This window comes from Flavobacterium sp. Root186, assembly GCF_001428525.1.
Classification (GTDB): Bacteria; Bacteroidota; Bacteroidia; order Flavobacteriales; family Flavobacteriaceae; genus Flavobacterium.
Genome location: NZ_LMHW01000001.1, coordinates 346,028 through 461,370, shown reverse-complemented (window position 1 = coordinate 461,370; position 115,343 = coordinate 346,028). Strand labels below are relative to the sequence as shown.

Below are 115,343 nucleotides of genomic sequence, written 5' to 3'. Positions count from 1 at the left end.
CGTATATTGCTTTTTTCAAATATATATTTTTTTAAAGTTAAAATATTAAGTGTTTATACTTGATTTTATAAAAAAAGGACAGCTCTTCAAAAAGAAGAACTGCCCTCTTAGGCAAATTTTTAAATTTGCATTCCTAAGAATGCGTACAGTTTTTGGTAATCACTAAATTGAAGACTAAAACGCAGGTTATTCGTTTATGATATCGCCTTCCTTAGTTTCTTCGCTGGCAATTTTCACCAGTTTATCTTTAAGAGTTAAATCTCCGAAAATTTCGATTTTATCGTCGATTTCCCTTCCTTTTTTAATATCAACTCTGTTTGCTTTATGATTCACAACTCTAATTACAAACAAACCTTCAGCAGAATTCACCACTGCTGATTTCGGAACTACAAATGTGCTGTCTTTCGCATTAAGCGGTAATAAAACTTCGGCAACCATTCCCGGTAATAAATCCTTTTTTGTATTTACAACATCCATTTCAACACGCTCAGAACGTAATTTTAAATCTAAAGCACCAGACATTCTCGTAATTTTAGCTTTAAAAGTTTCAGGTAATGATTTTACATTAAAACTCATTTCATCGCCTTCGTGTAAATATCCCGTATACAATTCAGGAATAGAAACCGCCAAACGTAATTTATCTTGCTGTTGAATGGTTAACAAAGGCAAATCTGAACCTTTTCCTGCCGGACCAACAAATGTTCCTAAATTCACGTTTCTTGCCGCTACAACGCCATCAAACGGAGCGCGGATCTCCAAATAACCTCTTATAATCGAAACTTCTTTATGAGCTGCAATTGCGGCTTGGTATTGCGCGTAATCAGAATTCTTCTTTCCGCTTGCCATTTCTAAATCGTTTTTAGAAATCGTTCCTTCAACTTTGCTTGTTTCATACAAACGGTTATAAGTACTTTTGCTGGTGGCATAAATCGCTTCCATTGATTTTAATCTCGATTCGGCTGCAGCCAGCTGTGAACTGATTTCAGGAGCTTCTAAAACAATTAAAAGCTGTCCTTTTTTTACTTTCGTACCAATATCAACTTTCAATAATTTTACGAAACTGCTCACTTTAGCATACAAATCTACTTGTTGAAAACCAGTTAATTCGGCTGGTAAACGCAATTCTGTACTTAGTTTTTCTTTTTCTAAAAGAAACGTTTCAGTTTTAGGTTCGATTTCTGCCACAACAGGTTCTTCTTTCTTTGAATTACAGCTGTTAAGGAAAAATAATGCTGCAAAAAACAGCGCGCTATATTTTATAATTTTATTATTCATTATTTTGATTTTAATGATGAGATATAATGGATGCTTTCTTCGTCTTCAGGATCTAAAGAAACAGATTGTGTCGATGTTTTTTCTTGTGCCCAGGCAAAAATCTGAGGAAGAATTAATAATACGGCAAAAGTAGAAAATAATAATCCGCCAATAACCGCTCTTCCTAACGGAGAAACCTGATCGCCTCCTTCACCGTGCCCAATTGCCATTGGCAGCATTCCCGCAATCATCGCCACAGAGGTCATGATAATAGGACGAAGACGTAACGCCGCAGCTTCTCGTGCAGACTCTAATGCATTTCCGTTTCGTTTACGCAATTGTTCGGCATTTGTGACCAGTAAAACGGCATTGGCAATCGAAACTCCAACCGACATAATGATCCCCATATACGATTGTAAATTTAGCGTTGAACCTGTAAGCGTAAGCATTAATAAAGCTCCTAAAACTACCGCAGGAACTGTCGTTAAAATTACCAATGAAACTTTGAACGACTGGAAATTAGCGGCTAACATTAAGAAGATTACAAAAACGGCAACCAATAATCCTGTTTGTAAACTACTTAATGTTTCGCTCAATACAGTACTTAACCCAATTGGCGAAATGAACAAACCACGAGGTAATTCGCCTAAAGAACTAATTGTTTTGCTCACATCTTTTGTAGCCGTACCTAAATCGGTCTGGTTGATGTTTGCCGTAACGGTAATGTAAGGCATAGCCCCTAAATTGTCATTTTCACCACTTACAAATGTGGGTGTAATTTTTGCAACGTCACTCAAAACAGGACGAATCGAGTTTCTTAATACCGGAATTTCTCCAATATCAGTTTTGCTTTTCATTTTGTTCAAAGGAACCTGAACCTGAACGTTGTATGATAATCCCGCTCTTTCATCAACCCAGGTATTTTTTTCGGTATATCTTGAAGATGAAGTCGAAGCCACAAGCGAACGCGAAATATCATTCATATCAACGCCTAACTCAGCAGCACGCGTTCTGTCAATATCAATATTCATTGCCGGATAGTGAATTGGCTGACCAATTTGCACATCTCTGAAATACGAAATCGCTTTTAGTTTATCAACAATTTGATTGGCGTATAATTCATTTCGTTTTTTGTCTTTTCCGGCAATACGAATTTCGATTGGAGTAGGAGAGCCCTGGCTTAAAACTTTATCAGTCAATTCGATTGGTTCAAAAGAAACTTTAGTATTTGGCAGTACCTTTTTAAGTCTTGCTCTAAAGTCATCTTTAAACTCATCCATGTCAACATGATACTCTTTTAAACTTACCTGAAAAACAGCTTCGTGCGAACCCGCCATGAATAAATAAATCGGGTTGATGGAGAATAGAGAAGGGTGCTGACCCACATACACAGAAGATATTCCGATATGCTCTTTTCCAACCATTTTCTCCAATTCTTTTAAAACAATTCTGGCTTGTTCTTCTGTTCTTTCTAAACGAGTTCCGTCAACAGCACGTATTCTCAATTGAAACTGGCTTGAATTCGTTTTTGGGAATACATCTTTCCCGATAAAACCAATAAATACAATCGCTAAAGCTGTGGCAGAAACCAAATAGATAATACTTGTTGCTTTTTTGTATGGAAACAATCGATCTAAAGTTCTCATAAAACGGATTTTGAATCTTTCAAAAAGACTTATTTTTCCGTTATTATCTGTATCTAATCTTTCGACATAACCTTTTTTCTGTGTGATCAAATCTTTTTCAGATTCCGGAGTTAAACCGCAGTCTCTAAATTCTGCTTCATCATCTGTAATTTCTGGGCCATGTTCGTGTTTTTCATGCCCTTTCATTATCCAGTTTGCCATTACAGGCACAAAAGTCTGAGATAATAAAAACGAAATAACCATCGAAAATCCAATTGCTAAAGCCAAAGGCAAGAACAAAGCTCCCGGAATACCAACCATTGTAAATGCTGGCGCAAACACAGCTAGAATACAAAGTAAGATCAATAATTTAGGTAATGCAATTTCCTGACACGCATCCCAAATAGCGAGCGCCTTGGGTTTTCCCATATCAAGATGCTGGTGAATATTTTCGATCGTAACCGTACTTTCATCCACCAAAATACCAATTGCAAGAGCTAGTCCGCTCAAAGACATTAAGTTGATCGTTTGTCCGAATAATTTCAGGAATAAAACTCCCGAAATAATCGAAATAGGAATCGTTAAGATTACGATTAATGCCGCACGTTTATCTCCCAGGAATAATAAAACCATTAATCCCGTTAAAACCGCACCAATAATTCCCTCAGTAATTAAACTTTTAACCGAGTTGATTACATAAACCGACTGGTCAAATTCATAAGATAATTTTACATCTTCAGGAAGTGTACTTTGAATTTTAGGAAGTTCTGATTTTAATTTCTGAACCACATCCCAAGTCGAAGCATCTCCGGCTTTTGCAATACTAATATAAACCGAACGTTTTCCGTTTACCAATGCATAACCTGCCGTAATATCGGCACCGTCTTTTACAGAAGCAACATCACCTAATTTTAGATTTTGAACGCCGCCTTTAAATAACGGAATCTGCTCAAAATCCTTAATTTCCTTAATCGTATTATTGGTTGGCGTAATATAATTTTTGTCGCCCATACGCACGTTTCCGGATGGAGCCGTTTGATTGTTTAAACGAATCGCTTCAACAATTTGATCTGCCGTCATATTATGAGAACGCAATAAATCAGGATCAACGTTCACTTCAATAGTTCTTGGGCTTCCGCCAAAGGGAGCCGGAGATAATAAACCGGGAATCGAAGTAAACGAAGCACGAACATAAACATTGGCTAAATCCTGTAATTCATTATTAGATCTAATTTTACTGCTCAAAACCAATTGCCCGATTGGCAGTGAAGAAGCATCAAAACGAATGATAAACGGAGGCTGTGTTCCCGGAGGAAAAACCGCCTGGATTCTGTTTGAAAGCGCACTTAACTCGGCAGCGGCCTGCGCCATGTTTGTGCCTTCATAATAGGTTAATTTCATAATCATTAACCCCTGAATATTTTTGGTTTCTACCGATTTGATACCATTCGAAAAAGGCAAAACATTCACGTAGTTTTTAGCAAAATAAGCTTCCATCTGGTCTGGCGTATAACCTCCAAACGGATGCGCAATATAAATAACCGGCAAATTCATTTTTGGCAGAATATCTACCTTAATGTCTTTGATGGCGCCAATTCCGAAGAAAAATAGACCCGCAACCAATACTAATATGGAAATGGGTTTGCGGAGTGCAAAACGTATTAAATTCATTAGACGTTATAATTAAAATTCATTTATAAATAAGTCAAAATTGCCCGTTGCAGCAACTTTCAGTAAAAACGACTGCCATACATTATTGTTCACAATATCACGATCGATTTCGGCACGGTTTAAAGTGTAAATCGTTTGGGTCAAATCAGTTAGATCTGTTAAACCATTTTTGTATAAAGTCGATTTTTGAATGTAAGCTCTTTTTGCCGCATCAACCTGAATGGGTGCTTCGGCATAATTATCAAGTGTAATTTTGATCTTATCTTCGGCAAAAGTCAGCTGTGATTTCAATTCTCTGTCTGCCTGATTGTATTCTTCCTGTAAAGCCTGTGAAACAAATTTCTGAGCGCTTACTTGTTTGCTTGATCTAAAAGGTGTGGTTAAATTCCATGTAATTCCAACTCCAACTAAATAATTGGTACGATCCGGATTTACGCCATCCCAGTAATTTCTGCTAAAAGCATTTTGGTCGGTCGCATAACTATTGTCAAATCCTGAAGCCCTGGTTTGTAAAACTCCAAAAGCACTCATTGTTGGGTAATAAAAACGTTTGTATAATTTAACCTGCTGATTGCTGTAATCGATTTTCGTTTTATAGAACTGTAATAAAGGATGAAGGCTGTCTGTTGTTGTATTTCCTTTAATTAATTCTTTCGGAATCTGAGTTACAAAAAGTGTATCGACAGCAAAATCCTGTGGCGCAACGCCCATTAAATCGACTAATTTATTGTTTTGTTCTTTAACGAAATTCTTCGCCAGATTCAATGCAATTTTAGCTTTAGAAACTTCGGCAGTTGCCAATGTAGAATCTACTCCGGCTAATAATCCGTTTTTAACTCTCGCAACAGCTGTCTTTTTGAAAACTTCGGCACGATCCAGATTTTTTTGCTGCGAAATCAACAATCTCTGGCTTGCCAGTAAATTTAAATAAGCAGCAGAAATTTTGATTTCCTGCTGGAATTTTTCCTGTTGTAAATCTTTTTCTTTGGCCTGAACATCAATTTTAGATAAATTGATTTTTTCCTGTGTTTTTCCAAAGGTGAAAAAATCCCAGTTCATGTTGACCAGATAAAGTGCGCCAAAAGCCGAATTCCAGTTTTGTTCCGGCAGCGGTAATCCTGATGAAGCAACTCCAAGACCTCCAAAACCATAAAGCGGTCCGTTTTGACCATTTACAGTTCCGTAATCCTGCTGTGCCGATAAATTTAGGTTTGGCAGGTAATCACGTCGAGATTGTTTTAGAGTCTCTTTTGATGCATTGGTGTAATTGTTTTTTGCCCTAATCGAACCGTAATTTTCAAGCCCAGTTTTTACTGCTTCTTTTAAAGAAAGGGTTTGAGAGTAACCGATTGATGCAAAAATCAAGAAAAATAATAAGGTAATTTTTTTGAAATACATAAACTCAAGTGTGAAATTATAGAGCAAATTTATTTCTCTTGTACTGATAAAAGTCATGTTAAGTGATGTACTGCAATAATAAATGACCAATTCAATTTGTCATTTATTAGAAATGATAATTAAATATTTGTCCGTACTTTGTAAACTATTTAAGTTTAAAAAATGAGCATAAAATTTGATAATATACTGGATAACAAATGGTGGCAGGAGATTGCCGTCGTCGCGTTTTCCTTTACTATATATACTTTAAAAAACGACTGGATGTTATTTAGTTCTATAACATCTGTTTTAATGGGGATTTTCTTTTATTGCATTTTGTATATGCACGCCCAGTTCAATCGTTTCTTTCTTTTCCCCATATTATTTAAAACCCGCCGTCCTTTTACTTACCTGGTATTAACGCTTTTTGGAGTTCTTGTTTTTTCTATAGTTTTATATGAGATTACGATGCTCGATATGTTTAGTAATTGTCATTTATATCAAAACTCCCATCAAAGAAGTTATGTGTATCAATTAGCGAGTGTTTTAGGAACTTTGGTTTGTATCTTGAGCCCGATTATTGTTTTTAAATTCTACAGAATACACAGAAAACGTACAGAAGAAGCCTTATTATTCAATCAAATGCAGTTAAATTCTTTAAAAGGACAATTGAACCCGCATTTTTTATTTAATACTTTTAATACACTTTACGGAATCAGCTTAGAATTTCCGGACAGAACTCCGGATTTAATTATGAAAGTTTCGCAGTTAATGCGTTATCAGTTAGAAAGTAACAGCAAACAATGCGTATCTTTAGAAGACGAATTAGAATTCATAAACAGTTATGTACAGCTTGAAAAAGAGCGTGTAGGATATCGCTGCGATATTACTTTTGACTCTAAAGTTGACAACGAAAATGCGTATAAAATCTCACCGATGCTTTTAATTGCTTTTATAGAAAATGCTTTTAAACACGGAACCTGTGCGATTGAAAAATGTTTTGTTCAAATTTTTATTACGGTTGAAGACGGACAGCTGCATCTTCATGTGGTGAATTCAATTCCAACGAAGCAGACAGAGGTTGTTTCGACCAAAATTGGTTTAAAAAATACGATTGAAAGACTGAATTTGATTTTCGGGAAAAACTATACACTCGATATTCAGGAGAATAAAAAGACTTATATAGTTGATTTAAAACTGCAGTTGAAAAGATTTGCGTAATGAGAGATCCTAAAAAATGCATTATTGTTGATGATGAGCCGGCAGCGCATTATGTTTTAGCTAATTACATAAAACAAAATCCGCAGTTAGAATTGGTTTTTCAGGGTTATAATGGTATTGAAGCAATGGATTATCTAAGGGAAAATAAAGTCGATTTGATGTTTTTGGATATCAATATGCCGGAGATTTCAGGAATGGAATTATTGAAGATTATTCCAAATCATCCTAAAACAATTTTAACGACAGCCTATTCTGAATTTGCACTCGAAAGCTACGATTACGGCGTAATTGATTATTTACTGAAACCTATTTATTTCCCGAGATTTTTAAAAGCTGTAGATCGTTTTTTTTCCACAGAAAATATAAAAACAAAAGAAGAGGAAGCGGTTGTAAATAAAGTAAGTGTAAAAGTTGACGGCTATTTTATTGATATCGAATTAGACCAGCTTTTATATGCACAGAGTTTTGGAAATTATGTGAAACTGCACACTGCAAAACGAACTTATCTGGCCTCAATTACAACAACCGAGCTTGAAAAATGCCTGCCGGAAAAGAATTTTATCCGGATTCATAAATCCTACATTGTATCGCTGGACAAAATTGATACAACAGAAAAAGATTTTGTAATAATTAAAAATGAAAAATTACCCGTTGGAATAACCTACAAAAGGGAATTGACAGACAGATTAAAAAAGTAGCATTTTTTTTATTAAAAAATATTTGGATTTCATTTTAAAAGTAATAATTTTAATACGTTATTTTGATTTTAATTTTAATAGTGAAGATCATGAAAAAAGTATTCTTGCTGCTAGTTTTACTGTACGGAAGTTTTTTAAGTGCTCAAAATGAAGTAGTAACACCGCCTGAAAAAGTTAGATTTACTTTTGAAAAAGAATATCCAAATAAAGTTGCGGTCTGGTCTATAGATTACGTTGGCGATGATAATGATGAAATCAGGTACGAAGCAAAATTCATTACTGATAAAAATACTAAAGCGCTGGCAGTTTATGATAATTTGGGAATTTTAAAAGCGTATGAATTACAAATTCCGTTAAGTCAATTGCCTCAAAAAGCACAGAATTATTTAAAGAAAAATTACTCACCAAAAGCTATTAAGGAAATTGCGGTTGTGGTAAATGACAAAAATAAAACTACTTATGAAGTTGGCCTTGAAAAAGACTCCAGATTTTATGATGTTGTTTTTGATCAAAATGGTGGTTTTGATGTTATCATCGAAAAAAATTAAAAAGCACACTTACTAATTCAATTATATTTAAAACGGCAAACCCGATAAGTTTAAAGCTTGTCGGGTTTTGTTTTTACTGTAAGAAAACTCAAAATTATTTTTTTTAAAATAAAATGTAGTAATTTTACTACCCATATCCGTATGTTTAATTTTTTATAAAGTGTTACCATGAAAAAACTTTTATTATTTACCACTTTTCTATGCTGCAATTTTTTAATAGGACAGAGCATTCTGCTTCCATCAGAAAATATAGTAAAGGCGTTTGAAAAACAATATCCACAAAAAAAACCAATTTGGTCTATGGAATATGGTAAGGATGAGAACGATATTAATTTTGCAGCAAAATTTACGACAGCAGCCAAAACCCAGGCATATGCCGTTTATGACAGTGATGGGAATTTTAAAACTTATAAAGAACAGATATCAAATGCTAAATTGCCAAAAAATATTCAGCTTTACCTTGACACCAATTATCCGGTTAAAACGAACTCGAAATCAAAAGTCAAAACTAAATCTAAAACTGTACCTGCAGCCGTAAGGGAAGCATACTCTGTTGTTGATGCTAAAAATAAAGCAACTTATGAAGTGAGAGTTAAAAAAGATGGAAAAGATTATAATCTCATCTTTGATCCGGAGGGGAACTTAATTAAAAGAATTCAAATAGGATAAAAAAAAACTCGTTCAACTCGTTTAAAAAAAAACAATCCCGAAAAGTTTTAAAGCCTCTCGGGTTTTGTTTTTTTATCTATTGTCTAATAAAATTATGTAATCGCCAATTTTTCTCTCCACTTGATAAGATTCACACCTTTAAAAATAAGCCATAATGTAAGGCCTAATTCTGCAATGATGCAAGGAAACAATAATGCAAAATTGGAAAGCTGCGGTGCTAGAATTGATAGAAAACTGTTTATTAAGTAGCAAAGACCGGCAATTGCCATTAACACACCTAATACTTTTGGTAAATAATGGGATTTATAAATCAAGTATCCTTCAATAAGACACACAAAACCAAAAAAGACCAAACCTACACCCAACCCATAGCTATGTAATTTTATGGAAAGATAAGATAATGCGTGTAATTGATCTGGGCTAAAAGATTTTAAATAATCTGAATCTCCCAGGAAAAATAAGGCAGCAAGTAGATTTAATTTGTTGGCCGCCAAAACAGCAGTTTGAATCAAGTTAAAAGATAAATTGAGCAATGCAAGTTTTTTGTTTACAGGCCTTAGCAGATAATAAAGTATAATCATTACAGGCAGATCACAAATTTGCATAATCAAATCTGCGCTGATTCCTATTCTCCATAAAAGGTCAGAATGAATAATATTGTTTGCTGTAGCAGCTGCATCTCCATAAACAATTAATTTGCTTCTTACAAAGACTTCAGCAAATAAACCTGTTACAATAATAACCAGATATAATAATCCGGCTATTCTCGCATAAAATTGGGGAGAAGTTTCAAATTTTTTTGGTTTCATATTTTGGTTAGTTTAAGATAAGACGTTTGTCTCTTCAAATTGTTACTAACCATGATAGTAAGTTTATTGTCTTTAAATAGAAACCCGACAGGTTTTTAAAGCCTGTCGGGTTTAATTCTCAGCGTAAATAAGAATTACAAATTCATTCCGCCTGAAACTTCAATTCGCTGTGCATTTACCCAGCGTGCATCTTCGGTACATAAAAAAGCAACAACTCCGCCAATATCGTCTGGAAGGCCAACTCTTCCTAAAGCTGTAATTGAAGCTAAGTTTTTGTTTAGTTGTTCATTGTCGCGAACAACTCCTCCGCCAAAATCGGTTTCGATTGCGCCCGGAGCCACAACATTTGCCCTGATTTTTCTTTCGCCTAATTCTTTGGCCTGATATTTTGTTAAGGTTTCAATGGCGCCTTTCATAGAAGCATAAGCGGCATAACCTGGAAATGAAAATCTTGCTAACCCAGTTGAAATATTTACAATTCCGCCGCCATCGTTCATTACGTTCAAAGCTTTTTGAGTTAAAAAGAACGGACCTTTAAACTGAATATTAGTCAATTGGTCAAATTCTGCTTCAGTTGTTCCAATGAATGAATTGTGAATTCCAATTCCGGCATTGTTTACTAAAAAGTCAAATTTATCAGTATTGAAAGTACTTTTTAAAGTGGAAGAAATACCTTCAAAAAAGGCATCAAAAGTATTTGAATCTGCCACGTTCAATTGAAGTGAAGCGGCTTTTTGACCTAAACTTTCAATTTCTTTTACAACAGCTTCTGCTTCTTCTTTTTTGCTATTGTAAGTAATTATAACGTTGATTCCTTTTTTTGCAATTGCAATTGCCATGTTTTTTCCTAAACCTCTGCTGCCTCCGGTAACAAGGGCTATTTTTGTATTTACTGCCATATTTATTTAATTGTGAATTGTTAATTATTAATTGTGAATTTTTTGGTGAGTTGTTAATTGTGAGATGTGAAATGTTTTGTCTTTTCAATTAACAACTCACAATTAAAAATTAAGAATGCATTGCATTAAAATGATTTCTTAAATCTTCTGCGCTTGCGTTTAATCTTGTTTCGCTGGTTCCAAAAGTAAGTTCTGTTTTTCCTTCTTTTAATTGCTCAAAAATAGATTCGATAAAACTGCTTACGCTTGGATGTGCGTCGTGTAGTCCAACTCCGCCCAGATCTGTATTCAGTGCAGGCGGAATAATTTCAACTACTTCAATATTTTCCGCTTTTAATAAATGGCGAAGTGAAAGTGTGAACGAACGGAAAAATGCTTTTGTTGCCGAATAAACCGGAACTTTGGCAAAAGGCGAAAATGCCAATCCAGAAGTTACGTTCATTACAGTTGTCAAAGATTTTAACTGAATAAATAATGAAGTTAAATGCAGCGGTGCTTCAATATTAGTGTTGATTTCCGCTTTCATGCTTTCATAAAAATCAGCATCTGTTACGGAAACCCATTTTTGAATTCCGGCATTGTTAATTAATACGTTTAAATCAGGGTGATTTTGTGCAATCCATTGGTAAAGTGCAATACGATCTTCTTCTAAAGATAAGTCGCAGACTTTTGTAATTACAGAAGGAAATTTTGCTTTAACTTCATTCAAAACAGATTCTCTTCTGCCGCAGATAATTACAGTATTATTTTCCTGAATAAATCGTTCAGTAAGCCCAAGTCCGATACCGCTTGCACCCCCTGTTATTAAAATTTTGTTGTTTGATAAATTCATCTTTTCTATCTTTTAAATTGATAAGACAAAGGTAGGAGCAAAGCAGAGGTGGGGAATTGTAAATATCAAATCAATGTTTGCGAAATTCAAATCAACTGTTGTGAAATTCCAATTTTTTTAAATTCCAAATTCCAATTCTGATTTGAATTTCACAAACGTTGAAGCAGCTATTCTGTAACCATTTACAATCTAAAAGCTAAAGGCGTAAAGGTTGTTTGTTTTTTAAAGAAATTAGAAAAATGCGCTAATTCTTCAAAACCAAGCGAATAAGCGATTTCGGAAATATTCCAATCCGTTTGTTTTAAAAGGATTTTTGCTTCGTTTGTCAATCGGGAACTGATTAATTCTGTTGTGGTTTTCCCAGTGTTTTCTTTTAAAACTTTATTTAAATGATTGACGTGAACAGATAATCTTGCTGCAAAATCTTTTGCAGTTCTTAATTCTAATCGCTGATGCGGAGATTCTATAGGAAATTGTCTTTCTAATAATTCGGCAAATAAAGAAGAAACTCTTGCAGCAGAATTGTGCTTAGAATATAATGCTGTTATAGGCTGTAATTTTTGTCCAAAGTGGATTAGTTCAGCCACATAATTTCGGATCAAATCATATTTATAGATGTAATCAGAATTGATTTCTTTTTGTATTTTGTTGAAAATCAATGCGACTTCCTGAACTTCTTCATCTGATAATTGAAAAATGGGATAACCGTCTGATGCAAAAATAGGAAGTTCGTCTAAATCAATTCCGCTTTTATTTTTAGATAAAAACTCGCTGGTAAAAACGCAAAACTGCCCCGATTGGTTGGTGTCCTGCGGTACATAATTATACGGAATTTTTGGTGTTGCAAATAAAAGCCCTTGTTTTTCTATTTCGATTACTTTATCAGCATATTCGGCTCTGTTTCTGCCTCTTATTAAGCTTATTTTGTAATACGCTCTTCTGTCATAAGGCATGCTGGGCTTTTCTTTTAGTCTTTCATAAAGCTCTTTTATATCAAATACATTAAAATGACCAATTTCTTTTTGAATGTCATTTGGTAATAATGAATTGGATTCAGCAGTTGTGCCTCCGGAAATATCTTGGTAAAATGAATCTAGGGATTTCATATGTGTGAATTGTAAAATTCAAATATACGAAAAAATAAGCTTCGTGAGTTTAACCGCAAAGAGCGCAAAGATTTACGCAAAGCACGCTATTTTATTTCTTTGCAAACCTTGCGTAAATCTTTGCGCTCTTTGCGGTTAAAAAAGACTTCCTTGAACAAACTCAGGCTGCACATTTCCATTAAAAGAAAAAGTATCAATTACAAAAAACTGTTTTTTGACAGGATCTAATTCTCTTAAGACTATTTCTTTGCATAGAAAATCAATGTCGATTGTAGTAAAAAGCTGCGATGCGATTTTAAGATTTTCGGGTGTTAATTTCCTTCCAATAGACATATGCGGATCGTCGCTTTTTTTGAGTTTTAAAGGTTTTAAAGATTCCTGAACCTTTTTCATAATAGGTTTCAGGTTGTTTTTAGAATCTTCATTTGGTGTAATGTAAAAGGCTCCGGCATTCTCATAAGATCCAAAATCATTTAAATAAACGGGAAACGTTGTAAAAGTATCACAGATTTTAAAGAGCTTTTGTTTGTATTTATCAATTTGAGAATCATCAAATGTGAATTCACAAATCGTAATATGTCCAACAGAATTGCAGCTGTTGTACCACTCAATTTTGGTTTTTAAATAATCCTTCATTGTTTTGACCGAATCAATAACATCTTGCGAAGGATAAATGGCAACGGAATATTTTTTCTCCATTATTTGGACATTGAATTATACAAATTTAGCTGTTATTAATAATTAAACAGATCGATTTATTTATGCCAGCTAAAATTTCTTGAAAATCCGTTATTTTGATCATATGAATATTCGTAGTTAATTTTTTTTTTGCGTTTTAAAAAATCTTCATAAGAAATAATCTTTATGTCTTCGGGATATTCGACTACAGCAGTTTCAATCAAATTATATTGAATTTTCCCTTTTTTATTTATATTCTTTACCAATATGATATCATCATTACCTATGACTTCAATCAAATCATAAATCAGCACTAAATCAGAATCTTCATGTTGTATGTTGATATATTTTGATGGAAGAATATCACTTTCCATTAAATAAAAATTACGTGACAAGCTTTCTTTAAAAGTATAATCTTTATAAAGACATTGTGTTAAGAATAGGGAGATGAATAAAACAATAATTATTTTTTTAGAACTGGAGTATTTTTTTCTCATTTGAACAGATTGACTTACACAAATTTAAAATTTAAATTGAGCTGTCAAAGCAGTATAAAAATAATCTTTTCCAGAACCGGCTTCTTTTAAAAAGGCACCCGCATTAAACCATGCGCCTTCTACAGAAACGGTTAAAAAAGAATTGACATTATAATCAAAATTTGTGATCAATTGTGTTCCTATAAAACGTTCAGTTGTGTTATCTCCAGAATATAAAAGCTGCATGTTTGGAGCATATAGACCGTCGTGAATAGAGCTTCTCCAAAAAATGTCATAATCGATTCCGAAGCCTAATTTTTCGGTTAAGTCTAACCCAATTGACGGATGAATATCAATTAAATTGGAAGGGCCAATTAATCCGACCAAACCAAAATAAGCGCCTTTTGGATATAACGGATTGAAAGTCTGCAATTGATTGTCACTGCTGTTTTTATCTCCGGAAATAAACTCAGTTTTTAAACCAATTTCTGGATTGAATTTTATGTTTTCAAAAGTATAAGATGTATTTGATGAAAGCGTCCAAGCGGAAATATTTTGTGAATTGATCTTCCCGAATTGATACAAACCTTCAAAATCATATTTCCAATTTCCTTTTGATTTCCAGATTCTTGTTCCTATGGAATGTCTGGTTTCTTCGCCAATAGCATTATCAAAAACTGCTCGGTTTTTCCATAAACCTAGATAGTACAAATCGATATTTTGAATAAATGGCACTTTATGTATTACCGTATAACTTCCCCAAAGTTTGGCAGTGTCGTTAAAATCATCGTTGAAAACTCCGGGTTTATTAGCAACAGGATGTGAATAAAAAGCATCCGTCTGCCAATTACTATTTTTATAAAATAGTTTCATTCCGTCAAACGCAATTCTATTATTTGGGCGTTCGCGCACGCTTACCAAACGTTGAGATCCAAATGCGATTTCCTGTCTTCCAACTCTAAAAGTTAACTGCTGGTTTTTATTTTGAATGAAATCAACATCTAAAAAAACCTGATGAAAATCCAGTTCGTTTTCATCAACCGGACTTGGATCAATTTTACTGTTGGCCAGACTGCTTTGGAATTCGATAAAAGTTTTAAATCTTCCCAAATGAACATCGGCGTTTAGTAAATATCTCGACAATAAATAACCATCTCCGCCTGTAGTCTCATCGCCCCATTTATCATTAACAGTATAAAAATATTGTTCCCTGATTTCTCCGCCAATTGAGGCGTAGTATTTGTCGTTTTTCCCTAACGGAATATATTTGATTTTCTCGTACCAGTTTTTCGTCGAATCGGTTTTTAGATATTGGAAATCATCGTCATATCGCAGCTTTTGGAAAACTGGTTTTTGTTGTGCATTTGCAGAAAAAATGATTCCCAAAAGCAACAATAATCGGAATGTATTTTTCATTATTTAGTTTTTTTGGTAACCTCCAAAGTAATTTACAGGACTCCAATCCGGAATTGCTTTTGGTGTTTCGTTTGCAAAAGTTCTAAAGTCATTATCAGCATAAACTACTTTTCCGTTTACGACTGTCAATTTTGATTCGATGTTTAAGATTTTTTCTTCAGATGTTGAAAAGTAATCGTCAGAAAGGATGGAAAAATCGGCTAGTTTATTTGCTGTCAGCATTCCGCGGTCTTTTTCAATATTGATTAGCTGTGCGCTTCCGTAAGTGAATAATTTTAAAGCGGTAGTTCTGTCTATAATATTTTCATCATTCATATATTTTAAACCGCCTAAAGTTTTTCCGGTTGTTAACCAATACAAACCTACCCACGGATTGTAACTGGCAACACGGGTTCCGTCAGTTCCCATACCTACTTTAATTCCCAATTCTAGAATTTTCTTAAGCGGAACTGTGTTTGAAGCAGCCGTTTTTCCATATCTTTTAATGAAACTTTCTCCCTGATAAGCCATTCTGTGCTGAATTGCTAATCCTCCGTTTAAAGCTTTGATACGTTTTAAATTTTCTACAGAAACAGTTTCTCCGTGATCAAAGAACCATAAAAGACCGTTTAAAGGTGTTTCTTTATTGATGTCTTCAATAACATTTAAAAATCTCGTAATACTTTCATTATAAGTTGCATGGATTCTAAATGGCCATCTGTTTTTTACTAATAAGGACAAAACTTCTTTTAGTTGTCCTTCCATCGCCGGGCTTAATTCTGGTCTTGGTTTATCGAAGTTTTCAAAATCTCCGGCACTCATAACTAAATTTTCGCCAGCACCCTGAACATGATATTCTACTTTGTCTGAATGATGATCGTCGCAGCCTTCGCCAATTTCAACAGTATTAATCCATTTGGTGTAATCGTTTAGTTCGCTTCCGGCTTTTTGGGCAAACAAATAGTATGGCATTCTAATCGTTAAATCACTGTCTTTACATAAACGGTTTGTTACACCATAATCGTCTGGAAAGTTTTGAAATCCGCCGCCTGCATCCATAATGGCTGTTACGCCAAGACGGTTCATTTCGGTCATAAATTGTTTGGTCGAATTGAATTTTTCTTCTTCAGATAATTCAGGAAGTTTAGCAAGAGTAGAGTATAAAATAAAAGCATTTGGTTCTGCAACTAACAATCCCGTTGGATTTCCGTCAGGATCTTTTTCAATTAATCCCGCATTTGGGTTTGGAGTATTAGCATCAATTTTTAAAGCTTGTAATCCGGCTTTATTTAAATAAGCGTGTCCGTATAAATGAAGAATAAATGCCGGAACATCACCAGTTGCTTCGTTGATTTCTTCTAAAGTTGGGAGTCTTTTTTCTTCAAACTGATAAGCGTTCCATCCGCCTACAACGCGAACCCATTGGCCTTTTGGAGTTCTTTGGGCTTGTTCTTTCAGCATTGCCAAGGCTTTTTTGAGAGAACGAACGCCATCCCAGCGCAACTCTGTATTAAAGAATCTCCCGCCACGGATAATGTGCATGTGAGAATCGAATATTCCTGGAATAATTACTTTTCCTTTGGCATCGATTACCATTGTTTTTTTGTCTTTTAATTTTAAGATTTCGCTGTTTTTTCCTGTTGTCAGGATTTTCCCATCGGCGACAGCCATCGCTTCAACAATTGTATTTTTATCATCTAAGGTGTGAATTTGTGCATGATGAACGATAAGTGTGGCTCTTTTGCCTTGAGCGAAAACAGATAAAGAAATAAATAAAAAGAAAGCTAATATTTTGAAAGAGAGTTTCATAATAGTGGTATTTTAGTTGGTTTTGGGAGAAAAAAAGACTGTGCGGTAACACAGCCTTTTTAGTTTTGCTGGAACTATTTTAGTTGAAAATTGCCCGCTGATTTTACTGATTTGCTTCGCAAAAATGCTGATTTACGCAGATTTTTATTTATGTTCATTGATAAGTTTTAAATCCGTTTTATCTGCTTTTTCGCAATAGCGAATCTGTGTTATCCGTGTTCCAATAAATTTAGTGTTTCAACATTTCATGTGCATATTGAACCCCTACACCATAAGCACCGCCGTATTTTTTAACTAAATCGGTTACAGGTACATAAGTTTCCTGACGAGCCCAGTCACGTTGCAATTCTAATAAATATTGTAATGAAGTTATTGGATGCGCACCAGCCTGAACCATACGTGTTACAGCCATTTCGTGTGCTTCTTTAGAAACGTCTCCACTTGCATCTGTAATTACGTAAACATCATAACCTTCGTTAATTGCTGATAAAGCAGGTCCAACGATACAAACACTTGTCCATAAACCTCCAAAAACAATTTTCTTTTTACCTGTTGCAATAATTGCTTTTCGTGCAGGAACATCTTCCCAGGTATTCATTGTGGTACGATCAATATAGTTTGAAGTTTTTTGTGGATAAAATTCTTCGATTTCTCTAAAAACAGGTCCGCTGAATGATTTTTCGGCAACGGTTGTTACAACAGTTGGAACTTTGAATATTTTTGAAGCTCCGGCTACAAGAGCGGTGTTGTTTCTAAGCTGATCGATTGGAATATTGCTAACTGCAAAGGCCATTTGGCTTTCATAATCGATTAGAACTAAAGTATGATTTGTTGGGTCTAACAACGCCGGACTTGGTTTTTGAGCGAATCCAATAAATGTTACAAATAATAAAGCTGCGGTAAGGATTAATTTTTTCATGATAATGTGATTTTGTTGTTAATTAAAAGGTTTAAAAATATTTTGTATTTGATTTTCAGTGTTTTGCATTCAAATTAAATGCCTTGTTTGTAATGTGCTGATTTTAAAAGGTTTTTCAGAAAAGGCAATAGTGATCCTAGCGATATATCGTCAATAAAAATTGGATATTCGTTAATGAATTATCGTTAAGCTTTTAATGAATTTTAAAAGGAAAAAATACGGGTACCTAAATTTTTCCTTTTAGATGCAATCGGTGGAGAATTTCTGATTTTAATAAACCGCTTCCTCCTCCAAAATGTTCAATTACTTCAACTTCTGGCTGCTGTTTTAAGCAAAATGAAGTAAACTCTTTTTCGACATGATCTTCGATTCCGGAACTCAAGAGAACAACATCGATTTTGTGATTCTGAAAATATTCCTGAGCTTCTTTTTCATTGTTGAAAGAAACTGCGTTCCAATCTTCATATGCGTTTACAAGGCGAAGTAAAATGGCCAGAATCGCTTCGTTTTTTCCGAGTAATAAGAATTCAAGAGTTTTCATTTTTTTTTAAGGTTCTGAGGTTATGAGTGGCTAAGGTTCTAAGTTTTTTTTCTTCACTTTAAAAATTAGTTTCTACAGAGCTTCTAATTTACTTTACAAATTTATTTGTTTTGTTTTTGTTTCAACTTAATCTAGAATAAGAAAGGTACTGAGGTTCTAAGATGCTGAGATTCTAAGTTTTTCTTTTCTATTTGTTTCAGTTTTTGACAGAACTTATAATTTACTATGCAAATTTATTTATTTTGTTTTGGCTTCAACTTAATCTAGAATAAGAAAGGTACTGAGGTTCTAAGATGCTGAGATTCTAAGTTTTTTCCTTTCTATTTTGTTTCAGTTTTTGACAGAACTTATAATTTACTATGCAAATTTATTTATTTTGTTTTGGCTTCAACTTAATCTAGAATAAGAAAGATACTAAGATTCTAAAGATGCTGAGATTCTAAGTTTTTTCCTTTCTATTTTGTTTCAGTTTTTGACAGAACTTGTAATTTACTATGCAAATTTATTTGTTTGATTACGGTTTCAACTTAATCTAGAACAAGAAAGGTTCTAAGTTTTAAAAAAAAACTTAGAACCTTAGCCACTTAGAACCTCAGAACCTTTAAAAAAAATATACGGGAAACCCGTAATGGGATCTCAAAAGGCTGTATTAGATTTGTCTTGTTGAGATTGAAATAATGATTTATCTACCTTTTAAATTATTCCTTAAAGATCTTAACGGTTAAACTGTTTTTGGAGAAAACAATTTTTTTAATTTTTAAAAATTTGACATATTCACTTTATCATGGGTAACTTGTAGGAATTTGCAAATAATACAACAAATGTCTAATTTTTTATAGGTTTTTAGATTTGGTTAATTGGTTGGCCTCTTCTAAAAACCTTTTTTTTTGTATAATACTTTTTGATTTACTTATAGCCGTTTACTTTTAGCCATTCTTCGCAGTCTCTAGTCCAATATTTGCTGGTGTCATTTACTCCTAAACCAAAACCGTGGCCGCCTTTTTCATATAAATGTAACTCTGCTGTAACACCATTTTTTTTCAGTGCTAAATAATAATCGATACTATTTTCTGGTAAAACAACCGTATCATCTGTAGCATGAATTAAAAAAGCGGGAGGTGTTTTTGTGGTAACTTTCTTTTCGTTTGAAAATGAATCGATTAAATCTTGTGAAGGATTATTTCCTAGTAAATTAATCTGCGAACCTTTGTGTGTAATATCATTTTGCATTGAAATTACAGGATAAATTAAAAGAGAAAAATCGGGACGGGCGCTTACTTTATAAGCTGATTCATAAACGTTATCCTCATAATGAGTAGATAGGGTAGCAGCCAAATGTCCGCCAGCCGAAAAGCCTAAAATTCCAATTTTGTTAGGATCAATATTCCATTTTGCAGCATTTTGCCTTACATAGCGAATTGCTTCCTGTGCATCTTGAAGCGGGCCGACATTCTTATTTTTCATTATTAAATCATTCGGAAGTCTATATTTCAATACAAAAGCAGGAATTCCTAAACTATTAAACCATTGTGCCACTTTTGTTCCTTCTTTATCAATGGCCAAATGCTGATATCCTCCGCCGGGAAGAATAATTACAGCAGTTTGATTTGGTTTTGTTACATTCGGAAAAAATGCCGTTAATGTTGGAATTGTAACCAAACTGGTACTTTGAACTTTTCCATCATTTATTACTTCTTTTTCTTTATAATCCGGCGCTTTAATTTCATCCGGAATTTTATTCCAAAGCAGAATTACCTGATTCTGTGCTTTTATATTGGATAATACCGCTGTAAAAAGCATGAAACTTAATACAGTTTTTCTAAAATATTGTTTTTTTGAATTTTTCAATGTTAAATTTAATTATTTGTTTTACAATTGTTTACTTATTTGATCGGGCTGATTTATAAATTTGGATTTGAATAAATGAAAGGTAATTAAAAACAATTTCACTTGGATTAAATCCCGGGACAATTTTACCCCTAAATACGGATAAATTTCACCTATTGGCTTTTAACAAATATATTGGTTAATGTGTAATTTTGGGTTCTTTTTTTTATGCAATGTCTTAAATTTGATACGGAAAATAATTTTATATATAATTTATTTGGAATATAAAGATTAAAAACTATATTTGTGCAATCGATTACATTATTGCAATCCTATAATTTTAATCTCTTGATTCTAATGTGTTTAAATTATGCATTTGTATATAGATCTTAAAATTAAATAATCTAACTATAATAACCACAATCATGAATCAAACCGATGCTGTTACAGTAAATCAAAGTATTAAATCTGCAGGAAAATACCGTTGGAGTATATGTGCGCTTTTGTTTTTTGCAACCACCATTAATTACCTCGACAGACAAGTTCTTTCATTAACCTGGAGTGATTTTATCGCACCGGAGTTTCATTGGACAAACAATGATTACGGAAACATTACTGCGCTGTTTTCTATTTTTTATGCTGTTTCATTGTTGTTTGCAGGACGATTTGTAGATTGGTTAGATACTAAAAAAGGATTTCTTTGGGCTATCGGGATTTGGTCTATAGGAGCTTGTTTACACGCTTTTTGTGGTATTGCAACTTCAGGAATTATAACAGGCAACTGGTTGGTTGGCTTTGAAGGATCAAAAGAAATAATCAGTGGCTTGAGCGATACCGGAAAAGTAATTAATGTAAGTGTTACATTGTTCATTTTCGCTCGTTTTATCCTGGCAGTTGGTGAGGCCGGAAACTTTCCTGCAGCAATTAAAACTACTGCCGAATATTTCCCTAAAAAAGACCGTGCTTTTTCTACCAGTATCTTTAACGCTGGTGCAACAGTTGGTGCTTTAGCAGCTCCAATTTCAATTCCTTTTATTGCAAAATCATTTGGATGGGAAATGGCATTTATCATCATTGGTGCATTAGGTTTTATCTGGATGGGATTCTGGGTTTTTATGTACGATAAACCAGAAAGACATAAAAGAGTAAGTGCAGAAGAATTAGCTTATATTCAGCAAGATGATATTGCAGACAGTAAATTAGTAGGTTATGTTCCGGAAACAACTTCCAAAGTTTCTTTTGTAGAATGTTTAAAATTCAAACAAACCTGGGCTTTTGCTTTTGGTAAATTCATGACAGATGGTGTTTGGTGGTTCTTTTTATTCTGGACTCCGGCTTACTTAAGTTCTGTATACCACATGGATTCTACAGAAGCTGCATTGCCATTATTTGTTTTGTATATGATTACTTTACTATCTATAATTGGCGGATGGCTTCCAACTTATTTTGTTGAAAAGAAAGGAATGAACCCTTACGAAGGAAGAATGAGAGCGATGCTGATTTTTGCATTTTTTCCACTATTAGCTTTAGTCGCACAGCCTTTAGGATATATCAGTTATTGGGTTCCTATCATTATTATCGGAATCGCTGGAGCAGCGCACCAATCATGGTCGGCAAATATTTTTACAACCGTTGGAGATATGTTTCCTAAAAAAGCGATTGCGACCATTACAGGAATTGGAGGCTTGGCAGGAGGTTTAGGTTCAACTTTGATTAATAAAGGTTCAGGATTATTATTCGATTATACGCATAAAACATTCACGACTGTAAACGGACAGCCATTTTTAGAGAAATTCCCGCAATTTGTAACACAGCCTATTCCAGAAACTTTCTTTAAAGAATTAGAGAAAAGCGGAGCCGTAATTTCTGATGGAATCAATACAGGATATATGATTATTTTCTCAATCTGTGCGGTATGTTATTTAATTGGCTGGGTAGTTATGAAAACTTTAGTTCCAAAGTATAGTCCAATTACAAATCTGTAATTTAGCTTTATTGAAATATTTTTCCGTTTGAATTATGCTTTTTCAATATAAAAAATTAAATTTGTGCAATCGATTACATTAAAATAAAATTATGACAAAATATAGCTCAAGATACGCGTCAAGCCCAGAAGCAGTAAAAAAATACGACACGCAGCAGTTAAGAGAAGAATTCTTAATCGATGACTTAATGCAGGAAGATGAAGTTGTATTGGTTTACTCGCATTACGACAGATATATTGCAGGTTCTGCAGTTCCTGTAAAAGGTGATTTAACTCTGGAAACAATCGATCCGCTTAAAGCGCCTTATTTTTTAGAAAGAAGAGAAATAGGAATTATTAATGTTGGAGGAAGCGGTTCTGTAGTAGTTGAAGGAACGTCTTATGAACTTGGTTTTAAAGATGCCTTATACATTGGAAGCGGCAATAAAGAAGTAATTTTCAAAAGTACTGACAGCAAAAATCCGGCTAAATTTTACATCAACTCTGCACCGGCTCACACAACTTATCCAACGGTAAAAGTAAGTCTGGCAGAAGCAAATAAATTAGAATTGGGTACGATGGAAACGGCGAATCATCGTACAGTAAACCAAATGATTATTGGAAGTGTTGTAACAACCTGCCAATTGCAAATGGGAATGACAGAACTAAGGCCGGGAAGTGTTTGGAATACCATGCCGGCACACGTACACGATCGCAGAATGGAAGTTTATTTTTATTTAGATATTCTGGAAAATCAGGCAGTTTGTCATTTTATGGGACAGCCTCAGGAAACAAGACATATCTGGATGAACAATCATCAGGCAGTTATTTCTCCGCCTTGGTCAATTCACTCAGGTTCAGGAACCAGCAATTATACTTTTATTTGGGGAATGGCGGGTGAAAACTTAGATTACGGAGATATGGATGTTTGTAAAATCACTGATTTAAAATAAGAAAATGACAAACTTATTTGATATAAAAGGAAAAGTTGCTCTTATTACAGGAAGTACACACGGACTGGGAATGGCAATGGCAAAAGGTTTAGGACAAGCCGGAGCTACAATTGTGATAAACGGAAATTCGTCTCAACAAAAAATTGATGACGCTGTGGCAGCACTTCAAAGCGAAGGAATCAACGCTGTGGGTTATAAATTTAATGTAACCGAAGAACTAGAAGTAAAAGCAGCTGTTCAAAAAATTGAAAGTGAAGTTGGGCCAATCGATATCTTAATTAACAACGCAGGAATTATTAAAAGAATTCCGCTTCTTGAGATGGAAGTTGCTGATTTCAGAGAAGTAATTGATATAGATTTAGTAAGTCCGTTTATCGTTTCTAAGCATGTTGCCAAAGGAATGATCGAAAGAAGACAAGGAAAAATCATCAACATTTGTTCCATGATGAGCGAATTGGGCCGTAATACCGTTTCGGCGTATGCTGCTGCAAAAGGCGGTTTAAAAATGCTGACGAAAAACATGGCAACAGAATGGGCAAAATACAATGTTCAGATCAATGGAATCGGGCCGGGTTATTTTGCTACAGAACAAACAAAACCAATTAGAGTTGACGGACATCCGTTTAACGATTTTATCATCAGCAGAACTCCTGCTGCAAAATGGGGAGATCCAAGTGATTTAGCAGGAGCGGCAATATTTTTATCCTCTAAAGCGAGTGATTTTGTAAACGGTCACATTTTATATGTTGACGGCGGAATCCTGGCTACAATAGGAAAACCTTCAAACGAAGAATAATTCTCAAAATATATTTTAAAAAGACATGAGCGCGAATCAGACATTCATACACGATAATTTTCTGTTAGAAAATAAATACGCTGAAGAGTTGTATCACAATTACTCTAAAAACCAGCCCATTATTGATTATCATAATCACTTAAATCCTCAGTTTATTGCCGAAGATAAGATTTTTGATAACATTACAAATGTATGGATCAATGGAGATCATTATAAATGGCGTGCAATGCGTACATTAGGAATCAACGAGCAGTTTGTAACAGGAAATGGTTCAGATAAAGATAAGTTCTTAAACTGGGCAAAAACAGTTCCGTACACGATGCGTAATCCTTTGTATCACTGGACACATTTAGAGTTAGCGCGCTATTTTGATATTTATGACCTGCTGAATGAAAAAAATGCAGAGAAAATCTATATCGAAACAACTGAGAAAATAAATTCTCAGGCATACAGCACACAAAACCTTCTTAAAAAAGTAAACGCTGAATTAGTTTGTACTACTGAAGATCCAATTGACAGTTTAGAGTTTCACCAAAAACTGGCAAAAAATCCAATTGGAACTAAAATGAGTACGGCTTTCAGACCCGATAAAGCCATCTTAATTGCTAATGATGGTTATAATGCATATCTGGACACATTAGGGGATGTGTCCGGAGTTGCAATTAATACTTATGCTGATTTACAAACTGCATTAAGAAACAGAATTGAATTTTTTAATGCAAATGGCTGTAAATTAAGTGACCACGGTTTAGATCAGATTTATTTTGAAGAATTTACAGAATCTGAAATAAATTCAATCTTCAAAAAGAAAAGAGAAAATAGAATTTTATCTTCAGAAGAAGCTTTAAAATTCCAAAGTGCCGTTTTATTATTTTTATCTGAAACCTATCATGAATTTGGATGGGTGCAGCAGTTTCACTTAGGTGCGTTGCGTAATAATAATGCTCGTATGCACAGAATTTTAGGCCCGGATACCGGATGGGATTCTATTGGAGATTATCCGCAGGCACAAAAACTGTCAAGCTTTTTAAATGCATTGGACAGTAAAGATAAATTGTCTAAAACTATTATTTATAACCTAAATCCGGCTGATAACGAAGTTATGGCAACGATGATTGGAAATTTCAACGACGGAAGTGTTCGCGGAAAAGTACAATTTGGTTCTGGATGGTGGTTTTTAGATCAAAAAGACGGAATGACAAAGCAGTTAAACGCGCTTTCAAATATGGGATTAATCAGCTGTTTTGTTGGAATGCTTACAGATTCAAGAAGTTTCTTATCCTTCCCAAGACACGAGTATTTCAGACGTATTTTATGTAATCTTTTAGGAGATGAAATCAAACGCGGAGAACTTCCAAACGATATGGAATGGATTGGGAAATTAGTTTCTGACATCTCATACAATAACGCAAAAGAATATTTCAAATTCTAAAAAAAAGTTTTTTTAAACCATTAAGAGATTAAGATAATTAAGTTTTTGCCTTTGTATTTAAGGTTAAATGCTCAAAAGATAATTAAGGGTGAGATCTTAATAAGCTTAATTTAACTCAAGAGAAAAGTGAGTACATCTAATTAACTTAATGCCTTAATGGTAAAAAAAATAAAAAAATATAAAATAATGAGTAGAGTAGTTACATTTGGAGAAATCATGCTGCGTTTATCGACAGAAAGACACTTACGTTTTTCGCAATCTACAGCATTTGGTGCTACGTACGGAGGCGGAGAATTTAATGTATGTGTTTCTTTGGCTAATTATGGTGTAAATGCCGAATTTGTTACAAGATTACCTGAAAACGAAATTGGTTTATCGGCATTAAAAGAAATGCGAAAAATGAATGTCGAGACCAAAAACATTGTTTATGGAGGAGATCGTTTAGGAATCTATTTTCTGGAAACCGGAGCCGGAACACGCGGCAGTAATGTAGTTTACGATCGTGCGCATAGTGCAATGGCAACTATTGAAAAAGGTCAGATAGACTGGGAAAAAGTTTTAGAAGGAGCAGAGTGGTTCCATTGGAGCGGTATTACGCCAGCGATTTCTCAAACCGCTGCGGAAGCGTGTTTAGAAGCTATTAAAGCAGCTCATAAATTGGGAATTAAAATTTCCTGCGACTTAAATTACAGATCAAAACTTTGGCAGTATGGCAAAACGCCAAGCGAAGTAATGCCGGAAATGCTGCAATACAGCAATGTTATTTTAGGCGATATTGATACTGCTTATTTTATGTTAGGAATTCCAAAAGAAAACCCTAATTATCAGGATCAGGAATCACTTCCGGTCTTATACTCAAAGTTGTTTGAATTAATTCCGAATTTAAAAATCGCAGCAACAACGCTTCGTTATTCTGTAAGTGCATCGCACCAAAGAATTGGCGGTGTTTTATTTGACGGAAAAACAATTTATCAGGCTGCTGTAAAAGAAGTTACGCCAGTTGTAGACAGAGTAGGAAGCGGTGACGCTTTTATGGGCGGATTGATTTACGGATTGTTAGAATATCAAAATAATAACCAGAGAGCATTAGATTTTGCAGTAGCAGCCTGCTGTTTAAAACATACAATTGCAGGAGATTATAATCTGGTTACTTTAAAAGAAGTTGAAAATATGATTGATGGTGATGGTTCTGCATTAGTATCAAGATAATTAATTAGAGATATGGCAAAATATTCAAGAATAGAGGTTGCACAGACAATGAAAGATAACGGAATGGTGCCGTTGTTTTTTCATTCTGATATTGAATTAAGTAAAAAAGTTTTGAAGGCTTGTTATGACGGAGGTTCCAGATTAATGGAATTTACCAGCAGAGGTGACTTTGCACATGAAGTTTTTGGAGCTTTAAATAAATATGCTTTAGCAGAATTACCGGGAATGATCTTGGGTGTTGGTTCTATTACAGATGCGGCTTCGGCTTCCTTATATATGAGTTTAGGAGCTAATTTTATTGTAACTCCGGTATTTAGAGAAGATATAGCAATTGCTTGTAATCGTAGAAAAGTATTATGGTCACCAGGCTGCGGAACGCTTACGGAAATTGCAAGAGCAGAAGAATTAGGTTGTGAAATTGTAAAATTATTTCCTGCAGATATTTACGGACCAGAATTTATAAAAGCGATAAAAGGACCTTGTCCGTGGACAAACATTATGCCTACAGGAGGTGTTTATCCTACAGTTGAAAGCTTGAGTTCCTGGCTTAACGCAGGGGCAACCTGTGTTGGTTTAGGATCACAATTGATTTCAAAAGATATATTAGATAATAAAGATTTCGATGGTTTAACGGTTAAGGTTAAACAGGTTCTTGACATTATAAAAAATATTAGAAAATAAATAAGGAGTAATCATGCCAATCCTTATTTATGCGTTTTTTTTAGATTTTAGAGATTGTAATTGAGCATTACGCTTGAAAAATAAATCTTGTCATTCCTCACAGCAAGATCTGTTTTAATTACGAGTGTAATGTTTCATTTACAATGTATTAAAATGTCAATAAGGTATTAAGTGGTTATTTATAACACTTTAAAGTTAAAATTAAAATGGAAAAAATTAACAGATCAAATTCAGAGTTTTCAAACAGGCTTCCTATTAAAATAGTTCAATTTGGAGAAGGTAATTTCTTAAGAGCTTTTGTAGAATATGCAATTCAGAAGTTAAACCAAAAAGCAGATTTTAATGCCGGAATCGCTGTTGTTCAGCCTATTGATAAAGGTTTGGTGAATATGATCAATGCACAGGATGGTTTATACACTTTGTTTATGAAAGGTGTAAAAAAAGGAGAAGAAATTCAGGAAAAAGAATTAATAACTAATATTGTAAAAGCAGTTGATCCTTACGCTTCATTTAAAGAGTATATAGCTTTAGCAAAAGAAGAAGAACTGGCTTTTATTATATCAAATACAACTGAAGCCGGAATTGAATATATTGCTTCAGACTTGCCTACAATGCAGCCTCCTGTATCTTTCCCTGCAAAATTAACCGTACTTTTGCATGAAAGATTTAAACATTTTAATGGTGCCGCTGATAAAGGATTAACAATTATTCCTTGTGAGTTAATTAATTATAATTCAGATACTTTAAAAGAAGTTATTTTAAAATATTGTACAGACTGGAAACTAGGTCAGGAATTTATTTCCTGGATTTTAAACAACTGTAGTTTCCATAATACATTAGTTGACAGAATCGTTCCGGGTTATCCGAAAGATCAAATCGAAGAATATAACAGTCAGTTGGATTATAAAGATGATTTGATTGTGAGTGCAGAATCATTCTTTTTATGGGTTATCGAAGGAGATGACGAATTAAAAGCAAAACTTCCGTTTGAAAAAACAGATCTTGATGTAAAAATTGTAGAAGATATGCAGCCTTACAGAACACGTAAGGTTAGAATTTTAAATGGAGCGCATACTGCTATGGTGCCATTTTCGTTACTTTACGGAAATGAAACTGTAAAAGAAACTGTTGATAATGCTTTTACAGGAGAATTTATTAATAAAGCTGTTTTTGAGGAAATCAATGAAACCTTAAACATGGATAAACAAGAATTGGCAAGTTTCTCTGAAGAAATTTTAGATCGTTTCAGAAATCCGTTTATTAAGCATTTATTGTCATCAATTGCTTTAAATTCAATTTCGAAATTTAAAGTTCGTGTTTTGCCAAGTTTAACAGGATATGTTGATATTCATGGAAAATTGCCACTACATTTGACTTTTGCATTTGCTGCTTTAATACGTTTCTACAAAGGAACATGGAATGGGCAAAGCTTACCGGTTAATGACAGTGAAGATATCGTTTCGTTTTTTGATGGTTTATGGAAATCAGATGATTATGAAAAAATAGCGAGACTTACTTTGCAAAATAAAAGTTTTTGGGATGAAGATTTAACTGAAATTCCTGGATTAACAAAAGCGATTACAATTGGTTTAGAAGAAATAGATGCAAATGGAATTGAAGCTGGTTTTGCCAAGTTTCAGGAAAGAATAAAATAAAAAAAGCAAAAAAAACAAAAAGCAAAAAGAATAAGGATTATGGCAGTGCAGAAAAAATTAATAAAAGTTCACCCAACCGATAATGTAGCGGTTGCTTTGGTGAATCTTACAGCTGGCGAAGTAATTGATTTCGAAGGAGAATCAGTTGCGATTGAGACAGATGTAAAGATGAAACATAAGATCGCAATGGTTCCTTTTAATGTAGGGGACAGAATCATTATGTACGGAGTTTTAGTAGGGAAAGCTAGTGCAAGAATCGAAAGAGGAGGATTGCTTTCTACTGAAAATGTAAAACACGAAAGCGATAAAGTTACTGGTAAAACAGAAACAATTGGCTGGACTGCTCCAAACATCGACAAATGGAAAGACAGAACTTGGCAAGGCTATCATAGAGAAGACGGACAAGTTGGAACTGAAAATGTTTGGTTGTTTTTTCCGTTAGTATTTTGTGAAAACAGAAATATCGAAATCTTAAAGGATATTTTTGAGAAAGAATTGATGAAGCCTAAAGAAAATGATTATCAATTATTATTACGTTCTTTAGTAAAATCAGAAACTGGCGGTGCTGGTAATGAAGCGGCTTCAAACGATGCTAATTTATTCAACAATATTGAAGTAAAATTCATCACGCACCAAGGCGGCTGCGGCGGAATTCGTCAGGATTCTCATAGTCTGGCTAAATTATTGGCAGGTTATGTAAATAATCCAAACGTTGCCGGAGCAACTGTTTTAAGTTTGGGATGTCAGAATCTTCAAATTCAGATTTTCAAAGATGCTTTAGATGCAATTAATCCAGACAGTAAAAAACCGGTTTTAATTTACGATCAGCAAGCTATCGGAACAATCGAAACGATGTTAAGCAGTGTTGTAAAAGATACTTTCGAAGCGATTAAAAAAGCAAACGAAATAAAGAGAGAACCAGCTCCATTATCTAAATTAAAAATTGGTTTAGAGTGTGGTGGATCTGACGGATTCTCTGGAATTTCTGCAAACCCGACTTTAGGAGTTACTTCAGATTTATTGGCTGCTTTAGGCGGAACTACAATTCTTTCTGAATTCCCTGAATTATGTGGTGTTGAGCAGGAATTAGTAAACAGATGTGTTGAAGACGAAGGCGGAAAACGTTTCTTGGATCTAATGCAATGGTACGAAAAAACGGTTGTAGATGCTGGTTCAGGATTTGATATGAATCCGTCTCCGGGTAACATCAAAGACGGTCTAATTACAGATGCAATGAAGTCTGCAGGAGCTGCTAAAAAAGGAGGAACTTCGCCTATTACAGGAGTATTCGATTACGGTGAATACATCTCTAAACCAGGTTTAACTTTACTTTGTACGCCAGGAAATGACGTTGAATGTACAACAGCAATGGTTGGTTCCGGAGCAAACATGGTATTGTTTACAACAGGTTTAGGAACTCCGACAGGAAACCCAATTGCACCGGTTGTAAAAATCTCTTCAAACACACAGTTAGCAAATAAAATGTCTGATATCATTGATATTGACACGGGGGGAATCATCACCGGAGAAAAATCAATTGATGAAATGGCAGATGAAATGTTAGAGTTTATTATAGATGTTGCCAGCGGAACAATCAAAACCAAAGCAGCAATATTAAACCAAAACGATTTCATTCCTTGGAAAAGAGGAGTATCGCTTTAGCTTTTAGTTACAAAGGTGCAAAGGTACAGAGATACAAATTGACAAAGGTTTATATATAGAGACGCACAGCAGTGCGTCTTTTTTTAGCCATATAAGTGATATAAGTTCATTTTAGATTTATACTTACATCAACAAAAAGGCAACTCATTGAGAGTTGCCTTTTTTATTAATTCAAAAGCAAACTTAAATTTACTTATATCACTTATATGGTTTAAAAAACTAAAAGGTGCTTCTTGATGAAGATTTACGGATGTGTAATTCTGGTGCGAGAACTACCTTTTTTTCGATTTTAATTGTTTCTGTTTTATCAACCTGTTCTAAGAAAACGCGTGCTGCCATTTTTCCCATTTCGAGCGGCGACTGATCTACAGAAGTTATAGATAATTCCATGAATTTAGTAAAAGGCTCGTTACTGAAACCAGCCACACAAAACTCTTTCGGAATACTAATGTTTCTTTCTTTTAATTCTTGTATCGCGCCTAATGCCGCAAAATCACTCGCAGAAAATATAGCATCCGGCGGTGTTTCTAATTGCAGCAGTTTATCAACCGCTTCTTTTCCTGCTTCGACAGCACTTTTCGTATAAATAACATATTCTTCCTTAAAATCAATTCCGTGATCCAGCAAAGCTTGTTTGTAGCCTAAAAACCTGTTTTTAAAGATTTCCAGCGATTGATCTCCAGAGAAATGTGCAATATGCCTGCAGCCTTCATTAATTAAATGCTTTGTCGTTAAATAACCGCCTCTAAAGTCGTTTATCGTAACAGAACTTACACCTTCAATATGTTTGCTTCTATCGAAAAAAATCAGCGGAACATTCTTTTGAAGAACATATTGAAATGCACCGTCATTTTCGTCAGTTACATCAGTTACAGACATTAAAATTCCGTCAACCTGAGCATCTATTAAAGTATATAAATTTTCGTTTTCTCTTTTTTTGCTTTCATGTGTCTGGCAAATAATTACCTGATAACCATGAGGATGCAGTTCTTCTTCAATTCCTCTGATCACAGAGGCAAAAAAGTTACTGTCTATACGCGGTACAATTACGCCAATATTATTACTTCGGCCGCTTTTTAATGCTAAAGCAAGTTTGTTTTGCTTATAGTTCATTGAGGCAGCGGTTTTAATAACCAACTCACGAGTGCTTTCTTTTATTTTCGGGTTGTTATTCAACGCTCTGGAAACAGTAGCTGCAGTGATATTTAATTTTTCGGCAATATCATAAATGGTTACTTTTTCGCTCATTAAAAAGGGTTTTTACAAGTTAAATTCTTAGACAAAAATACATTTTTTTTAGATAACGTAATATTTAATGTTATCGATTACCATAATGAATTACTACAACGTTTTTTATTTTACAATGATAATAAATTATAATAATTTTTGCATTAAATGTAATTATAATTCTTAATAAAAATTAAAAATACAATAAATTTCTAAATAAATTTGGTTGAGTGGAACATATTTTCTACTTTCGTGTAATCGATTACATAGTTATTGATATTTTCAACATCGTTTACTTGATATTCCACAAAAATGATTATAAACAGGATTATAGCGTATAAATCAATTGTTTTTGCCAGTATTATGGTTGTTTTGACTATATCCTGCGCTAAAAAAGTTGTCGCTTTCTCTGAATCTGACCCATGGAAAAACATAGAACTGACCATAAAAAGTCTTCCTCAAACAAAATTTCAGGATAAAACCTATAATATAAATGATTTTGGAGCTGTTTCTGATGGTAAAACTTTAAACACTTTAGCCTTCGAAAAAGCAATTAAAACCTGTACAGAAAATGGCGGCGGAAAAGTGCTGGTTCCAAATGGAAAATACTTAACCGGAGCCATTCATTTAGAAAGCAATGTAAACCTGCATTTAGAAGATCATGCAGAAATTCTTTTCAGTTTAAATCCAAAAGACTATCCAATCGTTCATACTTCGTGGGAAGGAACAGAAGTGATGAATTACTCTCCTCTTATATATGCTAAAAACAAAACCAATGTTGCCATTACAGGAAAAGGGACTTTAAACGGTCAGGCAGACAGTACAAATTGGTGGATTTGGTCTGGAGGAAAAGGTTATGGCTGGAAAAAAGGAATTCCGTCCCAAAATGATCCAACAAATAGAGAAGTTTTGGTTGATATGGCTGAAAAAGGGATTCCGGTTGCAGAAAGAGTATTTGGAGAAGGAAGATATCTTCGCCCAAATTTTATTGAGTTTTTTGAATGTAATACCGTTTTGGTAAAAGATATAACAGTTATCAATTCTCCTTTTTGGATTCTGCATCCCATAAAAACCAACAACATCATTATTGACGGTGTAACCGTAAACAGCCACGGACCAAACAATGATGGCTGTGATCCTGAATATTCTCAAAATGTAATAATCAAAAACTGCACTTTCAATACGGGAGACGATTGCATTGCTATTAAAGCCGGCCGCGATGCCGATGGAAGAAGAGTAGCGATTCCTAGTAAAAATATAATTGTTCAAAACTGTAAAATGATCGACGGTCATGGCGGAGTTGTGATAGGAAGTGAGATTTCTGCCGGAGTTAATAATGTGTTTGTCGAGAATTGTGTAATGGATAGTCCAAATTTAGATCGTGCCATTCGTATCAAAACCAATTCTAAAAGAGGAGGAGTAATTGAAAATATTTTTGTTAGAAACCTTGAAGTAGGAACCGTAAAAGAATGCGTTTTGCTGGTTACCATGTTTTATAACGTCTATGGCTCGCAAACAGGAAATTTTATACCAACAGTAAGAAATATAAATCTCGAAAATGTTAAGGTAAAAAATGGTGGAAAATATGGCGTTTGGGCAGAAGGCTATGCAGAATCCCCAGTAGAAAACATTACGCTTAAAAATGTGAAAATAGAAAAAGTAGACTCAGTCTATTTATTAAAAAACGTAAAGAATACCAATTTTATAAATACATATATCAATGGAAAAAAAGTAAACAAATAAAAACGAGTAACTATAATTTAACCAAACCACGAAACCACTTATGAAAATTAAACAACCATTAAAGAAAAAAATAAAATACAACCTTGTATTTTTATTTTTCCTGAATTTCCTCCTGTGCAATACTATAAATGCACAGTCTACAACAATAGAAGGGAAAATTACAGATGCGACAGGATTATCGCTGCCGGGCGTTAATATCCAGGAAAAAGGAACTAAAAACGGAACTTCGACGGATTTTGAAGGAAGTTTTAAAATAAATGTAACCAATAATAAAGCTGTTTTAATAATAAGCTATTTAGGTTTTCAAACGCAGGAAGTAAGCGTTGCCGGAAAAACAAAAATTAACGTAAGCCTTGCAGAACAGTCAAATTCATTAAACGAAGTTGTGGTTGTAGGATACGGTTCTGTAAAGAAAACAGATCTTACAGGTTCTGTAAGTACTATTAGTGCGGCAACCATTACAGAAAGAAATACTACAAGTGCATTGGAAGCAATTCAGGGAAGCACACCCGGAGTTACGATTTCGTCAACTTCAGGGCGTTCCGGCGACGGATTTAAAGTGGTTATTAGAGGAAATAATTCATTAGTAGGATCGTCTCCATTATATGTTGTAGATGGCGTTCCGGTTGATAATATTGACTTTCTAAATCCACAGGATATTGCGAGAATGGACGTTTTAAAAGATGCTTCGTCAGCAGCAATCTACGGTTCAAGAGGAGCCAGCGGTGTTATTATTGTTACAACTAAAAGCGGTGCTAATGTAAAATCAGGAATCAATGTAACTTTTGATTCTTCTTACGGAACAAAAACGGCGGCAAGATTACCAAAAATGATGAATGGCGAAGAATGGTGGAAATTTCACCAAGTTGCCTATATGAGCGCAACGCCGGCAACTCAGACTCCTGCGCAGCTTGCTGCTTTGGCAGGAAATCAAAGCCCTTTATTAGTTACAAGAGCAAACAATGGCTACAATTTTGACTGGGCTGATGCTGTTCTAAAACCCGGAATGACCCAAAACAATTACTTAAATGTTACAGGCCGTTCAGATTCTGGTTTGAGCTACAATTTAGGATTCGGAATTCAAAGCGATGAAGGACTTATCGATAATGACGGAACTGATAAATACTCTTTTAAATTAGGATTAAATCATAAAATAAACGACAAATTTACAACAGGTGCCAATGTTACAATTGCTCGTGTTGACACGCAGTTAGGAAGTGATTTAGCCATGCAGGATGCTTTCAGACTTAGCCCTTTAATGTCACCTTGGGCAGTTGATGCCGATGGAAATGAAAGAGTAGGAACTTTATTTTTCCTTCCGGGGAAATTAACTTATCCTGATGGTTCCTGGGCAATTAATAAAACCAGTGCGGTAAACCCATTAATGGAAATTGCCAATTCTTCGCAGACAGAAAAAACATGGCAGACCGTTGGAAATGTTTTCTTTCAATACCAAGCATTAAAATGGCTTTCATTTAAAACCACTTTTTCTGCCGGTATAGAAAATACAGTTACAAGTGCAGCTTATGGTGCACAGACAAATGCCGGAGTTACATTAAACGGAAAAAATTCAGCCTCAATAAAAAACTTCAATAACTTCAATTATACTTGGGACAACCAAATTGATTTGAAACATACTTTTGCTGAAGTGCATGATTTTAGTGTTTTATTATTGCAGAGTTTGTATTCAAATGTTGATGAAACTTCGTATTTATATTCTAACAATCAGCCTTTTGATACTGGGTCAAATAATATGGGATCTGGAGTTCAGACTAGTTACAACATCAGTTCAGGTTATTTAAAGAATACGTTAAGCTCTTATGCCGTTCGTTTAAACTATACTTTTAAAGACAAATATTTATTAACTGCTTCTACAAGATGGGATGGTTCATCTGTTTTATCTGAAGGTAATAAATGGCAGAGTTTCCCTTCTGTAGCATTAGGTTGGAAAATCAGCAAAGAATCTTTCTTAGCAAACAGTAATGTAATTTCAGACTTAAAACTTCGTGCGAGTTTAGGTTATACAGGAAACGATAACGTAGCGCCTTATACTTCTCAGGCGTTATTAAATCAGCAGACTTTTTATGCAAACGGAGCCAATGTAGTTTCGGGCTGGCAGTCAGAAAATCTGGCGAATCAGGATTTAACATGGGAAAAAACACGAGAATTAAACCTTGGTCTTGATTTCGGTTTCTTGAAAAACAGAATCTCAGGAAGTGTTGATGTTTACGACAGATTATCAGATAAATTAATCTACAAGCAGCAATTACCTGCAGAAAGCGGCTGGAAAAACACTTTTGCAAACGTGGGTTCTGTAAGCAATAAAGGTGTCGAAGTTTTATTAACGACAAAAAACATCAAAAGCGAAAACGTAAACTGGGAAACGACTTTTACCTTTACTAAAAACGTAAACAAATTAGAGTCAATTTACAATCAGGACAAGGTTAGTGATATTGGAAATAAATTAATTCTGGGTTCAGAGTTAAACCCTAATTACAACTACGTTTATGATGGCGTTTGGCAGGAAAGCGAAGCAGCACGTGCAGCAACTTACGGGCAAGCTCCGGGGCAGGCGAGACCAAAAGATTTAAATGGCGATGGAAAATTTAACCAGGATGACAGAACGGTAATAGGAAATGCAAATCCGGATTGGCAGGGAAGTTTATATTCTAAACTGACTGTTGGGAATTTCGATTTCAATTTTTCTGTATTGACAAGTCAGGGGCAGACAGTTTTGAGTACTTTTCACCAAAACTTTGCAGACGTAAGCGACAGAGGCCGTCAAAAATTGGCAATGGATTATTTTATTCCAACAAATGGTACAGGTATCGAAGCCAATGCCAATAACACAAACCCAAGACCGGGACCGGTTGCAACGGGTGCGGGTGCCTATTGGACTTCTTTATTTGGTTACTATCGTGATGTTTCTTACGTAAAAATCAAAAATATATCTTTAGGATACACATTGAATTCAGAATTATTGAAAAAACTTAAAATTAGTAATTTGAGGATTTATGTGAATGTTTTAGATCCATTTGTATTTACAGATTTTGATGGATATGATCCAGAGTGGGCCGCTTCTCCTTTTGGGGTAAACCGTCCGGCATCTGTAACAACGCAATTGGGATTAAGTGTTAAATTTTAATAAAGATATCAAATGAAAAAAATAATAATAATATTAGGAATTGCTGCCATGGTTTTAAATTCATGCAGCAATTATATAGAAGAAGAAAGCTTGTCAAATGTTCCTGCCGATGCCACTTATAAAACAGCATCAGGATACCAGTTATTGATCAATACAAATTATGCATGGCTTAAGAGCATTTATGGAGGAAATCCTTGGTTATTTGAATCAGGAACTGATATGTATGCCGAAGGAAGAACTCCAGAACCGGCAGGTTTAAGCCAGTATACACTTTTAATACCTTCTTCGGATAATGTTGCGGATTTGTATACGCCTTGTTATCAATTAATTCAATCTGTAAATAAATCCGTTTATTATTCAGCTATAACAGAACAAACAGCTAATTTGAACACGCAGGTGGGCGAAGCCAGATTTTTGAGAGCACAAGCGTATTTTTTATTGGTTCAGACTTATGGCGGAGTTCCAATTGTAAATGAAAATATAACAACACCGGTTTTATCTTTCCACAGAAATACTGCTGAAGAAGTGTATACTCAGATTATTTCAGATTTAGATGCAGCTTTGGCAAGTGTTGGAACAAACTCTTACAGCACAACAGGAAAAGTCAACAAAAGAGCCGTAAACGATTTACTGGCAAAAGTGTATTTAACCAGAGGATATGAAACTTTTGGCAAAGCTGATGATTTCGCAAAAGCAGCCGCTTACGCTGATGCAGCAATTGGCGGGCAAACACTTGCACTTGCCTTTGATCAGTTATTTAAACCCGGAAACGATTTAAATGCCGAAACTATTTTCTCTGTTCAGTATGATAAAGCTTCAACAAGTACAGACCCTACAAAACTTGGAAACAACCAGTTTTACTATTTCAGTTCGTATTTAGGAGGTGCCGAAACAGGTGCACCTTTAAGAAGTTATAATTTATGCCCAACAGATTACGCTTTAGGTCTTTATGAAAAAGGAGATAAAAGATGGGAAGGTACTTTTATGACAGAAATTCTGGAGGGTCCTGAAACTACAAACGGCGTTACAAAAAACGTGTTGTATTATCCGTATTACAGAAGCACAAATCCAGCTTCATTAAAAGTGAGACATTTTTATGAGCCAAAATGGTTTACGCCAGCAGACAGAATTGCTTGGGAAACAGCAAACGCTTCAAGAAAATCGGCGACGTTTGTGTATCATCCTTGGGGGGAATATTCTGCAGCGCATACTTTGATTAAAAACTTAGACTGCTATACCATTCCGGTTAAGAAATTTGACGATCCGGATCCTACAACGCCTTCGAGCACAGGTCCTGTAAGTACAAGAGATATTATTGTTTCAAGACTTGGAGAAACCTATTTAATTGCTGCCGAAGCTTATTTAAAAGCCGGACAGCCAGGGACTGGTTTAGATCGTTTAAATGAAGTGAGAAGAAGAGCAGGCGTTGCAAATGCGACAGCAGCAGAATTCAACATCGATTATATTTTAGATGAAAGAGGAAGAGAATTGTTAGGAGAATATAAACGCTGGTTTGATTTAAAACGTACCGGAACATTAGTTGCAAGAGCATCGGCTCATAATTATAAAATTAAGGCAGCTAATTTTGTTGGTGTTGGCGGACAGCTTAAAATTTTAAGGCCAATTCCGCAAGTGGCATTGGATTTAAACCAAAATAAAGATTTTCCTCAAAATCCTGGTTATTAGTAATTTGTTAGTTTTTTGAGACTATTTGTTTTTTTGAAGAAGTTAAAGAGGAGTTTGACCAAAGTGTCGAACTCCTTTCTGACTAAAAAATAAAAAGATTGTAATGCGAAAAATAATATTGATTTTATTCATGCTGTCTTGTGCAATAAACGCCCAGCAGACTTACCCTGTCGACACGTCGTACACGGTAAAAAGCACTTATACTAAATTGATAAAAAAATATCCGTTCATTACAATTCCGCTTATAGAGAAACACAAGGGGCTTTATCAAATTAAAGATGTAATTTACTTTAAAGAAAGTGGAAGAGAATTGCATTTAGATGCTTTTGTATACAACACAAAAAAGCAAAATCCCGCAGTCATCATGATTCATGGCGGAGGCTGGAGATCTGGAAATAAAACTCAGATGAACGCTTTGGCAAAGGAAATTGCTTCCTACGGTTATTCGTGTTTTACAATAGAATACAGGTTATCACTCGAAGCAAAATATCCGTATGGAGTTTATGATGTAAAAAATGCGATTAAATTTATAAAAGATAATGCAGTAAAATTCAAAGTAAATCCAGACAAAATTGCTGTTTTAGGCTGTTCTTCGGGAGGGCAGATGGCAGCTTTGATTGGTACAACAAATCAAAATCCAGCTTTTGAAGATGCTTCAAATCAAAGTAAGTCATCATCAAAAGTAAATGCAATTATTGATATAGATGGCGTTTTGGCATTCAGGCATCCCGAATCTTCAGAAGGAGAAATGGCATCGTTTTGGCTTGGAGGTTCTTATGAAGAAAAAACAGAGAATTGGAAAAATGCATCGGCTTTAAGCCATACCGACAAAAATACGCCGCCAACATTGTTTATAAACAGCAGTATTGACAGGTTTCATGCAGGGAGAGATGATATGATAAAGATTTTAAATCAATATAAAATCTACAATGAAGTTGAAACAATCGAAAACTCACCGCATTCCTTTTGGTTTTTTGAACCTTGGTTTTATAAAACAGTCAATTTTACAATCAAATTTCTAAATAAGATATTCAAATAATTTACCATACAATGAAAACAAAAATTACAGCCGCAGCATTATTTTTAATTGGTTTTACATCAGTTAATGCCCAAAAATATGATATTAAAACGGCTAAAACTTACGCCGAAATTTCGGTAAAAACAGACGGAAAATGGGAAGGACGCAAATATATTGGCGGAACTACTTTTAATAATGTTGACCGACTAAAACTGGCCCCCGAACATACAGATCATTCTTTTGATATTCGTTACGAAGGTCCGGGCTGGGAAAATAACCGAATTGGTTACCGTTTATACTTAGACTGGAGAAATGCAATTGATATTTTTGGAAAGAAAACTTCTGCCATGATTTTACCAAAAGTCGGACAGGATAATTTTGATTCCTATCACGAAATGAGCGACTGGGGAGCCGATATTCTGAAAGCAGGAAAAGCAATCGGAATTGGATCTATTGATCGTTATTTAAACAATGAAAAACTGCATTTCCGCGAAGTAGATTCTACGATTGCAACAGTTGTAAATAAAGACAACGAATCGGGTGTAAAAGTGAATTATTACGGATGGAAAACAGCATCTGATAAAATCGATTTTACTTCGACTTTAACCATAAAGCCAGATCAGTTATATACAAAACATACCATTCAGGCATCCAAAGAAATTAAAGGAATCTGTACCGGAATTGTAAAACAAAAGAATACAGAACTGCTTAAAAAAGAAAGCAAAAGCAAAAAATGGGCTTATATAGCTACATATGGTACACAATCTTTGGTTCCGGACAAATTAGGACTGGCTATTTTTTATGAAGTTAACACCATCGAAAATATCGCTGATACGGATTTGGATTATTTATTGGTTTTTAAACCAACAACAAAAGCTACTGATTTTTATCTTTTAGGAGCTTGGGAACAAGAGCAAAACGGAATAAAATCTCAGGAAGATTTCGTGAAATATTTAGATGCACAATTAGAAGTATTGAACAAAAAAGGGAAGATGTAATCATGTTGAAATTTGTTTCAATAAAAATGAGTTATAAAAGAACAGCTGTTGTTTTGTTCTCTCTTTTCAGCAGTTTTGCAATTGGTCAAAATACTGAAAAAATTGTAGTTTCTGCCAATTCAAAATGGTCAGAGAAAACAGCGGCGACCATTATAAATAAATACCCAAAGGCCTGGCAGATCGACGGAACCGAGAAGCCAAAATGGGATTATAAAATGAGTTTGACTTTGTCTGCTTTTGAGAAATTATATCTAAAAACAAAAGACAAAAAATATCTCAATTATATAAAAGAATACGCAGATGAATTGATTGACAGCAGTGGAAATATTGCCAAATACGATATCAAAGAATATAATATCGATTATGTAAATCCCGGAAAATTGTTGTTTAATTTATATGAAGAAACAAAAGACAATCGTTATTTAACGGTAATAAAACAATTAAGAACACAAATCGAAAGTCAGCCCAGAACGGCAAGCGGCGGATTTTGGCACAAACAAATTTACCCAAATCAAATGTGGATTGACGGTTTGTATATGGCTGAACCTTTTTATACACAATACACAGTTAAATATGAAAATGGTAAAAGTTTAGATGATGTTGCCAAACAATTTGAATTGGTTCATAATCATTTATTAGATAAAAAGACAGGATTGCCATATCAGGCTTGGGACGAAAGTAAAGAAATTGGCTGGGCAAATTCCGAAACAGGAACTTCACCAACAATTTGGAACAGAGGAATTGGCTGGTATATGATGGCATTGGTTGAAACGCTGGATTATTTCCCTAAGAATCATCCAAAGCAAAAAGAATTATTGGGATATTTGAATGAAATAGCAAAAAGTGCCGTTCAGGTGCAAAGCCCGTCAGGATTGTGGTTTCAGGTTGCTGATAAGCCGGAACTGTCTGGAAATTATTTAGAATCGTCAGGTTCTGCAATGATAATTTATAGTTTGGCAAAAGCGGCTGATAAAGGCTATTTAGCATCATCTTATAAAAAAACAGCACAAAAATCTTTTAACGCATTTGTAAAAGAATTTGTCAAAACAAATGAAAATAATGAAATTACGATTTCAAATGTTTCTTCGAATGTTGGTTTGGGAGGAAAACCATTTCGCGACGGTACAAATGAATATTATGCAAAAAGCAAAACAAAAGATAATAGTTCACCGGCCTTAGCAGCATTTTTATTAAGCGCAGTAGAATTGAATAAATAAACGATTTGATATGATAAAGAAAAGCCATTTTAGTTTTGCCGGAATTTTGAGTTGTATGATTGTTTTTTCATTTACTGAAATGAAGGCTCAGGAAACTTCAAAAACTATATCTAACGACCTAAGCTGGTCACAGAGAATGGCGCTTTCTATTATCAAACGTGCACCGCAGGCATGGCAGGTTGACAATAACGAAAAACCAAAATGGGATTATAAATTGGGTTTGTTAATGACTTCTTTTGAAAAACTGTATCAAAAGACAAATAATCCGGTTTATGGAGATTATATTAAAGTTTATGGCGAAACAGTGATTAATCCTTCGGGAGAAATTATGAATTACAAACTCGAAGATTATAATATTGATTATGTAAATCCGGGAAAATTTTTGTTTGATTTGTACAAAAGAACAAATGACAATCGTTACCTGACTGCAATGCAGACGTTGCGAAAACAGTTAGAAACACACCCAAGAACCAATTCAGACGGATTTTGGCATAAAAAAATATATCCGTATCAAATGTGGCTTGATGGTTTATATATGGGAACACCATTTTACGCGCGTTACACTGTAGAATTTGACGTCGGAAAAGATTTAAACGATGTTGCCAAACAATTCGAACAAATTCATCTGCATACGCTTGATAAAAAAACAGGATTACTTTTTCATGCTTGGGATGAAAGCAAGCAGATGCCATGGGCGAATAAAGAAACGGGAACTTCATCAAATTTCTGGTCGCGTTCTATTGGCTGGTATATGATGGCGCTGGTTGATGTTTTAGATTATATGCCAAAAGACCATCCAAAAAGAAAAGAACTAATTCAGTATTTAAATGATATTTCAAAAGCTGTTGCTAAATATCAGGATGCATCGGGATTATGGTATCAGGTAACAGATGCAGGAAAAAAGCAAGGAAATTACCTGGAAGCATCTGGTTCTGAAATGTTTGTTTATGCTTTTGCGAAAGGAGCAAATAAAGGATATTTACCTGCAGCATATAAAAAACTGGCATTAAAAGGTTTTGATGCCATAACAAAAGAGCTTGTCATAGTTGATCCAGATGGTGAAATTCATATTACACAGGTTTGTGCCAGCGCTGGATTAGGCGGAAACCCGTATCGGGATGGTTCTTTTGAATATTACATTAATGAAAAAATAAAAACCGATAACTCACACGGTTTAGGTCCGTTTATTCTGGCCGCCTTAGAAGTAGAAAAATAGTAGAATTTAAATATATTTTGAAATGAAAAATAATAGAAAACAAAGTTTTATGTCGGTTTTATTGGTTTGCGCCATTGCTTTTACAAGCTGTAAAGTAATTTCGCAAGAACCTGCAAAAAAAGAAATTGTTATTTCTAAAGACATGAAATGGTCAGATAAAATGGCTTTAACCTTGATGAAACGTCATCCGGAAAGTTATATGCTTGACGATTCTAAAAAGCCAAAATGGGATTATGTTCATGCCTTGGTTTTGCATTCAATTGAAGAATTGTACAAGAAAAATCCAGATCCTGGATATAAAGCCTATATAAGAGGTTATGTTGATGAACTAGTTCAGGAAGATGGAACCATTAAAACCTACGAATTTGACAAATACAATATCGACTTGGTGGTACCGGGGCGTTTGCTTTTTGATATTTATGCAGAATCAAAACAAGATAAATATTTAAAAGCGATGCAGTTAGTTCGTAAGCAATTAGCAGAGCAGCCACGTACAGCAAGCGGCGGTTTCTGGCACAAACAAATTTATCCAAATCAAATGTGGTTAGACGGTTTGTATATGGGTGAACCTTTCTATGCACAATATACTTTGACTTTTGAAAACGGAAAAAACTTTGATGATATCGCAAAACAATTTGAGTTAATTCAGCTTCATGCAACAGATCCGAAAACCGGATTATTATACCACGGCTGGGACGAAAGCAAAGAAATGCCCTGGGCAAATAAAGAAACCGGAAATTCTCCAAACTTTTGGTCCAGAGCTTTAGGCTGGTACGTAATGGCTTTGGTTGACGTTCTGGATTATATGCCAAAAGAACATCCAAAAAGGAATGAGTTAATTAAATATTTAAATAATGCTTCTGTGGCTTTGGCTAAATATCAGGATAAATCAGGTTTATGGTATCAGGTTACAGATAAAGGCGGAGAAAAAGGAAATTATTTAGAAGCTTCAGGATCATCAATGTTTGCTTATGCTTTTGCAAAAGGAGCAAACAAAGGATATTTACCGGCAAAATATAAAAAACTGGCAAACAAAGCTTTTGACGGACTGACTAAAATCTTAATTAAAAAAGTTGACGAAGATGGAGGTATTACCTTAACAAATTGCTGTCAGGTTGCAGGTTTAGGGGGTACACCATATCGTGATGGTTCTTATGAATATTACGTAAACGAAAGAAAAAAAGACAACGATCCTAAAGCGACTGGGCCTTTTATATTGGCCGCTTTAGAATTGAATAGATAGAAGCAATTGTGAATTGTAAATTGTGAATTGTGGGTGAAGGCACGCTTTGTCTTGCTGAAGGAAGTCGATGCATCGCTTAGAAACTCCAATTGCAAGTCACAATTTAAACCCGACAGGTTTTAAAAACCTGTCGGGTTTAAATAAAAAGTTAATCATTACAAAAATGAAAAATATAAAAATCATTTTCTTTCTCCTTTCCGTTTTCTCTTTTGAGAAAAATTCGGCACAAGTCTGGACACCGGATAATGGAGACGGAAACTATACAAATCCTATCATTCACGCTGATTATTCAGATCCTGATGCTGTTAGGGTTGGAGATGATTTTTATATGACCGCATCGTCTTTTAATTGTATTCCGGGATTACCAATTCTGCATTCTAAAGATTTGGTAAACTGGAAGATTTTAAGTTATGCACTGCCAAAACAGCCGCCTTTTGAAACTTATGATAAAGTACAGCACGGAAATGGAGTTTGGGCGCCAAGTATTACATATCATAACAACGAATTTTATATTTATTATCCAGATCCTGATTTTGGGATTTATATGATAAAAGCTAAAAAAGCCGAAGGCCCCTGGTCAGAACCTCTTCTAGTAAAAGCCGGAAAAGGACTGATTGATCCAAGTCCGCTTTGGGATGATGACGGAAAAGTTTATTTAGCGCATGCCTTTGCAGGAAGCCGTGCGCAGATTAAAAGTTTATTGGTAGTCTGCACAATGAACGCAGAAGGAACAATTGCTAATAATGACGAAGTTATGGTTATTGACGGACATGAAAGCGAAGGCACAATTGAAGGTCCAAAATTCTACAAACGAAACAATTACTATTACATTTTTGCACCAGCAGGGGGCGTTCCTAACGGCTGGCAGACTATTTTACGATCTAAAAATGTTTTTGGCCCTTATGAAAAGAAAAAAGTATTAGAACAAGGATCAACTAAAATAAACGGTCCGCATCAGGGCGCGTGGGTTCAGACACAAACTGGTGAAGACTGGTTTATTCATTTTCAGGATAAAGGTGCTTACGGAAGAATTGTGCATTTACAGCCTATGAAATGGGAAAATGACTGGCCGGTTATGGGACAGGATTTTGACAAAAACGGAATAGGAGAGCCGGTTACAACATTTAAAAAACCAAATGTTGGCAAAAAATATCCAATTGGAAATCCTGCGGCATCAGATGAATTTAATGAACCAAAATTAGGTTTACAATGGCAGTGGCAGGCCAATTCGCAGATTAATTGGGGTTTTCCAACCAGCATGGGATATCTAAATTTATTTTGCGTAACAACAATTAAAGACATAAAAATTTTTGATGCTCCAAATTTACTGCTTCAAAAGTTTCCTGCCGAAGAATTTTCGGCGACAGCCAAAATAACTTTCAATACAAGATTAAATGGAGAATCGACCGGACTAATTGTAATGGGATTGGATTACAGTTATTTATGTTTTAAAAATGTTGAAGGAAAATTATATTTAAACCAAAAAACAGGAACATTCAATAAAACTGTTTCAGAAACGGAAACAAAACCGCTTTTAATTTCAAATAATACAATTTACCTAAGAGTTAAAATTAAAAAAGGCGGAGTGTGCAGTTTCTTTTACAGCTTAGACGATAAAAATTATCAGGCAATAGGAACAGATTTTATCTCAAAAGAAGGAAAATGGATTGGAGCTAAAATTGGACTTTTTGCTGTAAGCGAAAAAGTAACTAACGATTCAGGAAATGCAGCTGTTGACTGGTTTAGAATTACGAAATAAAAATTATTAAAAACTAAAAGAATAAAATGATTCCACTAAAAAAAATAGTACTGCTTTTTATTGTTGGTTTTAGTTTTGCAGTTAAGGCGCAAAATACAAATAAAAACTGGCCGGATATTATTCGTAAAAATGATGCGTCGTGGTTTGGTACAGAAGAAGCCAAAAAGATTGCTGAAAATGTTTTGCTTTATCAAAGAGATATTGGAGGCTGGCCAAAGAACATTCAAATGCAGAATGAGCTGACTTCTTCGCAGAAAAAAGAGTTGCTTGAAATAAAGAAAACCACAAAAGAAACTACGACAGACAATGGAGCAACGACTCAGGAAATGCTTTTTATGTCTAAAATGTATGCTCAGGTAAAAGACGAACGTTATAAAGAATCTTTCTTAAAAGGTTTAAATTATTTGTTAGAAGCGCAATATGCAAACGGCGGCTGGCCTCAGTTTTATCCATTAAAAAAAGGATATTACACGCATATTACTTACAATGACGATTCGATGGTGCGCATTTTAAATGTGATGAAAGAAGTAGCTGAAGAAACTGATTTTTACAGCATTAAGCCATCAAAAGAAATTGTCGCCAAAACAAAAATGGCTTTTGATAAAGGTATCGACTGCATTATAAAAACACAATACAAACAAAATGGAGTTTTAACCGCCTGGTGTGCGCAGCATGACGAAGTTACTTTACTTCCGGCTAAAGCCAGAGCTTATGAGCTTCCTTCGCTTAGCGGAAAAGAATCGGCTAAAATTGTTTTGCTTTTAATGTCAATTCAAAAACCTTCTCCGGAAATAATTACCGCTGTAAAAAGTGCTAATGCCTGGTTCGAAAAAACGAAAATTACCAATCTTGAAGAAAAACGTGTTTTAAATGATGCCGGCAAAATTATCGACAAAAAAATGATTCCGGTTCAAAATGCTGAACCAATCTGGGCAAGATTTATGGAACTGGACAACAACGAGCCTTTCTTTAGTGATCGTGACGGAATCAAAAAGAAATCGCTGGATGAAATAGGTTCAGAACGCAGAAACGGTTATGCCTGGTATACAGACGAACCAAAAGAAGTTTTGAAGAAATATGCTTCCTGGGCAGTTAAAAACGGAGTAAAGGTTACGGAAGTACCCTCAGAGAAAAAAAAAACTAATTTTTTAACTGTTGCACAGGATGGCTCAGGCGACTTTACTAAAATACAAGATGCCATTTATGCAAGTCCGTCTTTTCCTTATGAAAAAGTAACAATTTTTATAAAAAACGGAACGTATAAAGAAAAGCTTAGAATCCCGGAATGGAATACTAATTTGATTTTATTGGGTGAAAGTAAAGAAAACACCATCATTACTTTTGATGACAATTTTTCGAAGATCAATCTAGGGCGCAATAGTACCTTTTATACTTCAACCCTTTTAGTTGAAGGAGATGATTTTTCGGCATCAAATTTAACCATTCAAAATGCTTCCGGAGATAAAGGTCAGGCGATTGCGTTATCAGTAGTAAGCAATCGTGCTAAAATTTCAAACTGCATTATTTTAGGAAATCAGGACACACTTTATTTATCAGGAAAAAATGCAAAACAATATTTTAAAGACTGTTACATTGAAGGAACAACTGATTTTATTTTTGGAGGCGCAACTACATTATTCGAAAATTGTGTCATTCACAGCATTAAAAGTTCGTATGTAACAGCCGCTTCAACTCCTGAAGGAACAGAATACGGCTTTGTTTTTAAGGATTGTAAACTAACGGCTGAACCATCTGCTAATGCGGTTTATTTAGGAAGACCGTGGCGTATTTATGCCAAAACCGTTTATATAAACTGTGAATTAGGAAAACATATAAAAGCCGAAGGCTGGGAAAACTGGTCAAAACCAGATGCAGAGAAAAACGCCTTTTATGCCGAATACAATAACAGCGGAGAAGGATTTCAACCAGCCAAAAGAGTATCGTGGTCACATCAGCTTACAAAATCAGAAGCAGATCAATATTCGATAGAAAATATTCTAAAAGATTCTGTACCAAATTGGTACAGAAGTTACTAAGTTGCTGAGATTCTAAGATGCTAAGAATTCAAACAAAACTTAGAATCTTAGCATCTTAGAATCTCAGAACCTTAGCATCTCAGAACCTCAGAACCTAAAAAAAAAATGAAATATCTTATACTTTTATTAATTTGTTGCAGCTCTTTTGCTCAGAATAATGATTTTCCAACAGCAAAAGTCGATTCGATAGTGAATAGAATTCAACTTCCGGTTTTTCCTGCTTATCAGGTAAATATCTTAAAATTAGGGGCAAAAGGAGATTCTATTACAAACAACAAAGCTGTTTTTGATAAAGCGATGGCATTATGTAAAAAGAATAATGGAGGGACTATTATTGTACCAAAAGGGATTTATAAAGTAAACGGACCAATTCATTTTGTTAGCCATGTAAACTTGAAAATAGAAAAAGGAGCGAAGATTAAATTTAGTGACAATCCGCAGGATTATCTTCCAATGGTCTTAACAAGCTGGGAAGGAACTATGTTGTATAATTACAGTCCACTTATATATGCTAATGAATGTACCAATATTGCCATAACAGGCGAAGGAACGATTGATGGAGAAGGAGGAAATGTGTGGAAAAGTTTTAAAGCAAAAGAAAATCAGGGGAAGAATTTAAGCCGCGACATGAACCACAATAATATTCCGATAAAAGACAGAAAATTTGGTGAAGGTTATTTTCTGCGTCCGCAGATGATTCAGTTTTTGAATTGTAAAAACATTTTGGTCGAAAATGTGAGAATTGAAAATTCACCGTTTTGGTGTTTACATCTTTTAAAATCGCAGAGTATTACCATTCGCGGTATCAGCTATAAATCATTAAATCACAATAATGACGGAATCGATCCAGAATATGCCAAAGATGTTTTAATCGAAAATGTAACCTTTGATAATGGCGATGATAACGTTGCTATAAAAGCAGGCAGAGATCATGAAGGAAGAGCCAATACAGCAACACCAAGCGAAAATATAATAATTAGAAACTGCAATTTTAAAGGACTTCATGGCGTAGTTATTGGCAGCGAAATGTCGGCAGGAGTGCAAAATGTTTTTGTAGAGAACTGTAAAACCATCGGATACTTAAAAAGAGGAGTTTATCTAAAAACGAATGCAGATAGAGGCGGTTTTATCAAAAATATATTTGTTCGAAACCTTCAATTAGATCAAGTTGAAGATTGTATTTATATTACGGCCAATTATCATGGCGAAGGGAAAGGATTTCAATCGGATATATCTAATGTTTCATTCTCGAATATTACTTGTAATAAAGCATCAGAATCCGGAATTGTAATTCAGGGGTTTCCCGATAAAAAAATCAAAAACATATCATTAAAAAATATAGAAATCAAAGAAGCTAAAAATGCGCTCTCCAATGAAAATGCCGAAAACGTTTTGATGACGGATGTTTTTATAGGACAAAGAGCGACGGTGCCTACAGCGGTCTCGAAACCGTAAGTTTTTTTTAGGTTCAAAGGTTCAAAGGAACAGAGGGACAGAGGTTTCTGTAGAGACGCACTGCAGTGCGTCTACGCAAATAGTATCCTTCAACTCAGACTAATAATTGTAATAAAAATAAAAGAAAAATGAAAAGATATATCTTAATCTTATTATTAATCTCCTCAGCTTGTTTTGCACAAAAAACGACTCTATATACTATAGGTGATTCCACAATGGCAAACAAAAAAGATCCCGAGCGAAATCCGGAACATGGATGGGCGCAGGTATTACAGCCATTTTTTAAAGACGATATAGTAGTGCTCAATAAAGCTGTAAATGGACGAAGCACAAAAAGTTTCATCAACGAAAAACGCTGGGATTCCATTTATAAAAAACTAAAAAAAGGAGATTATGTTTTTATACAATTCGGACATAACGATGAAAAAATAGAAGATTCTACCCGTTATACAAACCCGCATACTTCCTATAAATATAACTTAATTCGTTTTGTAAAAGAAAGCAGAGAAAAAGGAGCAATACCAGTTTTGTTCACTTCAATTGCCAGACGTAACTTTAATGAAAAAGGAGTATTAGTTCCCACGCATGGCGATTATCCTTTAGAAACCCGTTTAGCAGCACAGGAATATAAGGTACCTTTTATCGATTTAGAATATTATACCGAAGTATTAGAACAATCTTACGGTCCTGAAAAATCAAAACAGCTGCATCTGCACTTCAAAGCAGGCGAAAATGCTTATTATGATAAAGACAAGGCAGATGACACGCATCTTTCGTTATTAGGAGCCAAAACAATTGCCCAAATAGTAGTAAATCAAATTAAAGCTTTAGATGATAAATCTTTAGAAAAACTCCAAAAAGGAATCAGATAAATAAAATAATTTCCAATGCCTAAATTGGTTTAAAAATAAAAAGAATGAAAAGTACCATTAAACTTTACACATCAACTGCATTTTCGATACTAATTTTTGCGTCTTGCCAGGCGCAGCAAAAAAAATCTAAAGAAAATACGATTGTTTTAAAAAACACTTCTAATATCGAATTATTTCAAAAAGCGATTGCGGTAAAAAGAAATCAGCTTACCATAAATAAAGATTCAGGAACTTATCCGGTTTTACTTTTTAAGAATGATACAATTCCGACGCAGGTTAATGACTTAAATGGTGACGGAAAATGGGATGAATTTTTTTTTGTAACCGATTTTTCTCCAAATGAAGAAAAAACAATAGTGCTGAATTGGTCGCAGAAAGATCCTAAATTCCCAATAAAAACAAGTGTGCGATTTGGAAAAAGAGAAGGGAAGAACCTTCCTGTTCATTCTGATACGCAGGAAGTTTTAATGGCAGACCAAGTACATAAAAAATTAGGCTATCAAAAATACCAAACAGATGGGCCAACCTGGGAGAATGATAAAGTAGGTTTCAGGCATTATTTGGATGGAAGAAACTCAAAAGATGTCTTTGGAAAAAAATTGCCGGGCATAACACCCGAAGATGTTGGAATTAACAGTAAAGGTGCAGTTGAAGACAATTATCATGTAATGTACGACTGGGGAAGAGATATTTTTCCTGTTGGAAATTCGGCTGGTTTAGGCGGCTTTGCTTTATTAACGAATGACAATAAAATCAACAGACTCGGAATACTTGCTGCCGACACTTTAAATACTATTGAAAAAACAACTTTTAAGATTATCAGCGAAGGTCCGGTTAATTCCGTTTTGAGTTATACTTATCAAAATTGGGAAGTTTCAGGAAATAAATACCAGGCGCAGGAAACAACTTCAATCTGGCCGGGAATGTATGGCTATAAAAATACAGTTTCGCTGAATGGTTTAAAAGGAAACGAAATGCTGCTGATAACACTTTCTAATCTAAACAATCAAAACCCGCTGCAGGTAATTGAAGCAGGTGATTTTGTTTGTTTTATTCAGCATGATAAATTGACTTACGAACGTCAATGGATTTTAGGAACAGCAGTTATTGTTCCGAAAAATGTTTATAAAGGATATATTGAAGCACCAAAAACAGGACAGCTCACAGATTCTTATCTCATAAAACTGAAAACAAAAAACAAGGAGGAAATAAGTTATTATCCGATAGCGGGATGGGAATTGAGTGCAGATAAAAACTTTAAGGATTCAGCCTATTTTAGTAATTATGTGACCAATTTGGCAAAACAGCTTTCAGCTAAAATTAAGATAAGCATAAAATGAGTTTAATATTAATCTTCATTTAATACAGATAATAACAAAATCTTAATATTTAACCTGTATTTTGAAGTTCTGCACGTAAATAGACAATCAATTGGGGAAAATTTCCGCACATTCTCAATGGGAAAATAAAAATTTAAGCGAAAATCTTATACTTTAAAACCGTTTTAATTTTTTATAAACCTATTTTAAAACGTGTCTAAATAAGTTCTGAAATTTTATTTTGATAATAATTGTCTGATTAATAGTTTATTGCGAAAAGATGATTTAGCAAAAAGCGATTCGTAAATTTTAGGTTAATTTAAAGTAGAAAAAACAATGATAATTTTAACAGCAAATATGTTGTAACTATCAATCAAACTTCTATTTTTGCGCCTTAATTTAATAATTATAAGCATGAAAGATCTATTAGTAAAAATCAACGCCGAAATTGACACATTCAAAGCAGAAGCTGAATCTTTAACTGAAAAAGGTATCAAAGCTGCAGGACCAAGAGCACGTAAAGCTACTTTAGAAATCGAAAAACTTTTAAAAGAGTTCAGAAAAGTTTCTATCGAAGAATCAAAAAAATAATACAACTAAAACCTCGTCAATCGACGAGGTTTTTTTTTAGATAATATTCAGTAGAAAAGGATCAATCTATTCCTTCTGTAAATAATGATTTAAGCATTAATCTTTAATGCTGTAAAGTATTTGCTGAAAATCAGGTTTAAATGTATTTTTTCGTTCTATTGGCACCCAGGATATAAAAGTGTAGAAAGTAGATTTTGTTTCTGCTACACCAATGAAATAGTAAAACTGTTGTTTTCTTTCTTTATCGTAATAAGAAACATCAGCTTCCATAAAATTTACAGACTCTTTATTAAAATAAACAGGCTGTGAAGCTTCTTTTTCTTCTTTCTCAAAAAAATCATCTATCAGCGTTTTGCAAAAATCATTTATCGAAGAGTAAGTTTCTCCGGATAAAGCTAAATTCTCTTTAGTTTCATACATTACAGTTCCAAAGAGATTGTTTTCGATATTTTTATATTCTATTGCCGAATACGTATTTATGCCGCTGGTTTTGTCCATGTAAGTTGGGAGACTTATATTAAATAAATGTCCGCCTCTATAATCCTTAAATTTTGCTTGCACATTGACTAACGGATCGTTAACAACAGTTATATAAGACTCTGGTGTTTTGATAATTTTACCTTGATATAAAATGGATAACTGAGGCAGTTTCTGTTTACCCAGCGTAATTGCTTTAAATAAATAACTAAAAGTAGTTTGATAAGAAATAACTTTTTTATCTCGTGTTGTTGCACTGTAAGATTCTGCAGGACCGCCTATTTTGTCAAATTGATTTAAATCTAATTTCTGAATAGAATCACGCTTATACTCAAGCTTAACCGGAATTTCGAATCTAAGATTGATATTTTCATTAAGCTGGCATGTTTGTCGATCAAAATTTATTTTTATTTCCTGTGCTAATAAATTATTAACAGAGAAGATGGCGAAACAGAAGAACAAAATTACTTTTTGATATTTCATTTTTAGTATTTGTTTAAAGAATTTCATTTGTAAAAACATTTTTAATATTGTCTTGGTCCAACAGCGATTAATTCTTTAGTTTTTAAATCATATATTTTAGTTTTATTACTACATTGAAACTTAATTTGCAATCGTTTTTTTTCCATTAAATCAAACTGATAAGTCCAACGATCGTTTTTGTCTTCTTTTAACTTTATAATTTCTTGACCTTCTTGATTGTATAGAGCATATACATCATTGTTATCTTCGTTTTTAACCGTAAAATAGTAAAAGTTTAATAGTTTATTATCCTTAAAAAAATCCAGAAACTCTTCACTTGGCTGACTATAAAAGTTTATTTTCTGCATCCCTATTAAATTAAATTCGGCAGGCAGAATAATTTTCCCGCTTTGATCTATAATACCCATTATATCTCCTTTTTTATCAGGTGAAAAAGCAAAAAGTTGATCTACAATGATGTCATGATCTGGATGAATATTAGCAAAATGAGCTACTCTATGTTTTACAGGTTCAAGAAAAGGATAAGCAAAAGGAGAAACTGTTCCATCAAAATCAACAATTTGAATTCCTTTTTCAGTTTGCGAAAAATAATATTTTTCATAAGCCATTAGAGCATTTTTGGCAGTATTAGGTTTGACGTTTAATGTACTGTCAATAGCGGTATCATAATATGGATTTGGTTTTCCGGTTTCTGAATTGCTTTTCTGCGCCCAAATTTCATTTTTCTTTTTTACATATAAATAGCTTTGAAAATCTTTATACAATTTTAATAGAATCTTTTTATCTGTATTGAGATCGAAATATCCAAATTGATTGTCGCTATTAAGATAAATCATATTTTTATCAAGATGTGTTATTGAAGGATAAATACAAAGTTCAGCTGCATTATCTTTATTTGCATCTAAGCGAAATAATTTGTCATCATAATTTATGAGATTGATTCGATCTGGTATTGTTTCCTCACCCCAAAGTTGTTTTTTAGTGATAAGATAAAGCTGTTTATTTTGGTAAAAAAGTGATTTTATATCTTCGCCTTTATCAAATGTATATAGCAGTTTACCATTTACATTAAACAAAAAGCTTTTAACATACATGGAAATACTATCTTCCCTGTAAGATCCAATATAAAATATATGCTTTGATGTTGGTGGATAACTTTCACCTGCCAAATATCGATCTATCCAGCCATACTTAGCCGGAATAAGAATTTGTTTGGTTTCTGTAACCATTACGCCGCTGTTAGTACCTTCTATAAATCTAGTATAGGGAGTATCAGAATATGGATCATATTTTAATTTTGCTTTGCAGGAATTAAAAAGGATACAAGACAGAACAAGCAATACATAAAGTATATTTTTCATAGGTTTACTTTTATTATAATGATATAATAAATTGTAAAAAGGTTGGGATTGATACGTTTTTTTATTCGGTTATACTTCGTAAAAAAATAGTCAGTTCTTTCAATCGGCTTTTATCAAGATAGTTTTGTATCATAGATGATGAAATAGGAGTTTTTGTTTTGAATGTAAAATAAGATATGGAAATCTGATTTTTAATTCATCAAAACTATTAAAAAGAAATGTGGTTTAAACTGAAAAAATCAAATATTACTTTCCCTGCGATAGATTTTTGGAGTTAATTGCTGGCTTCTTTTAAAGAAATTGATAAAATGGGGAAGATCATCAAAACCCAGACACCAAGCAATCTCAGAGATATTCCAATCTGTATGCTGAAGAAGGCTTCTCGCTTCCTGCATAATTCTTTCGGCTATTAGCTGTGTAGTAGTTTTTCCTGTCACCTGCTTCAAAGCATGATTGAGGTGATTGACATGTATTGATAATTGATGCGCAAATTCAGTTGGATAGCGCAATTCCATTCGCTGCATGTGAGACTCGATAGGAAACTGTCTTTCTAACAATTCTATAAAAATAGAACTTATCCTTTGGGAACCATTTGAGTCGTTATATCGCTGGTAGGCGGCCGGTTCCAGTTTTAGCGCCGTAAGAATAAGCTGAAGTAACATGGCACGAAGCGAATCATATTTATAACTGAATTCCAGAGTAATTTCGTTCAGCATCTGCCTGAAGATATTTTCAAACTGGACATATTGCTCCTCATTCAAATGAAAAAGCGGAACATTCCCTGGTTTATAAACGGGATAATCCTTGATATTTACAAACTGTTCAAAAAAATCATCGGTAAAAATGCAAAAATAAGAAGTCTGCTCAGAATCTATATGCTCCCAGGAATATGGAATATTTGGATTGGTGAATAGTAAAGCACAATCAGACTCCATTGTTTTGTCGGCATAATATAGTCTGGTTTTGCCTTTTAATAAACTTATTTTGTAGAGTGATTTCCTGTTGAAAGGCTTGCAATTAAATTTATCTTCCCTATTGTGCTTAATATATAGCACATTAAAATTTTTGATGTCTTTATCAAACAATCCGGGCATAAAAACCCTGCTGTCATTTTTGAGATCCTTATGTAAATCAATTTCCTTCATCGTTGCTGAAATTAGCAGTCTAATCACTTTTTTTACAGATAGTTGTAAACCGAAATTACTTTATGTAAATATAGAACAAAGGTATAAAATCGAATAGAAGTAAACTGCTAATATCAAATAGAAAACTGTAAAAATCAAAGAAACGGTTCATATTTATCATATTTGATTTTTTCAGCTTTTCATTTGATATGCACATCTTTGATGATAGATGTTGCCGGTAACTTTGCATTCATTATAACACTAAACCTATTAACAATGATTGCAGTAAAAGGATATGCGGCACAAAGTGCAAATGAAACGCTGGCTCCATGGAATTTCGAAAGAAGGGAAGTTGGAGCACATGACGTACAAATTGAAATTTTATATTGTGGAGTCTGTCATTCAGATCTTGCACAAATCAACAATGAATGGTTTCCGGGTGTTTTCCCAATGGTTCCCGGCCACGAAATAGTAGGACGTATCGTAAAAGTGGGCGATCACGTTAAAGGATTCAAGATAGGTGATCTTGCCGGAGTTGGTACAATGGTCAATTCATGCGGAGAATGCGGCCATTGCCAGGACGGATTGGAGCAGTATTGCAGCGAAGGTGTTGTGCCAACCTACAACGGTCTAGACAAATTTGGAGACGGCAAACCAACATATGGAGGTTATTCGAACACCATTGTAACCCATGAAAACTTTACCGTACACATTCCTGAAAAACTGGACTTAGCAGCAGCTGCACCTTTGTTATGTGCAGGAATCACAACCTACTCGCCATTAAAACACTGGAAAATAGGCAAAGAACATAAAGTTGCCGTTCTTGGTTTGGGAGGACTTGGGCACATGGCTGTGAAATTTGCAGTTGCGCTGGGAGCTGAAGTTACTATTTTAAGCACTTCTCCACAAAAAGAGGTAGATGCAAAAAGACTTGGCGCTCATCACTTTGTGGTGACGAAGGATGCGGCACAAGTTGAAAAAGTAAAAGGCTCTTTCGATTTTATTGTAGATACAGTAGCTGCAGACCACGATTTTAATTTTTATCTGTCTTTACTTAATATTGATGGAATTCATATTTGCGTAGGTGTTCCTGTAGAGGGAATTCATCTGGATGGAGCATTAGGCGCTTTTTCATTGTTAGGCGGACGTAAAAGTATTGTTGGATCTGCCTGTGGAGGAATAGCCGAAACTCAGGAAATGCTGAATTTTTGTGCCGAGCATAATATTGTTTCCGATATTGAATTAATCGACATCAAAGACATCACGACAGCCTATGAAAGAATGCTAAAAAATGATGTAAAATACCGATTCGTAATCGATATGGCAACTTTATAAAGCCATTAAATAAAGTACCTATCAATCTGCAATGAGAAATAAAAAAACTTATTGCAGGTTTTTTTAAGCCTCTGAAGAAAAACTTAGAACCCTAGCACCTTAAATCGAATTTCTATCAATAAAATTAAAAGGAACCTTAAACTGCCCTTTTTCTTTATTCAAAATCATTCTGGCAGCGGTTTCTCCCATAATATTAAAATCGGTAGACATTACGGTTATACCGAGTAATTCTTTTAGCGGTGTATCATTATAAGAAATAACGCCAATATCTTTCCCTAAAACATATTCCTCATCGCGAATTTGTTTCATTAAATTTACCAGATCCGATTCTTCAATAGTGATAAATAAATCACCTTTTTTAAGAATCATATCGTCATAAACTTCACTAAGAATCTCAAAGTTGATTTCGTGTTCAACACAAAATTTTCTAAAACCGTGCAGAATTCTTCTCGGATACGGATAAACCGCTTTATCAGGATAAACTAAAATTAATCTTTTGTATTTGGTAATTTTCGTTAAACCTTCTTTCAGTGCATTGTAAATATCATTTTCAAAATCCTGATAAATTTTAATGATTTCACCTTCATGCGAAAGTTTTATATTATCCATTAAAACCAATTTCTCTTGAGGAATTTTCTGAATCGCTTTTGCAACTTCATCAGTAAAACTCAAATGTTTTAATTCATCGGTTTTAAAATGCGTCGTAATAACATAATAATCGTAAGCTCCTTCAAATTTATCCAGTAAATTCAAAAACAGTGTTTCGTCGCAATGGTAAATGTGTAGATCAGTATGTGCATTGGCACCAAGAGTATCAATAAACGAGCTGTAGGTTTTCATTTTATAAGCGCTCAGTTTATTAAACAAGAATAAAATATTTACTTTCGACTCCAATTTTGTTCGGGTAATATAATATCCTTTTCCTCTAATAGAAGAAATGATTTTTCTTTCCTTTAAAATATTATATGCTTTTTCAACCGTATCGCGCGACATATAAAACTCTTCACTGAAACTGTTGATAGAAGGGATTTTCTGATTGATTTTTAAATTTCCATTAGCAATATTCTGCAAAATCGAGTCAACAATTTGTTTGTATTTGGGAACCCTCGAATCTTCGTCTATTTTAATTAATTTAATCATGCTGGTATTTTGCATCTGTTTCAGATTAGGGATATGAAACAAATTTTTTAAATTATAATTTTATAAAAAGCATTTGTAAAAACTGCTTTACATACTGATTTTATTACTTTCCTTACAAACAACAACAATAAAATAAAAGTACTCTTTATTTTCAGGCAGTTATATTACATTGAGGATATAATAATTACGAAATCGATTGCTAAAGTAGCGTTTTTAAATTTATTTTTCCAATACAATTGTATTGATCTTTGCAATTAATGCGCACTTTTAACAAAAAATACACGAATCATAAAGGATAGTACAGGACAGTTTTCTTTTTTACATTATATTATTTTACAAAACGAAATTAACTATCGCAATTAACCACAAACAAAATTATTAAATGGAGTCATTATTAGGAATCATTTTTCATTCTATCGGAGGATTTTCTTCGGGTAGTTTTTATATGCCTTTTAAAAAAGTTAAAGATTGGGCTTGGGAAAGCTACTGGCTTGTAGGCGGTTTCTTTTCCTGGTTAATTGTACCGCCAATTGCAGCCTATTTAACGATTCCGCATTTTACAGATATTATTATTTCTGCTTCACCAGCCATCAAAACCTTTACTTTTTCGATGGGGTTAATTTGGGGAATTGGCGGATTAACATACGGTTTGGGAGTTCGATACTTAGGAATGTCTTTAGGAAATTCAATTACCCTTGGATTTTGTTCTGCTTTTGGAGCTTTAGTTCCTTCAATATATTACGATTTTAATCCGGCAGAAGGTAAAATTTCCTTTTCTCATATGCTTTCTAATCCTGGCGGACAAATGGTTTTGCTTGGAGTTGCAGTTTGTCTTTTAGGAATTGCTATTTCTGGAAAAGCAGGTATGCTAAAAGAAAAAGATTTTACTACAGGTCATGAAGATAAAGACAAAGATTTCAGTTTAGCAAAAGGTTTAACTGTAGCTGTTATTTCAGGAATTTTAAGTTCCTTTTTTAATTACGGAATCGAAGCCGGAAAACCAATGGCAGAAAAAGCAGTTGAGTTTGGCTGTAATCCATTATTTCAAAATAACGTAACTTATATTGTTTTGCTTTGGGGAGGTTTAACAACCAATTTTATTTGGTGTATCTACCTTAATTTCAAAAACAAATCAATTGGCGATTATACCAATAAAGCCACACCAATTACTAAAAATGTTTTGTTTTCTGCACTAGCCGGAACAATGTGGTTTTTGCAGTTTTTCTTCTACGGAATGGGCGAAAGCAAATTAGGAAATGGTGCCAGTTCATGGATTCTGCATATGGCAACCATTATTTTAACAGCAAATTTTTGGGGATTCTATTTGAAAGAGTGGAAAGGTGTTTCTAAAAAAACATTCAGAACTTTTATTTGGGGAATCGGATTGATAATGCTTTCGATCGTTTTAGTCGGAATTGGGAATTCTTTGTAAATACTTGAAAAAATATATGATAACAATGTCAAATACAAATACAAAAAATATGAATTTTAAGCATGTGAGCTATCTTTGGGATGAAGCTAAAGCAGCAGCATTAGCAGGAGATGAAGTAGCGCTTTTCATTTATCGTTCGAACCTTTTAGGAGCCGATTTAAGATTGACTAACTATGGAGGAGGAAATACTTCTGTAAAAATTACAGACAAAGATCCGTTAACAGGAGCAAGTTCAGAAGTTATGTGGATTAAAGGTTCTGGAGGAGATATTGGTACATTGACAAAATCTGGCTGTGCTGCATTGTATTTAGACAGATTACGTAATCTTGAAAATGTTTACAGAGGAATCGAGTTTGAAGATGAAATGGTAGAATTATTCAATCATTGTATTTTCGATTTGGCTTCAAAAGCGCCATCTATTGATACGCCTTTACATGGTTTTTTACCATTCAAACATATTGATCACCTTCATCCGGATGCAGCTATTGCAATCGCTGCTGCAAAAGACGGAGCAAAAATCACCGAAGAATTATTTGACGGAGAAATTGGCTGGGTAGGCTGGCAGCGTCCGGGCTTTGACTTAGGACTTCAGTTAAGAAGCTGTTTAGAAGAAGCTGCAAAAAAAGGAAAAAAACTACGCGGCATCATGTTAGGTTCTCACGGTCTTTTTACCTGGGGAGATACTGCGTATGAAAGTTATATTAATACGCTGGAAGTAATCGAAAAATGCGCAGAATATTTAGAAAATAACTACGGTAAAAAACGTCCGGTTTTTGGAGGCCAAAAAATCGAAAGCCTTCCAGAAGCAGACCGTAAATTAAAAGCAGCAAAAGTAGCGCCTATTTTAAGAGGTTTCTGTTCTTCAGAACGTCAGATGATTGGTCACTATACCGATGATGCAAGAGTACTGGAATTTATCAATTCTAATGATCTTTCAAAATTAGCGCCGTTAGGCACTTCTTGCCCAGATCACTTTTTAAGAACAAAAATCAGTCCGCTGGTTTTAGCATTAGATCCAAACGAAGATCTATCAGATGTAAATGCCGTTAAAGCAAAATTAGCTCCGGCTTTTGAGGCTTACCGTGCCATGTACAAAGATTATTATAATGCCTGCAAGAAATCGAATTCTCCTGCAATGCGTGACCCAAATCCGGTTGTGATTTTATATCCGGGAGTTGGAATGTTCACTTTTGCAAAAGATAAAACGATGGCGCGTTTGGCATCAGAATATTATATCAATGCTGTAAATGTAATGAAAGGCGCAGAAGCCGTTTCAGAATATACTTCGCTGCCGCACCAGGAAGCATTCGATATTGAATACTGGTTATTAGAAGAAGCAAAATTACAGCGTATGCCAAAACCAAAAGCATTGTCGGGAAGAGTAGCTGTAATTACAGGTTCTGCGGGCGGAATTGGTAAAGCTATCGCAAAGAAATTTGCTCAGGAAGGTGCTTGTGTAGTAATCAACGATATTAACGAAGAGCGTTTAGAAACAGCAACAGCTGAATTTATAAAAGCTTTTGGAAAAGATGCTGTTGCCAGTACTTTATTAAATGTAACTGACGAGACTAGTACAGAATTAGCATTAGACCAAGCTTGTTTAGCTTTTGGCGGTGCAGATATTATTGTTAACAATGCAGGAATTAGTATTTCTAAATCTATTGCAGAACACACTCTTGAAGAGTGGGACAGATTATACAATATTTTGGTAAAAGGACAATTTATTGTTTCTAAAGCCGGAATTGAAGTAATGCGTAAACAGGGTTTTGGCGGTGATATTGTAAATATCGTTTCTAAGAATGCAGTGGTAGCGGGTCCAAATAATCCCGGATACGGTTCTGCAAAAGCCGCTCAGGCGCATTTAACACGCTTAATGGCTGCCGAATTGGGAGCCGATAAAATTCGTGTAAACACAGTAAATCCTGATGCTGTAATTTCAGATTCAAACATTTGGTCTGGCGGATGGGCAGAAGGTCGTGCAAAAGCATACGGAATTACGGTAGAAGAATTACCGGCATACTATGCAAAACGCACGCTATTGAATGAAATCATATTGCCGGATGATATTGCAAATGCTTGTTTTGCGTTTGTTGGAGGTTTCCTGAACAAATCAACAGGAAATGCTTTAAACGTAGACGGCGGCGTTGCAATGGGCTTTTATAGATAAAAGTTATTTAAGTTTTTTTATAAGTTTGTTTAAGCAAAAGTGGTTTTTTGTGGTCTAACGTTCGATTTTTCGAGCGTTAGATTTTTTTTAGACATCCCATTTTTATAAGCAGACCAATTACCATAAAATAGTAAAGTTAAACCAGAGTCCATTTTATATAATTTACATATCTTGTAACTCTATTAAAATATAAAGTAATATGATAATCGGATCAAATAATATTGAATCTCATAACGAGGGATTATTAAAAAAACACCAAAACAAACTTGTTTTTACAGCATCAGAAATTGATAATGCAGAGGCGATTATCCAAAAACTAATCGATTTTCAAATCGCAATTCCATCTTGGGCTTTAGGAACAGGAGGAACAAGATTCGGACGTTTTGCAGGAGGCGGAGAACCACGTTCAATCGAAGAAAAAATAGAAGATGTTGGTTTACTTCATAAATTAAACAATGCTTCAGGAGCCATTTCACTTCATATTCCGTGGGATATTCCACAAGATTATAAAGCAATCAAAACCCTTGCAGCACAGCACAATTTAAAGTTTGATGCCATGAACTCGAATACATTTCAGGATCAGGCTGATGCAGAACATACATACAAATACGGTTCATTACAAAATGTAAATAAAGCCGTTCGTAAACAGGCAATCGCACACAATATAGAAGTTATCAAACACGGAATCGAATTAGGATCAAAGTCATTAACAGTTTGGCTTGCTGATGGATCTAACTTTCCGGGGCAATTAAATTTTCGTAAAGCGTATCAAAATACCTTAGAAAGTTTAGAAGAAATCTACGATGCATTACCTTCAAACTGGAAATTATTTTTAGAATACAAATGTGCCGAACCTAACTTTTATTCAACAACAGTTGCAGATTGGGGACAATCCTATTCTTACGTAAAAAAATTAGGCGATAAAGCACAGACTTTAGTCGATTTAGGCCATCATTTACCGAATGCCAATATCGAGCAGATCGTTTCATTATTATTAATGGAAAACAAACTGGGCGGATTCCACTTCAATGATTCAAAATACGGTGATGATGATTTAACAGCCGGAGCATTAAAACCATACCAATTGTTCTTGATTTTCAATGAATTGGTTGAAGGAATGGATGCAAGAGGAATGAACCACGCCAAAGATTTAGGCTGGATGATAGACGCCTCGCATAACATCAAAGATCCGTTAGAGGATTTATTACAATCTGTAGAAGCCATTATGATTGCTTATGCACAAGCACTTTCTGTGGACAGAAAAGCATTAGAACAAGCACAACAAGAAAATGACGTAGTAAAAGCACAGGAAATTCTTCAAAATGCTTTCCGTACAGATGTTCGCGCATTAGTTGCTGAGGCTCGTTTACGTTCAGGGGCAGCTTTAAATCCTGTAGAATTATACAGAAACCTTTCTGTCAGAAAAAATCTTATTGGAGAAAGAGGACTAAAAACATTGGCAACAGGATTATAATTATGAATTGTGAGTTGTGAATTATGAGTTAATAAAAAGACTGAACAAAAATCACAATTCACAATTCACAACTCACAATTTACAATTAAAAAAATGAATGTAGTTGCAATTTTTGATATTGGTAAAACAAACAAAAAGGTATTCTTATTTGATGAAAATTATAGAATAGTTTGGGAGAAATCAGTCAATCTAGACGAAACTGTCGACGAAGACGGTTTTCCCTGCGAAGATATAGAAGTGCTTAAAAACTGGATTTTTGAGCGCTTATCAGAAATAAAAGCTTTAACCGATTATGTTTTAAAAGCCATCAATTTCAGTACTTATGGTGCTAGTTTTGTCTACATTGATAAAGAAGGAAAAGTTTTAACTCCTCTGTATAATTATTTAAAAGATTATCCGGAGGATTTAAAAAATGATTTCTATAAAAAATACAAAGGAAAAGAAGCATTTGCAGTAAAAACAGCTTCTCCCGTTTTAGGAAGTCTAAATTCCGGAATGCAGATTTACCGTTTAAAAGAAGAAAAACCGGATTTGTTTAAAAAGGTACAATATTGTTTGCACCTGCCGCAGTTTTTGAGTTTCCTTTTAACAAATGAAGCGTACGCCGATATTACAAGTGTGGGCTGTCATACCAATCTTTGGAATTTCAAAAAAATGAAATACCACAAATGGTTAAAAAATGAAGGCATTTCAGATAAAATCCCACCATTTCATTACGGAAAAGATATCATAAAAAATAAAGAAGGTTTAGCGGTAGGCGCGGGGCTTCACGATAGTTCATCGGCGATAATTCCGTATACGATAAACTTTACCGAACCTTTCGTTTTATTATCAACAGGAACCTGGAGTATTTCCTTAAATCCGTTCAATAATAAACCGTTGACTTTTGAAGAGTTACAGCACGATTGTTTGTGTTATTTACAATACACAGAAAAGCCTGTAAAAGCCGCAAGACTTTTTGCCGGAAATGAACATGAAGTGCAGACCAAACGTTTAGCAGAATATTTTAACGTTCCGGTTGATACGTACAAAGATGTTTATTTTGATAAAAATGTCGTTTCAAATTTAAGAGCCTTAAATTTTCAAATTATTTACCCTAAAAAGTATAGTTTTGATATTCTGAAAGAGTGTCCTTTTCAAAAAAGAGACCTTTCAACTTTTAAAAATTATGAAACTGCCTATCATCAATTAATGTTAGATTTGATAGAACAACAGGTTTTTTCAACTAATTTAGTCATTCATAACAGTCCTGTAAAGAAAATATTTGTAGATGGAGGTTTCAGCAAAAATTCAATTTTCATGAATTTATTAGCCGAGGCTTTTCCAGATGTAGAAGTTTATGCCGCATCGATGGCGCAGGCGAGTGCTTTAGGTGCAGCATTGGCAATTCACCAAAACTGGAACCCTAAGCCGATTCAGAATGATTTGATTGATTTGAAATTTTACAAACATTAGAAAAATATGCCACAGATTAAAAAAATTAAATAGATTTTTGTTTCACGCAGATTTAGCAGATTATAGCAGATTTAATTTTAGAAAATCTGCGTGCATCTGCTTAAATCTTTTTAAAATCTGCGCGAAAAAATATAACATGTAGAATTTATTTTACGAGTTAAAAATAAAAATAATAAAAAATGAAAATCGGACTATTTATACCGTGTTATGTCGATCAGTTTTACCCAAAAGTGGGTATAGCGACATACGAGCTTTTACAGAAATTAGGCTGTGAAGTTCATTTTCCGATGGGACAAACCTGCTGCGGCCAGCCAATGGCAAACAGCGGTTACGCACATTTAACAAAAGGCTGTGATACGAATTTTATAGCCAATTTTACCGGATTCGATTATATTGTATGCCCTTCAGGAAGTTGTGTACTGCATGTAAAAGATCATTTGCATGACGAAAAAAATGAAGAAGCTGCGACAAAAATTAGAAACAGCGTTTTTGAATTAACAGAGTTTATTACTGATATTTTAAAAATTGACCATATAGACGGAAGTTTTCCTTTTAAAGTGGGAATGCATGTAAGCTGTCACGGACAACGCGGATTACATCTTTCTCAAATGTCAGAACTAAACGCACCGTTTTTCTCAAAACCAGAACAATTACTGCACAACATAAAAGGACTTGATTTGGTTGCTTTAACGAGAAAAGATGAATGCTGCGGTTTTGGAGGAACATTTTGTGTGACCGAAGAAGCCATTTCTGTAAAAATGGGACAAGACCGAATTAAAGATCACGAAAGCCATAATGTAGATTATATTACAGGAGGCGATATGTCTTGTTTAATGCATTTAGACGGAATTTTGAAAAGACAAAAAAGCCGGATAAAAACAATTCATATTGCTGAAATATTAAATTCACTCGAAAATTAAAATAGATGTTGAGTATAAAATTTAACCGCAAAGTTCGCAAAGTTTTACGCAAGGTTCGCAAAGTTAATTTTAATCCTTGCGCACCTTGCGTTTTTTTCTTCGCGCACTTTGCGGTTAAATAAGCACACCAATAATAAAGATTTCAAAATTGACTTTTAAATAATAAAAAATGTCATCAGAAAAAATAATACAGCACAGCGAAGCCGCGGCAAAATTCAACAAAGATGTAGAGCGTGTCAACTGGCATGATGAAACACTTTGGTTTGTTCGTGCGAAGCGTGATAAATCGGCAAATCAAATTAAGGATTGGGAATTATTGCGTGAAACGGCATCCAAAATAAAAACCAATGTACTTTCTAATATTCATGATTATTTAGTTGAATTTGAAGCGAATGCCCAAAAAAACGGAATCATCGTACACTGGGCTGCAGATGCAAAAGAGCACAACGAAATAGTGCATTCGATTATGGCAAAACATGATGTAAAGCAAATGGTGAAATCAAAATCAATGCTTACGGAAGAATGCCATTTAAATGATTATTTAGCCGAAAAAGGTATAGAAGTTATCGACTCAGATTTAGGAGAATATATTGTACAACTTCGTAAAGAACCGCCAAGTCATATTGTTTTACCCGCCATTCACCTTAAAAAAGAAGATGTAAGCGAAACTTTCCACGAACATCTTGGAACTGAAAAAGGAAATTTTGACCCGCAGTATTTAACCGAATCGGCACGTCATAGTTTAAGAAACACATTCTTAACCCGAAAAGTGGCTTTAACAGGAGTTAATTTTGCCATTGCAGAAACAGGAGAATTTGTAGTCTGCACTAACGAGGGAAATGCTGATATGGGCGCACATTTAGCCGATGTTCATATCGCCTGTATGGGATTTGAAAAACTGATTCCGCAGCGCAAACATTTAGGCGTTTTTCTGAGATTATTGGCAAGAAGCGCAACAGGACAGCCCATAACGACTTTTTCAAGCCACTTCAAGAAACCAAGAGATGGAAAAGAACTTCATATCGTAATTGTCGACAACGGCAGAAGCAAACAATTAGGAAGAGAAGATTTTAGAAACTCTCTAAAATGTATTCGCTGTGGTGCTTGTATGAATACTTGTCCGGTTTACAGACGAAGCGGCGGGCATAGTTATCACAATGCTGTAGCGGGGCCAATTGGTTCTATTTTGGCTCCAAATTTAGATATGAGCAAAAATGCCGATTTACCTTTTGCCAGTACGCTTTGCGGATCATGCACAAACGTATGTCCGGTTAAAATCGATATTCACGATCAATTGTACAAATGGCGTCAGGTTTTGGTAAAAGACGGCTATACACCAAAAGTAAAAACCATTGCAATGAAAACGATGGCAACAGTATTAGCCAATCCAACGATTTTTAACATTGCAGGAAAATCAGGAAGATTTGTGATGAAAAATGTTCCGGGAATGGTCAACAATAAAATGAATAAATGGTACGACCAGCGCGAAATGCCAGATGTTCCTCAGGAATCTTTTAGAGAATGGTACAAGAAAAATTCGAGAGAATCTAAAGCAAAAGACAATGAGCAGTAAAGCCGAAATTTTAAATAGAATAAAACTAAACCAACCCGATTTAGTTACCAATCTGCCGGATTTAAGTGTTTTAGGTTCAGAAGATTTTGATATACTGGAAACTTATAAAACAGTTTTAAAAGGTATTGGCGGAGATCCTGTTGAGGTTTCCAATTATAGTGAAATCATCAATTATATAAAATCAAATTACAATCTTCAAAAAAGGTTAATTACAACGCTTCCGGAGCTTTCGGAAATTGCTTCATTAGATTGGAACAATGTTGATCCGCATTCGCTTCAGGATGTTGAATTAACGGTTGTAAAAGCGCATTTTGGAGTTGCAGAGAATAGTGCGCTTTGGGTAACCGATGATATTTTAGGACAGCGAATAGCACCTTTTATTGCGCAGTATTTAGCGATAATTGTTCATAAAAATGATATTGTACGAACGATGCAGCAAGCGTATGAAAGAATCGGAAATCAGGAATATGGTTTCGGAACTTTTATTGCCGGACCTTCAAAAACTGCTGATATTGAGCAATCCTTGGTTTTAGGTGCGCATGGTGCGAGGGGATTGATTGTGTTTTTATTGGATTAAATACGTGTAGTCCCTACGGAACAAGTTTTCGAGGTGTAATTTGGAATGCTGCCGATATTTAATCTCTCCGAGATATTCTATGAGAAGCGATAATGTATCACAGATTAACTCCGTTAGGAGTTTCATATCGGTAGAAAAAACAATAAATGAATGATAGGAATACTCCGTTATGAAGTTAATGAAATAAAAAAAGAGGATTTTTAAATCCTCTTTTTTATTATACAATAATCAATTTCCAGATCTGTTTTAATTAAAAGTTTAACTTTATATTTCAGGATTAACAAAAATAAATTTAGGAATGAGTAATGAAAAGAAACTTAAAGCTATTGCTTACGGAGAAGTACTGTGGGATGTTTTTATAAATGAAAAAAAGATAGGCGGAGCACCGTTGAATGTAGCTTTAAGAATGAAATCATTAGGCTGCGATGTTGCCATGATTAGCTGCGTTGGAAATGACGAAGACGGAAAAGCCATTCTGGATACGGTAAAAGACTTAGGACTCGAAACCGCTTCCATAATTACTTCAGAAGATTTCCCAACCGGATTAGTAAACGTAACTTTAGATAAAACCGGATCTGCAACTTATGAAATAAAATACCCATCGGCTTGGGATAAAATCATCTTAAACGACGAAGCCAGAAAACTAACCAATGAAGCCGATGTTTTAATTTACGGAAGTTTGGTGTGCAGAGATAAGGTTTCCAGAAAATCATTAGAAGAGCTTTTACAAATAAATACCTATAAAGTATTCGATGTCAATTTAAGAAAGCCTCATTATACCTATGATATCCTCGAACAGTTAATGAAATCAGCCAATTTTGTTAAGTTCAATGATGAGGAAATAATAGAAATAGCTTCAGCTTTAAACTTTCCACATACAGATTTAAAAGAGAATATGATTTTCATTTCTTCTTTGGCCGACGTAAAAGGAATTTGCGTTACAAGAGGAAAACAGGGAGCTTTACTATTATGGGAAGGCACTTTTTATGAAAATTACGGTTATCCAATCGTGGTTGCTGATACCGTTGGTGCCGGAGATTCCTTTTTAGCTGCGTTAATAACATCCTTGCTTACTAATAAAAATCCTCAGAAAGCTTTAGATTTTGCCTGTGCAATTGGGGCTTTAGTTGCAGCATCGCCGGGCGCAAATCCGAAAATTTCTTTATTTGAGATTGAGAATTTAATGAAAGATAAATAGAGTAATCTCACTTTTAGATTGTTTATCTTCAAGGTTTGTCATTCCGAGGAACGAGGAATCTTGGCAAGAAACTAAAAAAAGATTGGAGATTTTCAGTGCGGAGTTACTCGCGAAGATTCCTCGTTCCTCGGAATGACAAAAAATGAGAAAAAGGGATAGTCACATCAAAAAAAACATAGGTATAACTTTATTAAAAAGAATGAACAGCTATAAAAATCCTATAAGCAAAAGGCAAAATATAATTTTTATATAGTAATTTTTGTAAAATACTGCCAAATTAGCTTATAATTGTACTTTTTACAAGTATTTTAAAAATTACACTTTGAAGCATTTTGTTCTATATCTTCTATTAACAGTCTTTTCATTTTCAGGATATTCGCAAGATTATCCTGTTAAGTTTTTGGATATATCTGACGGATTATCAAATAATTCCGTAACAACGATATTTCAGGACAACGAAGGTTTTATGTGGTTTGGAACTTATGATGGCCTAAACCGATACGACGGCTACAATTTCAAAGTTTTTAGAAACCGAATCAACGACCCAAAATCATTATTGTTTAATGCGATTTACAATATCGAAGGCGATTCTAAAAATAATATTTGGGTAGGAGGAAACAATGGCGTCTGTATTTACAATAAAACTTCGGCTACATTTCAATCGGTCGAATATACTTCTTCAAATAAAAAAACAAAAATCTTAAAAGATATTGTGCACCAGATGCGTTCTGTATCGGATAAACTTTTTTTAATTGCTTCTCAAAATTTAGGATTAGTTACTTTTGAAAATGGTTCATTTGTTGGGAAATCAATTCCGCTTACAGTTTTAGGAAACCAAATCAACGTAAATAACTATGATGCCATAGCGATTCAGGAAAATAAGAACAAATCTGGCAGCTGGGTTTATATTCGAAATGTTGGGCTTTGCAATTACAGTTATAAATCAAAAAAATTACAAGTTGTTTTTCCGCTTTCGATTGGCGTGAAAGCAATGAAATTATCTTTAGATGGAAATCTTTGGTTTGGAACAGACGAAGGACTTTTTTTATTTGGGACCAAAACCGGAACACTTTCGGACAATTATTTCTCAAGCAAATGCAGTGTTACTGATATTCTGGCGGATAAAAAAGGAGAAATCTGGGTTACAACAGACGGTTGTGGAATTTTTCAGGTTATTGGAAACAATAAAAAAGCGGTGCCTTATAATTCTCTTAAAAATAATCAACTGGCAAAAAGCAATTCGGTTTGGAGTTTATACGAAGATAAATCAGGTAATAAATGGTTTGGTTCTCTTCGCGGCGGAATCAGTATGCTGAGCGACACGCCAAAATATTTTAAAAGCATCAGATACAATGGAAAAGATCCAGCCGAAAACTTTATTTTGTCTTTTTGCGAAGATGAGAAAAAGAATATATGGGTTGGGACAGACGGTGCAGGCTTAAAATACTGGGATCGAAAAAACAATACTTACATAAATTACAGCAATGCACTTTCAAGCAGTTTTATTACAGGAATAGTCCGTGATAACAATAATGATATCTGGCTTTCTACTTGGGCAGGAGGTGTATACAGAATCAATAAGCAAAACAATACTGTAACGAAATTCCCTTGTTACAATCCTTATACAAAACAAGTAGAGAAAAATATTTGGTTTGTCTACAAAGATTCAAAAGATAATATTTGGGCAAGCGCCACAAACGAAGGAGTTTTGTATCTTTTTGACCGAACCCAAAATAATTTTGTTCCTTTCGATAAAAACATTACTAATCTGCAGTCTATTACAGAAACAAGCGATGGAAAGCTTTGGGGAGGAAATTATACTTCCTTATTTTCCATAGCAAAAAACACCAAAAAGATTACCGAAACCACAATTGGAAATCCTGTTCGATGCATTCACGAAGACAAAGACAAAAATCTTTGGTTAGGAACGCAGGAAGGCGGTTTACTTTTATTTGACAGAAAAACAAATAAGTTTAAAAGATTTACATCTGATGACGGACTTCCATCCAACACCATTTTAAGATTATTTGAAGATAAAGAAGGTAATCTTTGGATGAGTACATATAATGGCATTTGCAGATTTGATAAAAAAAGAAAAACCTTTCGCAATTTCTCTGTAAACGACGGACTTCAAAGCAATCAATTTAGTTTTAATGCCGGACTTCAATTATCGACAGGAGAATTTCTTTTTGGCGGAATAAATGGTTTTAATATCTTTTTTCCCGAAGCCATAAAAGGATTCAATCAAAAGAACAATGTTTTACTTACTGATTTTTATGTAAACAATCAGCCAATAGAAGAAAGCAAAGCAGCCATTACAACCGATTCTGAAAAAGTAAAAGAAGTTGAACTGGCCTACGATCAAACCACTTTGTCATTAGAATTTGTTGCCCTGGATTATAATAATGCCGACAAAATAAATTATGCTTATTTTTTAGAGAACTGGGACGAACAATGGAATTATGTGGGTCAGGCCCGAAAAGCAAATTACTCCAGACTTCCCGAAGGAAAATATATTTTTAAAGTAAAAACAACCAATTTTAAAGGAGGTTGGAACAAAGAAGTCAGCCTTGTCTCCATACAAGTTCTGCCGCCTTGGTACAGAACCTGGTGGGCTTATTTATTGTATATTTTGAGTATTGCAGGTCTTCTTTTCGTTTATCTGGATTACCATAAAAACAAAGAAAAATTAAAATATAAAGTAAAAATTGCCGAACTGGAAAGCAAGAAAGAAAAGGAAATTGCCGAAAAACAATCTTCGATGTTTACTTATATTTCGCATGAATTTAGAACGCCGCTTTCGCTGATAATAAATCCGTTGAAAAAAGCAGTTCAGAAAGAAAATGTTCAAAATGGTTCTTCGGGAAGCGATTTGGCCATTGCGCACCGAAATGCCAGAAGACTTTTAAGTCTTGTAGATCAGCTTTTACTTTTTAGAAAAGCAGAAAATGATGCCGATTCATTGCGTTTATCACCAATAAACGTAAATAACCTTTGTAATGAAGTGTATCAATGTTTTGTAAATCAGGCAAAAGATAAAAACATCGATTATAATTTCACGATTCCCGATCATGAAATTATAATTATTGGCGATTATGAAAAAATTGAGATTTCGTTATTCAACTTAATGTCAAATGCTTTTAAGTACACACCAATTGGCGGAGAAATTAATCTTATAGTAACAGAAAGTGATGAGGAGGTTTTTCTTGAAATTGCTGATAATGGTGACGGAATCGAGAAAAAAGATATTGAGGTAATTTTTGAAAAATTCAAACAAATCAATTCAAAAGTTTCAATAGGAACCGGTTTCGGAATCGGACTTTTTATTGTCAAATATTTTGTAGACAAACACAAAGGTAAAGTAAGCTGTGAAAGTGAAATTGGAAAAGGAAGTATTTTTAAACTAACCTTCCTGAAAGGAAACAGCCATTTTGAAAATGTCGAAATTACAAATGACGCCCCACAAAGAAGCCAGTTGTTTGATGAATTAATAATTGACGATGCCGAAGAAAACAATACAGCTTCAAATAGTATAGTTTCAGAAAGTGATTTCCAAAAAATCATGCTTACCGAAAAACGAACGGTTTTAATTATTGATGATAATGCTGAAATCAGAGGGTATCTGATAAAATTATTCTCGGAAAACTATGTCGTTTACAGCGCTGAAAATGGAGAAGAAGGTTTAAAATTAACCAAAAAACACATGCCGGATCTGGTAATCAGCGATATTACAATGGAAGAAATGGATGGTTTGGAATTGTGCCGAAAAATAAAAGAAAGCAATGACTTGTCTCATATTCCCGTAATTCTGCTGACGGCATCAAAAAATCCTGAAACTCATTTACAGGGAATAAATGATGGTGCCGATGATTATATCACAAAACCATTTGATGATGATATACTCAAAGCGCGTGTAGAATCTTTACTTCGAAATAGAAGTAACCTGCGAACTTATTTCTTAGACAGTATTACACTTAAAGAAAATACCCAGAAAGTTCCGGTAGAATATCAGGAAATGCTAAAAAAATGTATTGATATTGTAGAAGCCAATATTCATAAAAGAGATTTTACTATTAAAAACTTTGCGCTCGAAATGGGAATGAGCCACAGAACGCTTTACACCAAAATTAAAATCATTTCGGGGCAGACTTTAAATGCTTTTATACGTTCTGTTCGTATTCGAAGAGCGGCCATGTTAATGCTCACCGAAGATATGAATATTACACAGGCAAGTGCTGAAGTTGGCTTTGAAGACCCAAAATATTTCAGACAGCAGTTTGTAAAACTCTTTGGAATGACGCCATCAGAATACATTAAAAAATACAAGAGTTCCTTTAACTCAGATCTCAATATTATCAAATAATTAAGCTAAAAATGCCTGTTCCTATCCGTTGTCTTTACTCTTTTGTAATAGATACAGTCTTTTCATTGTATAAATTTAAACGTTTAAGTGATAAAAGTGATTGAAAATGATAATTGTGTAATGTTTAAAAATATGTGTGTATTTTTTTATAGTTCGTAATTTTTAGCTAAAAATAATGGTTAATTGCGATTTTGACCTCCTTTTTTTTCCATTTTACCCCTGCTGGAGAGTTTGAATTAAACATTTCTTTGCAGTAATAGTAATGAAGTTAGTCACATTACTATGCTAAAATAATAAGTGTTTGTTTCGATAAGTTTTTATCAGTTTAAAGAATTGAGCCTTCTTTAAACATTAAGTAAGAGTTGGTTTTACAATATAACTTATCATACCCGCAGCTCTTAAAAACTGCGGGTAAAATAACAAACAGCAAGACTTAAAAGAAGAAAGAAAAAAAGGAAAAAAATATACTAACATTTAACCAAACTCACCAATATGAAAATAACCAGATAATCATTTGCAGTCTGTTTTTGCCTCATAACAGATAAACCAAACTTAAAAATGACCTACAAGTTTAAACCAACTTACGTTTTTAGAAAAAGACAAACTAACTAAACCTAACTTTAAAAATTAAGAAATGAAAAAAAATGTATTTTTATTTTTTCTTACCCTTTTTGCCATCATTTTTACCGGATGCCAAAATAACGAATCAGAATTTCCAAGTTCTGATGATCCTACGGTAGTTGTATCAACAAAAGAAATTTATGGTGCACCAAACAGAAAATTTGAAATCAAAGCCGCTCTGGCTGATGATTTAGGATTAAAAAGCGTAGAGATTCAAATTCCTGAGTTATCTCTTGATAAAGTAATCTCATTTGCAGCAGATCCTCTTTTAAAATCATACGATTTAAGCTATTTTTTCGAAGTTCCGGCAAACAGAGGAACTTCTGAAGCATTCAAAATAAAATTAATTATTACAGACGTTTCCGGAAATGTTGTAAACGAAGAAGCGAATCTGCGTTTAGACGGTGAATTTGCAGCTCCTTCCATAACAATGGTTACACCAAAAGAAGGTGCCGTTATCTTGTTATCTACAAGTAACGAAATGCCGGTAAATTTTGTCGTAAATGACGATTCTGGAATTGATTATGTTCAGGTGAAATGTGAAGCACTTGGTATTGATGAAACTGTTACGTTAACAGGTTCTCCTCAATCATACACTTTCAATAAAACCTATACACTGCCGGTAACTGCTGCAGATTATGTATTGACAATTACAGCAAAAGACAAATTTGCGATTCCGAATACGGGAACGTTAAGCGTAAATATTGTGGCTACAAACGAGTATCCGGCAATTTATTTATGCGACCAGCCAAAAGGTACAAACCTAACCACTGATGCAGTTGGAGTTCCGATGTATTTCCACGAAAAAAGCGGACAGGATTTTGAATTCAAATATTATGCAGATACAGATAACAAAGAAATTTACTTCTTAGGTCAGGAATCAGGTTTTGCCCCACATTGTTTTGGTTTAAATCCTTCTGGAGAATTAGTAGACGATGTTGCTTCAACAGCAGTTATTCTGCCAACAAAAGGATATTATATTATAAAAATAAATCCAAATACTTTAAAATATACAGCTACAAAATATACTCCTTCAAGTAAAGTCTGGGCAGATATCGCCAACGGATTATGGCATGATGATGAAGCTTTAAGAAAACCATTTGTGAGTGTTTGCGGCGGCGGAATTCAGGGTGCAGATTGGGATACATGGACTGCTTGGGTTCAAACAGGACTGCATTTGTCAAATAATCCAAATAACCCTTATCAATTAGTGGGAGAATATACCTTAACCGGAACTATGGAAGCAACCTTTACAGGTCAATGGTGGAGTCCTTCATGGAGGTTAATTAAAAATGGTATTTGTACCATGTCACCGGGAGAAAACGGAAATGCTAAATACCCAGCAGCGGCCGGAGTTTACAAAGTAGTTCTTGATACAGAGTTAGAGAGAGTTTTTATAACAAAGAAATAATTTGTTAATAGACTTTTATAACATTAATAAATAAAACATCTAAATATGAAATTTAAATATATATGGTTTTTTATTGCCCTTTTGTGTACTGCTGTATCATTTGGACAAATAAAAATAAAAGGAACTGTTAAGGACAAAGCAAATGTACCAATTCCGGGAGTTAACGTAAATGTAAAAGGAGCTTCGACATCTGCAGCAACTGATTTTGACGGAAACTATACTATCAATGTCCCAAACAAAAATGCGCAAATTGAGTTTTCATTTGTAGGTTTTACAACTCAGTTAGTAGCTGTTGGCGATAAAACGGAGATCAATATCATTCTTCAGGAATCAAGTCAGGCATTAGACGAAATTGTAGTTGTAGGTTATGCTGCTGTAAAAAAGAGCACCGTAACAAGTTCTATTTCTTCTATAAAAGGAAAAGAATTACAAACCATGACGGTAGGTAACGTTACAGAATCATTACAAGGAAAAGTTTCCGGAGTTCAGGTTACAGGACAGGGCGGACCGGGCGCACAGCCAAGAGTTTTAATTCGAGGAATTTCTACAGTAAACTTAAGTACAGATCCGCTTTATGTGGTAGACGGAATCCCAATGGGAACCAGCATCAATTTCTTAAGCAGTAATGAAATTGAATCGATGGAAGTTTTAAAAGATGCTTCTGCAAGTGCCATTTACGGTTCTCGTGCGTCTAACGGAGTTATTCTGATTACTACAAAAAAAGGAAAAGCAGGTAAAACAAGATTCAATTTTGATTTGAGTTCTGGTATGCAGATTATGAAGAATCCATATGATATGGCTGACGCCGAAGGATATGCAGCAATAATGAATACAGCATACAATAATTCAGGCTATTCAGATTATCTGCCAAATCCTTCTCAATACAAAGGAAAAACAACAGACTGGTGGAGAGCCGGAATTAAAACCGGAACTCCTGTAACAAATGCCTCTTTTGGAGTAAGCGGTGGTTCAGACAAACATACTTTTGCAGTAAGCCTGAACTATTACAACTCAGAGTCTATGTACGGAATAGGCGGATGGGAAAGAGTGACGATGAGAATTGCAAATGATTTTAAATTCTCTGATAAATTCTCAGCCGGAATCACTTTAAACCCTCGTTACGAAACTTGGGGATCTCCGGGAAACTGGTCAGATTTTGATAAAATTGATCCAATTACACCAATTTACAAACCTGCAGATCAGTTAACAGGATTAGAAAATGAATACAGTATTTATGCACGTTCTCCATCGTATATATGGAATCCGGTTGCGGCCGTAAACCGTTACGATGATTATACAGATCAGTACAACTTAAATACAAACGGATATTTACAATACGAACCCATAAAAGGGTTAGTAATTCGTACGCAGGCTTCTGTTGAGGTTGGAGATAAAATTTGGAGCAAATTTACTCCGGATTTCGTAATCGACGCCGCACACGAAAAAGCGGAAATAAATACCATCGAAAGAAGAGCAACAAACAATGTAGACTGGACGTGGCAGAATACTGCAACATACTCCAAAACATTTGCAGAAAAACACAACGCTTCTTTAATGATTGGTAATACAATGGAAGAATATAACGGAAATGATGTTTGGGGTTACGGAGAAGGCGTGCCAAATAACTCAGACTCGATGAGAGAATTAAATGCAGCAACTAAAAACCGTAACAGCGGCGGAAACAGCTGGTCAAGTTCTTTAATGTCTTATATTTCTCGTTTTTCGTATAACTACGATGGAAAATATTATTTTACAGGAACATTTAGACGAGATGGTTCTTCAAAATTCATGACCAATAACAAATGGGCAAATTTCCCGTCAGCTTCTGTTTCATGGAGAATTTTAAATGAAGGATTTATGGAATCTACAAAAGACGTTTTAAGCGATTTAAGATTTAGAGCAGGATGGGGTAAAGTAGGAAATCAAAATTTACCAAGTGCTGTTTATCAGTCAAACATTGGACAGGGATTTTATGTAATTGACGGACAGGTTGTCGATACTTCTTATCCTTCATCAATGGCTAATAAAGATATTAAATGGGAAACCGTAGAAGATGTAAGTTTTGGAATTGACTTTGGATTATGGAAAAACAAACTTTCAGGATCATTAGAATATTACCAAAAGAAAACGCACGATATGTTATTCCTGAAACAATTTCCAACATACAGTGGATTTCCAGGATTTTCTACCATGTGGACAAACGTCGGTTCCATGCAGTCAAGCGGTATCGATTTATTGATTTCTTATAAAGATAAAAAAGGCGATTTCTCTTATGGTGTAGATTTAACTTTTACAACCGTAAATGTCGAAATGCTTTCTCTGTCATCTGAAGGGGAAAAATTATACGGCGCAAGCAACAGAACCTTAACTGTAAAAGGGGAAGAACCTGGGTATTTCTACGGATATGTTGCTGATGGCTTATTCCAAAACCAGACTGAATTAAATTCTCATACAGACGAACACGGAACAAAATTACAGCCGTATGCGCAATTAGGAGATATTCGTTTTAAAGATGTGAACGGCGACGGAAAACTGGACGACAAAGACAGAACAAAAATTGGTTCTCCTTGGGCAGATTACAATGTAGGTTTGAATTTGAGTTTTGGATATAAGAACTTTGATTTAATAGCTAATTTCTATTCAAGCATTGGAAATGACATCGTAAACCAAAACATTTCAGATTTATACAACGGAGCAAGTTTAACAAACAAAGTAAACGGATTAGATCAAATGGCTTGGCATGGAGAAGGAACTTCAAACTATATTCCGCGTTTATCAAAAGACGACAATAATGAGAACTATACAAAATTCTCCTCTCTGTATGTTGAAGATGGTTCTTTCGTACGCATGAAAAACCTACAGTTAGGTTATTCATTCTACAACAAATTTGGTTTAGATAAACTTAGAATTTCATTATCTGGACAAAATTTATGGACATGGACAAACTACACAGGAGTTGATCCTGAAGTAGCCGGCGGAAATCCTGATACAGGAGACAGAGTAAAAGGATCAGGTTTTGGCGGATGGAATTATCCCGTACAGCCAACAATCCTGATGGGTCTTAATGTTGCATTTTAATAAAAAACGATCATGAAAAAAATACTAGTATCCATAATAGCTTTAGCTGCATTTACAGTTTCTTGTGACGATTTTATCGAAAAAGAAGAAAGAGGAACGCAGACTTTAGAAAACTATTTTCAAACTGCGCAGGAATGCGAAAATTATGCTAATGAATTAACACAGCGTTTGTTATTAGCAAAAGACTGGTGGACATTAACTGCACCAAGAGTTACCAACGAAATGTCTACTGATGATGCCTGGATGGGAAACACAGGACAGGACAGCGGTGCGCACAGACCTTGTTCCCAATACATTATTACACCAGATAATATGGGAGATATGAACAGTATTTATACCGCTCATTATTACACCATTCAGTCAGCTAATATTGGTTTAGAGAAAATGGCAAACTCGCCAATTTCAGACGCACAGAGAAATCAATATATGGGAGAATCACTATTCGTTCGTGCGTATTGCTACTACGAATTGGTAAACCTTTTTGGCGGAGTTCCTTTGTACACAAAATCGTTAGGAACAGGCGATTTAACTTTACAACGTAGTTCTGCAGCAGATGTTTACGCTCAAATTGAAGCTGATCTTAAAGAAGCTGCAGCAAGGTTAGAAAGTGCTCCCGTAAAGAGAGACGGAAGAATTAACAAATGGGCTGCGTATGCATTATTGGCTCGTGTAACCTTATTTCAGGAAAAATGGGCTGATGCCAAATTGTATTCAAATAAAGTAATTACAGAAGGGCCTTTTCAATTGGAAGCTGACTTCTTAAATATCTGGAATGTAAACAATCATAACGGAGTAGAATCAATTTTAGAAGCACAGTCATCATCTGTACAAGACAAAAGTTTAGGAGCCGCTTTACCAACTTTAGCCGGAGCAAGAGGTGAGGACAAGAAAAATTTCCCAAGTAATGATGCTCAGGATGTTTTAGACGGCTGGGGATGGTGTATGCCAACCAGCGATTTAGAAAACGCTTATTTATCTGAAAATGATGAAATCCGTCGTAAAAGCACCATTACAAAATGGGGAGAACCTGCTTATGGAGATGAGACTTTAAACCCAACACATAAATTCAGTTTAAACGATAATAAATCAGGACGTATCTGCCGTAAATATTATATTCCAATTGCGGCGCGTCGTGCATTAGATAAAAAAGACGGACACTTACCATTAAACATTCCGTTGATTCGTCTGGCAGAAATGTATTTAACAAGAGCAGAAGCAAATTACCATACAGGCGGCGATGCATTGGCAGATATTAATATCATCAGATCGCGTGTCCAGTTAACACCAAAAACAGGAATTTCCGGTCCAACGCTTTTAAAACAAATCTACAAAGAGCGTCGTTTAGAGTTAGCTTTTGAAGGATTACGTTTATTTGATATTCGTCGTGAAAAAGACCCAACAACAGGAAGACCGGTAATCGAATCTTTGATGGGACCAAACGGAACTTTTGTACAATACAACCTGAATTCTACAGATCCGTATGAAACTACAAATACCAGAGAATCACAAGACAAAGGAATCAATTTTAATCCGGCTAAAAACTTATTGTGGCCAATTCCACAGTTAGAAATTGACTTAAGCGGCGGATTAATCACTCAAAACCCTGGTTACTAAAATGAAGTTTTTAAATAACAATAAAGTAAGTCTGCTGTGTGCAGGCTTGCTTTTCGTCAGCACTTTATTAGTAAGCTGCGATTCTGAAAACAACGGAGATTCAAATTCAGAATCCGGAACGGCAGAATTAGATGTAAATCTGGATATGCCTTTGCAGACAATGGAAAGCTTTGGAGCTTCTGATGCGTGGCAGTGTAACTTTATCGGGAAAAACTGGCCTTCAGACAAAAGAAACAAAATTGCCGATTTATTGTTCAGCAAAGATTTTGATGCCAATGGAAACCCAAAAGGAATTGGATTATCATTATGGCGTTTTAATCTCGGAGCAGGAAGTTCAGAGCAAGGAGATGCCAGTGATATTACAGATGAATGGAGACGTACTGAATGTTTTACAACAGATGGTGTAAGTTACAATATGAACAAACAAGCAGGACAGGTTTGGTTTATGAAAGCAGCCAGAGAACGCGGTGTCGAAAAATTATTGGCCTTTGCCAATAGCGCACCTGTTTACTTAACCCAAAATGGAAAAGCACACGCTACGATCAAAGAATTTTACAATTTAAAAGATGGAAAAATGCCAGATTTGGCTGATTTCTGGGCAAACTCTTTAGATAAATTAAAAACAGAACAAGGTTTAACAATCGATTATGTAAGCCCGTTTAATGAACCGCAATATGAGTGGGACGGAACAAATCAGGAAGGTTCTCCGGCTACAAATGCTAACATTTACAACTTCGTAAATATTTTATCTCCAAAATTACAATCAAAAGGAGTTGAAGCACAAATCGTTGTTGGCGAAGCTGGAGCGTATGAACCTTTGTATAAAACAGTTTCAGGAAAAGAAAGCAGATCCAACCAGGTTGATTATTTCTTTGGAGCCAATTCATCTAAAAAAATCAGCGGATTAAGTAACGTAAAAAAGACCATTTCAGCACACAGTTACTGGCAGGCATGGCCTTTAAACGAAATGGTTTCGTCCAGACAATTAGCAGCTTCAAGAATTCAGGGAGCCGGAAATATCAGTCTTTGGTCGTCTGAATACTGTGTTCTGGAAAGCCCTGGAACTTCAGAATTACCGGGCGGTGCAGGATCAGGAAGAGATTTAGGAATGTCTTTAGCACTTTGGACAGCGCGTATCATCAATACAGATGTTTCAGTTGGCGGAGTTACTTCATGGCAGTGGTGGACAGCCATTAGCCGAGGCGATTACAAAGACGGTTTAATTCACGTAGATGATGGCGCAAGCAACGGTGCCGGAAACTCAGATTATTGTAAAACCGATGGTTATATCAGAGATTCAAAAACACTTTGGGCATTAGGGAACTTTTCATTCTTTGTAAAACCGGGAATGGTAAGAGTACAGATTCTGAATGTAGATAATGCCACTTCCGTGAATGATGTAATGGTAACCGCATACAAAGATGCAGCGAATAAAAAGCTGGTTGTTGTTGCCGTTAATATCAGCAAATCGGCGAAAGCCTATAAATTAAATCTTGCAGGAGGAGCTTTGGTTGATAACAAATTAACGCCTTATACAACTTCTGAAACTTTAAGCCTGAAAAAAGGAACTGCAGTTGATGCAGCGGGTTTTGAAATTCCTGCGAGGGCTGTTGTGACTTTTGTTGGGAGTTATAAGTAAGAATAAAAAAATTAACCGCAAACGACACAAAGAAAAATCGCAAAGTTCGCAAAGCTGACAGCAAACTTAGCGAACCTTGCGAAAACTTAGCGTCTTTGCGGTTAAAAAAACAAAAAAATAAATGAGAAAAATATATATCTCGCTTTTATTGATAACAAGTTCGCTGTCATTTGCACAGCGAACTGCTATCATCAGCACAGATAATGTTGTACAAACCATGGACGGTTTTGGAGGTTCTGATGCCTGGAGAACTCAGTTTGTGGGGAAAAATTGGCCGGAGCAGAAAAAGAACGCTATTGCCGATTTACTTTTTAGCAAAGAAATTGATGCAGAAGGAAATCCAAAAGGAATAGGGCTTTCCATCTGGAGATTTAATCTTGGAGCGGGAAGTACAGAGCAAGGAGAAAACAGCAAAGTTTCTGACGAATGGAGAAGAAGCGAATGTTTCTTAAATGCCGACGGAACTTACGATTTTACAAAACAAGAAGGGCAGAGATGGTTTTTGCAGGCAGCCAAAAAAAGGGGTGTCGATAAATTCCTGATTTTTACAAATAGTCCGCCCGTTTCTATGACAAACAACGGATTATCTTTTGCATCCCAAAAGAATAAACTGAATCTAAAAGATGGTGCAATTCCAAAATTTGCCGATTTCTTAGTTCAAAGTATTCAGGGATTGGAGAAAAAAGAAGGAATCAAATTCGATTACATAAGCCCAATAAACGAACCACAATGGGAATGGATGCCTAATAACGGAGATAAAAACAGTCAGGAAGGAACTCCGGCCGCAAACGAAGAAATTTATGCTTTAACAAAATCACTTTCTGATAAACTCAAAGCCAATAAAATGAGTACAGAAATTGTTGTTGCCGAAGCCGCCCAAGTCAATTATTTGTATGAAAATGTTAATGCAGAAAACAGAGATAATCAAATCGATTATTTCTTTGGGAAAACCAAGACTAATATTTCAAAACTTCCAAATGTAAAAAATGTCATTCTTGGCCACAGTTATTTTACAACCTGGCCGGTTGATAAACAGGTTTTAAGCCGAAAGCTAATCGCAGCAAGTATTAAACAAAATCCGGGATTAAAATATTGGCAGTCTGAATACTGTATTTTAGAAAACCCGGGAGAAGCAGAAATTCCAGGAGGTTCAGGCGGAGGAAGAGATTTAGGAATGCAGACTGCTTTGTTCGTAGCACGGTTAATTCACAATGATATTGCTGTTGCCAACGCTGCTTCATGGCAATGGTGGACCTCTCTTACGAGAGTTGATTATAAAGACGGCTTGATTTACCTCGACGACGGAAAAAGCAACGGAGGAACCGAACCTAATTATGTTAGAAACGACGGAGAATTCCACGATTCAAAATTGCTTTGGGCTTTAGGAAATTATTCTCTTTTCGTTCGTCCGGGAATGTTGAGAATTGATGTTCCAAACCAAAACGAATTAGACGCAGCAAACGACGTAATGCTGACTGCTTATAAAGACACAGCCAATAAAAAACTGATTATAGTAGCGGTTAACTGCGGAAAATCTCCCCAAAAATACAAGTTTGATTTATCAAAAGGAACCGTAAAAAACAGCGAATTAACGCCTTATATAACATCTGAAAATTCAAACTTAAAAAGAACAGCAACTCAAAAAATTAATGATTTAGAAATACCCGCAAGGTCTGTAGTGACATTTGTGGGGGAGATGCAGTGATCAGTGTTCAGTTTTTTAGTGTTCAGTCTTTGGTTTGGTTTGAAAACTGAACACTAAAAAACTGACCACTGAATACTAACCTAAAACTTGAAACAAGAAATTAACTAAAAATAAAATATAGTGTTAACTAAGAAAATTTTAATCCCCGTTTTACTCTTTTCGTGTCTGTCTGCGAGCAGTCAAGTATCGTTTGGAGATTCACAAAAAATAAATGACAACTGGAAATTCAATCTTCAGGAAACTCCAGATGCAAAAAATACAATCTTTGACGACAGCAAATGGCAGCAGGTAAATGTACCGCACGACTGGAGCGTAAAAGGACAATTGAGCCCAACGCTTGCAAGCTGTACAGGATATCTTCCGGGCGGAATTGCCTGGTACAGAAAATCAGTAACTATTCCGCAGAGTAAAAGCGGAGAAAAAGTCTATTTATACTTTGAAGGCGTTTACAACAGAAGTGAAGTTTTTATCAACGGACATTCGTTAGGAAAACGTCCAAACGGCTATATTTCTTTTGCTTATGATGCGACTGCATACGTGAAATTTGGAGGAGAAAACACAATCTCTGTTCGTGTTGATCACAGCCAAAGTGCCGATTCAAGATGGTATACCGGTTCAGGGATTTACAGAGATGTTTGGTTGGTATATGCAAATCCTGTTCATATTGGGCAATGGGGAGTTTACGCTTATCCGGAAGTAAAAAACGGAACAGGAACTTTAAATGTTGAGGTTGATGTAGAAAACGGTTTAAAAACAAAATCAAGCCTTACTATTGTAAACGAATTGATTTCAAAAGATGGAAAATCTGTTGCAAAATCTTCTTCTAAAGTTGAAGTTGCAGCCAATCAAAGTGGAAAAATTTCAACTAAATTAAGTATAAAAAATCCTCAAATTTGGGATTTAGAAAACCCGAATTTATATCAGCTTAAAACAACCGTTTTAAAAGATGGTAAACAAATCGATCAAACCGTAACAAAAACAGGTTTTAGAACTTTTACTTTCGACCCGAATAATGGTTTTGCCTTAAACGGAAAATGGATGAAAATGAAAGGCGTTTGTCTGCATCACGATGCCGGAGTTTTAGGTTCGGCAGTACCGCGCGAAGTTTGGGAAACAAGATTGAAAACACTTAAGGAAATTGGCGTAAATGCAATCCGTACAAGTCATAATCCGCAAGCTCCGGTTTTCTATGAACTTTGTGATCAATTAGGAATTTTAGTTTTAAATGAAGCTTATGACGAATGGGAATTCCCAAAACGTAAATGGCTGGAAGGCTGGAATTACGGAACTCCCGGATTTGAAGGTTCGTTTGATATTTTTGCAGAATACGGAGAAAAAGATTTAGAAGATTTTGTTCGTCGAGACAGAAACCATTTATCGGTTTTTGGATGGAGCATTGGTAATGAAGTAGATTATCCAAACGATCCTTATTCGCATCCGGTTTTAGATAAAGGAAAAGAAGGTTTCGGGCAGGCAGCTTATGGAGGTTACAAAAAAGATGCGCCAGATGCTATGCGTCTCGGAGCCATTGCAAAACGTTTGGTAGCAGCAGTAAAAAAATACGATAAATCACGTCCGACAACTGCGGGATTAGCAGGAGTTGCAATGTCTAACGAAACAGAATATCCGGGAGCTTTAGACATTACAGGATATAATTATACAGAAAGTAAATACCAATCAGATCACGAAAAATATCCAAACAGAGTCATTTTCGGAAGTGAAAACGTACACGATATGGATCCTTGGCTTGCCGTAAAAAACAACAAACATATTTTCGGACAGTTTTTATGGACAGGAATTGATTATTTAGGGGAATCAGGAAGATGGCCTTCTAGAGGATTTTACTCCGGTTTGATTGATTTTGCAGGCGTTATTAAACCAAGAGGATATTTCCGTCAGTCATTATGGTCAGATAAACCAATGGCTTATATTGGAACTTATCCGCTAAAAAATGAAAAAGATATTTCTAAAGATGCGTGGGCAATCTGGAATTATAAAGATGGAGAAAAGATTCGTGTAGTTTGTTATACCAACGCTGCAAAAGCACGTTTGGAACTAAACGGAAAAGTAGTTGGTGAAACAAAACCATACGACGAAAAAACCGGAATTATGTATTGGGATATTCCTTTTGCTTCAGGAAAATTAGAAGTAATTGGTTTAAGCAAAGACGATAAAGAAGTAAGCAGATATTCGATTACAACAACGCAGCAGCCAGTTGAATTAACAATTGCCGATAAAAATATCACGATTTCTAAAGACAAAGGCGTTGCTAAAATAATGGTTCAGGTAAAAGATCAAAACGGTTTACCTGTAATGCTTTCAGATAACGAAGTGACTTGCACGATAAGCGGCCCGGGAACTTTATTAGGACTTGAAGCAGGAAACAACAGCGACATGACAGATTATACAGATAATGTACAGCGAGTATTTCACGGTCATATTGCAGCTTATATTCAGACGACAGGAGAAACGCAGCCAATTAAAGTAACCTTTACAAGCCAATGGTTAAAACCAATTGAGGTTACCATTAATGTAAAATAGGTATTGGTAAAAATGTTCCGTAGAAACTATAGGTCGACAGCTAACGGTTGAAATCAGTTGAGGTTACATTAATGTAAAATAGTTATCAATGTAAAAATGTTCCTTAGGAACAATTCATCGGTAGCTATTTTAGGGATCATGAATTTTTATGTCCCATCGGGACATCTGATCGACGCTGTATTTGGATATATGATTGGTAACCCGAAATAAATTATTACATTTAAAATGTGAAATTTACATTTATTTGATATGAAAATAAAAAATACAATATTGGTTTTAGGATTGTTTTTGGTAATAATTTCAGCCAATTCACAAAACAAAACCTTCAAAAAAGACGAATTCAAACAATGGGCACAAACCCCGCCAATGGGCTGGAACAGCTGGGATTGCTATGGACCAACCGTTGAAGAACATGAAGTAAAAGCCAATGCCGATTATATGGCAAAAAACCTAAAGAAATTTGGCTGGGAATATGTCGTTGTAGATATTCGATGGTTTGTAGAAAACGACAAAGCTGGTGGTTACAACCAAACAGATCCGCGTTATGTAATTGATCAGTATGGAAGATATTTACCAGCCGTAAATCGTTTTCCGTCAGCAAAATACGGACAGGGATTCAAACCTTTAGCAGATTATATTCATAAAAAAGGATTGAAATTCGGAATCCATATCATGCGCGGAATCCCTAAAAAGGCTGTTGAAGATAAACTCCCAATAAAAGGCACAAATGGAGTTACAGCTGACCAAATTTATACCACAGCTTTGCAATGCGAATGGTTAAAAGACAATTATACAATTATTGCAGATAAACCGGGAGCACAGGAATACTACAATTCTATTTTTGAATTGTATGCGCAATGGGGTGTTGATTTTATTAAAATTGACGATTTATCAAGACCATACCACGAAGGCGAAATCAACTTAATTAGAAATGCAATTGACCAATGCGGACGCAAAATTGTTTTAAGTACTTCGCCTGGAGAAACTCCAATCGAAGCCGCCCCACACGTAACCTCGCATGCCAATATGTGGCGTATGGTAGATGATGTTTGGGACACTTGGCCGCACATCACTCATTTAATGGATGTTGAGCAAAAATGGTATCCCTATATTGCACCGGGGACATGGCCGGATTGCGATATGATTCCGCTTGGTCGTATTTCAGTAAGAGGAGAACGCGGCGAAGACAGAATGACTCGTTTAACAAAAGACGAACAATATACGCTGATCACGTTTTTCAATATCTTCAAATCACCATTGTTTTTTGGTGGGGATTTACCGAGTAACGACGCTTTTACTTTATCATTATTAACCAACAAAAATGTGGTGAAAATGCATAATGAAAGTACAGGTGTAAAACAGCTTTTTCAGAAAGAGGGCAAAATTGCCGTGACTTCAAAAAATCCAAAAGACGGAAGTATTTATCTGGCATTATTTAATATTTCTGATATTGCTTCACAAAATGTTTCGGTAAATCTTTCTGATCTTGGCATTTCGGGAGAAGCTGATGTTTTGAATATGTGGACAAACGAAAAATCTAAAGTTACAGCAGCCATTTTTGCAGCCGATTTAAAACCGCACAGTTCTGTTTTATATCAATTAAAAAGTAAAAAATAATGAAGAAAACACCTTTTAGTCTTGTATTATTTTTGATATTTTTTAATTTTTTACAAGCCCAGAATACAAAAGGAATTCCGCCCGTAATTGCAGAAAAAGATTTAACAGCCTATTTGTTTGTATACTTTACCGGAAATTCTGTCGAGGAAGAAGCCGTTCGTTTTGCCGTAAGTGCCGATGGTTATCATTATTATCATCTCAATGATAATAAACCCGTTTTAGACAGCAAAATAATCAGTTCAACCGGAGGCGTTCGCGATCCGCATATTTTAAGAGGAGACGACGGAAAAACGTTTTATATGGTTTTAACCGACATGACTTCCTCAAAAGGCTGGGACAGCAATCGTGCCATGGTTTTGCTAAAAAGCACCGATTTGGTAAACTGGAAAAGCAGCGTGGTAAATATTCAAACAACTTTTTCAGGAAACGAAAACCTAAAGCGTGTTTGGGCACCGCAGACTATTTATGATGCAAAAGCAGGAAAATATTTAATTTATTTTAGTCTGCAATATGCAGGAGGCCCGGATAAAATTTATTACGCTTATGCGAATAAAGATTTCACAGCTCTGGAAAGTGCTCCAAAATTATTATTTGTGCCAAAATCAGAAAGAGCCTGCATTGATGGCGATATAATTGAAAAAGATGGTGTTTATCATCTTTTCTATAAAACTGAAACGGAAACAGCAGGAATAAAAGTTGCCACAACTAATGATTTGACTTCGGGAAAATGGACAGAAAATGATAATTACCTGCAGCAGACAAAAGATGGTGTTGAAGGTTCCAGCGTTTTTAAACTAAACAACTCAGATGAATATATTCTGATGTACGATGTCTATACAAAAGGGAGATATCAGTTTACTAAAACCAAAGATTTGGAGAACTTTACGGTAATCGATAATGATATTTCGATGGATTTTAATCCGCGTCATGGTACAATTTTACCCATAACACGCTCTGAATTAAAGAGAATTACAGACAAATGGGGAATGCCCGAAAAATATCCAAAAGTAAATAATAACCCGGTTTTAGAAGGTTATTATGCCGATCCTGAAATTCTGTACTCCAACAAAACAAAAAAATATTATATCTACCCAACAAGCGATGGTTTCGACGGCTGGTCGGGCAATTACTTCAAGACTTTTTCTTCAGATAATTTAAAAGACTGGAAAGACGAAGGAATTATTCTGGATCTTAGAAAAGATGTAAGCTGGGCAAATCGTAATGCGTGGGCACCTTGTATTGTAGAGAAAAAGATAAAAGGCAAATACCAATATTTCTATTATTTCACGGCAGCACAAAAAATAGGTGTGGCAGTTTCAGATAACCCAACAGGGCCTTTTAAAGACAGTGGAAAAGCATTAATAAACACAAGACCTGAAGGCATAAAAGACGGTCAGGAAATAGATCCTGATGTTTTTACAGATCCGGTAAGTGGAAAAAGTTATTTATACTGGGGTAACATGTACATGGGTGCCGCTGAATTAAATGCAGATATGGTTTCTCTTAAAAAAGAAAGTACAAAAGTAATTGCTGTTAATGATTCATTTCGCGAAGGAACTTATATATTCTTCAGAAAAGGAACGTATTATTTCCTGTGGAGCGAAGACGATACCAGAAGCCCGAATTATAAAGTGAGATACGGAACTTCAAAATCACCTTTAGGGCCAATTGAAATTCCGAAAAATAATATTGTGATTCAGGGAAAACCAGATATTGGAATTCACGCAACGGGACATAATTCAGTTTTGCAAATTCCAAATAAAGACGAATGGTATCTCGTTTATCATAGATTTTCGTATCCAACCGGAATTAAAATGGGAGATGCAGGAGGATTTCATCGTGAAGTCTGCATCGATAAATTAGAGTTTAATCCAGATGGAAGTATAAAAGAAGTAATCCCAACTCACATCGGAGTCGCCGGTTTAAAATAATTTTGTAACTTTATCCTTTCTAAAAGCCATTCCTCATAAAAGGAGTGGCTTTTTTTATGTATTACTTATATAAGTAAAACGCCATATTGAATTTTTAAATCATAAGGTAAAATTTATAATTAGATTTAATTACAACCTCTGGTTATATTCTATAAGCTGACTTGTAAGAAAAAAAAGCTGATTATGCGTAATATTGCGAAATGATGTGCTGTTTACCACTGCAGCATTTCAAATGTATTCATTTTAAGCCGAAAACATTTTTAAAGAAAGCTTTCTCACCAGGTTTTCTTTAAAAGATTTAATTATTTATCATTATGTTCATTTCCCTCACTCACGATCAGGTACAGTTTCAGTACGGGTCAAAACAATGGCAGTACAATTTTAATGAAATTGTAGAACTTGGACTGCTCAAAAAAAAGAAAACTTATCTTTTTGAAAATGGCGCTTTTATGGCCGTAACAGTTTTAGCCTATTATTGCATGATTTTTACCAATGTAATGGAGCTGTATTACTTAATTCCAACTTTATTATGCTATTCTTTTTTGATTATTCTGCGGTTTAACAACAAGACAGAATTTGACTATTTTGTGATTGTAAAAGACATTTACAAAAAAGAAACTAAAGTAAAAATAAATGCTTTAGACCGGCCAATGATTGGAAAACAAATCGACCAGTATTTAAATTTTGAATTCGAACGGATTTTAAATACAATAAACTAGATATCCTAATGAACCAACTATTAAATGAGATTTCCAGTTACGATCTGGCTTTTATAGTTATTGCTCTCGTATATGGTTTCATAATTATAATTAGAAAAAAGTAAACAATCCTGTTTCATCTACCTACAGGAACAGAATTGTAATTACCCAAAAAATAAGGCTGCAATACCCCCCTAAGTTTAGTTGCGGCTGTTTAAGTTATATACGCCCTCCCTCCAAATCAAACTTATGGCAACTTCAATAAAAAACAAAATCAAAAGCATTAGAGAGTTAAAAAATTACACTCAGGAATATATGGCAGATCAACTTGGTGTCACTCAGGCAGGTTATAGTAAAATAGAAAAAGGAAGAACGATGTTATCCTACGTTAAATTAGTAGAAATAGCCCGGATTTTAGAAGTAAGTGTAGAAGATATTATAAGTTTTGACAGTCAGAGATATTTCAATAACTACAATACCGTAAAAGGAAATAGTAACAACGGAAGCATATTAATTAATTCCAGCAATGATGAAGCACTAAAAGAACTCTATGAAGATAAAATAAAACTTCTCGAAAAACTTTTAAACAAAACAGAAGAAGAACTAGACCGTTATAAAGTAAAGTTTGGTCAAATATAAATTAAAAACGAGGCTTTAGAGCCTCGTTTTTTTTTTGATATCTTTCTGCAATTATGCCGTCTGATCATCTGTATCTGCATCAGGAGCATTCTTTTTTACTGACTCGATTCCGTTTTCTCTGGCAGAAGTGCTTTCGTACATTTCACTTGCACCAATATTCTGTCCGTTGCTGGCTTTTAGGTTAAAATAGGGTTTGCCATTACTAGATTCTTTTCTGTCATAACGATTATCGTCCTGAGAGTTTGTTTTAACAGATTCAATTCCGTTTAAGGCCGCTGCTTTTGTCGAATAACCCTCGCTGGTCAAAATGGTCTGGCCGTTACCAGCTTTTAAATTGAATTGAAATTCACCATTGGTTCTTTTAGTAATTACAAATTTTCCCATGTAGTTTTTTATTTAAGTTAACTAAAATATTTTGCTATTGATAAAAATACAAAACTTCATAATACAAATGATATTGTAAGAAAAAATAATCGTTTAGAATTTGTTAAGCATAATCTTGAGATTTTTAATTAAGAATATTATAAACTTAAATAGCTTTACTGCCTTTAAGTTTATAATATTTTTTATTTTTAGAGTATCAAAGGATCATCAATACAAATTTCTGTTGATGGACATTTATTTTTATGAAAGAAATCAGCGAAATTCTTAAAGCATATTCAGAAGCAAGATCGGCAGGAAAAAAAACAGCTCTGGCAACAGTCGTTAAAGTTGAAGGATCTTCGTATCGCCAGCCCGGAGCACGCATGCTCGTTACCGAAGATGGAGAGTTAACAGGCGCCATAAGCGGCGGCTGTCTTGAAGGCGATGCATTACGAAAAGCACTGCTGTCCATTCATCAAAAACAAAATAAACTAATTACCTACAATACTAATAATGAAGATGATATTGAAGTAGGTTTACAGCTTGGCTGCAATGGAATTGTTCATATTCTATTTGAATATATTGATGAAGAAGTATCAAAAAATCCGATACAGTATTTACAGCAATTAGAATTAGAAAGAAAAGAGGCTGTAATTGTTACTGTTTTTTCTTTGAAAAGAAATGCTGCTCAGCTTGGAACGGTACTTTTTTACAGACAGGAAAATCAAATTCTGTCTCATAATGATGAGGTTTTAGATTTAGTTTCAGATGTAAATGAAGTTTTGAAAACTAAAACATCAATTGTAAAAAAACTTCAAACGGAAAACCAAAACGAAGCATTAATAGAATATATAAATCCTCCAATTTCACTTGTAATTGCCGGAGCAGGAAACGATGTGCAGCCTTTGGTTAAAATAGCCTCAATTTTAGGCTGGAAAATTACCGTTGGCGACGGACGTGCGACACATGCAGTAGAAAAACGTTTCCCTAAAGCAAATAAAGTAAATGCGGTTAAACCGGAAGAATTTCTGGAAAATATTATCATTGATAATCAAACGTATTTCCTTTTGATGACTCACAATTATAAATACGATTTAGCGGTTCTGAAATTACTTTTAAAAACAAATTGCCAATACATTGGAATCCTTGGTCCAAAAACAAAATTAAACCGAATGCTGGATGATCTTCAAAATGAAGGATTTAATGTAAGCGAACAACAATTGGAACGAATTTACAGTCCGGTTGGATTAGACATTGGAGCAGAAACATCAGAAGAAATTGCACTTTCAATTGTATCTGAGATTAAGGCTTTTTCAGCAGGGAAAACGGGAACTTCTCTAAAATATAAAGAAGGTAAAATTCATGACTAACTTCATTATGAAAGATCAATTTCAAAATAGAACTGCTATTATAATTCTGGCAGCAGGCAATTCTTCAAGATTAGGAAGACCAAAGCAGTTAGTAGAATATAAAGAATCAACACTTTTAAAAAACACGATTTCTGAAGCTCTAAAAGTGCCCAATTCATTTGTAATAGTGGTAACAGGTGCAAATCATAATGAAGTAGAAAAACAACTTAATGCTGCAGAAATAAATATTTGTTTTAATTCCGAATGGAAAAACGGAATGTTATCTTCAATTGTAAAAGGATTAAATGAATTATTGCTTTTAAAACCCGATTGCGATGAATGTATTTTTGCGGTTTGTGATCAGCCTTTTGTCACGAGTTTAATTTTTGAAAATTTAATTAGTGAATCTCACAAAACCGGAAAAGGAATTATTGCTTCTGCTTATTCCGAAACTTTGGGAACGCCTGTTTTATTCCATAAAAAATATTTTAATGAATTGCTTGAATTGAGTGGGCAGGAAGGAGCAAAAAAAATCATTAAAAAGTATCTAGATGACGTCTATTCCGTTCCTTTCGAAAAAGGCAATATTGATATCGATACCGAAGAAGATTATAACAAGTTAATTTCTGAGTAGTTGGTTATATATTTTAATCTCGCAAAGTCGCAGAGACGCAAAGCTTTTTAAGATTTAATTTCAATTGCCTCCAGCTTTAGCTGGAGGTTCTAAGCAAGAATAAAAAAGGCTTTAGCCAAACTAGCCGAAGTTTGGCTAAAGTCTTTTAAAACTTAATTTATTACCACCTCCAGTTAAAACTGTAGGCAATTAATAAAAAAACTTTGCGTCTCTGCGACTTTGCGAGATTAAAAAAATTAAACTTTTAATTTTGCCGCAAGACTTAAAACCCGCTCAACAGCAATATCAATTTCCTTTGAAGTAGTAAACCTTCCCAAACTAAACCGAATCGAACCTAAAGCCTCTTCATCAGACAATCCCATTGCTTTTAAAACATGTGAAGGTTCTGAAGTAACCACAGAACAAGAAGCTCCATTCGAAACCGAAATATTTCCCAAAGCCATAATAAGCTGTTCTGAATTTACTCCCGGAAAACAAATATTGGAAGTATTGTAAATTCGGTTTTGAATATTTCCATTTACAAAAGAATTTTCAAATTGTAATAAACCGATTTCTAGTTTATTACGTAATATTTCGATCCTATTTTTATCTGTTTCTAATTCATTTACAGCTATTTCGGCAGCTTTACCTAAACCAATAATTCCGGGAACGTTAAGCGTTCCGCTGCGTAATTTTCGCTGCTGACCGCCGCCTGTAATCTGAGGAAGTAATTTTAGTTTGGCTTTCGCCGAAATGTACAAAGCACCAATACCTTTTGGTCCGTAAAATTTATGCGCGGACAATGTCAAAAGATCAATTCCTAAAGTTTTAACGTCAATTGGAATTTTTCCAACCGCCTGAGTTGCATCGCACAAAAACAGCACATTTTTACTTTTAAGAATGGTAGAAATTTCGCTGACATTTTGTATGACACCTGTTTCATTATTAGAAAGCATTCCTATGAAAACCAGTGTTTTATCTGTAATAATTTCATTTAAAAGATTAAGATCTAAAATCCCTTCATTATTAACAGGTAAGCAGCTGACTTCAAAGCCAATACTTTCCATAAAACGACAAGTTTCAAGAACCGCTTTGTGTTCAGTCTGGATAGTAATTATATGTTTTCGATCTTCATCAGCAAAACCTTTAATTGCCAGATTTAGGGCTTCGGTAGCACCCGAAGTAAAAATAATTTCATCAGCATCCGCATTAATTAAATCAGCAATTTGCCAGGCAGCATTTTCGACAGCTTCGTTTACTGTTAATCCTGCAATATGTCTGCTTGTTGAATTTGCATAAAAATCAGTAAAATACGGAAGCATAGCTTTTAAAACCCGTTCATCAATACGAGTTGTAGCATTATTGTCCAGATAAATATTTTGTTGATGGGGCATAATTAAAAGCTTAATCTTGTAAAAATACAATTTTGAAATATTCCCAAATAAAAAATAAATATAAATCTATCTGATTGGAATATGTTTTTAACCGCAAAGCGAAATTGTAATTATTCTAAATAAGCCTAATGTTTGAATTTCATAACTTTTTGTGGATTAAGATTGTTAAATTTGTTAGAATACCCAAGATATTTTGCTAATTTAAAAGAGAGATGGAATGGCTTCTAAAAAAACAAATCCAGATAAAGTAACAGAGAATGATTCAAATTCCCGTCGTGACTTTATAAAAAAATCAGGACTTTTTACCGCCCTTGCTCTGGCGCCGCCTTCGCTGGTTATGGCTACAGAGAATAAGTGGGATGAAAAAATAGCGGAGTATTTAGAAACTGTACCGCTTTCTATCGAAGTAAATGGCAAAAAACACAATCTTAATATCGAGCCAAGAACTACTTTACTCGATTTACTAAGAGAACAATTGCACCTTACCGGAACAAAAAAAGGCTGTGATCACGGACAATGCGGTGCGTGTACGGTTCACGTAAACGGAACCCGAATTTTGTCGTGTCTAACTTTGGCAACTATGCAGCAAAACGCTCAGGTCACTACAATCGAAGGACTTTCAAAAGGAAAAAAACTGCACCCAATGCAGGAAGCTTTCATTAAACACGACGGATTTCAATGCGGTTATTGCACGCCGGGACAAATCATGTCCGGAATTGCGTGTATAAAAGAAGGTCACGCCAACAGTCGTGAAGAAATTAGAGAATACATGAGCGGAAATATCTGTCGATGCGGTGCTTATCATAATATCGTTGATGCCATAACAGAAGTGAAGGAAGGAGGGAAGGAATTATGAAAAATTTTCAAATAATTAAAGCATTATCTTCGAGTTCAGCGGTATCGAGCATCAGCAAAGAAAAAGAAGCTATGTTTATTGCCGGCGGAACAAATCTGGTAGATTTGATGAAAAAGAATGTGGTGGCCCCAGACAAACTGGTTGACATTACAGCATTAGATTTTGCAAAAATAGAATTCTTAACCGGAAAAGTTTCAATAGGAGCCTTAGCTAAAAATAGTCAGGTTGCCGAAGACGCATTAATAAAAGAAAAACATCCTTTGTTAGCTTTGGCTTTAGCTGCCGGAGCATCTCAGCAAATCAGGCACATGGCAACCGTTGGCGGTAATATGCTGCAAAAAACACGCTGTTCGTATTTTTATAATACGGATATGCCATGCAATAAAAGAGTTCCAAAAAGCGGCTGCGGCGCAATTGGAGGTTCTAACAGAATGCACGCTATTTTTGGAGCTTCGGATAGCTGCATTGCGGTTCACCCGAGTGATATGTGTGTGGCATTGGCGGCATTAGATGCAACTGTTTTAGTAGAGGGACCAAAAGGAAAACGACAAATAAAATTTACAGATTTTCATCGCCTGCCTGGAAATACACCCGAAAAAGACAATACTTTAGAAAATAAAGAATTGATAACTTCAGTCGAAATTCCGGATAATAATTTCACCAAAAATGTGCATTATTTAAAAGTACGTGACAGAACAAGTTATGCTTTTGCACTAGTTTCTGTTGCCGTGGCTTTAGATTTAAAAAATAATGTAATAAATGATGTTCGACTTGCAATGGGCGGTGTAGCACATAAACCATGGAGATTAACTGAAGCAGAAGAATTCCTTAAAGGAAAAACAGTTTCAGAAGAGATATTTAAACAGGCGGTAAATTTGTCAATGAAAGGTGCGAAAGCATACGGAGGCAATGATTTTAAACTAACGCTTGGTCCAAATGCAATAACAGAAGCACTTACAATAGCAGCATCAAAATAATTAGAATTATGAGCAAGACAAGTAATATTAATAGAGTTGACGGATTTGCTAAAGTAACAGGATCAGCAACTTATTCTGCCGAATATAAAACGCCAGGAGTAGTTTATGCCTGCTTGGTTGGAAGTACAATTGCAAAAGGAAGAATCAAAACCATCGATACTAAAAAAGCAGAATGGGCGCCGGGAGTTCTGGCTGTCATTACGCATTTGAATGTAGATAAACCTGCCGGATATAAAAAAGCAAAAGACAAACATAATTTTGGACAGCCGCTGCAGATTTTTAAAGATGATTCGGTTTTGTATTACGATCAGCCAATCGCATTGGTAATTGCCGATACTTTTGAGCGTATGCAATATGCGGCGAGTTTAATTAAAGCCGATTATTTTAAAGAAGAACATTCAACCGAACTTCAAAAAGCTGCTGATAAAGAGAAAAAAGTAGAAACGGATAAAGGGAATGACTATCACAGAGGGGTTCATGACGGTTACAAAAATGCAGAAGTAATTTTAGAAGCCGATTATACAATTCCAACTGAAGTTCATAACCCAATGGAACTGGCGAATATTATCGCAAAATGGGATGGAAACAAACCCATTTTGTATACTAAAAGTCAAGGTGTTGAAGGAACACGCAGAAGCGTTGCCGGGGTTTTTGAAGTGCCTGTAGAAGATGTTGAAGTACACTCTGAATATCTGGGAGGTGCATTTGGAATGGGATTGCATACCTGGCCGTATGAAATCGCAGCATTAATTGGGGCTAAGAAATTAAACCGTCCCGTAAAATTAGTTTTACATCGCGAGCAAATGTTTACCAATGTTGGTTTTAGACCTTATACCATTCAAAAAATGGGTCTGGGCGCTACAAAAGCAGGAAAACTAACCGGATTAACACACGAAGCCGTTGCGATGACTTCCAGCTATGAAGATTTCATGGAAGGAACGGTAAACATGTCCCGATTTATTTACGATTGTGAAAATGTTTCTACACGTTACAGAATTGTACCTCTGGACACTTGTACACCAATCTGGATGCGAGGCCCTGGTGAAGCAACAGGTTCTTTTGCATTAGAATGTGCAATGGATGAACTGGCTTATAAATTAAACTTAGATCCAATTGAATTTCGAAAGCTGAATTATGCCGAGAAAGATCTGGAACAAAATAAACCCTGGAGCAGTAAATATCTTTTAGAATGTTACGAAGGGGGAATGGAACGCATTGGCTGGAAAAACCGTAAAAATGAACCGGGTTCTGTGAAAGAAGGAGACTGGCTTGTAGGCTACGGAATGGGAACCGGAACTTTTGGCTGTTATAGAAGCCCTACTTCTGTAAAAGCAAAATTTTTACCTGATGGAAATTTAGTTCTTCAGTGCAGTGTCAACGATATGGGACCGGGAACGGCAACTATGATGACAGCGATTGGTGCTGAAATTACAGGTTTGTCTGCAGAGAATGTGATTGTAGAAATGGGAAAAAGTGGATTGCCAAAAGGCCCAACGCAAGGAGGATCGGCAACGACTTCATCTGTTGGTTCTGCTGTTCATGATGCCTGTAATTTATTAGTTAGCAAAGTGTTGGGATTAGCGACTGAAAATCCGGCTTTAAAAGGAACTCCAATTACAGATTTAACTTTTGCAAATGGAATCGTTTCTTCAACAAAAGATACCACTAAATCTGTTGCTTTGACTTCTTTGCTTAGTGCGAATAAGTTAGAAGGATTAGAAGTGGAGAATCTATCAAAAGGAACGGATGAAGCTAAGAAATATTCGATTTATTCGTTTTCAGTTCATTTTGTAAAAGTATTAGTGAATCCGAATTTGGGTAAAATACGTTTGGCGCATGTTGTTTCGTGTGCTGATATCGGAACAGTTATCAACCAAAAAACATCGGCTGGACAAATGTACGGCGGAGCTGTAGGAGGTATCGGAATGGGATTAATGGAAGCATTGGAAATCGATCATCGTTTTGGCCGCCCAATCAACAATAATTTCGCCGATTATCATGTTCCCGTAAATGCCGATATTGAAAAACAGGAAGTTTTCTTCGTCAATAAAAAAGACCCAATCAGTAATCCAATGGGAACAAAAGGTCTTGGTGAAACCGCTTTGGTTGGAATGGCGCCTGCAATTGCAAATGCCGTTTTTAATGCAACCGGAAAACGTGTTAGAGATTTACCAATTACGCTGGACAAAATAATTGCTTAATTATTAGTTATTAATGGTTAATTGTAAATTGTAAATTTTAGTTGGTAATTAACCATTAACCATTTACAATTAACCATTAATAACTAATCATTCCTTACTTTTTTTATTGAAAGAAGGAAGAATGTATTTTTGAATCAATTCATCGCTTGGTGATTGTGAGTTATAATTTCCGCCAGTAATAACGGTTATCATATTTTGGTCTTCCCAAATATAAATTTTCTGGCCGCCGTTACCTTGGGCAGCTTTTCCATCATATCGAACACCATCAACATTCAGGTATTTTAGCCACCATAAATAACCATAATTCACACCTTGCACAACAGAATGTTTTGTTAAGGATTCCTGAACCCAGTCTTTAGAGATTACTTGTTTCCCGTTCCAAACCCCTTTATTAAGATACAGCATTCCTAATTTTGCCATATCTCTTGAATTCAAATAAACCTGACAGAAAGTTTCGGCACTTGATGCATCGGGTTTAAAATTCCATTTGAAATTTTTAATATCTAAATCTTTAAAAAGAGTCTGTTTAGCAAATTCAGGTAAAGGCATTTTTGTGGCTCTTTCAATAATTTTTCCCAATGTTATAGGATTTCCCGAACAATACATTCCTTTGCCGCCCGGAACATCAATCATCGGAAGATCTAAGGTAAATTGTATCCAGTCATCAGAATAATTCATAGTAGTTTCATTCCCAACTGACTTTGGATTGCTCACATCACAATCAAGCCCGCTTTGATTGGTTAAAAGATTTTCAATCGTAATCTGCCTTTTATCAGAAGTAAGGTTTTTAAACGTATAATCAGGAAAATAAGAAAGTACCGTTTCATTTTTACTTTTGATAAATCCCTTATCTATAGCAATTCCTGTAAGTGCCGAGACAAAGCTTTTGGTAGCCGAACGAATTTCATGAAGTTTGGTTTTATTGTACTCATAAAAGTATTCTTCAAAAACCAGTTTTCCATCTTTAATAATTAAAACGCTGTGAACGTTAGGATAAGTTCCGTTAACAATTTTTTGCATCATTTCGTTTAATAATGCTTTGTCCAAACCAGACTGATCCAGATTCCCGGTTACTAAACCATCAAGATCTTTTTTAGGCTGCTGATATACATATTTATAATCTTTAGAAGCATTAAGTCTTGGATACCACATTTCTTTTGGGAAAACGACTTTTTTACTAATTAATTTGAAGGTTTTTCCATCAGAAGTATAACCCGTAATTGCAGCAGTATTATTTCTAATAAAAGTTACTTTTTCTTTTGACATATTCAGGAAAATATCTTTCTCATGAGGTTTTAATGAATACTTACTTTCATTAATGATAGCATATAAAATAGTATCTTTTGGTGATGCAGCAATTTGAAGCGTAGTATTGTTTTCATATTCATAAATACCTTCATACTCTTTTAATTGTTCGTATGTAATTTTAAATTTTTGCTGAGAATAGCCGTAGAAAACGGATATTAAAAAAAATAAAAGTAAAGTGGTTTTTTTCATTCTTTTTGGTTTATGGTTAGTTAATAGTTAGTTATGGTATAATTGACTCTTATAAAAGCAAAAAAAGAGACACTTAATTTAAATTAGTGTCTCTTTGTATAGTTTATAATCGTAAACAATTATTTAACCGTAATAGGCAATTCAGCAGTTGTTTTATCCCATCCGATAACAAGATTTGCTACAGAACCCTGAGTTGTAAAAGCAATTGATAAAGCTTCGATTACTTCATTTACTGGTTTTACAGGAACTGAAACTCTAACTACATCTTTACTTTCGTCATAAGCATAAGACCCCCATAAATCAATTTCTTTATTGATAATGATAGTCCATTTATCTTTTTCAGGAATTGCGAATAAACTGTAAGTTCCTGCTGGAATACTTTTTCCGCCAATTGTTACTGCTTTGTAAAATTTGATTTCAGTATTTTCATTAGCACCAACTCTCCAAACTTCACCAAACTTCACGATATCCCCAAAAATAGTTCTTCCTTTTACAGAAGGTCTTGCGTAAACAACTTTTACAACCGGACTAGGATTGTCTGTTTTTTTGAATTTAACAGCTTTGTTTGGGAAATAAGAAATATCAACCGGACTTGCATCAAGCGGAGCAAATTTTACTACATCTTGCGCTTGAACTGTAAAGGCAGCAAATAAAGTAACTGCCATTAAATAGAATTTTTTCATAAGGTTACAATTTTTAGAATAACTACAAAGTAAGTTAATAATGAAGAAAAATCATATAAATACAGTTTGTTTTTTGTTAATGAATTGGTAATGGTTCTTAATTTACTTTTCTTCTTTTTTCTTTTTGTCGTACCAATTCTGCATAATGTAAAAAGCTTTCTTTTTTTCACCGTCATTTGAAATTAGACCTTTACGATTATAACCGTCCTGAATACCCGGAAGAAGTCTTTTTGGAGATCTGAAATCAACTAAAATCCACGGACTTAATCCGCTTAAATGAGGGATTTTTTCAATCATTTTCAAATTTTGGATGTATAAATATTCCTGATATTCTTCTGTCCAGCGTTCGTTTTTCTCTCCGTGAAATCCCGCTTTAGCATCTCCTCCAAATTCAGAAACAAAAACAGGTTTGTTGTATGGCGTAGTCCAAAATGTTTTTTCAGCATTTTCTAAGTTTCCGCCATACCAGCCTAAATATTGGTTGAAGGCAATAATGTCAAGCGATTTACCAATTTCATCATCAATCTTTCCATTATGCGTTAATAAAGCCGCACTAATTAATCTTGTATTATCCAGTGATTTTGTATGCGTTACCAAATTATTGATAAAAGCATTTCGCGCGTCAGAAACCGGAGTTTCATTTGCCATAGACCAAATTACAATGCTGGCTCTGTTTTTATCTCTGGTAATCGCAGCGGTTAATTGATCCTGAGCATTTTGATACGTATTTTTATTGGTAAACTCAACCGTCCAGTAAACCGGAATTTCTTCCCAAACCATTAATCCCATTTTATCAGCCTCTCTAATAATGTTTTCGTTATGCGGATAATGCGCTAAACGAACATAATTACAGCCTAATTCTTTTGCCCAGTTTAATAAACGTAAAGCATCTTCCTGAGAATTCGCACGCCCGCCCTTGGCATTTTCTTCATGAATCGAAATTCCTCTTAAAAAGACCTGTTTTCCATTCAATAAGATTTTGTCTTCTTGTGTTTCAATAGTTCTAAAACCAATTTTATCGTTTAACTTTTTTCCGTTAAAATCGATTGTAACATCGTATAATTTTGGATTTTCCGGTGACCAATATGATATTTTTTTCGCTGGAATTTCAAAATTCAAAATTCCGTCAGCACCAATTTTTCCTTTGTAATTAATTTTTAATTCCGGAATAGAAATCGAAGCCTGATTTTGTGCCGGATTTAAATTATTGATTTTGATAAAACCAGAAATAACATTGGCGTTATTCTTTTTAAGCTGAATCGTATAATCTTCAATAAAAGATGATTCTTCCTCAATTAAAGTTACATCGCGCGTAATTCCTCCATAATTCCACCAATCGGTATTCACTGTCGGAACATCTTCTTTGTGGCGTGTATTATCTACTTTGATAACCAAATAATTGTCTTTTGGTTTTACTATCGCGGTAACTTCATAGTTAAACGGAGTAAAACCGCCTTCGTGAGTTCCTAGTTTTTTTCCGTTTAAATAAACGTCGGCTTTATAATTGATGGCTCCCAAATACACAAAAAGGCGTTTATTAGCGGCCAGATTATAGTCGAAAGATTTTTTGAACCAAACATTTCCTTCGTAATATTTTAGTTCTGTTACCTGCGAATTCCAGTCGCCTGGAATATTTATTGTTGGCGATTTATCAAAATCATATTCCACTAATTCCTGTTTGTTTGCCGCATGATAATTATTGAAAAATGCGCCTTTTGCTGGTTTTTCCTGTTTGTCGTATTGATCAAGGTGAAAGCTGTAAAAGCCCGTTTGATAGGGATCAACAATGTAGTTCCAAACGCCGTTTAAAGATGTTGTATTTCGGTTTGGAACGTTTGAAATTAAACCTTGCGATTGTCCGGCAGCGAACATTGTCAGGAATAAGAATGTTAGGATTTTTTTCATTTTTTGTAATCTTTGTTTGTAATATATATAGTTCCTACGGAACATTATTTGTGGGCATAATATTCATTTTTCAACGGATTTCATCCGTTGCTACCGACCTCTTGTTCCTAAAGGAACTTCTTTAAATCTTTCTAATCCTTTTAATCAGTGGCAAAAAAAACTTTGCGAACCTTGCGTAAATCTTAGCGAACTTTGCGGTTAAATTTAAGGTTCAATCTTCAAATATTCCCCTTTAAAACTCTGATTCAAAGCCGTCATTTCAATTGGCAGACCGGAACCATCAGGAATAACTTCAATAGACGCTTTTCCGTTTGCCATTTTTATTGATTCACTTCCAGTTGGTGTTCCTTGATTCTTTAAGGTTTTACCGCCTTTCAAACATTGAAAATAAACACTTTCTTCATAATCTAAGCAGCGTAAATTGTTATTATCAATCGCAATTGCCGTAACCAGATAATTACCGTTTTTTAATTTTTCGGAAGACAATTGCAAAGATGAAGCTGTATCATTTTTATTGAAACGATAATTGACTTTTATAGTATCAGAAACCGTTTTGCCGTCTTTATTTTTACCAATAGCAACTAAAACATTTTCTCCTTTTTTAAAATTGACATCCCAAGTTAACCCATTTGCAGGATATAGCGAAAGATTTTTTTGTTTTTCACCAAGAGATTTTCCGTCATGAAATAAGGTAACTTTCTCGCAATTACTAAAAACATTTATAGTTCTTGGTGTGTTTTCAGGGCCTTGACGTTCTGTCCAGGTGTGTGATTCGATGTAAGTGAAAGGCTCTTTTGCCCAATAACTTTTAAAAACATAATACGCATCTTTCGGATTTCCGTTTCGGTCAACCAATCCTTTTTGGTTCATGTACGGAATATCGTCTTCCGGACGTAAAGGCGTTGCAAAATCCTTAAATGCCCATTGTACATTTCCCACAAAAGTTGGGTCATTCTCGGATATATGCAAGTGCCAGTCAAATAAATCAACGATATAATTTTCGCTCCAATCGCCAATTTGGGCAATATTAGCTACTTTAGTTTGTACAATTGCTTCTTCCCAGCCTTCTGCTTTTATAACATTTTCGCCTGTTACCGGATTCTCGCTGTGACGGCCTACGTGGCTGTCACCGCCATATTCGGCGTGAATGAAATGTTTGTATTCTTTTTTATAAACATCAATTGCTTTTTGGTAGCTTTTGTAACTTCCGGAATACCAGCCAGACCAGATAGAAGGAGAGAAGACATCTACAATATGCGAGCCTTCATAATATTTTCTAATCGCGGTTTTTCGGTTTGGATCCAGTTTATGCGCAATGTCGTTTAATTCGGTTAAAAAGACATTTGTTTTTTCTGTATTATCTCCGTTAGGAAAATCAGGAAGCCAGTTCATTTCATTTCCTAGCGACCAGATTATAATACTTGGGTGATTGTAATTTTGATTGATGATTTCTTTGAGCATGTTTTTGGTATTCGTCTGCCAAAGTTCATCGCCAATTCCGCCGCGGCACCAAGGAAGTTCATCCCAAACTAAAAGTCCAAGTTCATCGCAGGCTTTATAAATTTCAGGATCTTGCGGATAATGCGCTAAACGAACAAAATTTGCGCCCATATTTTTTATCGATTTCATGTCGGCCCAATGCTGTGCGTTGCTCATTGCCGCGCCAACTCCGGCTTGTTCTTCATGACGATGTGTACCGCGAATCAATAAACGTTTTCCGTTTAAATAGAAAGGGCCGTGATCTTTAAACTCAAACCATCTGAAACCTACTTTTTCAGAAATGCTGTCTTTAATTTGATTTTTTTCTGATAAAACTGCCGTTAGGGAATATAAATTCGGTTTTTCGGTATCCCAAAGTTCCGGGTTTTTTATGTTTTCAAAAGTTATTGTAGAAGTTTTATCTGAAACAGAAATAGTTTTGCTAGCCACTTTTTTTCCTTTTGGATTTTTAAGTGTTACAGTTAACGATAAATCTTTTGAATTATCTGCATTTACAAAAGTTGAAACAATTTGTACAGAAGCTTTTTTAGCCGAAACTTCCGGAGTTGTAATCTTCAAATTATCAATATGATTTTTATACTTCGAAACTAACCAGACATCGCGCGTAATTCCTCCGTAAATAAAGAAATCACTTTTTTGAGATGGAATAATTTCAATGTCGTAACTATTATCAACACGAACAAAAATATCATTGTTTCCTTCTTTAATAAAGTTTGTAATGTCTATAGAAAAGCCAATATAACCGCCAATGTGTCCTCCGGCTTCTTTACCGTTTACATACATTTTTGTCGTAACATTTGAACCTTCAAAGTATAGCGAATACACTTTGTTTTTATCAATCTGCGTAATATTTAATTTCTTTTGATACCAGCTTGCATCGCGTCGGTAACCCGGATATAAATCGGTTGCATCTTCTGCATTCCAGGTGTGCGGTAAATTTAACGAAGTCCAGTTTGAAGCTTTTTGAGCATCACTGAGATTTGAAGTATGATTTTCTAAATACAGCCAATTGTCGTTAATATTCATCTTTGTCTGAGCAAAACTGCTGCTCAGACAAATCTGAAAAAAAACAAAAAGCGCAAAAATTGAAAATGTATTATTTTGATACAGATAATTCTTCATAGATTATAAAACTTTTTTTAGGTTCAAAGGCTCAGAGGTTCAAAGGTTCAAAGGCTGAAAACCTTTGTCGCTTTGTTGCTTTGTCCCTTTGCACCTTGTATATCTTTGTTATTTTTTTCTTAGTAATGCTTCCAGAAAATAATAGTCGGCGTAGATTATTGGTTCGTCAATTTCATCGTGTTTTGGCCAGTTTCCTGTGCTGTGATCAAATAGAAAAGGAGCCTTAATTTTAGAATCTAAAATATATTTATCGGTTTGAACCGAAGTCATTAGTTTATCGGCGAAAGCCAGATAAGTTTCATTTTTTGTATAACCGTACAATTCATATAATCCTGATGCCATTACCATTGCGGCGGAAACATCCCGAGGTGAATTTGGAATCCCCGGATCTTTTAAATCCCAATACGGAATTCCGTCTTCCGGCAGGTTTTTATTGTTCATAAAAAAGGCTGCAGTTGCTTCGGCTTGTTTTAAATAAGCCGGATCTTTTGTGTATCGATATGACATTGTAAATCCATAAACTGCCCAGCCTTGGCCTCGTGCCCAAACGGAATCATCATTATATCCCTGTAAAGTAGTTTTTTTTCTAACATTACCGGTATTTGGATCATAATCAATTACGTGATAACAGCTGTTGTCTTCTCTAAATTGATTTTTTAAAGTGGTGTTAGCGTGTTGAATGGCAACGTCACGGTATTTTGGATTCCCTGATAATTTAGAAGCTTCAAAAAGCAATTCCAGATTCATCATATTGTCAATGATAACCGGGTAATCCCAAATTTCCTTGTTAAAATCCCAAGAACGAATGGAACCCACTTTTGGATTAAACCTTTTGCATAAAGTTTCGGCGCCTTTAATAATTACTGCTTCGTACTCTTTCTTGTTTTCCACTTTCAGCGCTTCTCCAAAACTGCAAAACACTTTAAAACCTACGTCATGCGAATTACTGTTAACACTTTCCTTTTTGCTGAAAGGAGTCCATTTTTGAGCTTGTTCTTTATATTTTGAGTCGCCTGTCAATCGGTATAACTGCCAAAGATTTCCGGCAAAAAAACCGCTTGTCCAGTCTTTTGAAGGGACTTTGCGAATCTCATTGGTTTTAATATTCATGCTTCTTGGCATCGACAGAGAATCAACCGGATAATCGAGCAACATTTTGTAACGCGTTTCCAGTAAATTATTTGCCGCTGCAGTGCTTTTTGTTTGAGAATTAATCCCAGATTTGCACGCTGTTACCAGCGATGCAAACCCAAGGATTAAAATGAAACTAACTTTATTCATACTTACTAATTAATCTAATTTTTAGTTTCTAGACTTTGTTTTAGACGCGAATCCGTTTTATCAGCGTTCCATAATAATTCTACTAAATTAATAGCCAGGATTATTTGGTTTTAAATTTGGATTTATTGCCAATTCTGTTCCCGGCAATGGCCATAAATAATCTTTATCAGGATTAAAATTGGCATGCGGTTCTAAACCAGCAGGGCCAAACACTTCAGGGCCATTTTTTAATCTTTTGATATCGTACCATCTGATATATTCAAAAGCCAATTCTAATCTTCTTTCGTCAATAACCATTTTTTTGAAATCAGCTTTTGACAAACCTGGTGTTACATTTGCAGGGAAAGAAACTTGTCTTCCTCCTTTATTTCTTGCTCTTGCACGAACTCGGTTTACATAACCATCAGCTTCTGCAGTTCCCGGATTAATTTCGTTTAAGGCTTCTGCAGCTGTCAATAAAACTTCTGCATAACGCATTGTAATATAATTATGCTGAGAAGTTCTTCCGTTTGCACCCGCTTTTCCCGGAAAACGGAAATATTTTGCAATATGCGGACGAGGCGCTTTTTCGTTATCGCTTGAAGGATAAACTTGTAATGATCCGCCCGGACCGGTTTTCTTTCTAATAATAGTATCAAAACTTACCGCTCTTCTGTAATCTCTTTGATCCCAAGTATTAAACACTTTTAATGACGGAACAGCAACTGAAAATCCCTGACCGTAGCTGTAACTGTCATCTTTTAATGAACCTGTAAAAAACGCGGTATAATCCTGACCGTAATTTCCTGATGTTAAGTTATTAAAATCTATTGTAAATAATGGTTCTTTTAACGAAGCTGCTTTTGTAGCGTTAAATAAATCCTGAAAATCTGCATCAAGACCTAAGCCAAATTTTGTTTCGTTTGTAATAACATATTTAGCTTCATCGTAAGCTTTTTGATATTGACCCAAAGTTAAATAAACAGAAGCTAAATATCCTGCTGCAGTACCTTTTCCGGGAACGGCTTTTACTTTTGGTTTGTCATCCAGCCATTGTTTTGCAAACTCTAAATCGGCAATAATTTTTGGATAAACATCTGCTTCTTTTGTTTTGCTGATAGAATTTACCTGAGAAACATCGTTTACCACAAAATCAATGTACGGAATGTCTCCAAAAAGACGCACTAAATGATAGTAAGTAAAGGCTCTTGCAAAGTGCGCCTGCGCCACAATTGCGTTTACTTTTGCAGGATCTCCCGGCGTTTTTTTAGCACCTTCAATGGCCTGATTTGCTGCTGTAATGATAACATAAGACTGAGGCCAGAAGTTGGCTACAAGTGCATTTGTATCGTTCATACCCATATCGTTTACATCGATACGTGCGGCTTGTGTAGTTCTGTCGCCAATGTCAGACATGTCGTCGCGAAGCATTAAGGCGATTGTAAATTCTCTTCCCCAATAATTATTGTGCGCAATGTTAGCAAAAGCCCCGTTTACAGCTGCCTGTAAATCGTCTGTATTATTGAAAAAGTTTTCTGGACGAATGACTCCCACCGGATGTTCTTCTAAATCAGAACAGGCAAAAAAGGTGAGTGTTCCCAGGAAAAGAAAAGCTATATATTTTTTCATGATATTTTTTTGTTAGAATTTTACGTTTAGACCCATTGTAAACGTTCTCACGTTTGGATAACCTCCATAATCCAATCCTAAATTGGTATTACTTCTTGAGTTGTTGTCGTTTAAGTAACTCGTTTCAGGGTCAGTTCCCGGATAATCAGTAATCGTCCAAAGGTTTTGTGCACTGATGTAAAAACGAACTTTACTTAATCCGAATTTAGAAACAACGTTCTCACTTAAACTATATCCTAAAGAGATGTTTTTTAAACGGATGTAACTTCCGTCATAAACAAATCTAGACGTAACTCTTTTCGTTCTCGCTGCATTTTTAGGAACATTTGTATCTGTATTTGTTGGCGTCCAGGCATCCAAAACTTCTGTTGTAGCATTGTTGTTTCCAGAAGCTAATTCCATTAAAGTATAGTTCAGGATCTGTCCGCCTTCTGAACCTTGAAAGAAAATATTCAAATCAAGATTTTTATACGTGAAATCATTGTTTAAACCAAAGATGAAATCAGGATTTGGGTTTCCGATAATGGTTTTATCTTGTGAATCTAATTTTCCGTCACCATTCACATCTTTGAATTTTTCACCACCCGCAGTTGTTTCAAAATTTCCTGGTAAAGCAGTTTCTCCTTGCTGCAATACACCATCATAAACAAACCCGAAGAAAGAACCAACCGGCTCACCAACTCTCAAAATTTGAGATTCTGTTGCCAAAAAGTGACCTGGAGTTGAGTTGATCAATAAATCTTTATTATCAGCTAATTTTAATACCTTGTTTTTGTTTGAAGAGATATTAAAACTTGTATTCCATGTAAAATCCTGACCAATAAAGTTTTTAGAATTAATACCCAATTCCCATCCTTTGTTTTCTAATTCTCCAACATTTTGAAGCTGAGAAGCAATTCCCGAAACACCCGGAAGCGGTCTGTTGAACAATAAATCTTTCGTAATCGTTTTATAATAATCTGCCGTAATGCTGATTCTGTTATCAAATAAACCTAAATCAATTCCGTAATCCTGTTGGTATGAAGTTTCCCATTTCAAATTCGGATTATCCAAAGATGTCAATTGAACTGCATTTACAATAACGTCACCGCTCACATCATAAATTTCAGAGAATCTTGATAAAGTAGAGTAGGCACCAATTGAAGGATTTCCTGTTGCACCATAACTCGCTCTAAGTTTAAGATTAGAAATCGTTTTGCTGTCTTTTAAGAAATTTTCTTTACCGATATTCCATCCAATTGCTCCAGAAGGAAAAGTCCCGTATTTGTAGTTTTTACTAAAGCTTGAAGAACCATCTCGTCTGGCCGTAAACGTTAATAAATATTTGTCATCGTAATCGAAATTCAACCTTCCGAAAGCAGAGATTAATTCAGTTTCAGATAAATTAGAATCTGGCTTTAAGAATACAGTTCCCGCACCAAGATTTCTATATGAATTAGTATTCGTTAAAAATCCTCTTGAAGCAGCATACGAGCTTTCGTTTTTATTTTTTTGATAAGAGTAACCTCCAAGAACCGTTAAAACTCCTTTTTCGATAATTTCACGTTTAAAAGTCAAATAATTCTCTGTTAAGAAAGAAGAAAATCTAGTGTTGTTTACAGAAGCTTCTCCTTTGATATTTTTTCCTGCAATTAATGTTGAAGGAATAAATCTTCCGGTTTGAGAGTTCGTATCTGTTAAACCTAAAGTAGTTTTAAACTCTAAATCTTTTGTGATTTTGTACTGTGCAAAGAAATTGTTTCTGTTTACAATAGAAACTGTTTCCAGAATGTTTTCCATCGCTGTTGCATACGGATTATCAATATCATCACCAATTGGTGCTGTTGTAGTAAACGTTCCATCTTCATTATAAATTCCTTTGTCTGGCATAAATCTGTAAGCCGATGCAATTACACCCGAAGCTCCGGTTCCTCCGGCTCCAGTCTGGCTCACAATTCCGTCTTTGTTTTGTTTACTTGTAAAAGTGTTTAATCCCACTTTAAATTTAGGAGATAAATCAGCTTCAAGATTACTTACAATAGTGTATTTATCAATTCCTGAATTAATTACAACTCCATTTTGATTGAAATAAGTTCCGGAAACATAATATTTCACAGTATCTGAACCACCAGAAAATGATAATTGAGTATTCGAAATCATTCCGTCACGATAAATAACATCCTGCCAGTCTGTATTTGCCGGACCTTGTGTATGCGTTGTAAAACTTTTTCTGTACGCCGAAAACTGATCTGCATCTAATAAATCCAGTTTATTATTTACAGTTTGAATAGAAGTAGAGTTGCTGAATTCAATTACCGGTTTTCCTGGTTTTCCTTTTTTAGTTGTAACCATGATAACCCCGTTTGAACCTCTAGATCCGTAGATTGCCGTTGCCGAAGCATCTTTTAAAACTTCAATAGAAGCAATATCCTGCGGAGCTGGCATGGAAACTCCTGCAAAACCATCTACAACGATAAGAGCATCTCCACTTGCATTAATTGAAGTTCCACCACGTACCCTTATTTTTACAGGAGAACCTGGTTCACCACCATTATTGGTTTGTACCGAAACCCCTGCTGCACGACCTTGTAAAGCTTGTTCTGCATTTAAAAGTGGATAAGCAGTCAACTCTTTTGCCGTTACAGAAGAGACAGAACCTGTAATGTCGCTCTTTTTACGGGTTCCATAACCCACAACAATTACTTCTTCAAGATTTTTGGTATCTGGTTTTAAACTTACATTGATGGCAGTTTTGTTTCCCACCGGAACTTCAACGCTTTGGTATCCTACAAAGTTGAAAACTAAAACAGCGTTTTTTTCAGAAACAAAAACGGTGTAATTTCCATCCATATCTGTAGTTGCTCCAACTGAAGAATTCTTGATATAGACATTTGCACCAGGTAAACCGAGTAAATCTTCGCTCGAAGTTACTTTTCCCGTAACTTTTCGTTCCTGTGCATTCATGATGATCGTTACCAGTAAAAAAGATACCAGTAAACACCATTTAAACGATTTGATTTTTTGGTCTGTAAACATTCATTTTTTGGTTTTAAGGTTAATGTTAGAGAAAATAGAAAAGCAATAAACTCATTCCGATTATCACAACGACAAACAAAATTTGCAGCAATAAAAAGTTTGTTTTTTTGATTTTCATACGGCAAATGTATGTGCCGAAAACGATATAGAAATACAAAAAAGGGTATCTAAAAATACAGATACCCTTTTTTAAGCCCTTAAAACATTGAGTTTTTTAAAGTACGACCGAAGATTTATAAAATTTGTCGGAATATTGAGACGGAGTTTCTCCGTATCTTTTTTGGAAACATTTGCTAAAGTATTTCGGATTGTTAAAACCGACTTTATAACTAATTTCTGAAACGTTTAATTTATTTTGTTCCAATAATTGAGCGGCACGTTTTAACCTGATTTCATGAATGAATTCGTTTGGCGTAAAATTTGTCCAGGCTTTTACTTTTAAAAATAACATGGTACGGCTTACTCCCAATTCTGAACAGAAAAACGGAATATCAAATTGCTCGTTTGAAATATTATCCTCGACAATTTTAAATGCTTTTTTCAATAATTCTTCGTCCAGAGAAGAAACCGTAATTTCTGAAGGAATAAAACTGTCTTCGCTTGAAAATTTAAGTCTTAAGCGTTCGGTTGAATTTAAAAGGTTTTTAACGCGAAGTTTAAATTCCATTAAATTGAACGGTTTACTGATGTAATCATCGGCACCGCTTTCTAAACCTTCAAATTTATAAACCAACGAAGATCTGGAAGTCAGCAAAATAACCGGAATATGACTCGTTTTTAAGTTTTCTTTGATTTTAGAACAAAGCTCAGTTCCTACCATTTCGGGCATAATAACATCACTTATAATCAAATTCGGGACAAATTTTAAAGCTTTCTCAAAAGCGATTTTCCCATTTTCGGCTTCAATAATATTATAATCCTTTTTGAGCAGGTTTTTCATGAACTTTCTCAAAACCTTATGATCTTCAACAATTAGAATCGTTTGTTTTTCTTCATTAACAATCAAATCATCAATGTCTTCATTTTCTATTGTTTCCGAAGGTTCAAGCTGTGCCGTGTATTGCGCAATATCATCGCTGATTTTAAAATCAGGAATAATTTCGCTGTCTAAAAGATGTTCACGGCCTAGCGGAAGTGTTACTTTAAAAATAACGCCGCCCGAAGTTTTATTCGTTACATCGATTGTTCCTTTATGTAGTTTTACAATGTTTTTTACAATCGAAAGTCCAATTCCGGTTCCTTTATTATAGTTTTTCTGAACCTGATTATGTGTTGGTACTTCAAAAAACAAATCAAAAATTTTATCGATATGTTCTTCTGAAATTCCTACTCCTGAATCTTCAACCGAAATAAAAAGATTTTCGGGATCGTGATTTATTTTAATGTTGATTGTTCCGCCTTTTGGCGTATATCGAAACGCATTCGAAATCAAATTATAAAATACACGTTCGAGTTTATATCGGTCAAAATAAACGGATATTTCTTCATCAGAAGTTTCGAAGGTATAATCATAGCCGCCGTCTTTGGCATATTCTATAAAGGATAAAAAGATTTCTTTGGTGAATTTTACAATATTTCCGTTAGCAGATTCCAATGTAACCTGATCATTTTCAAGTTTTCTGAAATCCATTAAACGGTTAATTAAACTTAAAAGATGATTGGCGCTTCCTTCAATCACCAAAAGCTTTTTGTACATTTCGTTCGTTCCGTTATAATCGGCCAGAATTTGCTGTAACGGCCCTAAGATCAAAGTTAAAGGCGTTCTGAATTCGTGTGAAATATTGGTAAAGAAATCCAGTTTTGCACGGTTATTTTCTTCAATGCGTTTTGTTTCAAGATATTCCAGTTCTAATTTCTGTTTCAACCTCGCTTTCGACTTCATAATCCAGATCAAACCGTATAAACCTAAACCAATTACAATTCCGTACAACAAAAATGCCCAGATACTGCGCCACGGAGCCGGATTTACAATAACGGTAAGCGTTGCCGGAGTTTTGTTCCAGACACCGTCATTATTAGCACCCCGAACTTCAAAAACATAAGTTCCCGGATTTTGAATCGCAAAATTAGCTTCGCTGTTTTTAGTTGTTGTCCAGTTATTTTCTAAGCCTGTTAAACGATAACTATATTGATTGTTTTTTGATCGAATGTAATTTGGAATTGCAAAGTTTATCGAGAAATTGGCCTTATCATAATCGAGTGTTATGGTTTGGGTATAACCAATGCTTTTTTCTAAAATTCCGGGTGCATCACTCGCATTTATAGTTTCATTTTTAATTTTCAAATCAGTAATTAAAACCTGCGGGGCATATTGATTTAGGGAAATTTTTGACGCATCAAAATAGGTTGCTCCAGACGGACTTCCGAAATAAAATTGATTCGAATCTAATTTTAAAGCCGAATTATCATTGAATTCATTACTCGCCAATCCATCTTTTTGATCGTAAATTACAATGCTTTTTTTAGTTGTATTGTATTTGATAATTCCCTGATTGGTACTGATCCATAAGTTTTTATCGTCATCTTCTAAAATAGAATGAATAGAGGTAATAACCGTATTTCCGATTCTGAGATTGATACGGTTGAATTTTTTTCCATCAAAATAGTGCAGTCCTTTTGCTTTTGTACCAACCCAGATTTTATTTTGAGAATCCTGAAACAAAGTCAAAATATCATCGCCGGATAAAGCCGAATGGTCGTAAAAGAAATGCTGAATTGTATATTTCTGCGGATTGAAATTTTTTAACGGAATACGATTTAAACCATTTTGAGTTCCAACCCAAACAAAATTTTGTTTGTCAACTAAAATAGTTCGGACAATGTTATTGGTAAGAAAAACAGGTTTTGTATTATCATTTCCGATAATCTGAAAAGTTTTATTTGCTGTATTATAACGGATTAAACCTTTACCGAAAGTTCCGATCCATAAAATGTGACCTTCGGTTTTAAGCGAATAAACACCGTTTTCTTTCAACAAAGCAAGTAAATCCGGAGCAATTCTATTATCTTCAATTCTTTTTGAAATGGTATTATAAGCTGATAATCCTTTGCCAAAAGTTCCAATCCACAAAATATGATCGTCAGAAAGACACATCGATTTAATGTCGTTTTTATTGGCCTGACCCGTTTTGCTGTTGATATAACTTACGGCTTCGGTATTTTGATTGTAAATCGTGATGCCTCCGCCTTCAGTTCCAAAATAAATATTATGATTTTTATCGGCAATGATCGAACTGACTACATCAAAACTCATTGGAATTTTTTTCGAATTCTGATTGTAATTCGAGAAATTGACATTTGAAACGTCCCAAAGGTTCACACCTTTGTAATAACAGCCAATCCAGATCGAACCTTTTTTATCCATAAAAACAGATTTTACTTTGTCGATTCCGTTGTTGTTATTGCTGTTGTTTATTTTTTGCAGGCTTTTATCTAAGCCTAAAATATAGATTCCGTCATAAGCCCCAATCCATAAAGATCCTTGATTATCAATTACTAAAGATCGAATATCAGTATTGATTTCGCGGTATTTATCAGGATTTAAAAAAGAAACAAAAGTTTTTTGTTTCTGATCGAATTTTAAAAGTCCTTTATTTTTTGTTCCCACCCATAAATTACCGGTTTTATCTTCAATAATCGATTGAACATTCAATAAATCCGTAGTATTTAAAGGATAATTCTTAAACGAAAATTTACCGCCTTTTCTGCTTGTCAACTGGCATAAACCTTTTGTGGTTCCAATCCAGATTTCACCTTTTTTGGTTTTTAAAATACTTAAAATATTATTGCTCGGAAGTGTAGAAGTATCTGTGTCAGAATGAAAAACAGAAGTAAAATTCCCTGTACTTTTATTCAAAATTGTCAGCCCTTTTGAAGTTCCAAACCACATTTCGCTGCCAATTTCTTTAATGCTCCAAACCGCATTATTGCTTATCGTATGATTGGCTTTGGTATGCAGATATCGAGTAAATTTGTTAGAAACAGGATCGTAACAATTCAAACCATTGTAAGTTCCAACCCAGATTTTTCCAGAATTGTCTTCTACAATTGCCAAAATATCATTGTTGCTGATCGAAGATTTATCATTGACATCATTCCTGAAAATAGTAAACCGGCTGCCGTCGTATTTATTCAATCCGTCGCGCGTACCAAACCACATCTGCCCAAATTTATCCT

Annotated in this window: 80 protein-coding genes (1 of these 80 cut by a window edge); 51 read left to right on the top strand and 29 right to left on the bottom strand. The window is 34.9% G+C overall.

The window, feature by feature from the left end; genetic code table 11:
- Positions 1–186 precede the first annotated feature (186 nt).
- Genes ASD98_RS01640 through ASD98_RS01630 form a run of 3 tightly spaced genes read right to left on the bottom strand, consistent with a single transcriptional unit; the run spans position 187 to position 5,948 of the window.
- Positions 187–1,275, bottom strand: a complete 1,089-nt coding sequence (locus ASD98_RS01640; protein ID WP_056199228.1) for an efflux RND transporter periplasmic adaptor subunit — start codon at positions 1,273–1,275, stop codon at positions 187–189.
- Positions 1,275–4,550 (bottom strand): efflux RND transporter permease subunit, encoded by a 3,276-nt coding sequence (locus tag ASD98_RS01635; protein ID WP_056199226.1) that lies wholly within the window; start codon positions 4,548–4,550, stop codon positions 1,275–1,277. Before ASD98_RS01635 ends, ASD98_RS01640 begins: the two co-directional genes overlap by 1 nt.
- 12 nt (positions 4,551–4,562) lie before the next feature.
- Positions 4,563–5,948, bottom strand: coding sequence for a TolC family protein (locus ASD98_RS01630; RefSeq protein WP_056199223.1), 1,386 nt, complete (start codon positions 5,946–5,948; stop codon positions 4,563–4,565).
- 162 nt (positions 5,949–6,110) lie between these two features.
- Here ASD98_RS01630 and ASD98_RS01625 point away from each other — a divergent pair, with 162 nt between their 5' ends.
- The 4 genes from ASD98_RS01625 to ASD98_RS01610 all read left to right on the top strand — a co-directional run bounded on the left by ASD98_RS01625 (position 6,111) and on the right by ASD98_RS01610 (position 9,063).
- Entirely contained in the window at positions 6,111–7,148 is a 1,038-nt protein-coding gene (locus ASD98_RS01625; protein ID WP_056199220.1) for a sensor histidine kinase, read from the top strand.
- Positions 7,148–7,846, top strand: a complete 699-nt coding sequence (locus tag ASD98_RS01620; protein WP_056199217.1) for a LytTR family DNA-binding domain-containing protein — start codon at positions 7,148–7,150, stop codon at positions 7,844–7,846. Before ASD98_RS01625 ends, ASD98_RS01620 begins: the two co-directional genes overlap by 1 nt.
- A gap of 89 nt (positions 7,847–7,935) precedes the next feature.
- A complete protein-coding gene (locus ASD98_RS01615) occupies positions 7,936–8,394 on the top strand; it encodes a hypothetical protein (protein ID WP_056199214.1) in 459 nt (152 codons plus the stop codon).
- Between the two features lie 168 nt (positions 8,395–8,562).
- Positions 8,563–9,063 carry a hypothetical protein gene (locus ASD98_RS01610; RefSeq protein WP_056199211.1) on the top strand — a complete coding sequence of 167 codons (501 nt, stop codon included), beginning with the start codon at positions 8,563–8,565 and terminating at the stop codon, positions 9,061–9,063.
- 92 nt (positions 9,064–9,155) lie between these two features.
- Here the strand turns inward: ASD98_RS01610 and ASD98_RS01605 are convergent, their stop codons facing one another.
- From ASD98_RS01605 to ASD98_RS01555, 11 genes are all read right to left on the bottom strand, one after another.
- Positions 9,156–9,872, bottom strand: coding sequence for a DUF4386 domain-containing protein (locus ASD98_RS01605; RefSeq protein ID WP_056199208.1), 717 nt, complete (start codon positions 9,870–9,872; stop codon positions 9,156–9,158).
- Between the two features lie 134 nt (positions 9,873–10,006).
- Entirely contained in the window at positions 10,007–10,771 is a 765-nt protein-coding gene (locus ASD98_RS01600) for an SDR family NAD(P)-dependent oxidoreductase (RefSeq protein WP_056199204.1), read from the bottom strand.
- Between the two features lie 109 nt (positions 10,772–10,880).
- Positions 10,881–11,603 carry an SDR family oxidoreductase gene (locus ASD98_RS01595; protein ID WP_056199201.1) on the bottom strand — a complete coding sequence of 241 codons (723 nt, stop codon included), beginning with the start codon at positions 11,601–11,603 and terminating at the stop codon, positions 10,881–10,883.
- Between the two features lie 182 nt (positions 11,604–11,785).
- Complete coding sequence (locus tag ASD98_RS01590) at positions 11,786–12,709, bottom strand: AraC family transcriptional regulator (RefSeq protein ID WP_056199197.1); 924 nt, start codon at positions 12,707–12,709, stop codon at positions 11,786–11,788.
- A gap of 135 nt (positions 12,710–12,844) precedes the next feature.
- Positions 12,845–13,408 carry a 2'-5' RNA ligase family protein gene (locus ASD98_RS01585; RefSeq protein WP_056199195.1) on the bottom strand — a complete coding sequence of 188 codons (564 nt, stop codon included), beginning with the start codon at positions 13,406–13,408 and terminating at the stop codon, positions 12,845–12,847.
- 56 nt (positions 13,409–13,464) lie between these two features.
- Positions 13,465–13,761 (bottom strand): hypothetical protein, encoded by a 297-nt coding sequence (locus ASD98_RS01580; protein ID WP_128414763.1) that lies wholly within the window; start codon positions 13,759–13,761, stop codon positions 13,465–13,467.
- Between the two features lie 147 nt (positions 13,762–13,908).
- Positions 13,909–15,279, bottom strand: coding sequence for an alginate export family protein (locus ASD98_RS01575; RefSeq protein ID WP_056199189.1), 1,371 nt, complete (start codon positions 15,277–15,279; stop codon positions 13,909–13,911).
- 3 nt (positions 15,280–15,282) lie between these two features.
- Entirely contained in the window at positions 15,283–17,067 is a 1,785-nt protein-coding gene (locus tag ASD98_RS01570; RefSeq protein ID WP_056199186.1) for an amidohydrolase, read from the bottom strand.
- 229 nt (positions 17,068–17,296) lie between these two features.
- A complete protein-coding gene (locus tag ASD98_RS01565) occupies positions 17,297–17,986 on the bottom strand; it encodes a hydrolase (RefSeq protein ID WP_056199181.1) in 690 nt (229 codons plus the stop codon).
- A 226-nt stretch (positions 17,987–18,212) separates the two neighbouring features.
- Entirely contained in the window at positions 18,213–18,527 is a 315-nt protein-coding gene (locus ASD98_RS01560) for a hypothetical protein (RefSeq protein ID WP_056199178.1), read from the bottom strand.
- 906 nt (positions 18,528–19,433) lie between these two features.
- Positions 19,434–20,375, bottom strand: coding sequence for an alpha/beta hydrolase (locus ASD98_RS01555; RefSeq protein ID WP_056199175.1), 942 nt, complete (start codon positions 20,373–20,375; stop codon positions 19,434–19,436).
- 404 nt (positions 20,376–20,779) lie between these two features.
- On the opposite strand from ASD98_RS01555, the gene ASD98_RS01550 reads away from it, so the two are divergent.
- The 8 genes from ASD98_RS01550 (at position 20,780) to ASD98_RS01515 (ending at position 30,705) form a co-directional block, all read left to right on the top strand.
- Positions 20,780–22,339 carry an MFS transporter gene (locus ASD98_RS01550; protein WP_056199171.1) on the top strand — a complete coding sequence of 520 codons (1,560 nt, stop codon included), beginning with the start codon at positions 20,780–20,782 and terminating at the stop codon, positions 22,337–22,339.
- Between the two features lie 91 nt (positions 22,340–22,430).
- Positions 22,431–23,270 (top strand): 5-dehydro-4-deoxy-D-glucuronate isomerase, encoded by an 840-nt coding sequence (kduI, locus tag ASD98_RS01545; protein WP_082577766.1) that lies wholly within the window; start codon positions 22,431–22,433, stop codon positions 23,268–23,270.
- Between the two features lie 4 nt (positions 23,271–23,274).
- Positions 23,275–24,066: a gluconate 5-dehydrogenase gene (locus ASD98_RS01540; RefSeq protein ID WP_056199167.1), complete on the top strand. Its 792-nt coding sequence runs from the start codon at positions 23,275–23,277 to the stop codon at positions 24,064–24,066.
- 25 nt (positions 24,067–24,091) lie between these two features.
- Positions 24,092–25,498, top strand: coding sequence for a glucuronate isomerase (uxaC, locus tag ASD98_RS01535; protein ID WP_056199164.1), 1,407 nt, complete (start codon positions 24,092–24,094; stop codon positions 25,496–25,498).
- A gap of 186 nt (positions 25,499–25,684) precedes the next feature.
- Positions 25,685–26,707, top strand: a complete 1,023-nt coding sequence (locus tag ASD98_RS01530) for a sugar kinase (protein ID WP_056199637.1) — start codon at positions 25,685–25,687, stop codon at positions 26,705–26,707.
- A gap of 12 nt (positions 26,708–26,719) precedes the next feature.
- Complete coding sequence (locus ASD98_RS01525) at positions 26,720–27,388, top strand: bifunctional 4-hydroxy-2-oxoglutarate aldolase/2-dehydro-3-deoxy-phosphogluconate aldolase (RefSeq protein ID WP_056199161.1); 669 nt, start codon at positions 26,720–26,722, stop codon at positions 27,386–27,388.
- A gap of 206 nt (positions 27,389–27,594) precedes the next feature.
- A complete protein-coding gene (locus ASD98_RS01520) occupies positions 27,595–29,043 on the top strand; it encodes a tagaturonate reductase (protein ID WP_056199158.1) in 1,449 nt (482 codons plus the stop codon).
- Between the two features lie 39 nt (positions 29,044–29,082).
- Positions 29,083–30,705, top strand: a complete 1,623-nt coding sequence (locus ASD98_RS01515; RefSeq protein ID WP_199866259.1) for a UxaA family hydrolase — start codon at positions 29,083–29,085, stop codon at positions 30,703–30,705.
- A 219-nt stretch (positions 30,706–30,924) separates the two neighbouring features.
- Here ASD98_RS01515 and ASD98_RS01510 read toward each other — a convergent pair whose 3' ends face one another.
- Positions 30,925–31,953, bottom strand: coding sequence for a LacI family DNA-binding transcriptional regulator (locus ASD98_RS01510; RefSeq protein WP_056199156.1), 1,029 nt, complete (start codon positions 31,951–31,953; stop codon positions 30,925–30,927).
- 291 nt (positions 31,954–32,244) lie between these two features.
- On the opposite strand from ASD98_RS01510, the gene ASD98_RS01505 reads away from it, so the two are divergent.
- From ASD98_RS01505 to ASD98_RS01440, 14 genes are all read left to right on the top strand, one after another.
- Complete coding sequence (locus tag ASD98_RS01505) at positions 32,245–33,675, top strand: glycoside hydrolase family 28 protein (RefSeq protein WP_056199153.1); 1,431 nt, start codon at positions 32,245–32,247, stop codon at positions 33,673–33,675.
- A gap of 40 nt (positions 33,676–33,715) precedes the next feature.
- Positions 33,716–36,820, top strand: coding sequence for a TonB-dependent receptor (locus tag ASD98_RS01500; RefSeq protein ID WP_056199149.1), 3,105 nt, complete (start codon positions 33,716–33,718; stop codon positions 36,818–36,820).
- 12 nt (positions 36,821–36,832) lie between these two features.
- Positions 36,833–38,506 carry a RagB/SusD family nutrient uptake outer membrane protein gene (locus ASD98_RS01495; protein ID WP_056199145.1) on the top strand — a complete coding sequence of 558 codons (1,674 nt, stop codon included), beginning with the start codon at positions 36,833–36,835 and terminating at the stop codon, positions 38,504–38,506.
- 103 nt (positions 38,507–38,609) lie between these two features.
- Complete coding sequence (locus ASD98_RS01490; RefSeq protein WP_056199142.1) at positions 38,610–39,545, top strand: alpha/beta hydrolase; 936 nt, start codon at positions 38,610–38,612, stop codon at positions 39,543–39,545.
- Positions 39,546–39,556: 11 nt separating this feature from the next.
- Complete coding sequence (locus tag ASD98_RS01485; protein WP_056199139.1) at positions 39,557–40,522, top strand: DUF4861 family protein; 966 nt, start codon at positions 39,557–39,559, stop codon at positions 40,520–40,522.
- 26 nt (positions 40,523–40,548) lie between these two features.
- On the top strand, positions 40,549–41,739 hold the full coding sequence (locus ASD98_RS01480) for a glycoside hydrolase family 105 protein (protein WP_056199631.1): 1,191 nt from the start codon (positions 40,549–40,551) through the stop codon (positions 41,737–41,739).
- 10 nt (positions 41,740–41,749) lie between these two features.
- Complete coding sequence (locus ASD98_RS01475) at positions 41,750–42,955, top strand: glycoside hydrolase family 105 protein (protein WP_056199136.1); 1,206 nt, start codon at positions 41,750–41,752, stop codon at positions 42,953–42,955.
- A gap of 22 nt (positions 42,956–42,977) precedes the next feature.
- A complete protein-coding gene (locus ASD98_RS01470; protein WP_056199133.1) occupies positions 42,978–44,198 on the top strand; it encodes a glycoside hydrolase family 105 protein in 1,221 nt (406 codons plus the stop codon).
- A 163-nt stretch (positions 44,199–44,361) separates the two neighbouring features.
- On the top strand, positions 44,362–45,957 hold the full coding sequence (locus ASD98_RS01465; RefSeq protein ID WP_056199628.1) for a glycoside hydrolase 43 family protein: 1,596 nt from the start codon (positions 44,362–44,364) through the stop codon (positions 45,955–45,957).
- A gap of 26 nt (positions 45,958–45,983) precedes the next feature.
- A complete protein-coding gene (gene pelA / locus ASD98_RS01460) occupies positions 45,984–47,993 on the top strand; it encodes a pectate lyase (RefSeq protein ID WP_056199130.1) in 2,010 nt (669 codons plus the stop codon).
- A 105-nt stretch (positions 47,994–48,098) separates the two neighbouring features.
- Positions 48,099–49,448 (top strand): glycoside hydrolase family 28 protein, encoded by a 1,350-nt coding sequence (locus tag ASD98_RS01455; RefSeq protein ID WP_056199126.1) that lies wholly within the window; start codon positions 48,099–48,101, stop codon positions 49,446–49,448.
- Between the two features lie 128 nt (positions 49,449–49,576).
- Entirely contained in the window at positions 49,577–50,320 is a 744-nt protein-coding gene (locus ASD98_RS01450; RefSeq protein WP_056199122.1) for a rhamnogalacturonan acetylesterase, read from the top strand.
- Between the two features lie 44 nt (positions 50,321–50,364).
- Positions 50,365–51,660: a DUF4861 domain-containing protein gene (locus ASD98_RS01445; RefSeq protein WP_056199119.1), complete on the top strand. Its 1,296-nt coding sequence runs from the start codon at positions 50,365–50,367 to the stop codon at positions 51,658–51,660.
- A gap of 393 nt (positions 51,661–52,053) precedes the next feature.
- Positions 52,054–52,230 (top strand): histone H1, encoded by a 177-nt coding sequence (locus ASD98_RS01440; protein WP_026729959.1) that lies wholly within the window; start codon positions 52,054–52,056, stop codon positions 52,228–52,230.
- Positions 52,231–52,326: 96 nt separating this feature from the next.
- Here the strand turns inward: ASD98_RS01440 and ASD98_RS01435 are convergent, their stop codons facing one another.
- From ASD98_RS01435 to ASD98_RS01425, 3 genes are all read right to left on the bottom strand, one after another.
- Positions 52,327–53,190, bottom strand: a complete 864-nt coding sequence (locus ASD98_RS01435; RefSeq protein WP_056199114.1) for a BatD family protein — start codon at positions 53,188–53,190, stop codon at positions 52,327–52,329.
- A gap of 41 nt (positions 53,191–53,231) precedes the next feature.
- The gene (locus tag ASD98_RS01430) at positions 53,232–54,551 is read right to left on the bottom strand and encodes a hypothetical protein (protein ID WP_056199111.1); all 1,320 of its coding nucleotides are present in this window, start codon (positions 54,549–54,551) and stop codon (positions 53,232–53,234) included.
- A gap of 239 nt (positions 54,552–54,790) precedes the next feature.
- Positions 54,791–55,696, bottom strand: coding sequence for an AraC family transcriptional regulator (locus ASD98_RS01425; protein WP_056199108.1), 906 nt, complete (start codon positions 55,694–55,696; stop codon positions 54,791–54,793).
- Between the two features lie 255 nt (positions 55,697–55,951).
- Here ASD98_RS01425 and ASD98_RS01420 point away from each other — a divergent pair, with 255 nt between their 5' ends.
- Positions 55,952–57,010, top strand: a complete 1,059-nt coding sequence (locus tag ASD98_RS01420) for an NAD(P)-dependent alcohol dehydrogenase (RefSeq protein WP_056199104.1) — start codon at positions 55,952–55,954, stop codon at positions 57,008–57,010.
- A gap of 99 nt (positions 57,011–57,109) precedes the next feature.
- On the opposite strand, the gene ASD98_RS01415 is transcribed toward ASD98_RS01420, so the two are convergent.
- A complete protein-coding gene (locus tag ASD98_RS01415) occupies positions 57,110–58,150 on the bottom strand; it encodes a GntR family transcriptional regulator (protein WP_056199625.1) in 1,041 nt (346 codons plus the stop codon).
- A gap of 382 nt (positions 58,151–58,532) precedes the next feature.
- Between ASD98_RS01415 and rhaT the strand changes: the two genes are divergently transcribed.
- The 19 genes from rhaT to ASD98_RS01320 all read left to right on the top strand — a co-directional run bounded on the left by rhaT (position 58,533) and on the right by ASD98_RS01320 (position 90,803).
- A complete protein-coding gene (rhaT, locus tag ASD98_RS01410; protein ID WP_056199101.1) occupies positions 58,533–59,582 on the top strand; it encodes an L-rhamnose/proton symporter RhaT in 1,050 nt (349 codons plus the stop codon).
- Between the two features lie 25 nt (positions 59,583–59,607).
- The gene (locus ASD98_RS01405; RefSeq protein ID WP_056199098.1) at positions 59,608–61,749 is read left to right on the top strand and encodes a bifunctional rhamnulose-1-phosphate aldolase/short-chain dehydrogenase; all 2,142 of its coding nucleotides are present in this window, start codon (positions 59,608–59,610) and stop codon (positions 61,747–61,749) included.
- Between the two features lie 199 nt (positions 61,750–61,948).
- Positions 61,949–63,223: a TIM barrel protein gene (locus ASD98_RS01400; RefSeq protein ID WP_056199095.1), complete on the top strand. Its 1,275-nt coding sequence runs from the start codon at positions 61,949–61,951 to the stop codon at positions 63,221–63,223.
- 93 nt (positions 63,224–63,316) lie between these two features.
- On the top strand, positions 63,317–64,678 hold the full coding sequence (locus tag ASD98_RS01395) for an FGGY-family carbohydrate kinase (RefSeq protein WP_056199091.1): 1,362 nt from the start codon (positions 63,317–63,319) through the stop codon (positions 64,676–64,678).
- 179 nt (positions 64,679–64,857) lie between these two features.
- Complete coding sequence (locus tag ASD98_RS01390) at positions 64,858–65,598, top strand: (Fe-S)-binding protein (protein WP_056199089.1); 741 nt, start codon at positions 64,858–64,860, stop codon at positions 65,596–65,598.
- Positions 65,599–65,767: 169 nt separating this feature from the next.
- A complete protein-coding gene (locus ASD98_RS01385) occupies positions 65,768–67,171 on the top strand; it encodes a lactate utilization protein B (protein WP_056199086.1) in 1,404 nt (467 codons plus the stop codon).
- On the top strand, positions 67,161–67,748 hold the full coding sequence (locus ASD98_RS01380; protein ID WP_056199083.1) for an LUD domain-containing protein: 588 nt from the start codon (positions 67,161–67,163) through the stop codon (positions 67,746–67,748). The genes ASD98_RS01385 and ASD98_RS01380 overlap by 11 nt, the downstream gene beginning before the upstream one ends.
- Before the next feature lie 298 nt (positions 67,749–68,046).
- Positions 68,047–68,946, top strand: a complete 900-nt coding sequence (locus tag ASD98_RS01375; RefSeq protein WP_056199078.1) for a carbohydrate kinase — start codon at positions 68,047–68,049, stop codon at positions 68,944–68,946.
- A gap of 322 nt (positions 68,947–69,268) precedes the next feature.
- Positions 69,269–73,309, top strand: coding sequence for a two-component regulator propeller domain-containing protein (locus ASD98_RS01370; protein WP_056199075.1), 4,041 nt, complete (start codon positions 69,269–69,271; stop codon positions 73,307–73,309).
- Positions 73,310–73,943: 634 nt separating this feature from the next.
- Positions 73,944–75,341, top strand: a complete 1,398-nt coding sequence (locus tag ASD98_RS01365; RefSeq protein WP_056199071.1) for a hypothetical protein — start codon at positions 73,944–73,946, stop codon at positions 75,339–75,341.
- A 45-nt stretch (positions 75,342–75,386) separates the two neighbouring features.
- Positions 75,387–78,419 carry a TonB-dependent receptor gene (locus tag ASD98_RS01360; RefSeq protein WP_056199068.1) on the top strand — a complete coding sequence of 1,011 codons (3,033 nt, stop codon included), beginning with the start codon at positions 75,387–75,389 and terminating at the stop codon, positions 78,417–78,419.
- Between the two features lie 12 nt (positions 78,420–78,431).
- Entirely contained in the window at positions 78,432–80,033 is a 1,602-nt protein-coding gene (locus tag ASD98_RS01355; protein ID WP_056199065.1) for a RagB/SusD family nutrient uptake outer membrane protein, read from the top strand.
- Between the two features lies 1 nt (position 80,034).
- Positions 80,035–81,672 (top strand): glycoside hydrolase, encoded by a 1,638-nt coding sequence (locus ASD98_RS01350; RefSeq protein ID WP_056199062.1) that lies wholly within the window; start codon positions 80,035–80,037, stop codon positions 81,670–81,672.
- A gap of 121 nt (positions 81,673–81,793) precedes the next feature.
- Positions 81,794–83,377 carry a glycoside hydrolase gene (locus ASD98_RS01345; protein ID WP_056199057.1) on the top strand — a complete coding sequence of 528 codons (1,584 nt, stop codon included), beginning with the start codon at positions 81,794–81,796 and terminating at the stop codon, positions 83,375–83,377.
- Between the two features lie 120 nt (positions 83,378–83,497).
- On the top strand, positions 83,498–85,918 hold the full coding sequence (locus tag ASD98_RS01340) for a sugar-binding domain-containing protein (protein WP_056199053.1): 2,421 nt from the start codon (positions 83,498–83,500) through the stop codon (positions 85,916–85,918).
- 249 nt (positions 85,919–86,167) lie between these two features.
- On the top strand, positions 86,168–87,535 hold the full coding sequence (locus ASD98_RS01335; protein ID WP_056199049.1) for a glycoside hydrolase family 27 protein: 1,368 nt from the start codon (positions 86,168–86,170) through the stop codon (positions 87,533–87,535).
- Positions 87,535–89,466, top strand: coding sequence for a family 43 glycosylhydrolase (locus ASD98_RS01330; protein ID WP_056199046.1), 1,932 nt, complete (start codon positions 87,535–87,537; stop codon positions 89,464–89,466). Before ASD98_RS01335 ends, ASD98_RS01330 begins: the two co-directional genes overlap by 1 nt.
- 314 nt (positions 89,467–89,780) lie before the next feature.
- Positions 89,781–90,185, top strand: coding sequence for a hypothetical protein (locus ASD98_RS01325; RefSeq protein WP_056199043.1), 405 nt, complete (start codon positions 89,781–89,783; stop codon positions 90,183–90,185).
- Between the two features lie 228 nt (positions 90,186–90,413).
- Positions 90,414–90,803 (top strand): helix-turn-helix transcriptional regulator, encoded by a 390-nt coding sequence (locus ASD98_RS01320; protein WP_056199040.1) that lies wholly within the window; start codon positions 90,414–90,416, stop codon positions 90,801–90,803.
- Positions 90,804–90,854: 51 nt separating this feature from the next.
- On the opposite strand, the gene ASD98_RS01315 is transcribed toward ASD98_RS01320, so the two are convergent.
- The gene (locus tag ASD98_RS01315; protein WP_056199036.1) at positions 90,855–91,187 is read right to left on the bottom strand and encodes a YegP family protein; all 333 of its coding nucleotides are present in this window, start codon (positions 91,185–91,187) and stop codon (positions 90,855–90,857) included.
- A gap of 242 nt (positions 91,188–91,429) precedes the next feature.
- On the opposite strand from ASD98_RS01315, the gene ASD98_RS01310 reads away from it, so the two are divergent.
- The gene (locus tag ASD98_RS01310; RefSeq protein WP_056199032.1) at positions 91,430–92,536 is read left to right on the top strand and encodes an XdhC family protein; all 1,107 of its coding nucleotides are present in this window, start codon (positions 91,430–91,432) and stop codon (positions 92,534–92,536) included.
- Positions 92,529–93,149, top strand: a complete 621-nt coding sequence (locus tag ASD98_RS01305; RefSeq protein ID WP_056199029.1) for an NTP transferase domain-containing protein — start codon at positions 92,529–92,531, stop codon at positions 93,147–93,149. Before ASD98_RS01310 ends, ASD98_RS01305 begins: the two co-directional genes overlap by 8 nt.
- 236 nt (positions 93,150–93,385) lie before the next feature.
- On the opposite strand, the gene ASD98_RS01300 is transcribed toward ASD98_RS01305, so the two are convergent.
- Positions 93,386–94,522: a cysteine desulfurase family protein gene (locus tag ASD98_RS01300; RefSeq protein WP_056199026.1), complete on the bottom strand. Its 1,137-nt coding sequence runs from the start codon at positions 94,520–94,522 to the stop codon at positions 93,386–93,388.
- 217 nt (positions 94,523–94,739) lie between these two features.
- On the opposite strand from ASD98_RS01300, the gene ASD98_RS01295 reads away from it, so the two are divergent.
- Genes ASD98_RS01295 through ASD98_RS01285 form a run of 3 tightly spaced genes read left to right on the top strand, consistent with a single transcriptional unit; the run spans position 94,740 to position 98,556 of the window.
- The gene (locus tag ASD98_RS01295) at positions 94,740–95,378 is read left to right on the top strand and encodes a 2Fe-2S iron-sulfur cluster-binding protein (RefSeq protein WP_056199022.1); all 639 of its coding nucleotides are present in this window, start codon (positions 94,740–94,742) and stop codon (positions 95,376–95,378) included.
- Positions 95,375–96,355, top strand: coding sequence for a xanthine dehydrogenase family protein subunit M (locus ASD98_RS01290; protein WP_056199019.1), 981 nt, complete (start codon positions 95,375–95,377; stop codon positions 96,353–96,355). The genes ASD98_RS01295 and ASD98_RS01290 overlap by 4 nt, the downstream gene beginning before the upstream one ends.
- An 8-nt stretch (positions 96,356–96,363) precedes the next feature.
- On the top strand, positions 96,364–98,556 hold the full coding sequence (locus ASD98_RS01285) for a xanthine dehydrogenase family protein molybdopterin-binding subunit (RefSeq protein WP_056199015.1): 2,193 nt from the start codon (positions 96,364–96,366) through the stop codon (positions 98,554–98,556).
- Between the two features lie 87 nt (positions 98,557–98,643).
- Here the strand turns inward: ASD98_RS01285 and ASD98_RS01280 are convergent, their stop codons facing one another.
- The 8 genes from ASD98_RS01280 to ASD98_RS01245 all read right to left on the bottom strand — a co-directional run.
- A complete protein-coding gene (locus ASD98_RS01280) occupies positions 98,644–100,053 on the bottom strand; it encodes a serine hydrolase (RefSeq protein ID WP_056199012.1) in 1,410 nt (469 codons plus the stop codon).
- 119 nt (positions 100,054–100,172) lie between these two features.
- Complete coding sequence (locus ASD98_RS01275) at positions 100,173–100,736, bottom strand: DUF2911 domain-containing protein (protein WP_056199008.1); 564 nt, start codon at positions 100,734–100,736, stop codon at positions 100,173–100,175.
- A gap of 102 nt (positions 100,737–100,838) precedes the next feature.
- The gene (locus ASD98_RS01270) at positions 100,839–102,641 is read right to left on the bottom strand and encodes a glycoside hydrolase family 2 protein (RefSeq protein WP_056199004.1); all 1,803 of its coding nucleotides are present in this window, start codon (positions 102,639–102,641) and stop codon (positions 100,839–100,841) included.
- Positions 102,642–102,845: 204 nt separating this feature from the next.
- Positions 102,846–105,263 (bottom strand): glycoside hydrolase family 2 TIM barrel-domain containing protein, encoded by a 2,418-nt coding sequence (locus ASD98_RS01265; RefSeq protein WP_056199000.1) that lies wholly within the window; start codon positions 105,261–105,263, stop codon positions 102,846–102,848.
- A gap of 108 nt (positions 105,264–105,371) precedes the next feature.
- Complete coding sequence (locus ASD98_RS01260) at positions 105,372–106,544, bottom strand: glycoside hydrolase family 88 protein (protein ID WP_056198995.1); 1,173 nt, start codon at positions 106,542–106,544, stop codon at positions 105,372–105,374.
- An 87-nt stretch (positions 106,545–106,631) separates the two neighbouring features.
- A complete protein-coding gene (locus ASD98_RS01255) occupies positions 106,632–108,152 on the bottom strand; it encodes a RagB/SusD family nutrient uptake outer membrane protein (protein ID WP_056198992.1) in 1,521 nt (506 codons plus the stop codon).
- A 12-nt stretch (positions 108,153–108,164) separates the two neighbouring features.
- Positions 108,165–111,167 (bottom strand): TonB-dependent receptor, encoded by a 3,003-nt coding sequence (locus ASD98_RS01250; RefSeq protein ID WP_056198989.1) that lies wholly within the window; start codon positions 111,165–111,167, stop codon positions 108,165–108,167.
- A gap of 214 nt (positions 111,168–111,381) precedes the next feature.
- Positions 111,382–115,343, bottom strand: the 3' portion of a protein-coding gene (locus ASD98_RS01245; protein ID WP_056198985.1) for a two-component regulator propeller domain-containing protein. Its footprint extends 130 nt past the window's final position; only the last 3,962 of its 4,092 coding nucleotides appear in the window; its start codon lies off the right edge, out of view; it ends in the stop codon at positions 111,382–111,384.

Excerpts from the sequence above, each read along its gene's own strand:
- ASD98_RS01435 (WP_056199114.1), bottom strand. The coding sequence starts at position 53,190 with ATGAAATATCAAAAAGTAATTTTGTTCTTCTGTTTCGCCATCTTCTCT.
- ASD98_RS01270 (WP_056199004.1), bottom strand. The coding sequence starts at position 102,641 with ATGAAAAAAATCCTAACATTCTTATTCCTGACAATGTTCGCTGCCGGA.
- ASD98_RS01260 (WP_056198995.1), bottom strand. The coding sequence starts at position 106,544 with ATGAATAAAGTTAGTTTCATTTTAATCCTTGGGTTTGCATCGCTGGTA.
- ASD98_RS01350 (WP_056199062.1), top strand. The coding sequence starts at position 80,035 with ATGAAGTTTTTAAATAACAATAAAGTAAGTCTGCTGTGTGCAGGCTTG.
- ASD98_RS01325 (WP_056199043.1), top strand. The coding sequence starts at position 89,781 with ATGTTCATTTCCCTCACTCACGATCAGGTACAGTTTCAGTACGGGTCA.
- ASD98_RS01455 (WP_056199126.1), top strand. The coding sequence starts at position 48,099 with ATGAAATATCTTATACTTTTATTAATTTGTTGCAGCTCTTTTGCTCAG.
- ASD98_RS01570 (WP_056199186.1), bottom strand. The coding sequence starts at position 17,067 with ATGAAACTCTCTTTCAAAATATTAGCTTTCTTTTTATTTATTTCTTTA.
- ASD98_RS01400 (WP_056199095.1), top strand. The coding sequence starts at position 61,949 with ATGATAATCGGATCAAATAATATTGAATCTCATAACGAGGGATTATTA.
- ASD98_RS01395 (WP_056199091.1), top strand. The coding sequence starts at position 63,317 with ATGAATGTAGTTGCAATTTTTGATATTGGTAAAACAAACAAAAAGGTA.
- ASD98_RS01255 (WP_056198992.1), bottom strand. The coding sequence starts at position 108,152 with ATGAAAAAATATATAGCTTTTCTTTTCCTGGGAACACTCACCTTTTTT.
- ASD98_RS01470 (WP_056199133.1), top strand. The coding sequence starts at position 42,978 with ATGAAAAATAATAGAAAACAAAGTTTTATGTCGGTTTTATTGGTTTGC.
- ASD98_RS01520 (WP_056199158.1), top strand. The coding sequence starts at position 27,595 with ATGGAAAAAATTAACAGATCAAATTCAGAGTTTTCAAACAGGCTTCCT.
- ASD98_RS01380 (WP_056199083.1), top strand. The coding sequence starts at position 67,161 with ATGAGCAGTAAAGCCGAAATTTTAAATAGAATAAAACTAAACCAACCC.
- ASD98_RS01610 (WP_056199211.1), top strand. The coding sequence starts at position 8,563 with ATGAAAAAACTTTTATTATTTACCACTTTTCTATGCTGCAATTTTTTA.
- ASD98_RS01630 (WP_056199223.1), bottom strand. The coding sequence starts at position 5,948 with ATGTATTTCAAAAAAATTACCTTATTATTTTTCTTGATTTTTGCATCA.
- ASD98_RS01430 (WP_056199111.1), bottom strand. The coding sequence starts at position 54,551 with ATGAAAAATATACTTTATGTATTGCTTGTTCTGTCTTGTATCCTTTTT.
- ASD98_RS01345 (WP_056199057.1), top strand. The coding sequence starts at position 81,794 with ATGAGAAAAATATATATCTCGCTTTTATTGATAACAAGTTCGCTGTCA.
- ASD98_RS01595 (WP_056199201.1), bottom strand. The coding sequence starts at position 11,603 with ATGAATTTATCAAACAACAAAATTTTAATAACAGGGGGTGCAAGCGGT.
- rhaT (WP_056199101.1), top strand. The coding sequence starts at position 58,533 with ATGGAGTCATTATTAGGAATCATTTTTCATTCTATCGGAGGATTTTCT.
- ASD98_RS01580 (WP_128414763.1), bottom strand. The coding sequence starts at position 13,761 with ATGGAAAGTGATATTCTTCCATCAAAATATATCAACATACAACATGAA.
- ASD98_RS01615 (WP_056199214.1), top strand. The coding sequence starts at position 7,936 with ATGAAAAAAGTATTCTTGCTGCTAGTTTTACTGTACGGAAGTTTTTTA.
- ASD98_RS01265 (WP_056199000.1), bottom strand. The coding sequence starts at position 105,263 with ATGAAGAATTATCTGTATCAAAATAATACATTTTCAATTTTTGCGCTT.
- ASD98_RS01335 (WP_056199049.1), top strand. The coding sequence starts at position 86,168 with ATGAAAATAAAAAATACAATATTGGTTTTAGGATTGTTTTTGGTAATA.
- ASD98_RS01365 (WP_056199071.1), top strand. The coding sequence starts at position 73,944 with ATGAAAAAAAATGTATTTTTATTTTTTCTTACCCTTTTTGCCATCATT.
- ASD98_RS01510 (WP_056199156.1), bottom strand. The coding sequence starts at position 31,953 with ATGAGCGAAAAAGTAACCATTTATGATATTGCCGAAAAATTAAATATC.
- ASD98_RS01440 (WP_026729959.1), top strand. The coding sequence starts at position 52,054 with ATGAAAGATCTATTAGTAAAAATCAACGCCGAAATTGACACATTCAAA.
- ASD98_RS01585 (WP_056199195.1), bottom strand. The coding sequence starts at position 13,408 with ATGGAGAAAAAATATTCCGTTGCCATTTATCCTTCGCAAGATGTTATT.
- ASD98_RS01355 (WP_056199065.1), top strand. The coding sequence starts at position 78,432 with ATGAAAAAAATACTAGTATCCATAATAGCTTTAGCTGCATTTACAGTT.
- ASD98_RS01390 (WP_056199089.1), top strand. The coding sequence starts at position 64,858 with ATGAAAATCGGACTATTTATACCGTGTTATGTCGATCAGTTTTACCCA.
- ASD98_RS01480 (WP_056199631.1), top strand. The coding sequence starts at position 40,549 with ATGAGTTATAAAAGAACAGCTGTTGTTTTGTTCTCTCTTTTCAGCAGT.
- ASD98_RS01530 (WP_056199637.1), top strand. The coding sequence starts at position 25,685 with ATGAGTAGAGTAGTTACATTTGGAGAAATCATGCTGCGTTTATCGACA.
- ASD98_RS01565 (WP_056199181.1), bottom strand. The coding sequence starts at position 17,986 with ATGAAAAAATTAATCCTTACCGCAGCTTTATTATTTGTAACATTTATT.
- ASD98_RS01505 (WP_056199153.1), top strand. The coding sequence starts at position 32,245 with ATGATTATAAACAGGATTATAGCGTATAAATCAATTGTTTTTGCCAGT.
- ASD98_RS01285 (WP_056199015.1), top strand. The coding sequence starts at position 96,364 with ATGAGCAAGACAAGTAATATTAATAGAGTTGACGGATTTGCTAAAGTA.
- ASD98_RS01290 (WP_056199019.1), top strand. The coding sequence starts at position 95,375 with ATGAAAAATTTTCAAATAATTAAAGCATTATCTTCGAGTTCAGCGGTA.
- ASD98_RS01485 (WP_056199139.1), top strand. The coding sequence starts at position 39,557 with ATGAAAACAAAAATTACAGCCGCAGCATTATTTTTAATTGGTTTTACA.
- ASD98_RS01250 (WP_056198989.1), bottom strand. The coding sequence starts at position 111,167 with ATGTTTACAGACCAAAAAATCAAATCGTTTAAATGGTGTTTACTGGTA.
- pelA (WP_056199130.1), top strand. The coding sequence starts at position 45,984 with ATGATTCCACTAAAAAAAATAGTACTGCTTTTTATTGTTGGTTTTAGT.
- ASD98_RS01605 (WP_056199208.1), bottom strand. The coding sequence starts at position 9,872 with ATGAAACCAAAAAAATTTGAAACTTCTCCCCAATTTTATGCGAGAATA.
- ASD98_RS01375 (WP_056199078.1), top strand. The coding sequence starts at position 68,047 with ATGAGTAATGAAAAGAAACTTAAAGCTATTGCTTACGGAGAAGTACTG.
- ASD98_RS01490 (WP_056199142.1), top strand. The coding sequence starts at position 38,610 with ATGCGAAAAATAATATTGATTTTATTCATGCTGTCTTGTGCAATAAAC.
- ASD98_RS01590 (WP_056199197.1), bottom strand. The coding sequence starts at position 12,709 with ATGAAATCCCTAGATTCATTTTACCAAGATATTTCCGGAGGCACAACT.
- ASD98_RS01420 (WP_056199104.1), top strand. The coding sequence starts at position 55,952 with ATGATTGCAGTAAAAGGATATGCGGCACAAAGTGCAAATGAAACGCTG.
- ASD98_RS01295 (WP_056199022.1), top strand. The coding sequence starts at position 94,740 with ATGGCTTCTAAAAAAACAAATCCAGATAAAGTAACAGAGAATGATTCA.
- ASD98_RS01465 (WP_056199628.1), top strand. The coding sequence starts at position 44,362 with ATGAAAAATATAAAAATCATTTTCTTTCTCCTTTCCGTTTTCTCTTTT.
- ASD98_RS01280 (WP_056199012.1), bottom strand. The coding sequence starts at position 100,053 with ATGAAAAAAACCACTTTACTTTTATTTTTTTTAATATCCGTTTTCTAC.
- ASD98_RS01500 (WP_056199149.1), top strand. The coding sequence starts at position 33,716 with ATGAAAATTAAACAACCATTAAAGAAAAAAATAAAATACAACCTTGTA.
- ASD98_RS01405 (WP_056199098.1), top strand. The coding sequence starts at position 59,608 with ATGTCAAATACAAATACAAAAAATATGAATTTTAAGCATGTGAGCTAT.
- ASD98_RS01450 (WP_056199122.1), top strand. The coding sequence starts at position 49,577 with ATGAAAAGATATATCTTAATCTTATTATTAATCTCCTCAGCTTGTTTT.
- ASD98_RS01620 (WP_056199217.1), top strand. The coding sequence starts at position 7,148 with ATGAGAGATCCTAAAAAATGCATTATTGTTGATGATGAGCCGGCAGCG.
- ASD98_RS01330 (WP_056199046.1), top strand. The coding sequence starts at position 87,535 with ATGAAGAAAACACCTTTTAGTCTTGTATTATTTTTGATATTTTTTAAT.
- ASD98_RS01640 (WP_056199228.1), bottom strand. The coding sequence starts at position 1,275 with ATGAATAATAAAATTATAAAATATAGCGCGCTGTTTTTTGCAGCATTA.
- ASD98_RS01445 (WP_056199119.1), top strand. The coding sequence starts at position 50,365 with ATGAAAAGTACCATTAAACTTTACACATCAACTGCATTTTCGATACTA.
- ASD98_RS01540 (WP_056199167.1), top strand. The coding sequence starts at position 23,275 with ATGACAAACTTATTTGATATAAAAGGAAAAGTTGCTCTTATTACAGGA.
- ASD98_RS01635 (WP_056199226.1), bottom strand. The coding sequence starts at position 4,550 with ATGAATTTAATACGTTTTGCACTCCGCAAACCCATTTCCATATTAGTA.
- uxaC (WP_056199164.1), top strand. The coding sequence starts at position 24,092 with ATGAGCGCGAATCAGACATTCATACACGATAATTTTCTGTTAGAAAAT.
- ASD98_RS01275 (WP_056199008.1), bottom strand. The coding sequence starts at position 100,736 with ATGAAAAAATTCTATTTAATGGCAGTTACTTTATTTGCTGCCTTTACA.
- ASD98_RS01320 (WP_056199040.1), top strand. The coding sequence starts at position 90,414 with ATGGCAACTTCAATAAAAAACAAAATCAAAAGCATTAGAGAGTTAAAA.
- ASD98_RS01550 (WP_056199171.1), top strand. The coding sequence starts at position 20,780 with ATGAATCAAACCGATGCTGTTACAGTAAATCAAAGTATTAAATCTGCA.
- kduI (WP_082577766.1), top strand. The coding sequence starts at position 22,431 with ATGACAAAATATAGCTCAAGATACGCGTCAAGCCCAGAAGCAGTAAAA.
- ASD98_RS01305 (WP_056199029.1), top strand. The coding sequence starts at position 92,529 with ATGACTAACTTCATTATGAAAGATCAATTTCAAAATAGAACTGCTATT.
- ASD98_RS01310 (WP_056199032.1), top strand. The coding sequence starts at position 91,430 with ATGAAAGAAATCAGCGAAATTCTTAAAGCATATTCAGAAGCAAGATCG.
- ASD98_RS01515 (WP_199866259.1), top strand. The coding sequence starts at position 29,083 with ATGGCAGTGCAGAAAAAATTAATAAAAGTTCACCCAACCGATAATGTA.
- ASD98_RS01475 (WP_056199136.1), top strand. The coding sequence starts at position 41,750 with ATGATAAAGAAAAGCCATTTTAGTTTTGCCGGAATTTTGAGTTGTATG.
- ASD98_RS01495 (WP_056199145.1), top strand. The coding sequence starts at position 36,833 with ATGAAAAAAATAATAATAATATTAGGAATTGCTGCCATGGTTTTAAAT.
- ASD98_RS01625 (WP_056199220.1), top strand. The coding sequence starts at position 6,111 with ATGAGCATAAAATTTGATAATATACTGGATAACAAATGGTGGCAGGAG.
- ASD98_RS01560 (WP_056199178.1), bottom strand. The coding sequence starts at position 18,527 with ATGAAAACTCTTGAATTCTTATTACTCGGAAAAAACGAAGCGATTCTG.
- ASD98_RS01525 (WP_056199161.1), top strand. The coding sequence starts at position 26,720 with ATGGCAAAATATTCAAGAATAGAGGTTGCACAGACAATGAAAGATAAC.
- ASD98_RS01385 (WP_056199086.1), top strand. The coding sequence starts at position 65,768 with ATGTCATCAGAAAAAATAATACAGCACAGCGAAGCCGCGGCAAAATTC.
- ASD98_RS01315 (WP_056199036.1), bottom strand. The coding sequence starts at position 91,187 with ATGGGAAAATTTGTAATTACTAAAAGAACCAATGGTGAATTTCAATTC.
- ASD98_RS01360 (WP_056199068.1), top strand. The coding sequence starts at position 75,387 with ATGAAATTTAAATATATATGGTTTTTTATTGCCCTTTTGTGTACTGCT.
- ASD98_RS01300 (WP_056199026.1), bottom strand. The coding sequence starts at position 94,522 with ATGCCCCATCAACAAAATATTTATCTGGACAATAATGCTACAACTCGT.
- ASD98_RS01415 (WP_056199625.1), bottom strand. The coding sequence starts at position 58,150 with ATGATTAAATTAATTAAAATAGACGAAGATTCGAGGGTTCCCAAATAC.
- ASD98_RS01600 (WP_056199204.1), bottom strand. The coding sequence starts at position 10,771 with ATGGCAGTAAATACAAAAATAGCCCTTGTTACCGGAGGCAGCAGAGGT.
- ASD98_RS01425 (WP_056199108.1), bottom strand. The coding sequence starts at position 55,696 with ATGAAGGAAATTGATTTACATAAGGATCTCAAAAATGACAGCAGGGTT.
- ASD98_RS01575 (WP_056199189.1), bottom strand. The coding sequence starts at position 15,279 with ATGAAAAATACATTCCGATTATTGTTGCTTTTGGGAATCATTTTTTCT.